Annotated in this window: 104 protein-coding genes (1 of these 104 running past the window's edge); 44 read left to right on the top strand and 60 right to left on the bottom strand. The window is 59.9% G+C overall.

What is annotated here, in order from left to right; translation table 11 throughout:
- From ACM6IN_RS24230 to cysB, 3 genes are all read left to right on the top strand, one after another.
- A protein-coding gene (locus ACM6IN_RS24230) for a 5'-nucleotidase (RefSeq protein WP_007908587.1) crosses the window boundary here: on the top strand, positions 1-466 show its 3' portion. Its footprint begins 440 nt before the window's first position; 466 of the gene's 906 nt are visible here — the last part of the coding sequence; its start codon lies beyond the left edge, outside the window; its stop codon occupies positions 464-466.
- 98 nt (positions 467-564) lie between these two features.
- Positions 565-1,068 carry a universal stress protein gene (locus ACM6IN_RS24225; protein WP_007908589.1) on the top strand — a complete coding sequence of 168 codons (504 nt, stop codon included), beginning with the start codon at positions 565-567 and terminating at the stop codon, positions 1,066-1,068.
- A gap of 113 nt (positions 1,069-1,181) precedes the next feature.
- The gene (cysB, locus tag ACM6IN_RS24220) at positions 1,182-2,156 is read left to right on the top strand and encodes an HTH-type transcriptional regulator CysB (protein ID WP_007908591.1); all 975 of its coding nucleotides are present in this window, start codon (positions 1,182-1,184) and stop codon (positions 2,154-2,156) included.
- Positions 2,157-2,165: 9 nt separating this feature from the next.
- Here cysB and ACM6IN_RS24215 read toward each other — a convergent pair whose 3' ends face one another.
- A complete protein-coding gene (locus ACM6IN_RS24215; protein ID WP_414916825.1) occupies positions 2,166-2,648 on the bottom strand; it encodes a GreA/GreB family elongation factor in 483 nt (160 codons plus the stop codon).
- 2 nt (positions 2,649-2,650) lie between these two features.
- On the bottom strand, positions 2,651-3,058 hold the full coding sequence (locus ACM6IN_RS24210; RefSeq protein WP_123375524.1) for a hypothetical protein: 408 nt from the start codon (positions 3,056-3,058) through the stop codon (positions 2,651-2,653).
- A 124-nt stretch (positions 3,059-3,182) separates the two neighbouring features.
- Between ACM6IN_RS24210 and earP the strand changes: the two genes are divergently transcribed.
- Together earP and ACM6IN_RS24200 are read left to right on the top strand one after the other, a co-directional pair.
- Positions 3,183-4,325, top strand: coding sequence for an elongation factor P maturation arginine rhamnosyltransferase EarP (gene earP / locus ACM6IN_RS24205; protein WP_414916824.1), 1,143 nt, complete (start codon positions 3,183-3,185; stop codon positions 4,323-4,325).
- A 48-nt stretch (positions 4,326-4,373) separates the two neighbouring features.
- The gene (locus ACM6IN_RS24200) at positions 4,374-4,943 is read left to right on the top strand and encodes an elongation factor P (RefSeq protein WP_007908599.1); all 570 of its coding nucleotides are present in this window, start codon (positions 4,374-4,376) and stop codon (positions 4,941-4,943) included.
- Between the two features lie 195 nt (positions 4,944-5,138).
- On the opposite strand, the gene ACM6IN_RS24195 is transcribed toward ACM6IN_RS24200, so the two are convergent.
- The 3 genes from ACM6IN_RS24195 to ACM6IN_RS24185 all read right to left on the bottom strand — a co-directional run bounded on the left by ACM6IN_RS24195 (position 5,139) and on the right by ACM6IN_RS24185 (position 7,369).
- Entirely contained in the window at positions 5,139-5,558 is a 420-nt protein-coding gene (locus ACM6IN_RS24195; protein WP_007908600.1) for an organic hydroperoxide resistance protein, read from the bottom strand.
- Positions 5,559-5,884: 326 nt separating this feature from the next.
- The gene (locus ACM6IN_RS24190; protein WP_414916881.1) at positions 5,885-6,340 is read right to left on the bottom strand and encodes a MarR family winged helix-turn-helix transcriptional regulator; all 456 of its coding nucleotides are present in this window, start codon (positions 6,338-6,340) and stop codon (positions 5,885-5,887) included.
- Positions 6,341-6,412: 72 nt separating this feature from the next.
- Positions 6,413-7,369 (bottom strand): LysR family transcriptional regulator, encoded by a 957-nt coding sequence (locus tag ACM6IN_RS24185; RefSeq protein ID WP_042705017.1) that lies wholly within the window; start codon positions 7,367-7,369, stop codon positions 6,413-6,415.
- A 112-nt stretch (positions 7,370-7,481) separates the two neighbouring features.
- Between ACM6IN_RS24185 and ACM6IN_RS24180 the strand changes: the two genes are divergently transcribed.
- The gene (locus ACM6IN_RS24180) at positions 7,482-8,228 is read left to right on the top strand and encodes a sulfite exporter TauE/SafE family protein (RefSeq protein ID WP_038364277.1); all 747 of its coding nucleotides are present in this window, start codon (positions 7,482-7,484) and stop codon (positions 8,226-8,228) included.
- On the opposite strand, the gene ACM6IN_RS24175 is transcribed toward ACM6IN_RS24180, so the two are convergent.
- The gene (locus ACM6IN_RS24175; protein WP_007908606.1) at positions 8,218-9,072 is read right to left on the bottom strand and encodes a LysR substrate-binding domain-containing protein; all 855 of its coding nucleotides are present in this window, start codon (positions 9,070-9,072) and stop codon (positions 8,218-8,220) included. The genes ACM6IN_RS24180 and ACM6IN_RS24175 overlap by 11 nt on opposite strands.
- A gap of 96 nt (positions 9,073-9,168) precedes the next feature.
- Here ACM6IN_RS24175 and ACM6IN_RS24170 point away from each other — a divergent pair, with 96 nt between their 5' ends.
- Together ACM6IN_RS24170 and ACM6IN_RS24165 are read left to right on the top strand one after the other, a co-directional pair.
- Positions 9,169-9,390: a DUF1127 domain-containing protein gene (locus ACM6IN_RS24170; RefSeq protein ID WP_007908607.1), complete on the top strand. Its 222-nt coding sequence runs from the start codon at positions 9,169-9,171 to the stop codon at positions 9,388-9,390.
- 80 nt (positions 9,391-9,470) lie between these two features.
- The gene (locus ACM6IN_RS24165; RefSeq protein WP_414916823.1) at positions 9,471-10,697 is read left to right on the top strand and encodes a winged helix-turn-helix domain-containing protein; all 1,227 of its coding nucleotides are present in this window, start codon (positions 9,471-9,473) and stop codon (positions 10,695-10,697) included.
- Positions 10,698-10,829: 132 nt separating this feature from the next.
- Here ACM6IN_RS24165 and ACM6IN_RS24160 read toward each other — a convergent pair whose 3' ends face one another.
- Entirely contained in the window at positions 10,830-12,176 is a 1,347-nt protein-coding gene (locus tag ACM6IN_RS24160) for a class II 3-deoxy-7-phosphoheptulonate synthase (protein ID WP_003226774.1), read from the bottom strand.
- Between the two features lie 153 nt (positions 12,177-12,329).
- Between ACM6IN_RS24160 and ACM6IN_RS24155 the strand changes: the two genes are divergently transcribed.
- The gene (locus ACM6IN_RS24155) at positions 12,330-13,085 is read left to right on the top strand and encodes a spermidine synthase (RefSeq protein WP_007908609.1); all 756 of its coding nucleotides are present in this window, start codon (positions 12,330-12,332) and stop codon (positions 13,083-13,085) included.
- Between the two features lie 132 nt (positions 13,086-13,217).
- Here ACM6IN_RS24155 and ACM6IN_RS24150 read toward each other — a convergent pair whose 3' ends face one another.
- On the bottom strand, positions 13,218-14,009 hold the full coding sequence (locus ACM6IN_RS24150) for a crotonase/enoyl-CoA hydratase family protein (protein ID WP_414916822.1): 792 nt from the start codon (positions 14,007-14,009) through the stop codon (positions 13,218-13,220).
- 423 nt (positions 14,010-14,432) lie between these two features.
- Here ACM6IN_RS24150 and ACM6IN_RS24145 point away from each other — a divergent pair, with 423 nt between their 5' ends.
- Positions 14,433-16,106, top strand: a complete 1,674-nt coding sequence (locus tag ACM6IN_RS24145) for a DEAD/DEAH box helicase (RefSeq protein WP_007908612.1) — start codon at positions 14,433-14,435, stop codon at positions 16,104-16,106.
- A 158-nt stretch (positions 16,107-16,264) separates the two neighbouring features.
- On the opposite strand, the gene ACM6IN_RS24140 is transcribed toward ACM6IN_RS24145, so the two are convergent.
- On the bottom strand, positions 16,265-17,032 hold the full coding sequence (locus tag ACM6IN_RS24140; protein WP_414916821.1) for a DODA-type extradiol aromatic ring-opening family dioxygenase: 768 nt from the start codon (positions 17,030-17,032) through the stop codon (positions 16,265-16,267).
- A gap of 103 nt (positions 17,033-17,135) precedes the next feature.
- Between ACM6IN_RS24140 and ACM6IN_RS24135 the strand changes: the two genes are divergently transcribed.
- Positions 17,136-17,783, top strand: a complete 648-nt coding sequence (locus tag ACM6IN_RS24135) for a thiopurine S-methyltransferase (RefSeq protein WP_095113033.1) — start codon at positions 17,136-17,138, stop codon at positions 17,781-17,783.
- Positions 17,784-17,981: 198 nt separating this feature from the next.
- On the opposite strand, the gene htpX is transcribed toward ACM6IN_RS24135, so the two are convergent.
- Both htpX and ACM6IN_RS24125 read right to left on the bottom strand, forming a co-directional pair.
- Positions 17,982-18,869, bottom strand: a complete 888-nt coding sequence (gene htpX, locus ACM6IN_RS24130) for a protease HtpX (protein ID WP_007908619.1) — start codon at positions 18,867-18,869, stop codon at positions 17,982-17,984.
- A 303-nt stretch (positions 18,870-19,172) separates the two neighbouring features.
- Positions 19,173-20,384 carry a pyridoxal phosphate-dependent aminotransferase gene (locus tag ACM6IN_RS24125; RefSeq protein ID WP_007908620.1) on the bottom strand — a complete coding sequence of 404 codons (1,212 nt, stop codon included), beginning with the start codon at positions 20,382-20,384 and terminating at the stop codon, positions 19,173-19,175.
- Positions 20,385-20,608: 224 nt separating this feature from the next.
- On the opposite strand from ACM6IN_RS24125, the gene msrB reads away from it, so the two are divergent.
- The 3 genes from msrB (at position 20,609) to ACM6IN_RS24110 (ending at position 22,057) form a co-directional block, all read left to right on the top strand.
- Complete coding sequence (gene msrB / locus ACM6IN_RS24120; RefSeq protein ID WP_007908622.1) at positions 20,609-21,004, top strand: peptide-methionine (R)-S-oxide reductase MsrB; 396 nt, start codon at positions 20,609-20,611, stop codon at positions 21,002-21,004.
- A 109-nt stretch (positions 21,005-21,113) separates the two neighbouring features.
- Positions 21,114-21,599, top strand: coding sequence for a glutathione peroxidase (locus tag ACM6IN_RS24115; protein ID WP_414916820.1), 486 nt, complete (start codon positions 21,114-21,116; stop codon positions 21,597-21,599).
- Positions 21,596-22,057, top strand: coding sequence for a MarR family winged helix-turn-helix transcriptional regulator (locus tag ACM6IN_RS24110; RefSeq protein ID WP_007908626.1), 462 nt, complete (start codon positions 21,596-21,598; stop codon positions 22,055-22,057). The genes ACM6IN_RS24115 and ACM6IN_RS24110 overlap by 4 nt, the downstream gene beginning before the upstream one ends.
- On the opposite strand, the gene ACM6IN_RS24105 is transcribed toward ACM6IN_RS24110, so the two are convergent.
- The gene (locus ACM6IN_RS24105) at positions 22,041-24,362 is read right to left on the bottom strand and encodes a response regulator (RefSeq protein ID WP_007908628.1); all 2,322 of its coding nucleotides are present in this window, start codon (positions 24,360-24,362) and stop codon (positions 22,041-22,043) included. The two genes, ACM6IN_RS24110 and ACM6IN_RS24105, sit on opposite strands and share 17 nt — an antisense overlap.
- Before the next feature lie 166 nt (positions 24,363-24,528).
- Here ACM6IN_RS24105 and ACM6IN_RS24100 point away from each other — a divergent pair, with 166 nt between their 5' ends.
- Positions 24,529-25,419, top strand: coding sequence for an ATP-binding protein (locus ACM6IN_RS24100; RefSeq protein WP_007908631.1), 891 nt, complete (start codon positions 24,529-24,531; stop codon positions 25,417-25,419).
- Positions 25,416-25,898, top strand: a complete 483-nt coding sequence (locus ACM6IN_RS24095; RefSeq protein ID WP_007908634.1) for a GAF domain-containing protein — start codon at positions 25,416-25,418, stop codon at positions 25,896-25,898. Before ACM6IN_RS24100 ends, ACM6IN_RS24095 begins: the two co-directional genes overlap by 4 nt.
- Here the strand turns inward: ACM6IN_RS24095 and ACM6IN_RS24090 are convergent, their stop codons facing one another.
- From ACM6IN_RS24090 to ACM6IN_RS24055, 8 genes are all read right to left on the bottom strand, one after another.
- The gene (locus ACM6IN_RS24090) at positions 25,899-28,844 is read right to left on the bottom strand and encodes an HD domain-containing phosphohydrolase (RefSeq protein WP_414916819.1); all 2,946 of its coding nucleotides are present in this window, start codon (positions 28,842-28,844) and stop codon (positions 25,899-25,901) included.
- A gap of 47 nt (positions 28,845-28,891) precedes the next feature.
- Positions 28,892-32,536 carry a transporter substrate-binding domain-containing protein gene (locus tag ACM6IN_RS24085; RefSeq protein ID WP_414916818.1) on the bottom strand — a complete coding sequence of 1,215 codons (3,645 nt, stop codon included), beginning with the start codon at positions 32,534-32,536 and terminating at the stop codon, positions 28,892-28,894.
- A gap of 8 nt (positions 32,537-32,544) precedes the next feature.
- On the bottom strand, positions 32,545-33,171 hold the full coding sequence (locus tag ACM6IN_RS24080) for a response regulator transcription factor (protein ID WP_007908640.1): 627 nt from the start codon (positions 33,169-33,171) through the stop codon (positions 32,545-32,547).
- A gap of 363 nt (positions 33,172-33,534) precedes the next feature.
- Positions 33,535-34,863, bottom strand: a complete 1,329-nt coding sequence (locus ACM6IN_RS24075) for a deoxyguanosinetriphosphate triphosphohydrolase (RefSeq protein ID WP_007908641.1) — start codon at positions 34,861-34,863, stop codon at positions 33,535-33,537.
- 76 nt (positions 34,864-34,939) lie between these two features.
- On the bottom strand, positions 34,940-36,103 hold the full coding sequence (locus ACM6IN_RS24070) for an EAL domain-containing protein (protein ID WP_414916817.1): 1,164 nt from the start codon (positions 36,101-36,103) through the stop codon (positions 34,940-34,942).
- A gap of 124 nt (positions 36,104-36,227) precedes the next feature.
- Positions 36,228-36,566, bottom strand: a complete 339-nt coding sequence (locus ACM6IN_RS24065) for a hypothetical protein (protein WP_007908651.1) — start codon at positions 36,564-36,566, stop codon at positions 36,228-36,230.
- The gene (locus tag ACM6IN_RS24060; RefSeq protein WP_007908652.1) at positions 36,563-36,949 is read right to left on the bottom strand and encodes a phage holin family protein; all 387 of its coding nucleotides are present in this window, start codon (positions 36,947-36,949) and stop codon (positions 36,563-36,565) included. Before ACM6IN_RS24060 ends, ACM6IN_RS24065 begins: the two co-directional genes overlap by 4 nt.
- Positions 36,950-36,951: 2 nt before the next feature.
- A complete protein-coding gene (locus tag ACM6IN_RS24055) occupies positions 36,952-37,266 on the bottom strand; it encodes a DUF883 family protein (RefSeq protein ID WP_007908653.1) in 315 nt (104 codons plus the stop codon).
- A 304-nt stretch (positions 37,267-37,570) separates the two neighbouring features.
- Between ACM6IN_RS24055 and ACM6IN_RS24050 the strand changes: the two genes are divergently transcribed.
- A complete protein-coding gene (locus ACM6IN_RS24050; RefSeq protein ID WP_007908654.1) occupies positions 37,571-38,779 on the top strand; it encodes an ammonium transporter in 1,209 nt (402 codons plus the stop codon).
- Here ACM6IN_RS24050 and ACM6IN_RS24045 read toward each other — a convergent pair.
- The gene (locus ACM6IN_RS24045) at positions 38,776-40,488 is read right to left on the bottom strand and encodes a cation:proton antiporter (protein ID WP_414916816.1); all 1,713 of its coding nucleotides are present in this window, start codon (positions 40,486-40,488) and stop codon (positions 38,776-38,778) included. The genes ACM6IN_RS24050 and ACM6IN_RS24045 overlap by 4 nt on opposite strands.
- A 208-nt stretch (positions 40,489-40,696) precedes the next feature.
- Here ACM6IN_RS24045 and ACM6IN_RS24040 point away from each other — a divergent pair, with 208 nt between their 5' ends.
- The 3 genes from ACM6IN_RS24040 (at position 40,697) to ACM6IN_RS24030 (ending at position 42,324) form a co-directional block, all read left to right on the top strand.
- Complete coding sequence (locus ACM6IN_RS24040; protein ID WP_007908657.1) at positions 40,697-40,933, top strand: glutaredoxin family protein; 237 nt, start codon at positions 40,697-40,699, stop codon at positions 40,931-40,933.
- 112 nt (positions 40,934-41,045) lie between these two features.
- Positions 41,046-41,363 carry a transcriptional regulator gene (locus ACM6IN_RS24035; protein WP_007908658.1) on the top strand — a complete coding sequence of 106 codons (318 nt, stop codon included), beginning with the start codon at positions 41,046-41,048 and terminating at the stop codon, positions 41,361-41,363.
- A 70-nt stretch (positions 41,364-41,433) separates the two neighbouring features.
- Positions 41,434-42,324 carry a pseudouridine synthase gene (locus ACM6IN_RS24030; RefSeq protein WP_414916815.1) on the top strand — a complete coding sequence of 297 codons (891 nt, stop codon included), beginning with the start codon at positions 41,434-41,436 and terminating at the stop codon, positions 42,322-42,324.
- A 78-nt stretch (positions 42,325-42,402) separates the two neighbouring features.
- Here ACM6IN_RS24030 and ACM6IN_RS24025 read toward each other — a convergent pair whose 3' ends face one another.
- Together ACM6IN_RS24025 and mobA are read right to left on the bottom strand one after the other, a co-directional pair.
- Positions 42,403-42,624, bottom strand: coding sequence for a YgdI/YgdR family lipoprotein (locus ACM6IN_RS24025; protein ID WP_007908660.1), 222 nt, complete (start codon positions 42,622-42,624; stop codon positions 42,403-42,405).
- A gap of 78 nt (positions 42,625-42,702) precedes the next feature.
- Entirely contained in the window at positions 42,703-43,305 is a 603-nt protein-coding gene (gene mobA, locus ACM6IN_RS24020; RefSeq protein ID WP_414916814.1) for a molybdenum cofactor guanylyltransferase MobA, read from the bottom strand.
- Between the two features lie 81 nt (positions 43,306-43,386).
- Here mobA and moaB point away from each other — a divergent pair, with 81 nt between their 5' ends.
- Entirely contained in the window at positions 43,387-43,926 is a 540-nt protein-coding gene (gene moaB, locus ACM6IN_RS24015; protein WP_007908664.1) for a molybdenum cofactor biosynthesis protein B, read from the top strand.
- On the top strand, positions 43,910-45,136 hold the full coding sequence (glp, locus tag ACM6IN_RS24010) for a gephyrin-like molybdotransferase Glp (RefSeq protein ID WP_414916813.1): 1,227 nt from the start codon (positions 43,910-43,912) through the stop codon (positions 45,134-45,136). The genes moaB and glp overlap by 17 nt, the downstream gene beginning before the upstream one ends.
- A 58-nt stretch (positions 45,137-45,194) precedes the next feature.
- Here the strand turns inward: glp and ACM6IN_RS24005 are convergent, their stop codons facing one another.
- Complete coding sequence (locus tag ACM6IN_RS24005) at positions 45,195-45,503, bottom strand: hypothetical protein (RefSeq protein WP_176472330.1); 309 nt, start codon at positions 45,501-45,503, stop codon at positions 45,195-45,197.
- 313 nt (positions 45,504-45,816) lie between these two features.
- Here ACM6IN_RS24005 and yegS point away from each other — a divergent pair, with 313 nt between their 5' ends.
- A complete protein-coding gene (gene yegS / locus ACM6IN_RS24000; RefSeq protein ID WP_007908672.1) occupies positions 45,817-46,734 on the top strand; it encodes a lipid kinase YegS in 918 nt (305 codons plus the stop codon).
- Here the strand turns inward: yegS and ACM6IN_RS23995 are convergent.
- The 3 genes from ACM6IN_RS23995 to ACM6IN_RS23985 form a co-directional block, all read right to left on the bottom strand.
- Positions 46,718-47,377: a response regulator transcription factor gene (locus ACM6IN_RS23995; protein ID WP_007949957.1), complete on the bottom strand. Its 660-nt coding sequence runs from the start codon at positions 47,375-47,377 to the stop codon at positions 46,718-46,720. The genes yegS and ACM6IN_RS23995 overlap by 17 nt on opposite strands.
- Positions 47,374-48,267 carry a sensor histidine kinase gene (locus ACM6IN_RS23990; protein ID WP_007908674.1) on the bottom strand — a complete coding sequence of 298 codons (894 nt, stop codon included), beginning with the start codon at positions 48,265-48,267 and terminating at the stop codon, positions 47,374-47,376. Before ACM6IN_RS23990 ends, ACM6IN_RS23995 begins: the two co-directional genes overlap by 4 nt.
- 485 nt (positions 48,268-48,752) lie before the next feature.
- Positions 48,753-49,220, bottom strand: a complete 468-nt coding sequence (locus ACM6IN_RS23985; protein ID WP_007908675.1) for a hypothetical protein — start codon at positions 49,218-49,220, stop codon at positions 48,753-48,755.
- A gap of 453 nt (positions 49,221-49,673) precedes the next feature.
- Between ACM6IN_RS23985 and ACM6IN_RS23980 the strand changes: the two genes are divergently transcribed.
- Both ACM6IN_RS23980 and ACM6IN_RS23975 read left to right on the top strand, forming a co-directional pair.
- A complete protein-coding gene (locus ACM6IN_RS23980) occupies positions 49,674-50,609 on the top strand; it encodes a chemotaxis protein CheV (RefSeq protein WP_064391361.1) in 936 nt (311 codons plus the stop codon).
- A gap of 167 nt (positions 50,610-50,776) precedes the next feature.
- The gene (locus ACM6IN_RS23975) at positions 50,777-51,583 is read left to right on the top strand and encodes an MOSC domain-containing protein (protein WP_414916812.1); all 807 of its coding nucleotides are present in this window, start codon (positions 50,777-50,779) and stop codon (positions 51,581-51,583) included.
- Between the two features lie 72 nt (positions 51,584-51,655).
- On the opposite strand, the gene ACM6IN_RS23970 is transcribed toward ACM6IN_RS23975, so the two are convergent.
- The 8 genes from ACM6IN_RS23970 to ACM6IN_RS23935 form a co-directional block, all read right to left on the bottom strand.
- Positions 51,656-51,940 (bottom strand): pyrimidine/purine nucleoside phosphorylase, encoded by a 285-nt coding sequence (locus tag ACM6IN_RS23970; RefSeq protein ID WP_003226701.1) that lies wholly within the window; start codon positions 51,938-51,940, stop codon positions 51,656-51,658.
- 105 nt (positions 51,941-52,045) lie between these two features.
- On the bottom strand, positions 52,046-52,588 hold the full coding sequence (locus ACM6IN_RS23965) for an exonuclease domain-containing protein (RefSeq protein ID WP_007908678.1): 543 nt from the start codon (positions 52,586-52,588) through the stop codon (positions 52,046-52,048).
- Between the two features lie 70 nt (positions 52,589-52,658).
- Positions 52,659-54,620 (bottom strand): acetyl/propionyl/methylcrotonyl-CoA carboxylase subunit alpha, encoded by a 1,962-nt coding sequence (locus tag ACM6IN_RS23960; protein WP_414916811.1) that lies wholly within the window; start codon positions 54,618-54,620, stop codon positions 52,659-52,661.
- Between the two features lie 118 nt (positions 54,621-54,738).
- Positions 54,739-55,536, bottom strand: coding sequence for an enoyl-CoA hydratase/isomerase family protein (locus ACM6IN_RS23955; RefSeq protein ID WP_007908682.1), 798 nt, complete (start codon positions 55,534-55,536; stop codon positions 54,739-54,741).
- Positions 55,533-56,690: a citronellyl-CoA dehydrogenase gene (gene atuD, locus ACM6IN_RS23950; protein WP_414916810.1), complete on the bottom strand. Its 1,158-nt coding sequence runs from the start codon at positions 56,688-56,690 to the stop codon at positions 55,533-55,535. Before atuD ends, ACM6IN_RS23955 begins: the two co-directional genes overlap by 4 nt.
- A 30-nt stretch (positions 56,691-56,720) precedes the next feature.
- Positions 56,721-58,337, bottom strand: a complete 1,617-nt coding sequence (locus ACM6IN_RS23945) for an acyl-CoA carboxylase subunit beta (RefSeq protein ID WP_414916809.1) — start codon at positions 58,335-58,337, stop codon at positions 56,721-56,723.
- A gap of 3 nt (positions 58,338-58,340) precedes the next feature.
- Positions 58,341-59,210 (bottom strand): SDR family oxidoreductase, encoded by an 870-nt coding sequence (locus tag ACM6IN_RS23940; protein ID WP_007908689.1) that lies wholly within the window; start codon positions 59,208-59,210, stop codon positions 58,341-58,343.
- Between the two features lie 12 nt (positions 59,211-59,222).
- Positions 59,223-61,007: an acyclic terpene utilization AtuA family protein gene (locus ACM6IN_RS23935; RefSeq protein ID WP_414916808.1), complete on the bottom strand. Its 1,785-nt coding sequence runs from the start codon at positions 61,005-61,007 to the stop codon at positions 59,223-59,225.
- A gap of 184 nt (positions 61,008-61,191) precedes the next feature.
- On the opposite strand from ACM6IN_RS23935, the gene ACM6IN_RS23930 reads away from it, so the two are divergent.
- The 4 genes from ACM6IN_RS23930 (at position 61,192) to ACM6IN_RS23915 (ending at position 64,830) form a co-directional block, all read left to right on the top strand.
- Positions 61,192-61,815 (top strand): TetR/AcrR family transcriptional regulator, encoded by a 624-nt coding sequence (locus ACM6IN_RS23930; protein WP_007908692.1) that lies wholly within the window; start codon positions 61,192-61,194, stop codon positions 61,813-61,815.
- Between the two features lie 92 nt (positions 61,816-61,907).
- The gene (locus tag ACM6IN_RS23925) at positions 61,908-62,702 is read left to right on the top strand and encodes a substrate-binding periplasmic protein (protein ID WP_007908693.1); all 795 of its coding nucleotides are present in this window, start codon (positions 61,908-61,910) and stop codon (positions 62,700-62,702) included.
- Between the two features lie 137 nt (positions 62,703-62,839).
- Positions 62,840-63,676 carry a hypothetical protein gene (locus tag ACM6IN_RS23920; RefSeq protein WP_007908694.1) on the top strand — a complete coding sequence of 279 codons (837 nt, stop codon included), beginning with the start codon at positions 62,840-62,842 and terminating at the stop codon, positions 63,674-63,676.
- A 140-nt stretch (positions 63,677-63,816) separates the two neighbouring features.
- Positions 63,817-64,830 (top strand): GNAT family N-acetyltransferase, encoded by a 1,014-nt coding sequence (locus tag ACM6IN_RS23915; RefSeq protein ID WP_414916807.1) that lies wholly within the window; start codon positions 63,817-63,819, stop codon positions 64,828-64,830.
- A gap of 108 nt (positions 64,831-64,938) precedes the next feature.
- Here the strand turns inward: ACM6IN_RS23915 and ACM6IN_RS23910 are convergent, their stop codons facing one another.
- Positions 64,939-65,493 carry an RNA polymerase factor sigma-70 gene (locus ACM6IN_RS23910; protein WP_007908696.1) on the bottom strand — a complete coding sequence of 185 codons (555 nt, stop codon included), beginning with the start codon at positions 65,491-65,493 and terminating at the stop codon, positions 64,939-64,941.
- Positions 65,494-65,862: 369 nt separating this feature from the next.
- On the opposite strand from ACM6IN_RS23910, the gene ACM6IN_RS23905 reads away from it, so the two are divergent.
- Both ACM6IN_RS23905 and ACM6IN_RS23900 read left to right on the top strand, forming a co-directional pair.
- Positions 65,863-78,861, top strand: coding sequence for a non-ribosomal peptide synthetase (locus ACM6IN_RS23905; RefSeq protein ID WP_414916806.1), 12,999 nt, complete (start codon positions 65,863-65,865; stop codon positions 78,859-78,861).
- Positions 78,862-79,090: 229 nt separating this feature from the next.
- Entirely contained in the window at positions 79,091-79,903 is an 813-nt protein-coding gene (locus ACM6IN_RS23900; RefSeq protein WP_414916805.1) for an alpha/beta fold hydrolase, read from the top strand.
- 81 nt (positions 79,904-79,984) lie between these two features.
- Here ACM6IN_RS23900 and dsbG read toward each other — a convergent pair whose 3' ends face one another.
- The 4 genes from dsbG to ACM6IN_RS23880 form a co-directional block, all read right to left on the bottom strand.
- Positions 79,985-80,755 carry a thiol:disulfide interchange protein DsbG gene (dsbG, locus tag ACM6IN_RS23895; protein WP_414916804.1) on the bottom strand — a complete coding sequence of 257 codons (771 nt, stop codon included), beginning with the start codon at positions 80,753-80,755 and terminating at the stop codon, positions 79,985-79,987.
- Positions 80,731-81,612, bottom strand: coding sequence for a TlpA disulfide reductase family protein (locus tag ACM6IN_RS23890; protein ID WP_007908704.1), 882 nt, complete (start codon positions 81,610-81,612; stop codon positions 80,731-80,733). The genes dsbG and ACM6IN_RS23890 overlap by 25 nt, the downstream gene beginning before the upstream one ends.
- Positions 81,612-83,345, bottom strand: coding sequence for a protein-disulfide reductase DsbD (gene dsbD, locus ACM6IN_RS23885; RefSeq protein WP_414916803.1), 1,734 nt, complete (start codon positions 83,343-83,345; stop codon positions 81,612-81,614). The genes ACM6IN_RS23890 and dsbD overlap by 1 nt, the downstream gene beginning before the upstream one ends.
- A 98-nt stretch (positions 83,346-83,443) precedes the next feature.
- Complete coding sequence (locus tag ACM6IN_RS23880; protein ID WP_007908708.1) at positions 83,444-84,136, bottom strand: hypothetical protein; 693 nt, start codon at positions 84,134-84,136, stop codon at positions 83,444-83,446.
- A gap of 238 nt (positions 84,137-84,374) precedes the next feature.
- Between ACM6IN_RS23880 and ACM6IN_RS23875 the strand changes: the two genes are divergently transcribed.
- The 5 genes from ACM6IN_RS23875 to ACM6IN_RS23855 all read left to right on the top strand — a co-directional run bounded on the left by ACM6IN_RS23875 (position 84,375) and on the right by ACM6IN_RS23855 (position 88,854).
- The gene (locus tag ACM6IN_RS23875; RefSeq protein ID WP_007908710.1) at positions 84,375-85,055 is read left to right on the top strand and encodes a response regulator; all 681 of its coding nucleotides are present in this window, start codon (positions 84,375-84,377) and stop codon (positions 85,053-85,055) included.
- Positions 85,055-86,377, top strand: coding sequence for an ATP-binding protein (locus tag ACM6IN_RS23870; protein ID WP_414916802.1), 1,323 nt, complete (start codon positions 85,055-85,057; stop codon positions 86,375-86,377). Before ACM6IN_RS23875 ends, ACM6IN_RS23870 begins: the two co-directional genes overlap by 1 nt.
- A 128-nt stretch (positions 86,378-86,505) precedes the next feature.
- Complete coding sequence (locus tag ACM6IN_RS23865) at positions 86,506-86,991, top strand: GNAT family N-acetyltransferase (RefSeq protein WP_095113056.1); 486 nt, start codon at positions 86,506-86,508, stop codon at positions 86,989-86,991.
- A gap of 142 nt (positions 86,992-87,133) precedes the next feature.
- Positions 87,134-88,546 carry an aspartate aminotransferase family protein gene (locus ACM6IN_RS23860; RefSeq protein WP_414916801.1) on the top strand — a complete coding sequence of 471 codons (1,413 nt, stop codon included), beginning with the start codon at positions 87,134-87,136 and terminating at the stop codon, positions 88,544-88,546.
- 83 nt (positions 88,547-88,629) lie between these two features.
- Positions 88,630-88,854, top strand: a complete 225-nt coding sequence (locus tag ACM6IN_RS23855; protein WP_007917715.1) for an MbtH family protein — start codon at positions 88,630-88,632, stop codon at positions 88,852-88,854.
- A 200-nt stretch (positions 88,855-89,054) separates the two neighbouring features.
- Here the strand turns inward: ACM6IN_RS23855 and ACM6IN_RS23850 are convergent, their stop codons facing one another.
- From ACM6IN_RS23850 to ACM6IN_RS23815, 8 genes are all read right to left on the bottom strand, one after another.
- Entirely contained in the window at positions 89,055-89,960 is a 906-nt protein-coding gene (locus ACM6IN_RS23850) for a metal ABC transporter substrate-binding protein (RefSeq protein WP_414916800.1), read from the bottom strand.
- Entirely contained in the window at positions 89,961-90,860 is a 900-nt protein-coding gene (locus tag ACM6IN_RS23845) for a metal ABC transporter permease (protein WP_007917717.1), read from the bottom strand.
- Positions 90,860-91,570 (bottom strand): metal ABC transporter ATP-binding protein, encoded by a 711-nt coding sequence (locus tag ACM6IN_RS23840; RefSeq protein WP_414916880.1) that lies wholly within the window; start codon positions 91,568-91,570, stop codon positions 90,860-90,862. Before ACM6IN_RS23840 ends, ACM6IN_RS23845 begins: the two co-directional genes overlap by 1 nt.
- Positions 91,571-91,704: 134 nt before the next feature.
- The gene (locus ACM6IN_RS23835; RefSeq protein WP_007917720.1) at positions 91,705-92,634 is read right to left on the bottom strand and encodes a metal ABC transporter substrate-binding protein; all 930 of its coding nucleotides are present in this window, start codon (positions 92,632-92,634) and stop codon (positions 91,705-91,707) included.
- 35 nt (positions 92,635-92,669) lie between these two features.
- Complete coding sequence (locus ACM6IN_RS23830) at positions 92,670-93,245, bottom strand: DUF6162 family protein (RefSeq protein WP_095113061.1); 576 nt, start codon at positions 93,243-93,245, stop codon at positions 92,670-92,672.
- Complete coding sequence (locus ACM6IN_RS23825; protein ID WP_414916799.1) at positions 93,242-93,583, bottom strand: hypothetical protein; 342 nt, start codon at positions 93,581-93,583, stop codon at positions 93,242-93,244. Before ACM6IN_RS23825 ends, ACM6IN_RS23830 begins: the two co-directional genes overlap by 4 nt.
- On the bottom strand, positions 93,580-94,122 hold the full coding sequence (locus ACM6IN_RS23820; protein WP_414916798.1) for a thiamine pyrophosphate-binding protein: 543 nt from the start codon (positions 94,120-94,122) through the stop codon (positions 93,580-93,582). The genes ACM6IN_RS23825 and ACM6IN_RS23820 overlap by 4 nt, the downstream gene beginning before the upstream one ends.
- A complete protein-coding gene (locus ACM6IN_RS23815; protein WP_007917724.1) occupies positions 94,119-95,318 on the bottom strand; it encodes a PepSY-associated TM helix domain-containing protein in 1,200 nt (399 codons plus the stop codon). The genes ACM6IN_RS23820 and ACM6IN_RS23815 overlap by 4 nt, the downstream gene beginning before the upstream one ends.
- Positions 95,319-95,724: 406 nt before the next feature.
- On the opposite strand from ACM6IN_RS23815, the gene leuC reads away from it, so the two are divergent.
- Together leuC and leuD are read left to right on the top strand one after the other, a co-directional pair.
- On the top strand, positions 95,725-97,143 hold the full coding sequence (gene leuC / locus ACM6IN_RS23810) for a 3-isopropylmalate dehydratase large subunit (protein WP_123375548.1): 1,419 nt from the start codon (positions 95,725-95,727) through the stop codon (positions 97,141-97,143).
- Positions 97,140-97,754 (top strand): 3-isopropylmalate dehydratase small subunit, encoded by a 615-nt coding sequence (leuD, locus tag ACM6IN_RS23805; RefSeq protein ID WP_007917726.1) that lies wholly within the window; start codon positions 97,140-97,142, stop codon positions 97,752-97,754. The genes leuC and leuD overlap by 4 nt, the downstream gene beginning before the upstream one ends.
- A 135-nt stretch (positions 97,755-97,889) precedes the next feature.
- Here leuD and ACM6IN_RS23800 read toward each other — a convergent pair whose 3' ends face one another.
- From ACM6IN_RS23800 to soxR, 4 genes are all read right to left on the bottom strand, one after another.
- Positions 97,890-98,840 carry a LysR substrate-binding domain-containing protein gene (locus ACM6IN_RS23800; protein ID WP_414916797.1) on the bottom strand — a complete coding sequence of 317 codons (951 nt, stop codon included), beginning with the start codon at positions 98,838-98,840 and terminating at the stop codon, positions 97,890-97,892.
- A gap of 24 nt (positions 98,841-98,864) precedes the next feature.
- Complete coding sequence (locus ACM6IN_RS23795; RefSeq protein WP_414916796.1) at positions 98,865-99,740, bottom strand: alpha/beta fold hydrolase; 876 nt, start codon at positions 99,738-99,740, stop codon at positions 98,865-98,867.
- 213 nt (positions 99,741-99,953) lie between these two features.
- Entirely contained in the window at positions 99,954-100,412 is a 459-nt protein-coding gene (locus tag ACM6IN_RS23790; protein WP_007917729.1) for a VOC family protein, read from the bottom strand.
- Positions 100,413-100,517: 105 nt separating this feature from the next.
- Positions 100,518-100,970: a redox-sensitive transcriptional activator SoxR gene (soxR, locus tag ACM6IN_RS23785; protein ID WP_007917730.1), complete on the bottom strand. Its 453-nt coding sequence runs from the start codon at positions 100,968-100,970 to the stop codon at positions 100,518-100,520.
- 93 nt (positions 100,971-101,063) lie between these two features.
- On the opposite strand from soxR, the gene ACM6IN_RS23780 reads away from it, so the two are divergent.
- Positions 101,064-101,417, top strand: a complete 354-nt coding sequence (locus ACM6IN_RS23780; protein ID WP_007917731.1) for an antibiotic biosynthesis monooxygenase — start codon at positions 101,064-101,066, stop codon at positions 101,415-101,417.
- Here the strand turns inward: ACM6IN_RS23780 and ACM6IN_RS23775 are convergent.
- The 4 genes from ACM6IN_RS23775 to msuE all read right to left on the bottom strand — a co-directional run bounded on the left by ACM6IN_RS23775 (position 101,414) and on the right by msuE (position 105,528).
- Positions 101,414-102,517 carry a sigma-54 interaction domain-containing protein gene (locus ACM6IN_RS23775; protein ID WP_123375551.1) on the bottom strand — a complete coding sequence of 368 codons (1,104 nt, stop codon included), beginning with the start codon at positions 102,515-102,517 and terminating at the stop codon, positions 101,414-101,416. The two genes, ACM6IN_RS23780 and ACM6IN_RS23775, sit on opposite strands and share 4 nt — an antisense overlap.
- A gap of 36 nt (positions 102,518-102,553) precedes the next feature.
- Positions 102,554-103,741, bottom strand: coding sequence for an acyl-CoA dehydrogenase family protein (locus ACM6IN_RS23770; protein ID WP_123375552.1), 1,188 nt, complete (start codon positions 103,739-103,741; stop codon positions 102,554-102,556).
- 67 nt (positions 103,742-103,808) lie between these two features.
- A complete protein-coding gene (gene ssuD / locus ACM6IN_RS23765) occupies positions 103,809-104,954 on the bottom strand; it encodes an FMNH2-dependent alkanesulfonate monooxygenase (RefSeq protein WP_007949711.1) in 1,146 nt (381 codons plus the stop codon).
- Positions 104,955-104,964: 10 nt separating this feature from the next.
- On the bottom strand, positions 104,965-105,528 hold the full coding sequence (msuE, locus tag ACM6IN_RS23760; RefSeq protein ID WP_414916795.1) for an FMN reductase: 564 nt from the start codon (positions 105,526-105,528) through the stop codon (positions 104,965-104,967).
- 389 nt (positions 105,529-105,917) lie between these two features.
- On the opposite strand from msuE, the gene ACM6IN_RS23755 reads away from it, so the two are divergent.
- The 4 genes from ACM6IN_RS23755 (at position 105,918) to ACM6IN_RS23740 (ending at position 110,128) form a co-directional block, all read left to right on the top strand.
- Entirely contained in the window at positions 105,918-106,175 is a 258-nt protein-coding gene (locus ACM6IN_RS23755) for a hypothetical protein (RefSeq protein WP_007917547.1), read from the top strand.
- Positions 106,176-106,276: 101 nt separating this feature from the next.
- Positions 106,277-106,891, top strand: coding sequence for a LysE family translocator (locus tag ACM6IN_RS23750; protein WP_007917549.1), 615 nt, complete (start codon positions 106,277-106,279; stop codon positions 106,889-106,891).
- A 205-nt stretch (positions 106,892-107,096) separates the two neighbouring features.
- The gene (locus ACM6IN_RS23745; protein WP_414916794.1) at positions 107,097-108,263 is read left to right on the top strand and encodes an aminotransferase class V-fold PLP-dependent enzyme; all 1,167 of its coding nucleotides are present in this window, start codon (positions 107,097-107,099) and stop codon (positions 108,261-108,263) included.
- Positions 108,264-108,319: 56 nt separating this feature from the next.
- Positions 108,320-110,128, top strand: coding sequence for an aminopeptidase P family protein (locus ACM6IN_RS23740; protein WP_414916793.1), 1,809 nt, complete (start codon positions 108,320-108,322; stop codon positions 110,126-110,128).
- Positions 110,129-110,171: 43 nt separating this feature from the next.
- Here the strand turns inward: ACM6IN_RS23740 and ACM6IN_RS23735 are convergent, their stop codons facing one another.
- Positions 110,172-110,768 (bottom strand): 2-hydroxychromene-2-carboxylate isomerase, encoded by a 597-nt coding sequence (locus ACM6IN_RS23735; protein WP_095113073.1) that lies wholly within the window; start codon positions 110,766-110,768, stop codon positions 110,172-110,174.
- 36 nt (positions 110,769-110,804) lie between these two features.
- The gene (locus tag ACM6IN_RS23730; protein WP_123375559.1) at positions 110,805-111,533 is read right to left on the bottom strand and encodes an SDR family oxidoreductase; all 729 of its coding nucleotides are present in this window, start codon (positions 111,531-111,533) and stop codon (positions 110,805-110,807) included.
- 91 nt (positions 111,534-111,624) lie between these two features.
- Between ACM6IN_RS23730 and ACM6IN_RS23725 the strand changes: the two genes are divergently transcribed.
- Positions 111,625-112,188: a TetR/AcrR family transcriptional regulator gene (locus tag ACM6IN_RS23725; protein WP_007917559.1), complete on the top strand. Its 564-nt coding sequence runs from the start codon at positions 111,625-111,627 to the stop codon at positions 112,186-112,188.
- Between the two features lies 1 nt (position 112,189).
- Here ACM6IN_RS23725 and ACM6IN_RS23720 read toward each other — a convergent pair whose 3' ends face one another.
- Both ACM6IN_RS23720 and rhtA read right to left on the bottom strand, forming a co-directional pair.
- Positions 112,190-112,471: a hypothetical protein gene (locus ACM6IN_RS23720; protein ID WP_007917561.1), complete on the bottom strand. Its 282-nt coding sequence runs from the start codon at positions 112,469-112,471 to the stop codon at positions 112,190-112,192.
- 167 nt (positions 112,472-112,638) lie between these two features.
- On the bottom strand, positions 112,639-113,526 hold the full coding sequence (gene rhtA / locus ACM6IN_RS23715) for a threonine/homoserine exporter RhtA (RefSeq protein ID WP_042704914.1): 888 nt from the start codon (positions 113,524-113,526) through the stop codon (positions 112,639-112,641).
- Positions 113,527-113,633: the final 107 nt, after the last annotated feature.

Here is a 113,633-nt window from a genome sequence, read left to right as displayed (position 1 = left end):
CGCCAGCCGCGCGGCCAGCGACGAATTGCGCATCGCCTTCGACGGCGACGCGGTGATCTTTTCCGATGAGTCGGAGCGCGTCTATCAATCCGGCGGATTGGAAGCGTTTCAGGCCAAGGAGCGTGAAGCCGCCCGCGAGCCTTTGCGCGGCGGGCCGTTCAAAGGCTTTCTGGCAGCGCTCAATCTGTTGCAGCGCGAGTTTCCCGATGACGATTGCCCGATCCGCACGGCGCTGGTCACCGCGCGTTCGGCGCCGGCCCATGAGCGGGTGATCCGCACCTTGCGCGAGTGGGACATCCGCCTCGACGAATCCCTGTTCCTCGGCGGCCTGACCAAATCGGCGTTCCTTGAAGCGTTTGCTGCCGACGTGTTTTTCGACGATCAGGCCGGCCACTGCGAACTCGCCCGCGAAGTCGTTGCCACCGGCCACGTACCGCACGGCATCAGTAACGAACCGTCGGTCTAAAGCCTACGTGCTTCAAGACGTTGCGTCGCACGTCGTACTCGCCAAGGCACTGCTAAGCTGAATCAAATCTCCGCCATGTTGGCACGCGAGGAGGTCATATGATTCGTTCGATGCTGTATGCCACTGACCTCGGTCTGTACGCACCGTTAGTGATGCAGCATGCCTTGGCGCTGGCGCGAACATTCAATGCCGATTTGTACGTGGTGCACGCGGTGGAGCCGATGGGGCTGTTTGCCGAATCGGTGTTGCAGAGCTATCTCGACGAGCAGGCATTGAACGAATTTCACAGCCAGGGTCTGAAAACTGTCATCGCCAATATCGAGCAGCGGGTGCTGGAAAGTTTTCGCGAAGAACTGGGAGATGAAGGCGAGCAGGATCTGCAGCGCATTCGCGCGGTGCGCGTGCTGCAGGGTGATCCGTCGCAAGTGATTCTCGACCAGGTGCAGAAACTCTCTGTCGATCTGCTGATCGTCGGCAGTCACAGCCACGGGGTGGGCGCGGAAACGCCGTTGGGGCGCACGGCGGCGCGGGTCCTGCAATTGGCCAAGGTGCCGGTTTATCTGGTGCCGTTGGTGGAGCGTCGGCGGCGGGAGGATCGCTGAGGCAGGAATAATGGCGCTTTGATAAAAAAGTTCTAGATTTATTATTCAAACCATTAATATAGTTATATACCGTCGCTGATGCCCGTGGCGTCTACCTGCTTTGAGGGATTCATATGAAGCTTCAACAATTGCGCTACATCTGGGAAGTGGCGCACCACGACCTCAACGTTTCCGCTACAGCCCAAAGCCTTTACACCTCGCAACCGGGCATCAGTAAACAAATCCGCCTGCTGGAAGACGAACTTGGCGTCGAAGTGTTTGCCCGCAGCGGCAAGCACCTGACCCGCGTGACCCCGGCCGGCGAGCGCATCATCACCACCGCCGGTGAGATTCTGCGCAAGGTCGAAAGCATCAAGCAGATCGCCCAGGAATTCTCCAACGAGAAAAAAGGCACCCTGTCGATCGCCACCACCCACACCCAGGCACGTTACGCACTGCCGCCGGTGATCAGTAATTTCATCAAGCAATACCCCGACGTGGCGCTGCACATGCACCAGGGGTCGCCGATGCAGATCGCCGAAATGGCCGCTGACGGCACTGTGGATTTTGCCATCGCCACCGAAGCGCTGGAGCTCTTCGGCGACCTGGTGATGATGCCTTGCTACCGCTGGAACCGCTGCGTGGTCGTGCCGCAGGGCCACCCGCTGACCAAGCTGCCGAAGCTGACCCTCGAAGCCTTGGCCGAATACCCGATCGTGACTTACGTGTTCGGTTTCACCGGCCGGTCGAAACTCGACGAAGCTTTCAGCCATCGTGGCCTGACGCCGAAAGTGGTGTTCACGGCTGCCGACGCCGACGTGATCAAAACTTACGTGCGCCTGGGCCTGGGCGTGGGCATCGTGGCGAAAATGGCCGTCGACACCAAGCTCGATAATGATTTGGTGGTGCTGGATGCCAGCGAACTGTTCGAATCGAGCATCACCAAGATCGGTTTCCGTCGCGGCACCTTCCTGCGTGGTTTCATGTGCGACTTCATCGAGAAGTTTGCCCCGCACCTGACCCGCGAAGTGATGGCCAAAGCCATTCAGTGCCACAACAAGCAGGAACTGGAAGAACTGTTCGACGGCGTCGAACTGCCGGTTCACTGATCCGTTGAATCAGAGCACCTCGGTGACAGCAAACTGTTGCCGGGTGCCCGCCACCAGTATCTCCACCTCATCACCTTCTAGCTTGCCCAGCAGACTTTTGCCCAGCGGCGAGCGCGGGGTGATGACGGTAATCGGCTGACCGACCACGTCGACTTTCAGACCTGCCGCATCCGGTGCCAGAAACAGCCATTGCTCGCGACCCTTTTCGTCTTCCAGACCGAGCAGGGCGCCGACCTCGATGCCACGATTTTCATCGTAGGCACGCAGAGTCAGGTTCTGGCACAGCGCGAATGAATGGCGAATTTCTTCGACACGTTTCGCCTGTCCGGCCGCCAGATACGACGCCTCAAGACCCAGCGTGTCGTACTTGTTTTCGGCGATGTTTTCTTCGTGGGTTGCGGTTTCGTAAGCGGTTTGTGCGGCGCGTTCGGCGATGTCGAGGTCAACGCGCAGCTTGTCGAGAATCAGTTGGTGGACGCTGTGTTTGTTCATGATCAATCGCAGAATTGCAAAACGTTGGCGCGGCTTTTCTCGCTTGGAGCCGTCTGATCCTGCTGCAGCCAGAACTGGCATTTCGGGTTCGACTGATTTCGCGAGCTGCTGCGCGCTTGATCGAGTCGAGCCTGCTGTTCATTCTTGCGCAGGTTTTCTTCGTACTGGTCGAACAGCGGGCTCTGCGGCGGAATGTCCGGCTGCACCTGCACGGCGGGCGGATTGGCCAGTTGCTGCACCGCTTGAGCCACCGGTACCAATTGCTCTTTGAAGACAAAATGCGACAGCAGCCAACAGGTCAGCGCAATGGCGAGAAAGCCCAGCCAGATGCCCAAGGCAATGCTGCCGGTCAAATGCAGCGCACTTAGCTGAACAGGCAACGGGCGACGCGGATTGGGGCGATAGGGCATGGCAGCCTCCTGGCGGATGATGACGGGCAAGTGGCGATTGTCGCACGAAGATTAATCGCCGTCGGCTCTTCTGCGCGAGGTCATTTATGCGGACAATCGCTGCTTTTGCCAACGGGAGTCTTGAATGCCGGAATTAAAACCCCGCTGGGATATTTTCTGCACCGTGGTCGACAACTTTGGCGACATCGGCGTGACCTGGCGTCTGGCCAGGCAATTGGTGGCTGAGCATGGTTTGCCGGTGCGTTTATGGGTCGATGATCTGCGTGCGTTTGAACGTATCTGCCCCGAGATCGATATCGACCAGGCACAGCAATGGCAGCATGGCGTCGAAGTGCGACACTGGCCGGCCGAGTGGTCGCACGCTGACGCCGCCGATGTCGTTATCGCCGCATTTGCCTGTCAGTTGCCCACTGACTACATGGACGCGATGGCTGCGCGCGAGCAGCCGCCACTGTGGATGAACCTCGATTATCTCAGCGCCGAAGACTGGGTGATCGGTTGCCATGGATTGCCGTCGGTCAAATACAAAACGGTGCAGAAATTCTTCTTCTTTCCGGGATTCCAGCCGGGCACTGGCGGATTGTTGCGAGAGCGAGGGTTGCTCGATCAGCGTCGGCAATTTCAGCAGGATGCCGAGGCTCAGCGCCAATTCCTGCAAAGTCTTGGCATCGATCCTGCACCTGGCGTTCAGCTGATTTCGCTGTTTGCCTACGAGAATGCCGGGTTGGCCAGTTGGCTGGACGTTTTGGCGGCGGACGCTGCACCGACTCATCTGCTGGTGCCGGAAGGGCGGATTCTTGGCGATGTGGCGCACTGGCTCAAGGTGGAAAACCTTGCGGTTGGTGCGATTCATGTGCGTCAGTCGCTCACCGTGCAGGTGCTGCCGTTCGTCCGACAGGATCAATATGATCACTTGCTCTGGTGCTGCGGTTTCAACGCGGTGCGTGGTGAGGACTCGTTCGTGCGGGCGCAATGGGCGGCGCGGCCGATGCTCTGGCACATCTATCAGCAGGACGAAGACATCCATCTGGACAAGCTCGATGCCTTCCTTGCGCTCTACACAAAAGGCTTGTCGCCGGGCGCCGCTGAGGCGATGAACGGTCTGTGGCGGGCGTGGAGTGCCAGTCAACCGATCGGTGAACACTGGCTTGCGACCCGCAAACACTGGCCGGAACTGCAGGAAAATGCTGAAAAATGGTGTCTGGAACAAGGCTTGCAGGTTGATCTTGCCGCAGCGCTGGTACAGTTTTACCTAAATTGGATATGATACGCGGCCTAGATTTTTGTAAATCCCATCCAAATTCGGATATTCGCAATGAAAACTGGTAAAGAACTGAAACCCGGTACCGTGATCCGTCTCGAGAACGATCCTTGGCTGGTTCAGAAAGCTGAATTCACCAAATCGGGCCGTAACAGCGCGATCATGAAAACCAAGCTGAAAAACCTGCTGACCGGTTACAAGACCGAGATCGTTTACAGCGCTGACGACAAACTGGACGACGTAATCCTCGACCGCAAAGAAGCGACCCTGTCCTTCATCAGCGGCGACACCTACACGTTCATGGACACCACTGACTACACCATGTACGAGCTGAACGCTGAAGACATCGAAGCTGTTCTGCCTTTCGTTGAAGAAGGCATGACCGATGTTTGCGAAGCGATCTTCTTCGAAGAGCGTCTGGTTTCCGTAGAGCTGCCGACCACTATCGTGCGCGTAGTTGACTACACCGAAGGTTCGGCTCGTGGCGACACTTCCGGCAAAGTCATGAAGCCAGCCAAGCTGGCCAACGGTACTGAGCTGCAAGTTGCTGACTTCATCGAAATCGGTGACAAGATCGAAATCGACACCCGCGAAGGCGGTTCCTACAAAGGCCGTGCTAAATAAACATCGGTTTTTGCGGAAAGAAAAAGCCCGACCATTGAGTCGGGCTTTTTTGTGCCTGCGATATGTGTCACGCCGCAGGATCCCCTGTAGGAGTGAGCCTGCTCGCGATAGCGTCATTCCAGTCGACATCTACATTGATTGACTCAACCGCTATCGCGAGCAGGCTCACTCCTACATTGGAATTTGCGTATGGCTTCAAACGGTGACGTGCAGACGCACATCGACGTTGCCACGGGTGGCGTTGGAGTACGGGCAGACCTGGTGAGCAGCGTCGACCAGCGCTTGTGCGTCGGCTTGTTCCAGGCCCGGCAGGCTGATGTGCAGGTCGATGTCCAGACCGAAGCCGCCAGGAATCTGGCCGATACCGACGTGGGCGGTGATCGAGGCGTCGTCAGGGATTTTGCGTTTGGTCTGACTGGCAACGAATTTCAGCGCACCGATAAAGCAGGCCGAATAGCCGGCTGCGAACAGTTGCTCTGGGTTGGTCGCTGCGCCACCGGCACCGCCGAGTTCTTTCGGGGTAGCGAGTTTGACGTCGAGAATGTTGTCGCTGGAGATCGCACGACCATCACGGCCGCCAGTGGAGGTTGCGATTGCGGTGTAGAGAGTTTGCATGGTGTGAGCCTCGTTGAGTGCGATGTGTTGCGCTAATTATTTGCGCGCTAAGTAACTGCGAGATAAATGTATCGCGCGAATATTTAGTGCGCAAGATATATTTTTGAGAAATCCGCGCTTCGACTAAGGGGTGGGGATGAGAGAGGGTCTGTAAGCCTTGATTTAGAGCGGTTTGTGCTGCAGATCAGTTGTTGAAAATATTTTGCTGGCGACGAAATCAATGTGGGAGCGAGCCTGCTCGCGAATGGGATGTCTCACTCAACAAATCAGTTGGCTGACAGATCGCATTCGCGAGCAGGCTCGCTCCCGCAGGGGACAGTGTTGGGTCAGATCAGGCTTTCTTGTAGATGGCTGCGCAGTGCCTGCAACTCCGCTTGCAGGTTTTGCAGGCGTTCCAGGGTGAAGCCGCTGGCGCCGAGAATGCATTGTGGAACGGTCTGGGCTTTTTCTTTCAACGCTCGGCCTTGCTCGGTCAGCTCTACAATCACCACGCGCTCATCTTCACGACTGCGCGTGCGGCTGAGCAAACCTTCGCCTTCCAGGCGCTTGAGCAGTGGCGTCAGCGAGCCCGGATCGGTCAGCAACCGAGTGCTGATTTCTCCGACGGTCAAACCATCCTTCTCCCACAACACCATCATCGCCAGGTACTGCGGATAGGTCAGGCCAAGCGCTTGCAGCAGCGGCTTGTAGACCTTGGTCATCATCAACGAGGTGGAATGCAGGGCGAAGCAGGCCTGGTTATCCAGCAGCAGGTCATCACAGGTGTCGCGTTCGGAAGTCATGTCAAAGCCTTGATCGGTGATGGACATGAATCTAGCGCTCGAATCTTTAATGCGCCAGATAATTCTCCAGTGCTAGTGTCGACCCAGATCCCGCTGTAGGGCCAGATCCCACGGAGGCACTGGACTGAAACGGGTCTTGAGATACTCCAGAAGCAGGCGGCTGCGCGAGTTGGTTTGTTGTTCCATGCGCAACGCGTAGATGCCGGTGGACTCCGGCATCGGCAGACCGTTTTCGCAGAACAACGGCAGCAGTTCGCCGCGCAACAGGTATTCGCTGGCCAGCCACGTCGGCAGATGGGCGATGCCCAAGCCAGCCAAAGCGCCGCAGACCAGGGCTTCGGCATTGTTGGCGCTCATGCGGATACGGCCCGGGCGATGCAATTGCATTTGCCCGTCGTGTTCGAAGCGCCAGGCGAAGGGCGGAGCGAGCCCCTCCCAGTCGAGACCATCGTGTTCATGCAACTGCGCAGGAACGCTTGGCACCCCGCGACGCTGGAGATACTCGGCGCTGGCGCAGGCAATGCGCACCATGCTCGCCAGTGGCGTGGCCACCAGTCGCGTATCGGCCATTTGCCCGGCACGCAGCACCAGATCGACTTTGCCCAGGTTCGAGCCGCCCATGTCGACGAAACTGTCGATCAGGTGCAACTGCACATCCAGTCCGGGGTAGAGCACGAGAAAGTCAGCGATCACTGGCGCCAGATGCCGGCGTCCAAACGCGGCGGGGGCGTCAATGCGGATCAGACCTTCCGGCGCGCTGCTCAGGGACACGGCTTCGGCCCGGGCCAATTGCAACTCGGCGACAATTCGCCGGGCGCGTTCGGCAAACGCCAGGCCGGCGGGTGTTGCTCGTACGGCGTGGGTGCTTCGAATAAACAACTGGCTGCCGACGGCGCTTTCCAGGCTGTCGATCCGTCGCGCGACGGCCGACGGTGTCAGCGGATGACGACGTGAAGCGGCGGAAAAACTGCCACTTTCCAGCACGTCGAGAAACAGCCCGAGTTGATCGGTCAATTGATTAGGGTTCATATCGGCTAAATGCTTGTGCGAAATCGGCATAGCCATTGTGCGTTGCTATGCGTTTCCCCGCCAGCCGCGACTGCGTAGGATGAGTCACCTGACGTAAGAGGAATTGGCTGTGATGGAGTTTGTGTTGTACCTGTTGTTCGGCGCCGCCCTTGGCACTCTCGGTGGCATATTCGGCATCGGCGGCGGCTTGATCGCTATCCCGTTGCTCGGCGTCTGGTTTGGTCTCGATCAGCAGATCGCCCAAGGCACGGCGCTGGTCATGGTAGTGCCGAACGTGATGCTGGCGCTGTGGCGTTATCACCAGCGCAATCGCATCGAACTGCGACATGCGCTGCCCTTGGCGGTGATGGGCTTTTGCTTTGCCTGGATCGGTTCGATCTGGGCAGTGGGCATTGATGCGCAAACCATGCGCATCGGCTTTGTCGCGTTCCTGGTGGTGCTCTCGATCTACAACTTGTTGAAGATGTTCGGCAAGCAACCTGCTGCGACGTCCGAAATGCGCTATTCCTGGCCGTGGCTTGGCGTGCTTGGCGCGGCGTCCGGGACCATGGGCGGTTTATTCGGTGTCGGCGGTGCGGTGGTGGCAACGCCGGTGCTGACCAGCTTGTTCGGCACCACGCAAGTGGTTGCTCAAGGCTTGTCGCTGGCGCTGGCCTTGCCAAGCACCGGCGTGACCCTGGTGACTTACGCGGTACACCACGAAGTGGACTGGATGATCGGCCTGCCGCTGGCCATCGGTGGTCTGGCCAGCATCAGTTGGGGCGTGAAAGTCGCCCACGCCATGCCGGAAAAACTCCTGCGCGGGCTGTTCTGCGGTTTCCTGGTGCTGTGTGCGGTGATGCTCGCGTTTAAAGTTTGAAGCCTTCGACGATGTGCTCGGCCAGGCACTCGGTGATCGGCGACGGATTGTTCAGGTTGCGGATCAGCATGATGCTGGCCTCGGGCAGCAGTGGCAGATCCTCGGCGGCGCCGAGGATACGCATGTCCGGGGTGATCAGGCTTTCCAGTTGCGCGGTGATCGCCAGACCCGCGCTGACCACGGCCATCAGCGCCGACAGACTGGTGCTGTTGTAAGCGATGCGGTATTCGCGGCCCATCGCATCCAGGGCATTACACGCCCACAAACGGCAGAAACAATCGCTGTTGAACATCGCCAAGGGCAGCGGCGTCTGTTCGTGGGCGCTGAAATTCTGCGCCTCGGCCCAGACGAAACGCTCCTTGCGCAGCAACTGGCCGATCTCGTTGCCCGGTTCGCGGGTGACGATCGACAGGTCCAGATCAGTGCGTTGCAGCAGCTGCTTGGTCGATTCGCAGTGCACTTCGATCTGGATCAGCGGATAGAACTGCGCGAACCGCGACAGGATCCCCGGCAGAAACCGCATCACATAATCGTCCGGCGTACCGATGCGCACCGTGCCGACCATATGTGGCTCACGCAATGTGTTGAACACCTCACTGTGCAACTTGAGGATGCGCCGCGCGTAACCGAGCAGCACCTGGCCCTCGGCGGTCAGGCGCACCTGGCGTCCGTCGCGCTCGAACAACTGACGTTGCAACACGTCTTCTTCCAGACGCTTCATCTGCATGCTCACCGCCGACTGTGTGCGGTTGACCATTTCGCCGGCGCGGGTGAAACCGCCCTGATCAGCGATGGCGACAAAGGTGCGCAGGACATCGGTATCGATACTGGGGTAGGCCGACAATTGATGAATCTCCGTGATGCATGCCATCAGAAACATTCGTTGGATTGATCTTAGCGCCGGCGCGAGACTTGAGCCATCCACAAAGGAGGCAACACGATGAAAGGTCAAAGAGAGTATGTAGACGAATCAAAATTTTCCGGCCACGGCCATATCGTTTCCGACCTGCTGCACAAGTTTAGCCGCTGGTACGAACTGCACCGTGAACGCGAGTTGCTCGCCAGTCTGAGTGACGAAGCGTTGAAGGACATCGGGGTGAGTCGTGCCGACGTTGAACACGAAGCCGTGCGGCCGTTCTGGGATGATCCGATGCATAAATGACCCGCTGCATAAATGATGAGCAGAGCGCTACACAAACCAGCTTCAAGTGGGGTAGGTTGCGAGCAGACAAGGAGATGCTCATGCCCGCAACAGTATCCTTTTCCCTCAAACAGGCGCGACGACTGGCGCTGGCTGCCCAAGGATTCAACGGGCGCCAGCCGCCGACTGTCAAAGCCGCTCACGTTCACCGGCTGATCGAACGGCTGGGCGTGCTGCAAATCGACTCCGTCAATGCCGTGGTGCGCTCGCACTACCTGCCGCTGTTCTCCCGTCTCGGTCCCTATTCTTCCGATTTGCTCGACCAGGCTGCCTGGAGTTCCGGGCGTCGTCGTTCGTTGTTCGAATACTGGGGGCACGAAGCCTCATTGTTGCCGCTGTCGATGTATCCGTTGCTGGGCTGGCGCATGCAGCGGGCCAGGCGTGGCGAGGATATCTATCAGCAACTGGCCAGATTCGGTCGCGAGCAGCAGGACGTTGTTCGTCGGGTGTTGAGTTCCGTTGAAGAGCAGGGCGCCTTAGGCGCCGGCAGCCTTTCAACCCGGGAAGACAAGGCCGGGCCGTGGTGGGACTGGAGCGCAGAAAAACATGCGCTGGAATGGTTGTTTGCTGCCGGTGAAGTGACAGTGGCGGGCCGCCGCGGTTTTGAGCGTTTGTATGATTTACCGGAGCGCGTCATTCCTTCTTCGATCCTTCAGCAAGCCTTACCTGACGAGGCGGAGGCGCAACGAGGGTTGCTGCTGCACGCGGCACAGACTTTGGGCGTCGGCACTGAAAAAGACCTGCGTGATTACTTTCGGCTGAACCCGGCGGATGCCCGTCCACGTCTGGCGGAACTGGTCGAGGCCGGGCAATTGCAGATGTGCGAAGTTGCCGGTTGGCGGCAGGTCGCCTATTGCCTGCCGGAGCCGAAAGTCCCGCGCAAGGTTGTGACCAGCGCGCTGTTGTCGCCCTTCGATTCGTTGATCTGGGAGCGCAGCCGCACTGAGCGCTTGTTCGATTTCCGTTATCGACTGGAGATTTATACGCCGCAGGACAAGCGGGTTTACGGCTATTACGTGTTGCCGTTTTTGCACAACGAGAGGATTGCTGCGCGGGTGGATTTACGCGCCGAGCGGGCGGCGGGGCAGTTGGCGGTGCATGCGGTGCACGAGGAAGAGCCGGGGCTGGATGAGGAGGGGATGCTGGCGCTGGCTGCTAATTTGCGGCAGATGGCGGATTGGCTGGGGCTTGCGCGGGTGCAGCTCAATTGTCTGCGTGAGAGTGCGGCGCGGTTACGGGTGGCATTGGCACAGATTGGGTGCGACTGACCTTACGCCATCGCTGGCAAGCCAGACTCCCACAGTGTCCGCGTCGTACATATATTTTGTGATCGACGCGATCACTGTGGGAGCCTGGCTTGCCAGCGATGAGGCCAGTTAAAGCGATAAAGATGTCGAATCTTAGCGGCGAACCTGCTTCAGCGTCTCGGCAATCAAAAACGCCAATTCCAGCGACTGATCCGCATTCATCCGCGGATCACAGTGCGTGTGATAGCGGTCCGACAAGCCATCTTCGGTAATCGGCCGCGCGCCCCCAATGCACTCGGTGACATTCTGCCCGGTCATCTCGATGTGAATGCCGCCGGCATAGCTGCCTTCCGCTTCGTGCACCTGGAAGAACTGTTTGACTTCACCGAGGATCTGCGCAAAGTCGCGGGTCTTGTAGCCGCTGCTGGCCTTGATGGTGTTGCCGTGCATCGGATCGGAACTCCACAGCACCTGCTTGCCTTCACGCTGCACCGCGCGGATCAGCGCCGGCAGGTGATCGCCAACCTTGTTCGCACCCATCCGCGCGATCAGGTTCAGGCGCCCCGGATCGTTGTCCGGGTTGAGCACATCAATCAGGCGGATCAGATCATCCGGATTCATGCTCGGGCCGACCTTCACGCCGATCGGGTTGTTCACGCCACGGAGGAATTCGACGTGAGCGCCGTCGAGTTGGCGGGTGCGGTCGCCGATCCACAGCATGTGCGCCGAGCAATCGTAGTAATCGTTGGTCAGGCTGTCGCGACGCACGAAGGCTTCTTCGTAGTTCAGCAGCAGCGCTTCGTGGGCAGTGAAGAAACTGGTTTCGCGCAGTTGCGGCGAGCTGTCCATGCCGCAGGCGCGCATGAATGCCAGGGTTTCATCGATGCGGTCGGCCAAATGGCTGTATTTCTCGGCCAGCGCCGAGTTGGCGATGAAGTCGAGGTTCCACTTGTGCACCTGATGCAGGTCGGCAAAACCGCCCTGCGCGAACGCGCGCAGCAGGTTCAGCGTCGCGGTGGACTGGTGATAAGACTGCAGCAGACGTTCCGGATCCGGTACGCGGCTTTTCTCGTCGAAACCGATGCCGTTGACGATGTCGCCGCGATAAGCCGGCAGGGTCACACCGTCGATGGTCTCGTCGTTGGCCGAGCGCGGCTTGGCGAACTGACCGGCCATGCGCCCGACCTTGACCACCGGGCAACCGGCGGCGAAAGTCATGACGATGGCCATTTGCAGCAACACTTTAAAGGTGTCGCGAATCTTCGCCGCGGAGAACTCGGCAAAGCTTTCCGCACAATCGCCGCCCTGCAACAGGAAGGCCCGGCCCTGGGTGACTTCGGCAAACTGCCGGCGCAGTTCGCGCGCTTCACCGGCAAACACCAGCGGCGGATAACTGGCCAGGGTTTGCTCGACCTGGCGCAAGTGCGCGGCGTCGGGGTATTGCGGTTGTTGCTGGATCGGCAGGGCGCGCCAGCTGTCAGGGCTCCACGGTTGGCTCATCACGGTCTCTAATTGGTTCTACGCACGGGAAGCCCATGGTAGCAGCAATTAGTGCGTGACCTGCTCCCGCCCCATCGCCGACAATCGCCGCTTTGCCACGGCCCCACAGCGGTGCCATCGCGTCACCGCGCCCGGTGACCATCAGGAGACGAAATGACTGAGGAGCGCGTCGAGCATCTGCTCGCCGAAGTACAGGATGAGTTCGGCGTGATTCGCGTGCTGGAAGTGGCCGATTACCGCTTTCTCGAGTTCGGCGATGCGATCGAGCAGAGCTGCGTGTTCACCGCAGACCCGAGCTGGCTGGAATACGATTACACCCGCGCGATGCTGATCGGCGCGTTGTGCCATGAGCAGCCGGAGAGTGCGCTGTTTCTCGGGCTCGGTGCCGGGACGCTGACTCAGGCGTGCCTCAAGTTTCTGCCGCTGGAAGATGTCGAAGCCATCGAGTTGCGCCCGGATGTGCCGCGTCTGGCGATCGAATACCTTGGGCTGGATGATGATCCACGTTTGTATATCCGCGTTGGCGATGCGCTGGAATTGCTGCCGACCGCCGAGCCTGCGGATCTGGTTTTCGTCGACCTGTACACCGATGTCGGGCCGGGCGTCGGGCATCTGGCCTGGAGTTTTCTTGGCGACTGTCAGAAGCGTTTGAATCCGGGCGGCTGGCTGGTGATCAATCAGTGGGCCACCGATGACGGCAAGCCGCTGGGCGCGGCGTTGTTGCGTGGGCTCTATCACCGGCATTACTGGGAGCTGCCGGTGAAGGAGGGCAATGTGATTCTGATTGTGCCGGCGGATCTCGATCAGGTGCTGGACCTGCAGGCGCTGACTGCGCGGGCTGCAGCCCTGGCGCCGAAGTTGGGGTATTCGTTGCAGTCGTTGATCAACAGTATTCGCCCGGCCACCTGAGGCGTCAGTGCTGGCCCCATCGCTGGCAAGCCAGCTCCCACAGGGTTCGCGCCGCACGCAAAATGTGTGAACGACTCGGTCACTGTGGGAGCTGGCTTGCCAGCGATGGCGCCCTGACAGGCGACATAATTCTCAAATCCCCTTGAATATGCCAGGTCGCCGCTCCACCAATGAGCGCACCCCCTCCCTGGCATCTTCACTGGCCAGCAACTTCTTCACCAGCGCCGGCAACCCTTGCGCTGCCGCCGTCTCACCCTCATACCGCGCCTGGCGCGCCGACAGCAACGTCGCCTGCACCCCCAACGGCGCCTGTCGGGCAATCCGCTCAGCCAACTCAATCGCCCGCGGCAACAGGTCTTCACTGGCCATCACTTCCTGCACCAACCCCAAATGCAACGCATCGTGCGCATCGAACTCATCCCCGGTCAGCAACCAGCGCATCGCATTCCCCCAGCCGGCCATCTGGGGAAAACGTAAAGTCGCGCCACCAAAAGGAAAAATCCCACGCTGCACTTCCATTTGCGCGAAACGGGTATTGCTTGCGCACAGGTTAATGTCGGCGGCCAGCATCAACTCGATTCCAATGGTCAGGCAATAGCCTTGCGCGGCGACAATCACCGGTTTGCTCACCCGAGGCCCGACGAAAACACCCCACGGATCGCAACCGCCGGTCGGAACCTGCCAACCTTCGGCCAACGCCGAGCTGGCATTCACCAGATCCAGACCAGCGGTAAAGTGTTCGCCATGTCCAAACACCACCGCTACCCGCGCCTCGTTGTCGGCCTCGAACTCGCCATAGGCCAGGCTCAGGTCATTGAGCAGGTCGAGGTCGAAAGCATTGCGCTTGGCCGCTCGATCAAGGCCGATCAGGTGGACGTGACCACGGCGTTCACGGCTGACGCGGCCGGGGCTGGGCTGATTCATGGCGAAATCCTCGGGCGGGAAGGGCGGGTGCAGCGACGGTATGCCGCACATCGATGAATCGTTTAAGCGTCATCGCCAGCAGGGCCGGGCCTTTGAAAAATAGACCTTGGCGCGATTATCCGCAAAACCCCGTTACACAGCGGTGACACAGGTATTTTGACGATAAAAAAAGCTCCCTTTTTGGGCAAAATCCGGTATAGTGCGCGCCGGCCTTTAACCGGGCCGCGTTTAGGTAGCGCAATTTCCCGAAGTCAGCTTCGGCTGCACGTCCGCATTGCGGGCTCTTCCCGGACGATTCTTTTTTTCATTCATTCGTTTTCGCAAATCCCCGCCGACAAAGCTGCCAGGGCGACTCTTGAGTCTCAACACGGCATGCGCAGCTTTGGAGCATGGGTCTTTGCGGATGCACTTAGAGGCAGACCCATGACCCAGGAAACCGGCGGATTCGCCGCTTTTAATCTTAACCCGAATATTCTTGCAGCCGTCGCAGCGACTGGCTACGAAGAGCCTTCGGCGATTCAGCAGCAATCGATCCCGATCATCATGGCCGGCCAGGACATGATTGGCCAGGCGCAAACCGGTACCGGTAAAACCGCCGCGTTCGCACTGCCTATCCTGCACCGCATCGATCCTGCCAAGCGCGAACCGCAAGCCCTGATCCTGGCGCCAACTCGTGAGTTGGCGCTGCAAGTAGCAACCGCTTTCGAAACTTACGCCAAGCAAATGCCGGGCGTTACTGTTGTGGCCGTTTACGGCGGCGCGCCGATGGGCCCGCAACTGAAAGCAATCCGTAATGGCGCACAGATCGTTGTCGCCACTCCGGGCCGTCTGTGCGACCACCTGCGTCGCGACGAAAAAGTGCTGTCGACCGTGAACCACCTGGTTCTCGACGAAGCTGACGAAATGTTGAAACTGGGCTTCATGGATGACCTGGAAGTCATCTTCAAGGCTCTGCCACCTACCCGTCAGACCGTATTGTTCTCGGCTACCCTGCCGCAGTCGATCCGCGCCATTGCCGAACGCCATCTGCGCGATCCGCAACACGTGAAAATCCAGACCAAGACCCAGACCGTTACCGCGATCGAACAGGCTCACCTGTTGGTTCACGCTGACCAGAAGACTTCGGCCGTTCTCAGCTTGCTGGAAGTGGAAGACTTCGACGCACTGATCATGTTCGTGCGCACCAAGCAAGCGACCCTGGATCTGGCCAGCGCCCTCGACGCCAAAGGCTACAAAGCCGCGGCGCTGAACGGTGACATCGCCCAGAACCAGCGTGAGCGCGTGATCGACTCGCTGAAAGATGGCCGTCTGGACATCGTTGTTGCGACCGACGTTGCTGCTCGTGGTCTGGACGTTCCGCGCATCACTCACGTGTTCAACGTTGACATGCCGTACGACCCAGAGTCCTACGTTCACCGTATCGGCCGTACCGGCCGTGCCGGTCGCGAAGGTCGTGCACTGCTGCTGGTGACTCCACGTGAGCGCCGCATGCTGCAAGTGATCGAGCGTGTAACCGGTCAGAAAGTTGCCGAAGTTCGCCTGCCGGACGCTCAAGCTGTTCTCGATGCACGCATCAAGAAACTGACCAACAGCCTGTCGCCGCTGGTCGCTGATGCCGAATCGACTCACGGTGATCTGCTCGATCGTCTGACTGCAGACATCGGCTGCACTCCGCGTGCTCTGGCTGCTGCGCTGCTGCGCAAAGCCACCAACGGTCAAGCGCTGAACCTGGCTGCGATCGAGAAGGAACGTCCACTGGTGCCGAACAACGCACCGCGTGGCGACCGTCCTGAGCGCACCGGTGATCGTCCTGATCGTGGTGACCGCGAGCGTCGCGCGCCAATGCCTTTGGGCGAAGGCCGTGCTCGTTGCCGTACCGCGCTGGGTGCGCGTGATGGTATCGCTGCGAAAAACCTGCTGGGCGCCATCCTCAACGAAGGCGGTCTGGCCCGTGAAGCGATCGGTCGCATCCAGGTGCGTGACAGCTTCAGCCTCGTCGAGCTGCCGGAAGATGGTCTGGACAAACTCCTGACCAAACTGAAGGACACTCGCGTTGCCGGTAAGCAGCTGAAACTGCGTCGCTACCGCGAAGATTGATCCGCCCTTGGGCTGATTGATCGAACATAAAAAATCCCCGACTGGTTCGGGGATTTTTTTGTCTGCCTGAAAGATCAAAAGATCGCAGCCTTCGGCAGCTCTTACAGAGGGAACGCATTCCAAATGTAGGAGCTGCCGAAGGCAGCGATCTTTTGCTTTTAACCAAAGCGATAGATGTCCATCCCTAACGCGCCCATCGTGAAGCCTTTATGCGCCACGCTGAACTCTCCTCCCGCGCCCCGGGCAAAATACAGCGGCAACAAATGCTCATCACTCGGATGGCTGCGCACTGCATTCGGCGCCTGCTGGCGGTAATCATGCAGCGCCGCCTCATCGTCCGCCGCCAACTTCTCGATCACCCAGTCACGGAAATCCCGCGCCCACGGCTCGACACTTTCCGGGCCGGCGTGCCAGTCCAGTTCGCGCAGGTTGTGGGTGATGCTGCCGGAGCCGATCAGCAGAATGCCCTGATCACGCAGACTCGCCAGCGCTCGGCCGACCCGGGTTTGCAGCGCCGGGCCCGCGCGACTCGGCAGCGAAACCTGCACCACTGGAATATCCGCCTGCGGGTACATCAGCGACAACGGCACCCAAACACCATGATCGAATGGACGTTGTGGGTCGAGGCGGGCAGTCAGGTTGTTGGCTGCCAGCAAATCAGCCACTTCGGCAGCCAGTTGCGGATTGCCCGGCGCCGGGTACTGCACTTCAAACAATGCACGCGGAAAGCCGCCGAAGTCGTGCCAGGTTTCCGGTTGCGCGTTACTGCTGACCAGCAACTCGTGGCTTTCCCAATGCGCAGAAACAATCACGATGGCTTTGGGTTTCGGTAATTCGGCTGCGAGACGCGCCAGCGCCGGGCCACTGGCGCCGGGTTCCAGCGCGAGCATGGGTGAACCGTGGGAAATAAACAGGCTTGGAAACATGATGGGTTCCTGAGCGTTAAGATGGCCTCATCTTCAGTCAGATCATTGATCTAAATCTAATATAAGTTTTGATGCTTTTTGATCGAATTATTGGGAGTGATGCATGCAGCCTGAGTTTTGGCACAAGAAGTGGGCTTCCGGCCAGATCGGTTTCCATCTGCCCGAGGTGAACCCTTATCTGCAGCGGCACTGGGCGGCACCTGAAACGGCGCGAGTGCTCGTGCCTTTGTGTGGGAAAAGTCTGGATCTGGCGTGGCTGGCAGGGCGCGGTCATCAGGTGCTCGGGATCGAATTGTCGGAAAAGGCTATCGAGGACTTTTTCAGTGAACATCAGGTGCAGCCGCAGATCAGCGAGAAGGGCGCGTTCAAGGTCTATCGGGGTGACGCCATCGAGTTGTGGTGTGGGGATTTCTTTGCGCTGACAGCGAGTGATGTGGCCGATTGCGCGGCGATATACGACCGTGCCGCGCTGATTGCCTTGCCCGCGCCGATGCGTGAGCGTTATGCGGCGCATCTTCAGCGGATTCTCCCGCAAGGTGTACAAGGGTTGCTGATCACGCTGGATTACGATCAGGCGCAGATGCCGGGGCCGCCGTTTGCGGTGGGGGATGATGAGGTGCAGCGGTTGCTGGGGGATGCCTGGCAGGTGCAAGTGCTCGAGGAGCAGGATGTGCTGGGCGAGAGCTGGAAGTTCCTGCAGGCGGGCGTGACGCGACTTGAGGAGCGGGTGTACCGCGTTTCTGGCCTATAGCTCTTTAGGGGGAGTACTGGCCTCATCGCTGGCAAGCCAGCTCCCACAGGGTTCAATCGTGTTCTCTCTATCTTCAAAACGCCACAGCCCACTGTGGGAGCTGGCTTGCCAGCGATAGGGCCATCAGCAACCGCGAACTAATCATGGCAACAAAAAAGGCCCGCATCACTGCGGGCCTTTTCATTGTTACCGGTCAGATCAACCGCGACGACGCAGCGCGTCAATACGCTCTTCCAGCGGCGGGTGGCTCATGAACATGCGGGCAAAGCCCTGTTTGATGCCACCGTTGATGCCAAAGGCGTTCAGGGTGTCCGGCATGTGCACCGGCAGGCCCTGTTCGGCGCGCAGGCGTTGCAGTGCACCGATCATCGCGCTGGTGCCAGCCAGACGTGCGCCGGCCTCGTCGGCACGGAATTCGCGCTTGCGCGAGAACCACATGACGATCGCACTGGCGAGAATGCCCAGTACCAGTTCGGCGAAGATGGTCGCCACGTAGTAGGCGATGCCCTGGCCTTCTTCGTTCTTGAAGATCACCTTGTCGACGAAATTGCCGATGATCCGCGCAAAGAACATCACGAAGGTGTTCACCACGCCCTGGATCAGCGCCAGCGTGACCATGTCGCCGTTTGCCACGTGACCGATTTCGTGGGCCAGTACGGCTTTCACTTCATCGGGTGAGAAGCGCTCGAGCAAGCCCTGGCTGACCGCGACCAGCGCGTCGTTCTTGTTCCAGCCAGTGGCGAAGGCGTTTGCTTCGTAGGCCGGGAAAATACCGACTTCGGGCATCTTGATCCCGGCTTCGCGGGACAGTTGCTCAACGGTTTGCAGCAGCCATTGCTCATGCCGGGTACGTGGCTGGCTGATGATCTGGGTACCGGTGCTCATCTTCGCCATCCACTTGGAGATGAACAGCGAGAACAGCGAGCCGGCGAAACCAAAGACTGCACAGAAAACCAGCAGCTGACTAAGGTCGAGATCAACCCCGTTGGCCGCCATGAACCCGTTGAAGCCGAACAGGCTCAGGGTGATGCTGGCTATCAGCACGACCGCCAGGTTAGTGGCCAAAAACAGCAGGATGCGCATCATGGTTGTAGAAATCTCCTCAAGCTAAAGATGTAGCGTACTGCGGGGTATATAAGGTGCTGCACCGGGCTATTCAACTGAGTGACTATTTCAAACTGTGTCCTACAGCAGATTCTTCGGTGCTCGGCACATTTCCCACGACAGAAACTGATAGGGATGACGGCCAGCCGCGACCCGTCGCCATTACGCCGGACGCAGGTAACCGGTATGAATCGCAAGTGTAGAAGGCGTGCGCGGAGGTGGAACGCAGAAGTGTTGCTGAATCAGACAGTGCGCAACGTTTGGCCGTTGCGCACTGCTGGCCAGTTACTGGCGGTAAGACTTGAGGAAGTTGCCGATGCGGCCGATGGCCATTTCCAGATCATCGACGCGAGGCAGCGTGACGACGCGGAAGTGATCCGGCCACGGCCAGTTGAACGCCGTGCCCTGTACCACCAGAAGCTTCTCGGAGAGCAGCAGGTCGAGGACGAATTTTTCGTCGTTGTGGATCGGGCAGACCTTCGGATCGATTTTCGGGAACGCGTACAGCGCACCCATCGGCTTGACGCAGCTCACGCCGGGAATGTCGTTGAGCAATTCCCAGGTGCGGTTGCGCTGCTCCAGCAGACGACCCTGCGGCAGCACCAGATCATTGATGCTCTGATAGCCGCCCAGTGCGGTCTGGATCGCGTGCTGGCTCGGCACATTGGCGCACAGGCGCATGTTGGCCAGCATATCGATGCCTTCGATGTAGCTCTGCGCGTTGTGCTTCGGCCCTGAGATCGCGATCCAGCCGGAACGGAAACCCGCCACACGGTACGACTTCGACAGACCGTTGAAGGTCAGGCAGAGCAGGTCCGGGGCCAGCGACGCGGTGCAGATGTGCACGGCATCGTCGTACAGAATCTTGTCGTAGATCTCGTCGGAGAACACCACCAGGTTGTGCGCACGGGCGATTTCCAGCATGCCCAGCAACACTTCCTTCGAATACACCGCGCCGGTCGGGTTGTTCGGGTTGATGATCACCATGGCTTTGGTGTTCGGGGTGATCTTGGCCTTGATGTCGGCCAGATCCGGGAACCAGTCGGCGCCCTCGTCACACAGATAATGCACGGCATTGCCACCGGCGAGGCTGACGGCGGCGGTCCACAGCGGATAGTCCGGGGCCGGCACCAGCACTTCGTCGCCATTGTTGAGCAGCGCCTGCAGCGACATGACGATCAGCTCGGACACGCCGTTGCCCAGGTAGATGTCTTCGATGCCGACACCTTCGACATTCTTTTGCTGGTAGTACTGCATCACCGCTTTGCGCGCGCTGAACAGACCTTTGGAGTCGCTGTAGCCTTGCGCGGTCGGCAGGTTGCGGATCACATCCTGGAGGATTTCATCCGGCGCTTCGAAACCAAACGGCGCCGGGTTGCCGATGTTCAGCTTGAGGATGCGCTGGCCTTCCTCTTCCAGTCGTTTGGCGTGCTTGAGCACCGGGCCGCGAATGTCGTAGCAGACGTTGGCGAGCTTGTTCGATTTGCTGAACTGCATGGCGATGTGATCCCGAAAATGAACGATCCAGGCGGTGGATGGACAACCGTGCTGGGATTCCTGTGTTTTCACACAGGCGGACGTCTTGAGCCGTGGCTCCCATAATCCGTTTGAATGCGCCCGGTCTGGCTGCCAGACTGGTGCGTGACGAGGCGCAATCATACGTGCCGCCCGATCCGTGGAAAAGGTACAGATCGGGCTTTTTCAGCCGCTGAGGTGTGATGATGGAAAAGTTGGAAAAAACCCTGGAAGAATGGAAAGCCATGCTCGACCCGCAGCAGTACGAGGTTTGCCGCCTCAGTGCCACTGAGCGACCGTTCTCCGGCAAATACAACGCGACCAAAACCGACGGCGTTTATCACTGCGTTTGCTGCAACGAGCCGTTGTTCGACTCCAAGACCAAATTCGATTCCGGCTGCGGCTGGCCGAGCTTCTACGCGCCGATTGGCGAAAGCGCGATGACCGAAATCCGTGATACCACGCACGGCATGATCCGCACGGAAGTGAAGTGCGCGCGCTGCGATGCGCATCTGGGTCATGTGTTTCCCGACGGCCCGCCGCCGACCGGCCTGCGGTATTGCATCAACTCGGTGTGTCTGAACCTCGAACCGCGCGCTTAAACGATTGAAGGCGACCTTCGGGTCGCCTTGTTATTCGATAATTAAATTGCACACAATTTAATTGCTCGCTATGTTTGGCCTTTCCTGACTGTCTGCGGAGCCCAGTGCCATGAGCGACAACCTGCTGAACATCCCGTGCACCACCATCAAGGGTGAGCAAAAGACCCTGGCCGATTTCGCCGGCAAAGCGGTTTTAGTGGTCAACACTGCGAGCAAATGCGGTTTCACCCCACAGTACAAAGGCCTCGAAGAGCTGTGGCAGACCTACAAGGATCAGGGGCTGGTGGTTTTGGGCTTCCCGTGCAATCAGTTTGGCAAGCAGGAGCCAGGCAACGAAGGGGCGATCAGTGAATTCTGTGAGCTGAATTTCGGTGTCAGCTTCCCTCTGTTCAAGAAAATCGACGTTAACGGTGCCGACGCGCATCCGCTATTCGTGCAACTGAAAAAACGCGCGCCGGGTCTGCTTGGCTCCCAGGCCATCAAGTGGAACTTCACCAAGTTCCTGATTGGCAAGGACGGAAAACTGGTCAAGCGTTTTGCCCCGACCACCAAGCCGCAGGAGCTGAGCGGCGAGATCGAAGCCCTGCTCAAATGAACAGCCTGCCGGTCGATTCGCTGAAGCTCGACAGCCAGTTGTGCTTCAAGTTGTACGCCGCCTCCCGAGCGGTAATTCGTGCCTACAAGCCGATGCTCGATCAGCTCGGTCTGACCTACCCGCAATATCTGGCGATGCTGGTGTTGTGGGAATGGCAGGACGCCGCGCCGGAGCAACCGACCGTCAAGGCCTTGGGCGAGCGCCTGGCACTGGACTCGGGCACGCTGACGCCGTTGCTCAAGCGTCTGGAGCAGTTGCAGTGGGTGCAGCGCCAGCGTTCCACGCGTGATGAACGGGAAGTCCACCTGAGCCTGACACCGGCCGGCCAAGCGTTGCGCGAACAGGTCGGGCCGCTCAAGGCCCGGTTGCTGTGCGACAGCGGGGTCGATCTGGACCGCCTCAACGACCTGCGTGACGGCCTCGATCACTTGTTGGGGCAGATCAAAGCGCTGTCGTAGTCGGGATCCACTGATCGAGCAGGGCCGCGAGTTCTTCACGGCGGAACGGCTTGGCCAGATAGTCGCTCATACCGGCCGCACGGCAGCGCTCGCGTTCCTCGGACATGGCGTTGGCAGTCAGGGCGACGATAGGCAGGTGCGGCCAGCGCCCGCTTTGACGGATCTGCCGGCTGGCTTCGTAGCCGTCCATCACCGGCATGTTGCAGTCCATCAGCACCAGATCGAATTCGTGATACTCCAACTGATCGAGCGCTTCGGCACCATGGGCAGCGACGATGACCTCGCAGCCCAGTTTGCCGAGCATGCCTTTGGCCACCAACTGATTGACCGGGTTGTCTTCGACCAGCAACACCCGCCCGCGCCGCACCGAGGGAGCGGTTTCGAGCTGCGCATCGTTAATGGCAACGACGTCCGGTTGCAGGGTGCGGCGCAGGTTCTGGTAAAGCGCGTTGCGCGCCAACGGTCGTGCCTGTTGTTGCAGAGGCGCGAGCGCAGCCGCTTCTTCGCTCGGCAGAAAGCTGCCGTAGGCGGTCACCAGCAAAATCGGCGCAACGAGCGTCGGGCGCAAGCCGAAAAGGCACTCAGGGCAATCGGTAATCACCACGTCCGGGGTCAGGCCCAACAGTGAGTCATCGATGGTGCGCTGCTCATACGCAAGCCCCCAGACCGGCAGCAGGCTCTGCAACAGTTCCGCCAGACCGCTGCTGGCCGCAGTGATGGCGAGCACTTTTCCATGCAGAGGTGCCGGGACCAACGCTCGGGTATGACACGGCAGAGGCAACTCGGCACAGAACTGACTGCCAAAACCGGTCTCGGAGCTGATGGTCAGGCGCCCCTGCATCGCTTCGCAGAGGTTGTAGGTCAGCGCCAGTCCCAGCCCGGTGCCGCCGTACTGTCGAGTGATGCCGGCGCCCGCTTGAGTGAATGGCTGGAAGATTTTCAGTTGCGCGTCCTGGGCGATACCGATGCCGGTGTCGCAGACCTCGATGCGCACGCCATCCTGGTAGGTCGACAAGCGCACGTCTACCCTGCCGAAACGGGTGAATTTCAGGGCGTTGGACAGCAGGTTGCTGACGATCTGCCGCACGCGAGTCGGATCGCCCAGCACCAGTGCAGGGAAGTGCGGATCGATCAGGCAGGTCAGCTCGACGCTTGGCGCCGCGTTCTGCGATAGCAGGTTGGCGGTGTCTTCGATCAACGAGCCAAGATCGAACGGGATGTGCTCAAGCTCCAGTTGCCCGGCATCGAATTTCGACAGGTCGAGAATATCGTTGAGCAATTCGACCAGCACCTTGCCCGAATCGTGAGCGATCGACAGCTGTTGCTGCTGTTCGGCATTCAACGGGCCGTCGAGTGACAGTGCAATCATCCCCAGCAGGCCGTTGAGTGGCGTGCGGATCTCGTGGCTCATGTTGGCGAGGAATGCCGAGCGGGCTTCGGCCATTTCCAGGGCGGTGCTGCGGGCGACTTCGAGTTCCTGATTGGACTGGCTGAGCCGCGCGTTGATCGCCTTGAGTTCGGCGGTGCGCGCCGAGACGATGTTTTCCAGTTGCCCGAGGTAGTCGGTCAGGCGGTTTTCGGCGTTGCGCCGCTGTTGAATCTCGGTGGCAATGTTCTCGAATTGCTGATTGGCGACTTTGACCAGCACGCCGATTTCATCGTTGCCGTGGCCGGACGGACATTCCAGCGTAGTCGGCTCGGCGCTGCGCGGGTCGCGCCCACTGAGTTCGCGGATCACCCGCACCAGCGGTTTGGTCAGCATCACGTAGAACAGCGCCAAGAGGATGCCGGTGAGAATCAGGCTGCGCGCGAACCCATTGAGCAGGGTCACCTCGGCCCGGCGCAGAAAACGGCTGCCGAAGGCATAGGTGTCGACCTCGAGGCTCAAGACCCCCAGCGATTCGTTGGGCAGGTGATCCAGATACAGACGATCCTCGAACTGGCGCTTGGCGCCAAACAGGAAGTCGCTGATCACCCGATAACCGCTTTGCAGTTCCGGGCGTTTGACGCTGGCCAGCACCGTATTGTTGTTGTCGATCAGTTGCGCAGAAATGATCGCCGGTGAGCGCAACAGGCCCAGGGTCAGTTCCTGCGCCAGTTCGGCGTCGATGTTGTAGGCAATCCGTGAGGCCGGGTTATGGCTGATTTCCAGCAAAGACAGGATTTCACGGTTGATGGAGGCGTCTTCACTGGCATAATCGATGCCGATTTGCAGCAGGCTGAGCAGCGTGCCCAGAATGAACCCGACCAGCACAGTAAGCCTGGCTTGCTTGTATGACAGCCGGTGGGTGAATTTGATATCCATGGGGTGTTGAACCACTTCCGTTTCCCTTCGCTGCTCAAGCATAGTCGATCATGTATGGATACCGAGGTTCCCGAATCGCCTTGTAACAAGGCTTGGTAGGGTGATTTTTATCTGTGTGTCGTCGCTGGATCGTCATCATCACTGTGAATGTGCCCGAGGAGAAGACGTGGATTCCCGATTGAATGCTTTTCTTGAACGCGCCGAGTCGGTTCTGGCGCGGATCGAACCGTTGTTGCCGGCACCACGGCCGGTGATCGACTGGGGCACTTGTCTGGCGGCGCGCTGGCAGCGCGACGGGCGCAGCGGCTACTTGTTGCCGCTGGAAGTCAGCCTCGACATGCGCCTGTCCGACCTGATCGGTGTTGACCGTCAGCTCGAACAACTGGGGCGCAACACCCAGCAATTTCTCGATGGCATGCCGGCCAACCATGCGCTGCTGTGGGGCTCGCGCGGTACCGGCAAGTCGTCGCTGGTGCGGGCCTTGCTGGCGGAACACGCCGCCGCGGGTCTGCGCCTGATCGAGATCGAGCGCGATCATCTGGCAGATCTGCCGCGGGTGGTCGAGCAGATCGGCAAACTGCCGCAACGTTTCGTGTTGTTTTGCGATGACTTGTCGTTCGAATCCGGTGAAGGCGATTATCGCGTGCTCAAAAGCGTGCTTGATGGTTCGCTTGAGCAGGCCCCGGACAACGTCTTGCTGTACGCCACTTCCAACCGTCGCCATCTGGTGCCGGAGAAGGAAAGCGACAACGAAAACTGGAAACGCGTCGACGGCGAACTGCATCCCAGCGAAGCCGTGGAAGACAAGATCGCGCTGTCGGACCGTTTCGGTCTGTGGCTGTCGTTCTACCCGTTTACTCAAGAACACTTCCTCAACGTCGTCGAGCACTGGATCGGCCAGTTGGCGGCCAAGGCCGGCCTGAGCTGGCAGCGCGACGAAGAACTGGACATCCTTGCCGTGCGTTGGGCCACCGGCCGCGGTAATCGCAACGGACGTTGCGCGTACCAATTCGCCCGTTACTGGGTGGGACTGAAATTGTTGGAGCACAAGGCATGATTGATTTGCAACAAAGCGGCCAAGGCCTCGAAGGCTATGGCATGTTGGCCGCACAACTGGAATCGCTGCTGGCGGACGAGCGCGATTTCATCGCCAACGCCGCGCAGTTTTCGGCGTTCCTGTTCAACCAGCTCGATGATCTGAACTGGGCGGGTTTTTACCTCAACCGTAACGAAGAGCTGGTGCTCGGCCCGTTTCAGGGGCAGATCGCTTGCGTACGCATTCCGTTCGGTCGTGGCGTGTGTGGTGCGGCGGCAGCGACTCGGCAAACCCAGCGCGTTGAAGATGTGCACGCGTTCCCGGGGCATATCGCCTGCGACAGCGCGTCGAACAGTGAACTGGTCGTGCCGCTGGTCAAGGACGGTCGCCTGATCGGTGTACTTGACCTCGACAGCCCGAAACTGGCGCGTTTCGGTGCGCAGGATCAGGCCGGTATCGAGCAACTGGCGGCGATTTTCCTGCGTCTGACCGACTGCTGATCACGCGGTGAGGCCAGCCTTGTGCAGCAGGCTGGCCGGATCCACGTTGTCGATCTGCGCGGGATCGAGAAAACGCACGGCGTACTGCATGTACACGCCGTCGTTGATGAACAAACCAAACAGCTGGGCATCGATGTGTGCTTCGCGGCACATGGTGGCCATGATCGCCAACGCCTCACTCAAGGTTTTCGCTTTCTTGTACGGGCGATCGGCTGCGGTCAGCGCCTCGAAGATATCGGCAATCGCCATCATCCGCGCCGGCAGGCTCATGTCCTCACGCTTCAGGCGTTTCGGGTAACCGGTGCCGTCCATTTTTTCATGATGACCGCCGGCGATCTCGGCAATGCTGTCGAGGTGGCCGGGGAAGGGCAGGTGGCTGAGCATCATGATCGTCTGCACCATGTGGTGATTGATCACGTAACGCTCTTCGCGGGTCAAGGTGCCGCGGCTGATGCTCAGGTTATACAGCTCGCCGCGATTGTATTTGTAGCGCGGCACATCCAGCTTGAAGCCCCATGGATTGTCTTCGGGAATCAACTCGTTCGGGTCGCGTTCGAGCAGGTGCTCGGGCTTGTCCGCCAAAAGCTTTTCACTGACCGGCAAGCTCGGTGCCGGCGTGCGCGACTGACGCCGATTCTCCTCCCAGGACACACCCAACCGGTCATCAAGGGTACGCATCCAGGTGCGTCGGCCTAGATGATCAAGGCGCTGCAGATCTGCTTCGGCCATCGCTTCACTGCCTAGATTGCAGCGCGCGACAAAGGCAAAATCGTCGTCGAGCGCCGTCAGCGTGGCGTCGCGCAGTTCGGCCAATGCGGTCTCATCGCCGCCCAGGGCGCGCGCCTGCCAATAGCTGATCCAGGCATCACGCTTGAGCACTTCGAAACGTGTGCGGATCTCGTGGATGCGGTCGTTGATGGTTTCCAGTTTGGTGGCCTTGTCGACCACGTATTCCGGCGTCGTGACCTTGCCGCAGTCGTGCAGCCACGCGGCAATGTGCAAGGCTTCCCATTCATCTTCGCTGGGTTGGTAGGCGCTGAAGGCCGGCGCCTGACTGGCTGCTGCGGCCTGGGCAAGCATCAGTGTCAGCTCCGGCACGCGCTGACAATGCCCGCCGGTATACGGACTCTTGGCGTCGATGGCACCGGCGAGTAATTGAATAAAGGCGTCGAGAAGTTGTTTCTGACGGGCTTGCAGACGCTGGCTCTCGATGCTCACCGCCGCCGCGCCGGACACAGCCTGCAAAAAAGCGATGCGATCAGGGCGCAGTTTTTCCAGATCGGCTGCGGTGCCGCTGTCGCTCACCAGCAGAATCAGCAGGCCGATGGTTTCGTCGTGGCGGTTGTGCAGGCGGATGCCGATCAGATGGATGCGCGGCGATTGCATTGCCAGCAGGACCTTCTGCAAGTCGCCGGCCTGATCAAAGCCGAAGTTGCTCACCACGTTGTTGGCGCTGACCAATTGTCTGAACCACGCCGGGCCGTTGCTCTGCTGCAGGTCGTGGCCCTGGATGTCGAACGCCTCCAGGGTCTGTGGCGTGCCATCTATCACCAGGCCGTAAGGCTCCATGCGGCTGCTGTCGCTTTCACGCAGATAGATCAGCCCTGCCTGCGCCTGAGCAATCTGCACCGTTTCAAACAGCACCCGCTGCAGCAGGGGGGCAAAGCGGGTTTCGGCGCCCAGGGTGTCGGTGATCTGGAAGAAACTCGCCAGCGTGTCTTTCATTCGTGCCATCGACACACTCAACTGGTCGACTTCAAGCACCGGCGAGCGGCGTGCCAACGGAAAATTGAAATCGAAACTGCGGATGGCGTCTGCTTCCTTGACCAGCGCGTGCAACGGCTTGACCAGAATCCGCGAAATCACCCAGCCCAGCGGCAGGCATAGCAGCAGGGTCGCCAGGGTGACCAGCGCGCCTTGCCAGCGCAAACGGTAGGCATCGACCAGTAACTCGTCTTCCGGCACCAGCAACGCCAATTGCAAACCTTTCGGGCCACCCTCTTGAATGCTGCTGCGGGCGACGATCCAGTGGCGCCCCTCCGCTTCCACGCGATTGCCCTTGGCTGCGCCGGACAACAGGGTATGCAAGCCCGGACTCAGGTCCGCCGCTTTGGCCAGAGAGGCCGTGCTGCCGTCGACAATCAGGCGCTCGCTGTCGGGGTAGGCCACGGCGTTGCCCTCGGCGTCGAACAGGGCAATCTCGGTGGAGGGGGTGACGACATGTTTACTCAGCGCGGCGGACAGGGCGACCAGCGTCAGGTCCGCGCCAATCACGGCGTTCTCGCCGCTGCGCCGGGCCAAGGTCGTGCCGACATTGTGAGTGGAGAAAAACACGTAGGGCTCGGTGGTGATCTGTTCCTCTTGTTGACGGGCATCGTTGAACCAGGCACGGCTGCGCGGATCGTAGCGGTCGCCTGGGTTGTCCTGACGGCTTGTCGGGGTCAGTGCCTGATCGAAAAACAGCGATTGCGAGTGCATCGCGCCCTGCGGGTCATGCTCGATGCTCCAGACCTGATACGCCGCCGCTTCAGGGGCCTTGAGCAGCGTTTTCAGTGCTGCGCTGCGCAGTGGACGGACCATGAAGAAGTCGCCATTGGCATAACCCAGGTACAGCGACGCCAGGTTGGGATTGTCGCTGAGCGACTGGCTGAAGGGGCGGAGCAGGGGCATGCGTTGTTCAAGGCGCGCAGCCTGAGTGGCGGGGTTGTCCGCCAGCAAACTCAGCAAATGGCGGATCGGCTGATAGGTGGCCGCCATGTCCAGGCGCACGTCCTGTTCGATCCGTTCGAACAGTTTTTCGCTGCTCGAGAGGATGATCTGCGTGGTCTGGTGGTAATTGAACAGGCCCAGCACGATTCCTGTAAGCAGCAACAGGAAGGTGAACATGACGCTGATGTGCACATGCAGCGGAAACCGGCGTTGCTCCGGGCGCAGTGGGCTGGGCATTTCGGGCTCTCCATGATGGTTAACTCACTGCTCAGCGCCAAGCATAGTTAAGGCAGGCTCATTGTGCTTTGATCCGACACCGTCAATTGCTGCTGCAAGGCGTGCTCGAGATCGAGCATCGCCCGGTTGCTCGCTTCGCAACGGCGAGCGATCTCGTCTGTCGACAAGGCCTCGGCGCAGGCTTGCTCAAGGGCGTCGCAGCACTCGATCACGCGTGATGCCTGAGCGATACGTGCGGCCCCCTTGATCTTGTGAGCGACCACCGCCAGCGCCGCGCGATCATGTTCAGGCGACAGCGCGAGCAGTTCCTGACGATCGAGACGGCTGCTTTTGAGCAACTCGGCCAGCAAACGGCGGGCTTGAGCAGGGTTGCCACCGGTCAGCATGTTCATGTTTTGCAGGTTGAAGGCCGGTGGTGCACACGTCGGCGTGATGCCATCGACCCACTGGCTGAGCAGGCTCAGGCTCAAGGGCTTGAACAGGCAATCGTTCATGCCGGCCTGTTTGCAACGCTGGATTTCCTCCGGCTGTGCATTGGCCGTAAAGCCCAGCACAGTGCAGGGCGGGCAGCGTGCCTGGAGTTCATGCTGGCGAATGGCGCGAGTCAATTCGTAGCCATTCATCAACGGCATGTTGCAGTCGACGATCACCAGGTCGAAATGGCCCGCCCGCCACAGTGCCAGGCCACTGCAGCCGTTCTCGGCAATGCTGAAGTGATGTCCGAGAAACTCCAGTTGCTGACACATCAACAATCGATTCGCCGGATGGTCATCTACCACGAGCACACGCAGAGGCGTTTGCGATGTCTTGATCGCCGCTTCACTTTTCACTGTGCTCAGCTGTATCGGCAAGGTTTCCAGCGCCAGGGAGATACATACCTGAGTGCCGATGCCCGGCTGACTGTTCAATTGCAGTTGCCCGCCCATCATTTCGCAGAGGTTGCGACTGATCACCAGTCCCAGGCCTGCCCCGCTTCTACCTTGTTGACTGCTGTTTTCCGCCTGGGCAAATGGTTCGAACAAGCGCTGCTGGTCCTCGGCACTGATACCGACGCCAGTGTCCTGTACGGTCAGTTGCATCAAGGCACGGGCCGGCACCTCGGTGTTCATGAGGTCCAGGGTAATCCGCACATGCCCCTGCTCGGTGAATTTGATGGCATTGCTCACCAGATTCGACAGCACCTGTTTGAAACGCAGGGGGTCCAGATGCACATCGATTGCCAGGTCCGGTGGATTGAAGATGACTTGCAGGGTGAGGTTTTTCTGCCGGGCGAGGCCTTCGAAGATTCTTGCCACAGACGCCACGGTATCGACCAGATTGACCCGTTCCGGGCAAAGACTCAGACGCCCGGATTCGATCCGTGCGATGTCGAGAATATCGCCGATCAAACCCAGCAGATCGTTGGCCGAATGATAAGCCGTGTCGATTGATGAGCGATCCGGATGCTGTTGATCCATACGTTTGAGTGTCAGTTCAAGCATGCCGATCACGGCATTCATTGGCGTGCGGATTTCGTGACTCATGGTCGCCAGAAACGTGCTTTTTGCCCGGTTGGCCTCATCTGCCTGTTCTTTGGCCGTACGCAACTCTTCGAACAACTGACGGCGTTCGCTGATGTCGATCCAACCGCCGATGATGCCTTTCACGTCGCCGCTGGAGTCACGGTACGGCAGTATCCAGTGATAGATCGTCAGGCGTCGGTTGCCGATGTGCAAAGGCCGGTCGACCACCATCGGTGTGCCTTCGGCGACGACGCGTTGGTAATCGGCCTGAAAAGCCTGAGCTTCGAAGGCGTTGCTCAAGGTGCCCTCAATGACGCTTTTGCCGATGACGTCTTCGCGTTTGGCATTGAACGCTTCGAGGTAGCTTTCATTGCAGCTTTGCAGCAGGCCTTGGCGGTCGCGGACATAAATCGGATGCGGTGTGCCATCGACCAGTGAACGCATGAATTCAAACTGGTCGTTCAGCGCGCGCTCGGCAGCCTGACGTTGTTTGATCTGGTGACGCATATAGGCGTTCCAGGCCAGAAGCAGCAGCAGTAACAGGCAAGCGCCGACGATCACTTGGTAGAACAGGCGCTGGTAGTTATGCCAGATGTTCTGCGATGCCGTGGAGTAACCGCGCCAGCGGCCATTGATCACGCCCAGCTCATCGGGGGCGATGCTCAACAACGCTTTGTTGATGATCGACGCCAGTTCCGTGTTGTCCCGGGCGGTTGCCAGCGAAAACGCAGCCTGGCCGGTGCCGATGGTGGTGGTGATTTGTAATGCCTGATTAAAGATCCGCGAAGAAATGAAGTAGTTGGCAATCACCAGTGAGTTCACCGCGCCGTCGACATGTCCTTCAGCGAGCAGCGATACCGCGCTGAAGGTATCCGCGGTTTCGATCAACTGGATGCGCGGATACTCTCGGCGCAGGTATTCGACCATCGGATTGCCTTGGGCAATCGCCAGTTGTTTGCCTTTGAGCTGGCCCAGGTTGGTCGGGCCGTCGGCACTCTTGCGGGTCAGCAGAACGTAGGAATTTTCCAGATAGGGACGACTGAAGTTGAGGGTTTTTTCGCGCTCCGCTGTCGGCAACAATGCTGCAATCAGATCGGCTTGATGGTGGTCTATCTGCTGGATCATTTCCGCGTCGTTGCGGCTGCGCCGGATCTCGAAACGCAGGCCGGTGCGCAGGCGGATCAGTTCGAGCAGGTCGGCACTGATGCCGCGAAAATTGCCGTCGTTGTCAAAGAATGTCAGGGGCGCGAACGCTTCATTGACGACCACGCTGACCACCGGATGCTGTTTGAGCCACACTTCTTCGCGCTGGGTCAGTTGCATTTTCCGGTCGGTGAGCAACAGATCGCTGCCGGCGCTCCAGCGCTTGGCAATATTGTCGCGTTCGCTGGCAGGCACTGCCTTGAGCACGGTGTCGACGATGTCGAGCAATTGTGGGTTGTTGCGGCGCACGGCGAAGCTGAAACCCTGGGCTTCCTGCTTGCCGAAATTGGCCATGCGCACATTGTTCAGGTAACCCTTGTTGATCATGTAATGCGTCGACAGGGTATCGCCGAGAAACACATCGGCCTGGTCAAACGCGACGGCGTTGATCGCGTTCTGGTAGGAGGGGTAGCAGGTAATGAGCGCCTTGGGATACAACGCCTTGACTTCGGGTAACGGCAAATAGTGATAGACCATGCTCAGGCGCAGCCCGGCCAGGCCTTCGGTGAGTGAGCGGGTTTCGTCTTCGCGGGTGACCAGCACCGGCAGGTCAATGGCATAGGGGGTCGACAGCGCCAGGTTGGCATTGCTCGCTTCGAACCCGTTCGCGGTACCCAGCAGGTCGACCTGGCCATCGACCAGTGCCCGAATCGCCGCATCCCGGGATGGAAAGCGCTGCACCCGGACAGGCAGACCGGTGGCCTGGCCAAGGAGTCCGGCGTAGTCAGCTGTCAGCCCTTCGTAATCCTTGCCACTGACCGTCATGTCAAACGGCGGGTAGTCAGGCGCTGAAGTGCCCAGAACCAGTTCGCTACGCGCAAGCATCCATTGCCGTTGGGACTTATCGAACGTGATCGATACCGGCTCGTTTGCCGACCTGCTTAGCAAGGCATAGTCCGGTGAACCGCCGGGCATGGCGAACACGTTGGCGCTCAGGTAAAGACCTGCACTCAACGCAATTAAATAGTCCTTCAAACGGCTGGGCATGCGGGCTCTCACACGAGTGCGTTTCGTTTGGCCATCTCGATAAGTTCTACAAGGGATTTGGCCTTGAGTTTCTGCATCAGGCGTTTTTTGTAAGTGCTGACGGTTTTATTACTTAGAAACATGCCCTTGGCGATCTCCTTGTTAGTGCGGCCTTGGGCGAACAATTGCAAAACCATCAACTCGCGATCATTGACGGATTTGAACAGTTCCAGTTCGGCAAAACGGATATCGTCACTACGAACCGGATTCAATGCCTGGCTGGGGAAATAGTTGTAACCGGAAAGTACTGCTTTGATTGCACTGACCAGTTCGCTCAGGTCTTCCTGTTTGCAGACATAACCCGATGCGCCGGATTGCATGCAGCGAATGCCGAACAGTGTCGGACACTGCGCCGTCAGAATCAGGATTTTCAACGGCGAGCCCATGGCATTGAAGCGGGCCAGCACCTCCAGGCCGTCCAGCTTGGGAATGCTCACATCGAGAATGACCAGATCGGGCATGCACTCGCGCACCATTTGCATGGCATCGACTCCGTTATCGGTTTCACCGACGACCTTGTAACCTTCATGCTCCAGCAGCATTCGAACGGCGAGACGGATGACCGGGTGATCGTCGACAATAAAAACGGAGTTCATAATCAAATCCCATGCAAGCACGAATAAAGCGCGCACCTTAGCTCAGTTGAATGAGCACTCGCATGAAGTGACATGGCTCCAGTCACGTTATCGGATTAATCCTACAACTAATAAGGAAACGGACTACGTTCAAACTAGGTTTGACGTAAGGAGGAGCAGAATTTGAAGAGGCTTATAGTTTGACTTGAATGATTTGCAAGTACTGGCTGTAAATGGCTTTTTATAGATGTTTAAACTTGCTGAATCGCCGCGTGGTCATTGTGGATCTTCAGCCCTGTCAGTGACGCGTTAAAAGTTCTCGGGTTGACATTGGGAGGGCTGCATGCGGGTAGCCAAAACCATGGGCGCCCGCATGCGATGGAGTCAGTGGCTGGAGCGGCCGGTCATTTCCAGCGCCATGTCGCTGGCGTAGCTGTCGGTCATGCCGGCAATGAAATCGATCATGCGCAGAAACGACGTGTGTAACGAACCCTGAGGATCCGGTGCGTTACTGCCCAGCAGATCAAGAATGCGCCGGCTTTTGAATGACGGCGTACGACCGTTGTGTTGTTCCAGCGCGGCGCCGCAGAACGAATTGAGCAGGATCTCCAGCGTCGTATACGCGCCGATTTCATGCAGGGTTTTGCGCTTGTCCTGAAAGATTTTCTTGCGGGCGATGTCCTTGGCGTTCAGGACGCAACGCTTGGCCGGGCCGTGCATGTGCTCGACCAGATCGCCGTGCAGCGTGCCGGCGAGGAGTGCGTCCTGTTGCTCGACAAAGGCCCGCGCCGCAGCGTTGGTCAAATGCTCGATGGCCTTGCCGCGCAGGATCGCCAGTTTGCGTCGTCGCGAATCCTGCGGGCCGAGCTGACGATAGGTTTCCGGCAGATCGTCGCCCACCAGCCCGAGCAGCAGGGATTCGACTTCGGCGTATTCCAGCAGCTCCATTTCGAGGCCGTCTTCGAGATCGATCAGCGCGTAGCAGATGTCGTCGGCGGCCTCCATCAGATACACCAACGGGTGACGCGCCCAACGCTGGTCTTCGATTTGCGGCAGGCCCAGTTTGTGGGCGATCTGCTCAAGCAGCGGCAGCTCACTTTGATAGCAGCCGAATTTGTGTTTCTTGTAGCCCAGGGAGTCGGCGTGGCGCGCGGTCCACGGGTATTTCAGGTAAGTGCCGAGGGTGGCGTAGGTCAGCCGTGTACCGCCGTCGAACTGGTGGTACTCCAGCTGAGTCAGTACGCGAAAGCCTTGGGCGTTACCTTCGAAGTTGAGAAAGTCAGCGCGTTCGGCTTCGCTCATGCCGTCGAGCCAGCCACGTCCGGCGGCCTGCTGGAACCAGTGACGAATAGCATCTTCACCGGAATGGCCGAACGGCGGATTGCCGATGTCGTGGGCCAGACACGCCGACTGCACGACCATGCCGAGGTCGGCCGGGTCGCACCATTCGGGCAAGGCACTGCGCAGGGTTTCGCCCACTCGCATGCCCAGTGAACGGCCGACGCAACTGACTTCCAGCGAATGGGTCAGGCGCGTGTGAATGTGATCGTTGCTGGTGACCGGGTGCACCTGGGTCTTGCGTCCGAGGCGGCGGAAGGCACCGGAGAAAATGATGCGGTCATGGTCTTTGTGGAAAGGGCTGCGGCCAAGTTCTTGCGGGCTGTGCAGCGGCTTGCCTAGGCGTTCGCGGTTGAGCAGGGTTTGCCAATCCAAGGCTGATTCTCTCCGTCAGGTGACTGGGGGCGTTGGCCCCTAGCTTCCCGGTTCGCGCACGCCCCTGCAAGCGTAACTACAACCCAGCCGCGTCGATGTCGATCAACAGCAAACGCTCACCGTTGTCAAAAAACTGCCCGGCCGTCAGGCAATACTGATTGCTGGTGGCATCGCGGTAGGTATTGGAGAGCGTCAAACGCCGCTCCTCCCAGCCTTCGGCGAGCAAATGATAAAAATACGGGCGCCACGACCAGTTGTGCCCCAGATAACGATTGTCGGCGAACCAGCCATGCTGCCGCCATTCGAGGTTGGGCGTCAGCTGCGTGCCGTGGCGATCGCATTGATAAAACCGCAGCAGCCAAGGGAAGGCGTCCAGTTGTGGCAGCGCGCTCAAGGGGGCATGCGCCTGAGCCCAGGCTTGCAGGATCGACATCAGTTCAGCGAGTTGCTGGCGCATTTGCATCAGCCGCCCGCGCTCCGCGAGTTTCTGCCGGACATAGCGCTGGCGCAGTTCGGCGAAGTGCTGCACAAACGCGTCGGCGGGAAAGAACGCCTCCTGCGCCCGCGCGAACAGGAATCCCTGTACATAGCGCGATCCGCATTCCAGGGCGAAATTCAACTGCGCTTCGGTCTCGACGCCTTCGGCGATGATCCAGCAGCCGGTCTTCTCGGCCATCTGCGCGAGAGCCTTGACCACATCACTGCTCGGACCACCCAGTGCAGCGGCCTGGAACAGACGCATATCGAGTTTGAGAATGTCCGGTTGCAGCGCCAGCACCCGATCAAGTTGCGAGTAGCCGGCGCCGAAGTCGTCGATGGCGATTCTCGCGCCCGCCTCGCGATAACGCGTGACGACTTCGGCCAGGCGTTGACCGTTGCCGCCCAGTTCGGTGATCTCGAAGACGATGCGTTGCGGATCGATACCGTAGCGCGCCAATTGTTTGAGGCTGGGCAGAGCCTGATCGGCGCGCAGACGACTGATCCAGCGCGGCGACATGTTCAGGCTGAGAAACCAGTCTGCCGGCGCTTCATGCAAGCGGCTCAAGGCGTTGTCGCGGATTTGCCGGTCGAGGCGGCGCAGGGCAATCGCGGGTGTGCGCGGGTCCGCAAACAGTGGCCCGACCGAAGACAGTTGACCGTCGGCCTGGCGCAGGCGGCCCAATGCTTCGACGCCTGCAATGCGTCCCGTGGCGGTATCGATGAAAGGTTGAAAGCAGGCGAGCGGTTGCCCGTCGATCACGGGGCCTCCTTAGTCGTTCTTGTTCTGGTTGAACCCCGTCGACCGGATAGGCGCACGGGATTGAACCTCCGGATAAAGAGGTTCATCCCGCCGGTATTGCAAGAATGTAGCCAGATGTATCTGTTCAGCGTTTGGCCGAACTCTGCATGACCAGTTTGATCAGCGGCCCGAGGCTGGTGCCGAGCCGGATCAGCCGGCTCAAGCCACCGGCGCCGCCGCTTTTCGCGCCTTTGCCAGTGATAAAGCCCAATAGCGTAACGGCAGCCACGCCCCACAATGGCGCGTGTTTTATGCCGAAACCACCTTGCAGGTTTTGCGTCATGCCGCGCATGCGATGCAGCGGTTGCAGGACTTGCCCGGCTTCATGACGAATTTCCTGGCGATGCATTTCCATGCGCAGGCGGATCAACGCCTTGCGCATTTCCCGACGCGAGCTGTTGTGTGGCAGTTCAGGCAGGCTCATGGCAGCAGGCGCTCCCGGTCGTTGGCCAGCTCTTCGAGCGTGCCGTGGAAAGGCGAGGATTCATCGAAAATCGCCGCCTTGAGACGCAGTGCGCAGAAGATCGACGCCAGGGTATAGAAAACGCACAGGCCAATGATCGCGGCCAGACGATAAGTGTCCCAGAACACGATCATCACCAGTGTCGATAAGCCCACCAGCAACAACAGGGCAAAGACCAAAGCCAGACCTGCGAACAGCAACAGGCTGACGGTTCGTGATTTCTGCTCCTGCAATTCGATGCCGAATAATTCGACATGGCTGTGCAGCAGACCCAGAACGGCGGCGCCCAGGCGTCGCGTGGAAGAGGCGGTGCCCGCAGTCGGGCCGGATTCACCGATCGACATAATCAGCGCCGGGTAGCCAGCAGGCCGATCAGAAAGCCGACACCGGCAGCGATGCCAACGGACTGCCAAGGGTTGGCCGACACGTAATCTTCAGTGGCGGTCACTGCAGCCTGACCGCGATCGCGCAGGGTTTCTTCGGTCAGTTTCAGGGTTTCGCGGGCGCGCAGCAGGCTGTCGTGAATCTGCTCGCGCAGCTCATCGGCCTGATCGCCGGCCAGGGTGGCGGTGTGCTCGAGCAAGCGTTCGGTGTCGGCGACCAAAGTCTGGAAGTCGTTCATGAGGATTTCTTGAGCAGTCTTTGCCTTGATGCTGGCCATGGTGGATCTCCGTAAGTGACGTCTGAAGCGTTCGAGTATGAGCCTTGCGCGAAGGTTCAGTACAAATGACTGGTACAACTTTTGCTGTGTCGTGGTGCGTTGCCCGGCGGTCGTGCGCGGTTGCCGGGCATGCGCCATGAGAAACCTTATCCCAAACAAGCCCGGTTCGTGTCAGGACATCGACCTCGTGCGCCAAAGCAGTTCGCCGGACCGTAGGCTCCGTGCCTGCGCGGTCGCAACTTGGTGCATGAAATGTGCGCATGAACCGCTTTGGTGCCTTTTTCGCCTTTAGGTCTGCCTGCTTATGGAAAATCTGCAAAGCGCTGTGGACACCCTGGTTCACAGCTCCAATACCTTGTTCATTCTGATCGGTGCGGTAATGGTGCTGGCGATGCATGCCGGTTTCGCCTTTCTCGAAGTCGGTACGGTGCGCCAGAAAAACCAGGTGAATGCGCTGTCGAAGATTCTCAGTGATTTCGCTGTCTCGACCCTGGCCTATTTCTTTATAGGCTATTGGATCTCCTACGGCGTGACGTTTATGCAACCGGCGGCGGTGCTGAGTGCCGATCACGGTTACGGACTGGTGAAGTTTTTCTTCCTGCTGACTTTTGCTGCCGCGATCCCGGCGATTATTTCCGGTGGCATCGCAGAACGCGCGCGTTTCGTGCCGCAGTTGTGCGCCACGGCGCTGATCGTCGCGTTCATCTATCCGTTTTTCGAAGGCATGATCTGGAACGGCAACTACGGTCTGCAAGCTTGGCTGACGGCGCAGTTCGGTGCCGCTTTTCATGACTTCGCCGGTTCCGTCGTGGTGCACGCCATGGGCGGTTGGCTGGCGCTGGCGGCGGTGCTGTTGCTGGGGCCGCGTAATGGCCGTTACCGCGACGGGCGTCTGGTGGCGTTCGCACCGTCGAGCATTCCTTTCCTGGCCCTGGGTTCGTGGATTCTGATTGTCGGCTGGTTCGGCTTCAACGTGATGAGTGCGCAAACACTGCAAGGCGTCAGCGGTCTGGTGGCGGTCAATTCGTTGATGGCGATGGTCGGCGGCACGATGGCGGCGCTGCTCGTCGGGCGCAATGACCCGGGCTTCCTGCACAACGGCCCATTGGCCGGGCTGGTGGCGATCTGTGCCGGGTCCGACTTGATGCATCCGGTCGGTGCGCTGGTGACCGGCGCGATTGCCGGTGCGCTGTTTGTCTGGTGCTTTACCGCTGCGCAGGTTAAATGGCGCATCGATGACGTATTGGGTGTTTGGCCACTGCACGGCCTGTGCGGTGTTTGGGGCGGGATCGCCTGCGGGATTTTCGGCCAGGCCGCGCTCGGTGGTATCGGCGGCGTCAGTCTGATCAGCCAGTTGATCGGCACCGCACTCGGTGTCGCGGTGGCGTTGATCGGTGGCTTTGTCGTATACGGCGTGATCAAGGCGCTGCACGGGCTGCGCCTGAGTCAGGAACAAGAGTATTACGGCGCCGACCTGTCGCTGCACAAGATCGGCGCGGTGAGTCAGGACTAAGTTTCAGCATCATCGCTACCGGGATAAAAACCGTGAAGCAGGCGATAGCGGTCGATGCGCACCTGATCGACTTTTTCCTGCACCTGATGCGCCGGCAGACCGAGCATGATCAAGGCGTGAGAGGCGAGCATCAGGCTGGACTCCAACAGCTCCGGCACCACTTCGGTGGCGCCGGCGGCTTTCAATTCGGCCCATTGGCTGTCGTCGCGGGTGCGTACCAGGATCGGCACGTGGGCGTTGAGTCGGCGCGCTTCCTTGAGGATGCGCAGGGCAATATCACTCTGATCCACGGCGACCACCAGCAGTTTTGCGCGCAGCAGGCCAACGGCGGTCAGCAGATCGCCGCGTGATGAGTCGCCATAATGCACGTCACTTTCTCCGCTGGCGGCTTCCTGTACGCGAACCGGATCACTGTCCAGTGCGATGTAAGGCTGCTTGGCATTGCGCAGGAAACGCCCGATGGATTGACCGACGCGGCCGTAGCCACAAATCACCACGTGCTGATTGAGGTCGGCGTTGAGTGCGCTGATTTCCTCGATCTGTGCTTCCTGATTGGGCTTGCGGTGGAGCGCTGTAGCGATGCGGGGCGCCGCGCGCAATAGCAGTGGCGTCAGCAGCATCGAACAGAACGTCGCGGCGAGCAGAAGATTGCCCAGCGCCTCGGGCATCATGCTGTGTTGCTGCATTTGCGCCATCAGTGCAAAGCAGAACTCGCCCCCCTGCGCCAATGCCAGGCCGCTACGCCACGCCGTTTCGCTGTCGCTGCCGCGCCACTTCACCAACAAGGCGACGACGATGCCCTTGATCACCATCAAGCCGACGGTGAGCCCGAGGATCAGCAGGCTGTGACTGACGAACAGTTGCAGGTCGATGAGCATGCCGATGCTGACGAAAAACACCCCGAGCAGGATGTCGCGAAACGGTCGGATGTCGGCCTCGATCTGATGCCGATAGTGGCTTTCACCGAGCAACATGCCGGCCAGAAATGCACCGAGGGCAGGGGACAGGCCCAGCAGGTGAGTCAGCCACGCGGTCAGCAGCACAATCACCAGCGCCAACAGCACGAACAACTCAGCCGAGCGTGACGCGGCCACTTCATGAAACAGCCTCGGCAGTAACCAGCGACTGGCCAGCAGCAGACCGACAAACAGCACCACGGTTTTCGCCAGTGTCAGCGGCAGCGCCCAGTACCAGGCTTGGGCGCTGCTCCCGGCAAACACTGGCACCAACGTCAGCAGCAATACTGCGACAACGTCCTGAAACAGCAAAACGCCAACGGCATTCTGCCCGTGACTGCTGAACACCTCGCCGAGGCTGCCTAGTTCTTTGGTCACAATTGCCGTCGATGACAGCGAAAGCCCGGCGCCGAGCAGCAGCGCCGGCGTCGTCGGCATGCCCAGTAGCATCAGCAACAAACCGAGCAGTGAGGTGCTGATCAGTACCTGCTGACTGCCGAGGCGGAATACCACCTGACGCAAGGCGATCATCTTCGACAGGGAAAATTCCAGGCCGAGTGAAAACAGCAGAAACACCACCCCCAGTTCGGCTACGTCAGGCAGGTGTTCGCTTTCGTTGACCCAGTCGAAGGCACTCGGTCCGACCAGCAATCCCACGCACAGATAACCCAGAACCGGCGGCAACCGCAGGCGCCGAAACAGCGCAATCACCACGAGGGACGAGGCGAGGATGATCAACAAATTGGCAAACACTGGACACTCCGATGTCAGATTCAGGCTTTTCAAGCGTAGAGGCAAAAAGACCGGGAGGATCGCGCAAATGGTTTTTCTGTGGACTGATTTGCGTCAGGGTTTTGCCTGTGAACCTTTGTCGGAGGACTGGAGCCTTTGGGCGGCGGTGGCTCGACGGGTTTTCAGCTGCGGCCTAGAATAGGCCCACTCATTTCCTGGTTGAGCGCTCATGCTTCCTGAATGTCAGCTGTTCGGCACCCTTGGATGCCATTTGTGTGAAGTTGCCGAGGCCGAGTTGATGCCTTTCGTTGAGCACGGCCTGCTGGTTGAACTGGTCGATATCGCTGAAGACGAATCTTGGTTTGAGGCTTATAGCCTGCGGATTCCGGTGTTGCGTCGTGTCGACACCGGGGCAGAACTGGGCTGGCCCTTCAGCGCTGATCAAGTTGTGGCGTTTCTGCGTTAATTCGTATTTTCTCATTCATCCCGCCGGTCGCCGCTGCCATCCATTCCTTGGCATTTTACGGATTGTTCGGTTACTGTATGTTCATACAGTAAATGCTTCAGAGGGATGAACCGTGGTCAATGTCGAACAGTTGAAAAACAGCGTGAACCGGATGTCGGTTGACGTGGTGCGCGAGGCCGTTCTCGAATTGCGCCTGGACGGGCTGGTCACGGAAGGCAAGACGCCCTTCAACAAGCTGCATTTCAACACTTGCTTTGCCGAAATCGAGGCCTTGTTTCAGCGTGCCGGTTATCACAAACAACTGGATGTGGTCGGTTATCAAGGGTTGCTTTACGCCTTGTATGACCCGGGCCGCTGGGAGGCTGTCGATGTCCTGCGCTGGCTCAAGGAGTTCACAGACGCCGCAGCGCTCAAGTCGATCCCGGCCTGAGCAATCTGCGCTAGGCTCGTTTCCCTCCGTGCTGGATAATGCCGCCCTGTATTGAGGGTTTGATTTCCGTATGTCCACATCTACATTCTCTGCTGCGCAGAATCAGGCGAGCACGCTCTATCTGCCGCCGGGTCCCTGGCTGACCGTACTCGATTGTCTGTGTGAGCATTTTCGTGCGATTGATCGCGAGCAATGGCTGGACCGCATCGCTCGGGGGCGAGTTCTGGATGGTGATGGTCAGCCGATCTCGGTGGATTTGCCTTACAAGGAAGGCTTGCGAATTCATTATTTTCGCGAAGTGCCGGACGAAAAGCCGATCCCGGTGGTCGAGTCGATCCTGTATGCCGACGAACATCTGGTGGTGGCTGACAAACCGCATTTCCTGCCAGTCACACCCGCCGGCGAGTACGTTGAGCAGACCTTGTTGCGCAGGCTGATTCGTCGCTTGGACAATCCCCATCTGGTGCCTTTGCACCGCATCGACCGGCATACGGCGGGACTGGTTATTTTCTCGGCCAACCCGCAAACCCGTTCGGCTTATCAGTCGCTCTTCCCGACGCGGCAGATCGACAAACGCTATGAAGCCATCGCCCCGGCGCTGCCAGATCTGAGGTTCCCTTTGGTGCACAAGAGCCGTCTGGTCGATGGCGAGCCGTTTTTCCGCATGCAGGAAGGCGCAGGGGCCAGCAACACCGAAACGGCGGTGGAGGTTCGGGAAAAGCATGGCGATCTGTGGCGCTATGGATTGTTTCCGGTGACCGGCAAGAAACATCAACTGCGTGTGCACATGACTGCGCTGGGGGCGAGCATCTGCAACGATCCGTTTTACCCGCAGGTGTTGAAAGACGTCGAGGATGACTACGCCAATCCGCTGAAGCTGCTGGCGCAGGGTCTGCGGTTTATCGACCCGGTGACCGGTGAAGAGCGCGAATTCGAGAGCCGGATTACGCTGCAATGGTGAGGCCCAAGCCACCTTTCGAACGCCCATGAAAAAGCCCGCATTAATGCGGGCTTTTCTGTATCCGGTGTCGACCAGAGCTTACAGCTCTTTAACGGTGCGAACCTGATCCTTGTTGATGCGGGTTTCTTTGCCGTCCAGCTGTTTGAACTCGTAGAAGCCCGAATCGTCATCGTATTTCGGGGTGTCGACGGCCTGGATTTCGCGACCGTCATTCAAGGTGATCACTGTAGGCGACGAGCAACCGGCGAGGGTGGCAAGGCCCAGTGCGAGCATGAAAGTGGCGAGGGTCCGTTGAGTCATGGGTGTGTCTCCGAATGGGAATTCTTTTGGTTACTGAGCTTGAGACGTATACAAGGCGTGAGAGTTCCTTGAATGGTGTCAGTCTGACACAGTGTTGTGGGAATTTAACAGTTCGGGGGTGTTCAGGTTGGCCAGTCGCGGGTCGTTGTCCGGGCATTGCAGGGCAGTAGCGCCGAGCATGCGCATAACCCGGCCGGGGCTGCGCTCACCGGCGTTCCAGGCCTCTTCGAAGGCGGGTCGAAGGGCTGCCGGAATCACACACAGCAAGGGTTCCCAGTGCTCGTCATGGCGCAACATTAAAGGTTTTTCAGGATTCTGATTGGCCGTCTCGCGCATGCTTTGCAGTAACGCTGCGTCAATGCGCGGGACGTCACAGGGCAAGACCAGCAGGTGCGAATGGCGCGCAGCTTTCAGACCCGCACGAATGCCGGCCAATGGCCCCGGAAAATCGCCTTCGTCATCGACCACCAATTGATCAGCGAATGGCGCGTAACGCTCGCGATTACGGTTGCAGGAGATGATCAGGTCATCAGTCAGCCCACGGACCTTGCGCTGCAAATGTGCAATCAACGGCTCGCCCTGCCATTCGACCAAACCTTTGTCCTGGCCGCCCATGCGTTGGCCGCGTCCACCTGCCAGGAGCAGAATGGAGCAGGGGGGCAGTTGCGTGTCGAGGATCATGGCAGCTCTCCAGAGGGGCGGCGAAAAAATGAGGCGCTGTGATATAACACCGGGCTGTTTCTCCTACAACTGGACGAGCCTATGAAAGCCAAGGCTGATGTACCTTTCGTGCCGCTCAATATTGCGGTGCTGACTGTCAGTGACACTCGAACACTGGAAACCGACACCTCAGGTCAGGTCTTCGTCGACCGTTTGACGGCGGCAGGCCATTTTCTGGCGCAGCGGGTGTTGCTCAAAGATGACCTCTACAAAATTCGTGCGCAAGTCGCCACCTGGATTGCCGACGATGTCGTACAGGTCGTGCTGATCACCGGCGGGACCGGATTCACTGGCCGCGACAGTACTCCTGAAGCAGTTGCCTGCCTGCTCGACAAACAGGTCGACGGGTTTGGTGAGTTGTTCCGGCAGATTTCGGTAGCCGATATCGGTACCTCCACGGTGCAGTCCCGTGCGCTGGCCGGTCTGGCCAATGGCACGCTGGTTTGCTGCTTGCCGGGTTCGACCAACGCCGTACGCACCGGTTGGGATGGCATCCTGGGCGAGCAGTTGGACGCGCGTCACCGTCCGTGCAATTTCGTGACTCACTTGAAGCAGGCGGCGCCTTGTGAATCCCGTGGGTAAGCCGGGCAAGACCGGGGCATTGATGCCGGTTGAGTTGGCGCTGGCGCGTTTGCTCGAGATGGCCGAAGCCTCGCCAATTGCAGAGCATGAAGACTTGCCGTTGGCTCAGGTTCAGGGACGTGTGCTGAGCGAAGATCTGATTTCGACGCTGGATCTGCCGCCTTGGCCTAACAGTGCCATGGACGGATATGCGTTGAACCTGGCGGACTGGACTGGCGAACCCATGCCGGTCAGTCAGAAAGTGTTCGCCGGGCAATCCCCGGAGCCTTTGAAACCGGGCACCTGTGCACGGATTTTCACCGGCGCTCCAGTGCCCGCGGGCGCTGACTGCGTGGAAATGCAGGAAAACGCTGAGGTTCAAGCTGATGAAACGGTGCGCTTCCTCGAGCCGATGAAGACCGGGCAGAACATCCGTCCACAAGGCCAGGAAACCACCGTCGGTGAGCTGATCCTGCCTGCCGGAACCCGCTTGGGTCCGATAGAGCAGGGACTGGCTGCGTCGTTGGGGTGTGCCGGGTTGAAGGTCGTGCGCAAGGTTCGCGTTGCGGTGATCTCCACGGGTGATGAATTGGTCGAGCCGGGCCAGGCATTGGGGCCGGGTCAGATTTACAACAGCAATCGGGTGTTGCTATGCAGTTGGCTGCAACGTCTGGGCTGTGAGGTGATCGATGCCGGTATTCTTCCGGATAATCTGGCCACTACCCGTGCCCGTCTGGGGGAGTTGCAGGATGTTGATCTGATCCTTTCCACGGGGGGCGTGTCGGTAGGTGAGGCGGATTTTCTGGGTGTCGCCTTGCGAGAAGAGGGCGAGCTTGCCCTTTGGAAGCTGGCGATCAAACCTGGAAAACCGCTGACATTTGGCCATTTCCGCAATGTACCGGTCATTGGTTTGCCAGGAAATCCGGCATCGACGCTGGTGACCTTTGCGCTACTCACTCGGCCATATCTGTTGCGCCGTCAGGGCGTGCAGGACGTCGAGCCGCTGAAGTTCAGCGTGCCAGCGGGTTTTGACTGGCCGGTGGCAGGCAATCGGCGTGAGTACCTTAGAGGCCGTCTGGAGCAAGGGCGGGCCACTGTTTATCGCAACCAGAGCTCAGGCGTACTGCGTAGCGCCGCATGGGCAGATGGATTGGTCGAAGTGCTGGAGGGCCGCACACTGAGCGCCGGCGATGAAGTGGTCTTCATTCCGCTGAGTGATCTGCTGGACTGACCGCTGTCTCGCAAATGCAGGCGTCGGCTGTCGTCGGCGCCTGCAATGACTCATTCATTTAATTGCTGATCAGTGTCACAAGCTGGTCGAATCGGCTATTGGCCACCCAACCCAGCAGACCCAGCACTACCGCTGTCGCACCCGCCGAGTAGGCAAGCCGATGTTTGATTGTTCTGACATCACTGCGGACTTCGTCCATGTCCCGCCGAAGGTACTTGAGATGGGTTTCCAGCTCGGTTACACGAGGTTCCATATCAATTTCTCCAGTGGTTCTGGCGCTGTTTTTGAATTCTGACTTTTGATTCGAGCGACTTTCGACGAGAGGGCCAACCGGGCTCAATGGCACTCTGGCTTCATGACTGGGCATGGAAGCATCCACCGATCGTTTCAACTGTTCGCTTGCAAACTTTTTCAGCTATCGAGCTGGCAAGAGCCTTGGGGGGGTATCCACTCATTACATGCACATCCTTGTGTGTTGGATTGAAGATTGCTACCGCCGGCACACGGTGACCCAATGTCGAAGCCGGGTCAATTAAGCCGATTCCGCATGTTTTGTAAGAAAAAATACCGCTGTGTAGGACGTTGAGGCCAGAAGGCCGAATTAATTACAGGTCTGACGGCTTTTTTGCGGGCGGCAGTGGTCAAGATGTCTCGAACCGATTCGATTAGGGAGTGATGTGATGAGTGAACGCCGGGCACTGTTGATTTTGCATGGCAAGCAGGCACTCAACGAGGCGGTACGCACCGCCGTCGAGGACAAGCGCAAGCAAGGCTGGGAGCTGGCCGTGCGCCTGACGTGGGAGGCAGGGGATGCTCAGCGGTGGGTGGAGCAAGCCTTGGCGGACGGCTACACAAAGATTATCGCCGGTGGTGGAGATGGCACGTTGCGCGACATCGCCGAAGCGCTCGCGGCGCACCCGGGCAAAGCCAGCCTCGTTCTTTTACCCTTGGGCACCGCTAACGACTTTTCCCGCGCCGCCGGTGTGCCATTGGAGCCTGCCGAAGCGCTTGAGCTGCTTGATGTGCCGCCGCGCGACATCGATCTGGGCGAGGTGGGCGGGCAGATTTTCCTCAATATGGCCACGGGTGGTTTCGGCAGTCAGGTCACGGCCAATACTTCCGAGGACCTGAAAAAAGTACTCGGTGGTGCAGCCTATCTGTTCACCGGTTTGTCACGATTCAGCGAGCTGCATGCTGCTTATGGTGAGCTTCAGGGGCCGGACTTTCACTGGAGTGGCGAAATGCTCGCGCTGGGTATCGGCAATGGCCGTCAGGCCGGTGGCGGGCACGTATTGTGCCCGGAAGCGCTGGCCGATGACGGTTTGCTGGATATCAGCATCCTGCCGGCGCCACAGGAGTTGGTGGGCACGTTGAAGACGCTGCTCAGCGATGGTTTCGGCATCGATAACATGTTTGTCCGAGCCCGTTTGCCATGGGTCGAAATCAAAGTGGCCGAGGGGCTCTGCATCAATCTGGATGGCGAACCACTGGAAGGTGAGAGCTTGCGATTTGAGGCGCGTCCGGCAGCGTTGCGCGTGCACTTGCCGGAGCATTCTCCATTGTTGGGCGGCGCCCGCTCGGTCAGTCGTCCAGGCTGATGATCTGTTCGCGCACGGCGAACAGTACCAGGCCCGCTACGTCGTAGATTTGCAGACGCTTCATGATCTGTGAGCGGTGGGTCTCGACTGTCTTGATGCTCAGCCCCAGGCCATTGGCGATTTCCCGAGTGGATTTCCCCCGCACGATCAAACGCAGGATTTCCAGCTGGCGCGCGGTCAGATTGTGCGAGTCGGCGGCCTCCGGCTGCTGCTTCTGATTACGGGTCAGGGCCTGATTGATCACGGTGTGTGCGATGGCGGGGCTCAGGTAGCGCTCGTTGTTGCGCAAGGCTTCCAGTGCATGTTCGAGCTCGGTAGCGGTCGTGTCCTTGAGCAGATAGCCGTGGGCGCCGGACTCGAGCGCCTGCATGATCAGCGCCGGATCGGTGTGCATCGACAAGATCAGCACCTTGCTCTGCGGACGCACCCGCTTGAGCCGTTGCAGGGCTTCCAGGCCACCGGTTTCTTTCATGGAGATATCCAGCAACACGATATCCGGACTCAGTTGCTCGACCATTTCGAGCAACTGCGAACCGTCATTGGCCTCGCCAATCACCGCGTAACCGGGAATATCCAGCACCAGAGCGCGCACGCCGGCCCTGATCAGCGAGTGGTCATCCACCAGAAGTAAGTTGCAAGTCAACGCATAACCTTATTCGTACTGGCCCGCTCGAGTGCGCGAGGCGCCCAGGGGAAGAGTGCTTCGATTTGAGTGCCTTTACCCGGTTCGCTGATGACGTTCAGGGTGCCACCCAGTTGCTCGATTCGTTCGGCCATCCCGGCCATGCCTCGTTGTCCTTCTCGACCAGGATTGGCCGACGGGGCGAATCCCATACCGTCATCGCTGATCAGCAGCGTCAGCCCTTTAGGCAGACGTTGCACGCGTATCACCAGGTTTTTTGCCTGGGCGTGACGCAGGATATTGGTAACAGCCTCCTGGGTGATGCGAAAGGCGGCGACCGCCATTTCTTCCGGAATACCGTTGAGGCGCTGCTGGCAATCGAGGCTCCAGTGCACGCTGGTGTTGGTCAATGTCTTGAGCAGATGTGCACGCAGACTGGCTTCAAGCCCCAGGCTGGTCAACTGCCGTGGATTGAGAATGGCCGAAACGTCGCGCACTTTGTCGAGGGTTTCTTCCAGGGTGGCGCACAGCACCGTGCATTGCTCCTGCAAGTCATCCGGCAGGCGTCGCTTGAGCCACTCGCTCTGCAGTTTGGCGGCCGTCAGCAATTGGCCGATATCGTCGTGCAATTCGCGGCTGAGGCGATGGCGCTCGTTTTCCTGGACTTCCAGCAAGCGGTCGGCGAGCTCCTGAGGCTGAAATTTGATCGATTTGCGTGACAGTCGATATTGCACCCAGACACATGCGGTAGCGGCGATGTCGAGCAGTAGCAGCCCGAGGCTAAGGGGTGTCGAAAGACCATAGGTCAGCAGGCTGCCGAGGGTGGCCGCGACACACAGTATGAGCGTGAACCGGCGTGCATTTTCCCGGGAAGGTGGCCATGTAGTGATTGACTTGAGACTGGCGTACATAACGGATGGAGCCAATGGATGTTCGCTGCGGGCAGACCGGCCTGAGGCTGGCGGGTCTCTGTCTGAAAATGCTGTCAATTATGTTATTGGTTTCAACGCGGTCCAGTGAATGTATTGACCGCCAACTTCAGTGGACAGCGGTCGCTGAAATCACTGTGCCATTAATTTGAAAGCAACTAATGGGCGGCATAATACCACTTAAGATACCGTTGGTCGCGCTCGCTATATATGTCCATTGAGTCAGGAAATACGTGTTTTGGACGCAAGTTCCATAATGGAAAAAGTCGATTTATTGAGTTCGATAGATGTAGGTGTTACCTGAAGTTGTGCTTCTTAACACACAGGTAAACCCTGAGGTCGGCAGAAAACATGGGTGTCTGTCGTCGGTGATTATTTAATTCGATTTTGTCGCTGGCAGGTATGAAGTATTCAATTACGACATTCAACGTTTCGCTGCAAGCGCCTGCGTGGATACAGCGTGTTGATCAGGCTTGTCCCGAGTAGGGCAATTGAGGCAAACGTTTGCCCGTCAGTGGCGGCTTGAGCTGGCTTTGACCAACCTGGAATGCGAAAGCTTCGATCAGCGAAGTCTGTTCACTTTCATCCAGACTCAGTTGCCCGGTCTGTTGATCGACCAGTTCAAGCTGCCAGGCCATCAACGTGAAGCAATCCTGCAACGCGACCAGGGCCTCTTCGTGAAGGTCGACGCGATCCTGGGTCAGGTTGAGCAGGCTGTAAATATGCAGAGAGAACTCGGAAATTGCCTCCAGCGCCAGGGCTTCAGCCCTGCGTGCGAGTTTCAGGAGGGTATTGAGCATGCACTCGATAGCGTCCTTGTCATTGCTGATCAGTTGCAGATGGCTGAGGCATTCTTCGGACTTGGCCAAGAGTTGTTCGGCCTCGACAAGGAATTCGGGGAAGCGTTGTACCCACTCTTTGCGGTCCATTGGCATGCTTATCTCCACCACGTCATGTCTCATGAGGGAATGCCGTGTGTGGCGACGATCATGAATCGTCGGGAGATCGCGCCCAGACGTGCAGGTGCACTGGCTGAGGGGTTCCAGAGGGGTTGTTTCCACTGAACTGCGATCGCACACAATAGCCTGACTCCGTTCATGCAATGAGAATGGCGTCACATTAATGGCTATTGGATATTGCGAATATCAGGTTGGGCCTGATTGTTACTAGGGGAATCCCTTAGACACGGGAACCTACCGTGCAAACCGAGGTCGCGCCGCAGAGAATGTAGCAGATGAAAATCACCGGGCCAGTAAAGCATGATGTTAATGTGACATCAATGCCTGTTCATGGCATTTTTGACGGGTCGGGTTTGGCAATCAAGAACTGCCATTTGCCGCCGATAACCTCACATAGTGAATTCATCAGAACAAGCCCAGGAGTCATTGATGGCCGGCATTCTCGACACGGTAGACCAACGCACGCAACTGGTGGGTGAGAATCGCCTGGAAATTCTCATGTTTCGACTGGCCGGGCGCCAGTTGTTCGCGATTAACGTGTTCAAGGTCCAGGAAGTGCTGCAACTGCCGAAACTGACTTTGATGCCGCAGCGTCATCCGTTTGTGTGCGGGGTGGTCAATCTGCGCGGTCAGACCTTGCCAGTGATTGATCTGTCGCAGGCAATCGGCATGCGTCCATTGGTGCCAGGCCCAAACAGCACCATCATCGTCACCGAGTACAACCGTTCGGTGCAGGCATTCCTTGTGGGCGGTGTGGACCGCATCGTCAACATGAACTGGGAAGCCATTCTGCCGCCGCCGACCAGCGCCGGGCGTCAGCACTATCTGACTGCGATCAGCAAGGTCGACGATCAACTGGTGGAAATCATCGACGTCGAGAAAGTCCTCGCCGAAATCGTCCCTTACAACGCCAAGGTCTCGCGTGAAAAACTCGATGATCCGGTGCTCGAGCGCGCCCGTGGCCGTGAAGTACTGCTGGTGGACGACTCCAACGTGGCCCTCTCGCAATTGCGCGACACCCTCGGCCAGCTCGGCGTGAAGATGCACATTGCCAGCGATGGTCTGAAAGCCCTGAACATGCTCAAGGCCTGGGCCGATACTGGCGTGAACATGACCGACAAACTGCTGATGATCTTCACCGATGCGGAAATGCCGGAAATGGACGGTTATCGCTTGACCACCGAAATTCGCAATGACCCGCGTCTGCGTGGCTTGTACGTGGTGTTGCACACCTCGCTGTCCGGCAGTTTCAACGACTCGATGGTGAAGAAGGTCGGTTGCGACAACTTCCTCTCCAAGTTCCAGCCGGACAAGCTGGTCGACGTGGTGCGCCAGCGTCTGATGCTCGACGAAGTCCCGGCCTGATCACACACCCATTGTAGGAGTGAGCCTGCTCGCGGAAGCGGTGTGTCAGCCCCGAATCATTACCTGACACATCGCTATCGCGAGCAGGCTCACTCCTGCAGTCATTGCTCTTTGATTCCTGATCAAGCTCGTATAGGGTGGCGTTTTTATCCTCCAGGGAGCTGGCCATGCTGCGTCTGAGCGCGCTTTATCGTTACCCGTTGAAATCCGGCAAAGTCGATGTGCTAAAAAGTGTCGACCTCGACAAGCTGGGGCTTGATGGTGACCGACGCTGGATGCTCGTGGACGAAGCCAGCGGCCGCTTCCTGACCCAACGCGCCGAAGCGAAGATGAGTCAGTTGTCGGCGCTGTGGAATGCGCAGGGCGGTCTGACCCTGAGCGCACCTGAACAGTCCTCCATCGAAATCGCCTTGCCGGGCAATGACGCCGAACTGCGCGGTGTGACGATCTGGCGCGACACCTTGCGCGTGCCGGATGCCGGTGATGAGGCCGCGCGCTGGGTCAGCGATTTCATCGGCAAGCCGACCCGGCTGGTGCAGGTGCCGCTGGATCGCGCTCGCACCACCCAGGCGGGCTATGGCAACGATGAGGATCAGGTCGCGTTCGCCGATGGATTTCCTCTGCTGTTGATTGGTGAGGCATCCCTGCAGGATCTATCGCAAAAGGTCGGACGACCGCTGGAAATGCTGCGTTTTCGGCCTAACCTGGTGATCGAAGGCAGCGAGGCGTATGCCGAAGATGGCTGGAAGCGCATACGCATTGGCGAAGTCGAGTTCCGTGTGGTCAAGCCGTGTTCGCGCTGCATTCTCACCACCATCGACCCGCAAACCGGTGAGCGCAGTGCCGATCGCGAGCCGCTGGCAACCTTGCAGAAATATCGCGCTCAAGCCGATGGTGCGATGTTCGGGCAGAATCTGGTGAATGACAGCAATGGTCGACTCGAAGTCGGCATGCCGGTGGAGATTCTCGAGTAGTCCGTCACTGCAACGAAAAATGCCCGTGTCCTTGGACACGGGCATTTTTGTTGGTGCGGTGAAACCGTTGCTTTAGCCGCGGTATTCGCACAGGTAAGCGGTGTCGACCGCGACCTTGAGCTGAAACTTGCTGTTGGCCGGAACGTTGAACTGGCTGCCGGCGGCGAAGGTTTCCCAGTCGCTGCTGTCGGGCAGTTTGACGGTCAATGCGCCGGACACCACATGCATGATTTCACGCTGAGCGGTGCCGAACTCGTATTCGCCCGGGGCCATGACGCCGATGGTCGCCGGACCTTCAGCGGTGCCAAAGGCGATCGACTTGACGGTGCCGTCGAAGTACTCGTTGACTTTAAACATGGGCGATTCCTCGAAAAGGGTTAAAAAATGGAGGCGGCCAGTATGCACAAGGCTTTTCGCGCCGTCACCTGCCCGGCTTCTGTCTGGTGAGTTCTCGAATTGACCCTAGAGTGGCAAGACCAGTGGCAACAACCGTGCGGTGTTGCGCGCATCCTCCAGCGCCCGATGCTGCTGACCACTGAACTGCATGCCAGCCAGTTGCAGCGCACCGTTGAGGCCCAACGGCCGCTCCAGGCGTCGGGCCTTGGCGAAGCGTTGTTTGAGGTTCATGTGCGGCACCTTGCTCAATCCACTGTCGATTTGCAGACGCTGCCATTCCTGCAACAACTGCTTGCGGTCGTAATCGCCCCAGCTGGCCCAGCCTTCGAGGCGCGTCTGATGCTGCGCGAGCCAGCGTTCGAACGCCGGCCAGACTTCAGTCAACGGCTGCGCCGTGTCGATATTGGCCTGGGTGATGTGCGTCAGTTCACGACAAAAAGGCGTGAGCAACGGCCGCCGCGTCGGTTTGACGAAGCGCTGGAAGTGATCCTGCTCGCGCCCGGCACGATCGACCAGTGTGGCGCCGATCTCGATAATTTCCATTTCGGTGACCGGCCAGCCACCCTCATCGGTGGTGGCTTCCAGATCTATGACCAGCCAGTGAGGCATCGCAGGGTTCCTGATTTCCGCGTTCTGATAACTCAGAGCGTAGTCAAAACCCGCATGCGTGTGTGGGCGACTACTCGACCTGCAACAGAACCTGACGATTTTTTACCTGATCGCCGACCTTGACCTGCACCCGCTTGAGCACGCCGTCGATGCCGGCCTTGAGCGGGTGCTCCATTTTCATTGCCTCCAGTACCACCAGCAGCTGACCTTTGCTGACCGGGCTGCCTTCGCTGACCAAAACGTCGACGATGGCGCCGTCCATCGGTGCTTTCAAGGTGCCGGAGCTGACGCTGGTCTGACTGTCGATCACGGCATGAGTTCGATCCTCCAGGCGCAGACTGCCGGGATGGCTGAACAGCCAGAGGTGCCCGCTATCCAGTCGATACGCGTGACGCTGGCGCAAACCGTCGATTTCCAGTGTCAGCGACTGCGTGTCCTGGTCGATGAGTTTTAACTCAAGCGCGCGCTCGGCAACCTGCATGGTGAAGGCGCCTTGCGCTTGAGCGAGCAGTTGCACTGTCCAGTTCTGATCATCAAGCCCGAGTCGATAATGCAGCGGCACACTGGCGTTGTTGCGCCAGCCGGTGAGTGGCGCGCGGTGGGCGAGGGCGCTTGCTTGATAGAACAGCATCGCCGCAATCGCCAGTTCCTCGGCATCCGCAATGTAACGGTGCAAACAAGGGTGTTCGCTGAAGTGCCGGGCAATGAACGCGGTACTGAATTCGCCACTGATGAACTGCGGATGTTGCAACAGGCTGACGAGCAGGCGCTGATTGCTTTGCACCCCGAGCAGCACCGTGTCTTGCACCGCGCGCAACAGTTTGCGCCGGGCCTCTTCGCGGGTGGCGCCGTGGGCGATCAGTTTGCCGAGCATCGGGTCGTAGAACGGGCTGACCGCTTGCCCTTCAAGCAAGCCATGATCGATTCGCGCGCCGTGTTGCAGCGCCGGCTCCCAGGCCTCTACTCGACCGGTTTGCGGGAGGAAGTCTTGCGCGGGATCTTCGGCGTAAAGCCGCACTTCCATGGCATGTCCGTTGAGCAGGATCTGGTCCTGGGTCAGCGGCAACGGCTGACCTTCGGCAACCAATATTTGCCACGCCACCAGATCCAGTCCGGTGATCAATTCAGTCACCGGGTGTTCCACTTGCAAACGCGTGTTCATCTCCAGAAAGTAAAACTGCCCACGCGCATCGAGCAAGAATTCCACCGTGCCAGCACCGACGTAATTCACCGAGCGGCCAGCCTTGAGCGCCGCTTCACCCATGGCTTGACGCAGCTCAGGGGTCATCACCGGGCAAGGTGCTTCTTCGATGACTTTCTGGTGGCGACGCTGAATCGAACAGTCGCGCTCGCCAAGGTAGATCAGGTTGCCGTGTTGGTCGCCGAACAGTTGCACTTCGACGTGCCGTGGTTCGATCAACGCCTGTTCGAGGATCAATTCGTCGCTACCGAAACCGTTCAATGCTTCGGAGCGCGCGGTACGCAGTTGCGCTGGCAAATCAGCGGCGTCGTGCACCAGACGCATGCCGCGTCCGCCACCGCCGGCGCTGGCCTTTATCATCAGTGGAAAACCGATGCGTTCGGCCTCGCGCAGCAACGTTGCGTCATCCTGTTCAGCGCCCTGATAACCGCCGATGCACGGTACGCCGGCTTCGAGCATGGCGATTTTTGAGCGGCGTTTGCTGCCCATCAGTTCGATGGCTTCGGCGCTGGGACCAATGAAGATCAGCCCGGCCTGTTTGCAGGCGCGGGCAAATTCGGCGTTCTCCGAGAGGAAGCCGTAGCCGGGGTGGATGGCGTCGGCGCCGCTGCGGCGGGCGGCGTCGAGGATGGCCTGGGTGTTCAGGTAGGAGTGCTGCACGGGGGCGGGGCCGATGTGTACGGCTTGATCGGCCATTTTCACGTGCAGGGCATCGGCGTCGGCATCGCTGAAGACGGCGACGGTGCGATAGCCGAGGGCTTGCGCGGTGCGCTGGATGCGGCAGGCGATTTCACCGCGGTTGGCGATCAGGATTTTGTGGAATGCAGGCATGGGCTATTTCCTTGGAAAGTTGCATTGCATGTGCTGGCCTCATCGCTGGCAAGCCAGCTCCCACAGGTTTTGTGAGCGACGCAAATCCCCTGTGGGAGCTGGCTTGCCAGCGATGCTTTTAGGTCGCCCACCGCGGTTTCCGCTTTTGCACAAAAGCCATGGTGCCCTCGATCCCTTCGTCGCCAGTCACTGCTTCGCTAAACCACTGCGCCGCCTCATCAAGCAATTCCCTGGACGGCTGCCCAGCACTCGCCAACAACAATTTCTTGGTCATCGCATTCGCCTCGGGCGCGCAACACAGCACATGCTGCAACACTTCATCGAGTCGCTCGGCCAGCGCTTGGGCATCCTGCTCGACAAAGTGCGCCAGCCCCAGACGCCGTGCCTGATGCCCATCGAAACGCGCCGCCGTCAGCGCCAATCTTCGGGTTTCGGTCAGGCCGATACGTTGCACAACAAACGGCGCAATCTGCGCCGGCAGCAAGCCGAGGCTGGTTTCCGGCAGGCCGAATTGCGCCTGATGGTCGGCAATCGCGATATCACTGACACACGCCAGCCCGAAACCGCCGCCAAGCACCGCGCCTTGCAGCACCGTGATCAGCACTTGCGGCGCGTGCTGTGCTTCCTCCAGCAAGGCACCGAACGCGCGATTCAAATCGCGGTAAGCCTCGACGCCCTGAGCGCGTGCATTGGCCATGTCCTTGATATCGCCGCCGGCACAGAAATGCCCATCGGCCCCGCTGAGCACCAGTGCCCGAACAGCGCGGTCATCGCACACAGCCGCCAGCACCGCGCGCAGTTCGCTGACCATCTGCAGGCTCATCGCATTGCGACTGTCCGGCCGATTGAGGGTGATGTGCAGCACGCCGCCATGCAGTTCCAGCAACAGCGTCTGACATTGCGGCAGGTTGCTCATTTCTTTTTCCCCGGCAGGATGCCCATCAGTTTGCAGATGATCCCCAGCATGATTTCGTCGGCGCCGCCGCCAATCGATACCAGCCGCACATCGCGGTAGGCGCGGGCCACCGGGTTGTCCCACATGAAGCCCATGCCGCCCCAATATTGCAGACAGCTGTCGCTGACTTCGCGGCCGAGGCGCCCGGCCTTGAGCTTGGCCATCGACGCCAGCCGTGTCACATCCTGACCTTTCACGTATTGCTCGGTCGCCTGATAGACCAGCGCGCGCAGGCATTCGATTTCGGTCTGCAATTCGGCGAGGCGGAAGTGGATGACCTGGTTGTCGATCAGCGCATTGCCGAAGGTCTTGCGCTCCTTGCAGTACTCGATGGTGCTGTCGACGCAATATTCCAGGCCCTTGATCATGTTCGCCGCACCGAACAGACGTTCTTCCTGAAACTGCAGCATCTGCATCATGAACCCGGCGCCTTCATGGCCGATGCGATTGCGCTGGGGCACGCGTACGTTGTCGAAAAACACCTGTGCGGTTTCCGAACTGCGCATGCCGAGTTTGTCGAGGTGCGAACTGAGGCTGATCCCCGGCGTGTTCATCGGCACCATGATCAGCGACTTGTTGATGTGCGGTTTGTCGTCCGAAGTGTTGGCCAGCAGGCAGATGAAATCGGCGCTCGGCGAGTTGGTGATCCACATTTTGCTGCCGTTGATCACATAGTCGTCGCCGTCCTTGCGCGCGGTGGTTTTCAGCCCGGCGACGTCGGAGCCGGCGCCGACTTCAGAGACACCGATGCAGCCGACCTGCTCACCAGTGATCGCCGGACGCAGGAACTCTTCGCGCAGTTCATCAGAGCCGAAGCGGGCGAGGGCGGGGGTGCACATGTCGGTCTGCACGCCGATCGACATCGGAATGCCGCCGCAGTGAATGGTGCCGAACTCTTCGGCAGCGACAATCGAATAGCTGTAGTCGAGGCCCATGCCGCCGAATTTTTCCGGCTTGGAAATACCGAGCAACCCGAGGTCGCCGGCCTTGCGGAAAATTTCGTGAATGGGAAAGCGTCCGGCCTTTTCCCATTTATCGACGTGCGGATTGATCTCGTGCTCGACGAACTGGCGGACGGTACGGCGCAGGGCTTCGTGTTCCGGGGTGAAGATCATTGTTATTGTTCTCCGTAAGATCCGTGGCGGTCAGAACCGGCTGACGCCGAAGCTGTTGGGTTGCAACGTGCGAATGTCGGCTTCGTGACAGATATCGAGCAAATAACCGAGCAGGGTGCGCGTGTCGCGCGGATCGATCAGCCCGTCGTCCCACAGGTTGGCGCTGCCATAAAGTGCGGTGGACTGGCTGTCGAGTTTCTGCGCGGTGACCTGTTCGAGCATGTCGAGCATCTTCGGGTCCGGCGTCAAGCCGTCCTTGAGCTGTTTGGCTTCGGTAACGATGCGCAACACCTTGCCGGCCTGCGCACCGCCCATCACCGCCGTGCGGCTGTTCGGCCAGGCGAAGATGAAGCGCGGGTCGAGGCCGCGGCCGCACATCGCATAGTTGCCGGCACCGTAGGAACCGCCGACGACGATGGTCAGTTTAGGCACCCTTGCATTGGCCACCGCTTGAATCAGTTTCGAGCCGTGTTTGATCACGCCTTGTTGCTCGGATTCGGTGCCGACCATGAAGCCGGTGGTGTTGTGGAAAAACAGCAGCGGGGTCTGGCTCTGGTCGCACAACTGGATGAACTGCGCCGCTTTGCTTGCACCGTTCGGGGTGATCGGGCCGTTGTTGCCAATGAACCCGCAGGCGCGGCCCTGAATCTTCAATTGGCCGCAGATGGTTTGCTGATCGAACTCGCCCTTGAATTCGACGAAGCAGGATTCATCGGCGATGCGCGCGATGATTTCGCGCACGTCGTAAGGCTTTTTCGGATCATCGGGGATCAGCCCGAGCAATTCATCGATCGGGTAAAGCGGCTCTTTGTATTGCGGCTCCGGCAGCCACGGCAGTTGCTCGTTCCATGGCAGCATACGGAGGATTTCACGCACCTGACGCACGCCATCGGCATCGTTTTCCGCGAGGTATTCAGCCGTGCCAGCGACTTGCGCGTGCATCTCGGCACCACCCAGTTCTTCATCGGTGGCGACTTCGCCGGTGGCGGCTCTGAGCAACGGCGGGCCGGCCAAAAACAGCTTGGCCTTGCCGCGCACCACCACCACGTAATCCGACAGCCCCGGCTGATAGGCGCCGCCCGCCGTCGCCGAGCCGTGCACCACAGTGATCTGCGGCAAGCCCATTGCCGACATCCGCGCCTGATTGGCAAAACTGCGCGCGCCTTCGACGAAAATCTCGGCGGCGTAATTGAGGTTGGCGCCACCGCTCTCGGCGAGGGTGATCACCGGCAGTTTGTTTTCCTGAGCGATCTGTTGCAGGCGCAGGGATTTTTTCAGGCCGCTGGGCGAGATCGTGCCGCCCTTGATCGCGCTGTTGTTCGCCACGATCATCGCGCGGATGCCGCAGACGTAACCAATACCGGCGATCAGCCCGCCACCGGCCGAACTGCCATCCTTGTCGTCATGCAATTTGTAGCCGGCGAGGCTGGCCAGTTCGAGGAATGGCGCACCGGGATCAAGCAACAGATTCAGGCGCTCGCGCGGCAGCAGTTGCCCGCGCTTGTCGAATTTCGCTTTGGCTTCGGCGGCTTTGTTCAGCAGGTTCTGTTCGAGTTGCTGCACTTGTTCGATGGTCGTAAGCATGGCCGCACGGTTGCGGGCGAAAGCCTCGCTGTGCGGATCGAGTCGGGACTGAATCTGCGGCATGGCTTACTCCTTGTCCTTGAGGACATCGGGAAGGTACGCCCGGTGGAACCCGTTGAACGACTCGCTGTGAGTGGCCTTGTGCAACGGCCATGCACGACTGCCGAGGCTGGCTGCGCCATCGATTTTCAAGGTGCTGCCACTGATGAACGCCGCCGCCGGGCTGAGCAGAAATACAATCGCCGCGCTGACTTCCGATTCGGTGCCGATGCGCTTGAGCGGTACATGTTCACGCAGGGTTGGAATCACCGCTTTGAACGCGCCTTCGTAAGTGTCCATGCCGCTGGAGGCGATCCAGCCCGGCGCCACCGCGTTGACCCGCACGCCGGCATGACCCCATTCGAACGCGGCGGTTTTGGTGAAGTTGTCCATGCCCGAACGCGCCGCGCCGGAGTGGCCCATGCCGGGCATGCCACCCCACATGTCGGCGAGCATGTTGACGATATTGCCGCCGTGTTTGCTCATCGACTGGTTGAACACTTCGCGAGCCATCAGGAAACCGCCGACCAGATTGGTGCGCAACACGGTTTCGAAACCTTTCTGATTGATCGAGGCCAAGGGCGACGGGTACTGGCCGCCGGCATTGTTGACCAGACCATGGATCGGCCCGTGTTCGGCAATCAGTTCTTTCACCAATTGCTTCACCGCTTCTTCATCGCGTATATCGCAGGCCTTCCAGGATGCGCGGCCACCGTCCTCGGCGATTTCGGTGGCGACTTTTTCGAGCTTCTCCGGCTTGCGCCCGACCAGCAGCACATTGGCCCCGAGCGCTGCCAGTTCATGCGCGGTGCAGCGACCGATGCCGCTGCCGCCGCCGGTAACGATGATGGTCTGGCCGCTGAACAGATCGGCGTTGAAAATCGACGCGTAAGCCATGCAAACCCTCCTCTAGTCGAGCTGTTCGGCGATGCTCTGTGGCACCGGGATCTGGATTTCCAACAGTTGCTGGGCGAAGGCTTTGCCTTGCGGGTCGATGCGCAGACTGGCCACGCCACCACCGCCAAGCGCGTTTTCCAAAAGAAAATTCAAACTGTGGGTGCCGGGCAGATACCAGCGCTCGACCCGGCCGTGGATCGGGTCGAGCACGTGGCTCATCCAGTCGACGATAACGGCCGGGGTCAGTGCTTCGGCGATCCACGCTAGGTACTCGGGTTTGCGCGGCATGACGCCGATGTTGCTGTGATTGCCTTTGTCACCGGAGCGCGCCACGGCCAGTTTCACCAAGGCCACACTGGCATCGGCGCGGCCCTGTGGTTTGGGCGGCTGATGGGGCAGAGGTAAATTCTCGCTGTCGAGCGCGCTCAGTGAGGGCAGGGTGCATGGATAGTGTTCACCGGCCATGTCGATGTGCAGCGAGCAAGCGCTTTTCTCGATCAGAAAGGAGAACAGACGGATCAACGGATACACCGTTGGCCGTCCGCCGACGATGCCGGTCAGCCCCGGTGCCATGCCGGTGGCGGCCTGGGCGATTTCCCGGGAGAACAGCACCAGTGCCTGTTTCAGCGGGTGGCGCACGGCGAGTTTGATCACCACTTCACGGCTGTCGCGGCGCTGGCCATGAGGGCCGTAGGTGGCTTCGCTGCCGAGCAGTTCGATGTTGATTTCGCTGTAGGGCGCCCAGCCGCGCTGGCTGAACATTTCCGAAGTCTTATCGATGATCGCCCGACTGACGCGTCGTGCCTTATCCACCGCATCGATGCCGGCGATCAGGCAACTGGCGGTACAGCGAAAGCCATCCGGATAGGTGGCGCTGACCTTGTATTTATCCGGCGGCGGCAGGCCTTTGGCGCCGTGGACATGAACGAGGTTTTTGCCTTGTTGCTGAAGTTTGACCTGAGTGAAATCGCAGACCACGTCAGGCAACAGATACGCCTGCGGATCGCCGATTTCATACAGCATCTGCTCGCCAACGGTCAGTGGTGTGACCAGGCCGCCAGTGCCTTCAGGCTTGCTGACGATGAATTGGCCGTCGGCGCTGACTTCGACGATAGGGAAACCGATGTGCTCGTAATCCGGCACCTCGCGCCAATCGGTGAAATTGCCGCCGGTGCATTGCGCGCCGCATTCGATGATGTGCCCGGCCAGCGCGGCCTGGGCGAGTTTGTCGTAGTCGTGCCACGACCAGCCGAATTCATGAACCAGCGCCGCACTGACCACGGCGCTGTCAACCACGCGCCCGGTGATGACGATGTCGGCGCCCAGGCGCAAGGCTTCGACAATGCCCGGCGCGCCGAGGTAGGCGTTGGTCGATAAGCATATCGGCGGCAGCGGGGCGCCGCTGAACATCTCGGTGATGCCGCTGAGTTGTTTGAATTGTGGTTGCAGGTCATCGCCGAGTAACACGGCGATTTTCAGCAGGACGCCGGCCTTGTCGCAGGCCGCTTGCAGGGCGGCGGCGCAGGCTTGTGGATTGACCCCGCCGGCATTGCTGATGACGCGGATGTTCTGCTCGGCCAACTGCGGCAACAGAGGCGTGAGCACTTCGATGAAGTCGCCGGCGAACCCCGCCTGCGGATCCTTCATGCGTGCGCCGGCCATGATCGACATGGTGATCTCGGCGAGGTAGTCGAACACCAGATAGTCCAGCTTGCCGCCCTCCACCAACTGCGCGGCGGCGGTGGACGTATCTCCCCAGAATGCACTGGCGCATCCGATGCGAACGGTGGTGGGCATTTTTATCTCCGACTCAGCAACCTGCGACAGAAGTGTCTGGAGGCTACCAAGCAAGCGCTTGGTTTGTAAACAGTTGAAACTATCTTCTGCCCAAGCGCTTGCTTGGTTGCCGCTGGCGGCTTAAATTGCGCGCAACCCTGCGGTTTCAGGGGGCAACAGACTGATCGACTGTAGGAGAGAACGGGTGGACGAGCAAAAAGCCCTGAGGGTCATGCGTGATTTGGTCGACGAGGGCCAATTGACCGACCCCGACAGCGCCCGTGGCAAATTGCTGCAAGTGGCCGCTCACCTGTTCCGTAACAAAGGCTATGAACGCACCACAGTGCGCGATCTGGCCGGCGCAGTCGGTATTCAGTCGGGAAGCATTTTTCATCACTTCAAAAGCAAGGATGAAATCCTCCGCGCGGTGATGGAAGAAACCATCCGCTACAACACTGCGTTGATGCGTGCTGCACTCGCCGATGCGGCTGATGTGCGCGAGCGCGTGCTGGCGCTGATCCGCTGCGAATTGCAGTCGATCATGGGCGGCAGCGGTGAAGCCATGGCGGTGCTGGTCTACGAATGGCGCTCGCTGTCCGAAGAGGGCCAGGCCAAAGTGCTGGCGTTGCGCGATGTTTACGAAGACATCTGGCTGCAAGTGCTGGGTGAAGCCAAAGACGCCGGATTTATTCGTGGCGATGTATTTATTACCCGACGTTTCCTCACCGGCGCACTGTCGTGGACTACCACATGGTTCCGTGCCGGCGGCAGTTTGAGCCTCGATCAGTTGGCCGACGAGGCGTTGATTCTGGTCCTTGAAGCGCGCTGAAGCACTTTCTATCCAGCCGGGAAACTGGCTAACTTGGCGAAACCGCCTAGCTTGAATGCATTGATCGGTATTTTTTCGGGGAGTGGGGTGTTTTGAAGTCTTCGCCAATTCGGACGGCCGCGGGTTTGATGCTCGCAGCGCTGGCTGCATTTTGGGTTTTGCCCGCTCAGGCAGCGCAACTGGTTCGGGTCGGCGCGGCGCATTTTCCGCCTTACACCATTCGCCCGGAGAACGGTGCCGACACAGGCCTCCTGCCGCAACTGGTCGAGGCCCTCAATCGTTTGCAAAGCGACTATCAGTTCGTCCTCGTGCCGACCTCGATTCCCCGGCGTTTCGGTGATTTCAAGCAGGGCCGGATCGACATGGCGATTTTCGAGAATCCTGATTGGGGCTGGAAAGACATTCCGCACACGGATGTCGACATGGGCCTCGAGGATGCGGAGATTTTCGTCGCGCAACGCGAAGACGGTCGTCAGCAGAACTATTTTGCCGACCTCACCGGCAAGCGCCTCGCGCTGTTCAGCGGTTATCACTACGAATTCGCCAACTTCAACGCCGACCCCAAATTTCTTGCACAGAATTACAAGGCCACGCTGACCTATTCCCACGACAGCAATCTGCTGATGGTCCTTCGTAGTCGCGCCGATATCGCCTTGGTGACCCGTTCCTATCTGTTCGATTATCTGCTGCGTAACGAAAAGGTGCGCGACGAGTTGCTGGTGTCACAACGTATCGATCAGGTCTATCACCACTACGCGATTCTTCGCCCGACGGCGCCGATTACCGGTGCGGCGTTTGGCAAGCTGCTTAAGGGGCTGCGCGACAACGGTGAAATGCTGAAAATTTTCGAGCCGTACAAGATTGCGGTGGTACCGGTGCCGAAGTAACGGCGTGTCATGCCCATCCGTTGGTCGGATACCTGGCTGACCCTGTCAGATCTGACAGTAGACGCCGTATTGGCTTCAGGTTTTGATTCCTTTCCACACCCGCTCTTTGTGAGCGGCTTGAGAAAAAGGAATTTGCCATGTCCAATCCATCCCCGATTTCACTGCGTTGTGTGCCTGCTCCATTCGTAGAGCAAGCCAGCGAGAATGTCCTCACCTTGAACAAACCCGATGGTTCGACCGGCATTACAGTCGAAGTGTCGAGGTGGCCCTTTATGGCGCTCGGGCAACCGACGACGCTGCATGCCTGTGGTCAGACAAGCGATGGTTCGCCAATCATGTTGCGCATCGCCGATGCTGAACCATTGACGCAGCAGGAATTTGAGGAGGGCTGGCGCAGAACGATTGCGTGGGATGACCTGCAGGATCTGAAACACAACAGTCAACTGATGCTTATTTTTCAGCTGGCCCTGAATAACGCGGGTTGTGATTGCCCACTGCTGTTTCCTCCTATCAGCCTCAAAGTGCGAGTTCCCTTCGAGGATCTGACGACCTTCTCCGACGCTGAAGAAGCGCCCTGGAACGGCTGGACAAAAGGCCCGGCTGCAATCGACCCCGGAGATCTGGTTGTCGCCAAGGACGAGGACATCTACGTTCTCAACAACCGCACGTACACCAACGCATCGGCTGGCATCATTCTGGAAAAAAACTTCGCGAACCTTGAAGCCGGTACGCGTTATGAGTTCGGTCTACAGGTTCGTCGAACCAACACCAGCTCCAGTGTGCCGAGTCTGTCGCTTGCAGCGGGCACCCAGACCGTCACTGAAGCCAAGGATTTTCCAGCCATGACTTGGGAATCACTGGAGGGCACGTTTACTGCGGATTCTTCGCAGTGCACGTTGGCAATCATCAGTCATACGGCGAGTGGCAGCGGAAACGATTACGCAATCAAAAGGATCTGTGTCAGGTCTGTTTAGTTTGAGAACATGGGGTTTGTCAGCTTCAGAGAGCCCCGCCAGCAAACAGCATCGTTAGATTGTTGGTGGGGATCTCTAAATTTTCCGGGCGCGATCACGTTCCAGCATTTAACTGTCGACGATTATCGTGAGCCCGACCCATGTCCAATCTGAATGACCTGACTGCCCTGGCCTTGCCTTCGGGCAGCCAACTGATCGCTGATGCCACCGAAAGCCGTCTGAGCCTGAGCCTGGACGGGCAACCGCTGATCCGCTTGCGCCTCGATCGAGAGGCAAAGGGACCGATCCAGATCGATGAGCGCTTTGCGTTGCCGCCCGGGCAGGCGTTGTGGGCAGCCTGTTACTGGCTGTTCGCGCGGGATCCGGCGTGCCAGCAATTGACTTGGCAACTGGATCAGCCGCCGACCGAAGCCTTGCTCAGTGGCTTGTTGGTGAATACCGAAGTGACTGGCGAATATCGCTGTGAACGCGCGCTGTTCTGGCAATTGCCGCAACCGTGGCTCGGTACTTCGTTGACTGGCAGCTACCCGCAGCAAATGGTCATCAGCCAAGGCAAACGTCATCCACTGCGCCCGGTGAAGCCACGGGGTGAGGTGTATCGGCGTTTCGATGCGCGTCTTGGTGCGTGGATTTCCCTGCGCACGGTCGAGATCGAAGAGGATTTGCCGCGTTTCAACCGCTGGCAGAACAGTCCGCGCGTTGCCAGTTTCTGGCAGGAAGAGGGCAGCCTCGAGAAGCACCGCGAATACCTGAGCAAGCTCGATGCCGATCCGCACACGCTGACCTTGATCGGCTGTTTCGATGATCAGCCGTTTGCCTATTTCGAAGCCTACTGGGCCAAGGAAGACCGCATTGCGCCGTTCTACGATGCCGACAATTACGATCGCGGCATTCACATGCTGGTGGGCGAGGAGGATCACCGTGGCCCGCACAAAGTGGCGAGCTGGCTATCGGCGCTGGTGCATTACCTGTTTCTCGATGATCCGCGCACTCAGCGTGTGGTCGCTGAGCCTCGGGCCGACAACGCGAAGATGATCGGCCACATGCAGAATCAGTGTTTCCACTGTGAGAAGGAGTTCGACTTTCCGCACAAGCGCGCGGCGCTGATGATGCTGGGGCGTGAGCGGTTTTTTGATCGGTGCAAATTGGCCTGAGGTGATTTAAAAGCAAAAGATCGCAGCCTTCGGCAGCTCCTACAGAGGAATGCATTTCCATGTGAGAGCTGCCGAAGGCTGCGATCTTTTTTATCTGGCGACGCGGTCTTAACGACGACCGGCAATCACCGCATCCTGACGGCTGCCCGAGACCTTGCGGCAGTGCACCAGCGCATCACGAATCATGAAGTTGACCAGGGTTGGCGAAACGCCTAGCTCCTTGGCGATGTCCTTTTGCGGCACGCCATGCAGGCGGTACATCTCGAATGCATAGCGCGTGCGGCTGGGCAGTTCGGTCAGCGCGTCGGCGATGTTTTCCAGGGTCGAGAAGTTGATGTGCGAGGTTTCCGGCGAAGCACCTTGAATAACCACGTTCAGCCCTTCCTCTTCAGGGCCGGAGTACTTCTGCTCAAGCGCCTGTTTGCGGTAGTGATCGATGGCCAGGTTGCGCACGATCTGGAACAGATAGCTCAGTTGCGCCTTGATCGACGACGTGATTGGTGGCGCCGATTGCAGTCGGAAAAACGCATCCTGCACCACATCTTCGGCGCGCGACCGGCAGCCGGTAATACGGGCTGCAATCTTGACCAGAATCAGTCGATTGTCGACGAATGCCTGAAGTAGCGGTGAATCGCACTTGCTTGTGGATACTTGTTCCGTCATGGAAATCACCTTGCTGCCAAATAGGTTAGTGGGACGCCTGGGGACGAGGCCGTCCTACACATCGAGCGACAAATTATGTTGAATGATAATGATTGTCAATTGAGAAAGAGAAGTAATGCGCCACAAAGGTGCGATGTGAGAACTGCGACACGCCGCCACACCCCGGCCCCATTGGCGATCCAGCCTGCCGACTAATTATTTCAAGACGTCATCCGTTCTCATTGGTGAATGGTTCCGGGTGCACGACCCCGGCCAGACAGCATTCCAGCGCCTTGCGCGGTCGGCACAGACCGCGCCCAGCAGGCCCTTCGCGGGGCGTGACGCAGCAACCCGATTCCATTAGCAAGCCGAATTCAGGCAGGAAACCTCATGACCGACGCGTTCGAACTCCCCAGCACCCTGGTCCAAGCCCTTCAGCGCCGCGCGGCCCTGACGCCGGATCGACTGGCCTTGCGTTTTCTTGCCGAAAGCGAAGAGCAGGCTGTGGTACTCAGTTATCGCGAACTGGATGAGCGCGCGCGCACTATTGCGGCCGCATTGCAGGTCGAAGCCGAATTCGGCGACCGCGCGGTGCTGTTGTTTCCCAGCGGCCCGGATTATGTCGCGGCCTTCTTTGGATGCTTGTACGCCGGCGTGATCGCGGTGCCGGCTTATCCGCCGGAATCTGCGCGGCGCCATCACCAGGAGCGGTTGCTGTCGATCATTGCCGACGCCGAACCGCGTCTGCTGCTGACCAGCGCCGACTTGCGCGACGCCTTGCAGCAGATCGAAGGCGCGCCGCCGTTGCTGTGTGTCGACACTCTCGACCGCACGCAGGCCGAAAGCTGGGTTGAACCGAGCTTGCCGCAAGACCATATCGCTTTCCTGCAATACACCTCCGGCTCCACCGCGCTGCCCAAAGGCGTGCAGGTCAGCCACGGCAATCTGGTCGCCAATGAGCTGTTGATCCGTCACGGTTTCGGCATCGATGTAAATCCGGACGACGTGATCGTCAGCTGGCTGCCGCTGTATCACGACATGGGTTTGATCGGCGGTCTGTTGCAGCCGATTTTCAGCGGCGTACCGTGCATCCTGATGTCGCCAGCGTACTTCCTCGGCCGGCCATTGCGCTGGCTGGAAGCGATCAGCCAATACGGCGGCACCATCAGCGGCGGGCCTGACTTCGCCTATCGCTTGTGCAGCGAGCGGGTCAGTGAGTCGGCACTCGAACGCCTCGACCTGAGCCGCTGGCGCGTGGCCTATTCCGGCTCCGAGCCGATCCGGCTCGACACCCTCGAGCGCTTCGCCGAGAAGTTCACTGCGTGCGGCTTCAGCGCAGACAGTTTCATGGCCTCGTACGGTCTGGCCGAAGCGACGCTATTCGTCGCCGGCACCCCGCGCGGCACCGGCATCCCGGCACTGCGCGTGGACGATCAGGCGCTGGCGCAAAACCGTGCGGAGCCGGGTGAGGGCAGCCCGATCATGAGCTGCGGCATCAGCCAGCCGGAACACGCCGTGCTGATCGTCGAACCCAATACCCTCGAAGCGCTGGCCGACAATGCTGTCGGCGAAGTCTGGGCTACGGGTCCGAGCATCGCCCTCGGCTATTGGCGCAACCCGGAAGCCAGCGCCAAGACGTTTGTCCAGCATGCCGGCCGCACCTGGCTGCGCACCGGTGACCTGGGCTTCGTCCGCAACGGCGAACTGTTCATCACCGGGCGCCTGAAAGACATGCTCATCGTGCGCGGCCACAACCTCTATCCGCAGGACATCGAGAAGACCGTCGAGAACGAAGTGGAAGTGGTGCGCAAGGGCCGCGTCGCTGCATTCGCGATCAATCAGAATGGCGAAGAAGGCATCGGCATCGCCGCGGAAATCAGCCGCAGCGTGCAAAAAATCCTGCCGCCGGAAGCCTTGATCAAAGCGATCCGCCAAGCGGTAGCCGAGGCGTATCAGGAGGCACCAAGCGTCGTTGTACTGCTCAATCCAGGCGCCTTGCCGAAAACCTCCAGCGGCAAATTACAGCGTTCGGCGTGCCGCAATCGTCTGGCCGATGGCAGCCTAGACAGCTACGCGGTGTTCCCGTCGACCACAGCCGAAACCGCAGAGTCGGCCACCAGCGCCTCCGAACTCGAAGCGTTGATCGGCAACATCTGGGCCGAACAACTCAACGTCAAACAGGTCAACGCCGACGATCACTTCTTCCTGCTCGGCGGCAACTCGATCGCCGCCACGCAAGTGATCGCCCGGGTTCGCGAAGAACTCAGCCTTGAGCTGAGCCTGCGTCTGCTCTTCGAAGCCCCGACACTGTCGGCATTCGCTGCTGCCGTGGCGCAACAGCAACAGGACGGCGGCAGCGCCCAAGGCGCAATCATTGCGTTGTCGCGCTCCGAGCCAATGCCACAATCGCTGGCGCAAAACCGTCTGTGGATCACCTGGCAACTCGACCCGCAGAGCAGCGCCTACAACATTCCCGGTGCCCTGCGTTTACGCGGCGAACTGGACGAAGACGCCTTGCGCACCAGTTTCCAGCAACTGATCGAACGCCATGAATCGCTGCGCACGCGTTTCTTTGAGCGCGACGGCGTCGCTCTGCAACAAGTCGATGGCGCCGCCGAATTCAATCTGCAACTGATCGACATCAGCGACCTGCCGGCCGCTGAACGTGAAGCCCGCGCGCAACAAATCCGCGAAGATGAAGCGCGCACCCGGTTCGACCTGGAGAAAGGCCCGCTGCTGTGGGTGACGCTGGTGCGTCTCGACGACGAAGATCACCAACTGCTGGTGACGCTGCACCACATCATCGCCGACGGCTGGTCGCTGAACGTATTGATCGACGAATTTTCGCGCCTGTACGCCGCCGCTTCGCAGGGCGCGACCGCGACCCTTGCGCCGCTGCCAACCCAGTACGCCGACTACGGCAGTTGGCAGCGCCAATGGCTGGCGCAGGGCGAGGGCGAGCGGCAACTGGCGTACTGGAAAACGCAGTTGGGTGACGAACATCCGACCCTGGAACTGGCCACTGATCATCCGCGCTCGACCCAACAAAACCACAGTGCCGCGCGCCACACCGTGCGTTTGGGCGCGCACCTCAGCGAGGCGATCCGCAACACCGCGCAAGCGCAACAAGCGACGCCGTTCATGCTGCTGCTCTCGGCATTCCAGAGCCTGCTGCATCGCTACAGCGGTCAGCGCGACATTCGCATCGGCGTACCCAACGCCAACCGTCCGCGCCTGGAAACCCAAGGCTTGATCGGTTTCTTCATCAACATCCAAGTGCTGCGTGCGCAAATCGATTCGCGCCTGTCGTTTGTCGAGCTGCTGGCCCAGACCCGTCAAGTCGCACTCGGTGCGCAAGCGAATCAGGATCTGCCCTTCGAACAACTGCTCGAAGCCTTCCCGCAAGCCCGTGAACAAGGCTTGTTCCAGGTCATGTTCAACCATCAGCAACGCGACCTGAGCGCACTCAAGCGTCTGCCGGGTCTGCTCGCCGAAGAACTGCCGTGGCACAGCCGCGAAGCCAAGTTCGACCTGCAACTGCACAGCGAAGAAGACCGTAACGGTCGCCTGACGCTGTCGTTCGACTACGCCAGTGAACTGTTCGATTCGGCCACCATCGAGCGTCTGGCCGAACACTTCAGCAACCTGTTGCGCGAAGTCTGCGAACGTCCGGAGCAAGCCATCGGCGACCTGCAATTGCTCTCCGGCGGCGAACACGATAAGCAAAAAAACTGGGGCGTCGCACCGTGCACCCCGGCGCAACAATGGCTGCCGGAACTGCTCAACGAACAGGCGCGTCAGACCCCGGAACGCACCGCGCTGGTGTGGGACGGTGGCAGCCTCGACTTCGCCGAAGTGCACACGCAGGCCAACCGCCTCGCCCATTACCTGCGCGACAAAGGCGTCGGCCCGGACGTTTGCGTGGCCATCGCCGCCGAGCGTTCGCCGCAACTGTTGATCGGCCTGCTGGCGATCATCAAGGCCGGTGGCGCCTATGTGCCGCTGGACCCGGATTATCCGGCTGATCGTCTCGCCTACATGCTCAGCGACAGCGGCGTCGAATTGCTGCTGACCCAAACCGAATTGCTCGAGCGTTTGCCGGCCAGCGACGGCGTCAGCGTGATCGCCATGGATGCGTTGCACCTGGAAAACTGGCCGAGCCAGGCGCCAGGTCTGCACCTGCACGGCGACAACCTCGCCTACGTGATCTACACCTCGGGTTCCACCGGCCAACCGAAAGGCGTCGGCAATACCCACGCAGCACTGGCCGAGCGCCTGCAATGGATGCAGAACGCTTACGCGCTCGATGAAACGGATGTGCTGATGCAAAAAGCGCCGATCAGTTTCGACGTGTCGGTGTGGGAATGCTTCTGGCCGCTGATCACTGGCGCGCGTCTGCTGATCGCCGGCGCCGGTGAACACCGCGATCCGCATCGCATTGCGCAGCTTGTTCAGGCCTATGGCGTGACCACGCTGCACTTTGTGCCGCCACTGCTCTCGCTGTTCATCGACGAACCGCTGAGCGCCGAATGCACCAGCCTGCGCCGGGTATTCTCCGGTGGTGAAGCGCTGCCCGCCGAACTGCGCAACCGCGTGTTGGCGCAACTGCCGGCGGTGCAATTGCACAACCGTTACGGCCCGACCGAAACCGCAATCAACGTCACCCACTGGCATTGCACCCCTGCCGATGGCGAACGTTCGCCGATCGGTCGTCCGTTGGGCAACGTGATTTGCCGCGTGCTCGACGCCGATCTCAATCCGGTGCCGGCCGGCGTGCCGGGTGAGCTGTGCATCAGCGGTATCGGTCTGGCTCGCGGTTACCTTGGCCGTCCATCGTTGACCGCGGAACGTTTTGTGGTCGATCCGCTGGGCGAGCAGGGCGCACGTTTGTACCGCACCGGCGACCGCGCGCGCTGGACGTCCGACGGCGTGATCGAATACCTCGGCCGTCTCGACCAGCAAGTCAAACTGCGTGGTTTCCGCGTCGAACCGGAAGAAATCGAAGCGCGTCTGCTTGCCCAGAATGGCGTCGCACAAGCCGTCGTGCTGGTGCGCGAAACCGCTGCCGGTGCGCAACTGATCGGTTACTTCACCGCGACCGATGCCAGTGAACATCCTGACGAGCAAAGCGCTCGCCTGAAAACCGCGCTGGCCGCCGAGCTGCCGGAATACATGGTCCCGGCGCAACTGATGCGTTTGGACGCAATGCCTCTGAGCCCGAGCGGCAAACTCGACCGCCGTGCCTTGCCCGAGCCGCAATGGCAAGTACGTGAACACGTCGAGCCGGTGACTGCACTGCAACAGCAGATCGCCGCGATCTGGCGCGAAGTCCTCGGTCTGGCGCAAGTTGGCCTGCGCGACGACTTCTTCACCCTCGGCGGTCATTCGCTGCTGGCCACGCAAATCATCTCGCGTACTCGTCAGGCCTGCGACGTCGAACTGCCGTTGCGTGCCTTGTTCGAACACAGCGAACTGGCTGATTTCGCCGAGCAGATCCGCCTGATCCAGGCCAGCGGCCGCACCAACAAACAGCCGCCGATCGACAAGGTCGATCGCAGCCAACCGGTGCCCTTGTCGTACTCGCAACAGCGCATGTGGTTCCTCTGGCAGATGGAGCCGGACAGCCCGGCGTACAACGTCGGCGGCATGGCGCGTCTGCGTGGCGTGTTGCATGTCGAGCGTTTCGAAGCCGCGTTGCAAGCGTTGATCCTGCGTCACGAAACCCTGCGCACCACCTTCCCGAGCGTCGACGGCGTCGCCCGCCAACAGGTGCATGCCGAAACCGGCGTACGCATGGGCTGGAAGGATTTCTCAAAACTTTCCGCCGACGTGCGCGAGCAAAAGGTTCAGCAATTCGCCGACGAAGAAGCGCATCTGCCGTTCGATCTGGAAAGCGGCCCGCTGCTGCGCGCCTGTCTGGTGAAAACCGCCGAGCAGGAGCATTACTTTGTCCTGACTCTGCACCACATCGTCACCGAAGGCTGGGCGATGGATATTTTCGCCCGCGAACTCAGTGCGCTGTACGAAGCGTTTGTCGATGACCGTGATTCGCCGCTTGAGCCGCTGCCCGTGCAGTACCTCGATTACAGCGTCTGGCAGCGCAACTGGCTGGAATCCGGCGAGCGTCAGCGCCAACTCGACTACTGGACCGCGCAACTCGGTCGTGAACATCCGCTGCTGGAACTGCCGGGTGACCGTCCGCGTCCGCCGGTACAAAGCCATCAGGGCGAACTGTTCCGCTTCGACCTCAGCGACGATCTTGCCGCGCGGGTTCGTGCCTTCAATGCGCAAAACGGCCTGACCCTGTTCATGACCATGACCGCCGCGCTCGCGACATTGCTTTACCGCTACAGCGGCCAGACCGATCTGCGCATCGGCGCGCCAGTGGCTAACCGTATTCGCCCAGAAAGCGAAGGGCTGATCGGTGCGTTCCTCAACACCCAGGTGCTGCGTTGTCAGCTCGACGGCATGATGTCGGTCGGCGAGTTGTTCGAGCAGGTGCGTCACACCGTGATCGAAGGCCAGTCGCATCAGGATCTGCCGTTCGATCATCTGGTCGAAGCCTTGCAGCCGCCGCGCAGTGCCGCCTACAACCCGTTGTTCCAAGTAATGTGCAACGTGCAGCGCTGGGAATTCCAGCAGAGCCGCATGCTCGCTGGCATGACCGTCGAGTATTTGGCCAACGATGCGCGGGCGACCAAGTTCGACCTCAATCTGGAAGTCACCGACCTCGACCATCGCCTTGGTTGCTGCCTGACTTACAGCACCGATCTGTTCGACGAGCCGACCATCGCGCGCATGGCCAAACATTGGCGCAACCTGCTGGAAGCGCTGATCGCCGATCCGCAACAGCGTCTAAGCGAATTGCCGCTGCTGGACGCTCTGGAGCAACAGCAACTGCTCGACAGCCTCGGCGTCGAACCGGGTGAGCGTCGTCTCGACCAGTGCATCCATCACCTGTTCGCCGAACAAGCGCTGGCGCGCAAAGACGCACCGGCCCTGACTTTCGCCGGGCAGACCCTGAGCTACGCCGAACTCGACACCCGCGCCAATCGTCTGGCCTGGGCGCTGCGTGAGCGCGGCGTCGGCCCGCAAGTACGGGTGGGTCTGGCACTGGAGCGTTCGCTGGAAATGGTTATCGGCCTGCTGGCGATTCTCAAGGCCGGCGGCGCGTACGTGCCGCTGGACCCGGAATACCCGCTCGACCGTCTGCATTACATGATCGAAGACAGCCGCATCGGCCTGCTGCTCAGTGATCGCGCAATGTTCAAAGCCCTTGGCGAACTGCCGTCGAGCGTGGCGCGCTGGTGCCTGGAAGATGACAGCGCAGCACTCGCTGCTTATCCGGCCAGCGAGCTGCCGTTTATCAGCCTGCCGCAACATCAGGCCTACCTGATTTACACCTCGGGCTCGACCGGCAAACCGAAAGGCGTGGTGGTCTCCCACGGTGAAATCGCCATGCACTGCCAAGCCGTGATCGAGCGGTTTGGCATGCGCCCGGATGACTGCGAACTGCACTTCTATTCGATCAACTTCGATGCGGCGACCGAGCGTCTGTTGGTGCCGCTGCTCAGTGGCGCGCAGGTTGTATTGCGTGCACAAGGTCAGTGGGACGCGGAAGAAATCTGCGGTTTGATCCGCACGCATAAAATCAACGTGCTCGGTTTTACCCCGAGCTACGGCAGCCAGTTGGCGCAGTTTCTCTCGACGCAAAACGAAATCCTTCCGGTGCGGATGATCATCACCGGTGGCGAAGCGCTGACCGGTGAACACCTGCAACGCATTCGTGCAGCGTTCAAACCAGCGATGTTCTTCAACGCTTATGGCCCGACGGAAACCGTGGTCATGCCACTGGCCAGTCTGGCGCCAGAGGTGCTGGAAGAGGGCGCCGGCAGTGTGCCGATCGGCAGCGTGATCGGTGCGCGCGTGGCGTACATTCTCGACGCCGATCTGGCGCTGGTGCCGCAAGGCGCGACGGGTGAATTGTTCGTCGGCGGCGCCGGTCTGGCGCAGGCTTATCACGATCGCCCGGGCATCACCGCCGAGCGCTTTGTCGCTGACCCGTTTGCTACCGCTGGCGGGCGCATGTATCGCACCGGCGATCTGGTGCGCCAGCGGGCCGATGGTTTGGTGGAATACCTGGGTCGGATCGACCATCAGGTGAAGATCCGTGGTTTCCGTATCGAACTGGGCGAAATCGAAACCCGTCTGCTCGATCATGACTCGATTCGCGAAGCCGTGGTACTGGCCCTGGATGCGCCGAGCGGCAAACAACTGGTCGGCTATCTGGTCACCGAGATTGCCGAGCAAAACGAAACCAGACAGACTGAACTGCGCGACGCGCTCAAGGCGCACCTCAAGGCGCAACTGCCGGATTACATGGTGCCGACGCACCTGATTCTGCTGGCGAGCATGCCGCTGACCGCCAACGGCAAACTCGACCGTCGCGCCTTGCCGGCGCCGGATCCCGAGTTGAATCGTCAGGACTACGTTGCGCCAAGCAACGAACTGGAACAGACCCTGGCGCAGATCTGGTGCGAAGTGCTCAACGTCGAACAGGTCGGCCTCAACGACAACTTCTTCGAATTGGGTGGCGACTCGATTCTGTCGATTCAAGTGGTCAGCCGTGCACGGCAGCAGGGCATTCATTTCAGCCCGCGTGATCTGTTCCAGCATCAAACTGTGCAGACTTTGGCCGCTGTGACCAGCCGCACTGAACAGGTCACGGCTGAGCAAGGTCTGGTGTCGGGTGAATCGCGCCTGACGCCGATTCAGCACTGGTTCTTCGACACTGCAATCCCCGAGCGTCAGCACTGGAATCAGGCGTTGTTGCTGGAGCCGACCGTGACCCTCGAACCGCATCGTCTGGAGCAAGCGTTGCTGGCGGTGATCGAGCAGCATGATGCCTTGCGCCTGCGCTTCACCGAGGCCAACGGTCAATGGCAAGCGACGCACCAAGCCGTCTCCGAAGCGGCCGTGGTGTGGCAAGTGCGGGTTACCTCGATGGACAAGTGCGAAGCGCTGTTTGCCGATGCGCAACGCAGCCTTGATCTGCAAAATGGTCCGCTGGTTCGCGCCTTGCTGGTCGACGGCCCTGAAGGTCAGCAACGCCTGTTTATCGCCATCCATCACTTGGTGGTCGACGGCGTGTCGTGGCGCGTATTGCTCGACGATGTGCAAACCGTTTACCGCCAACTCGATGCCGACCAAGCGGTGAAACTGCCAGCGAAAACCAGTGCCTTCAAAGACTGGGCCGCGCGTTTGCAAGCCTACGCCGGCAGCGAATCCCTGCGCGAAGAACTCAACTGGTGGCAGACCCAACTGGCCGGTCCGAGCGCCGATTTGCCGTGCGAAAACCCGCAGGGCGGCCAGCAGAATCGTCACGCGCAAACCGTCAGCGTGCGCCTCGATGCCGAGCACACCAAACAGTTACTGCAACAGGCGCCAGCCGCCTATCGCACGCAAGTCAACGACTTGTTGCTGACCGCGCTGGCCCGTGTGCTCTGCCGCTGGAGCGGTCAACCGTCGGCACTGATTCAACTGGAAGGCCACGGTCGCGAAACCCTGTTCGACGAGATCGATCTGACCCGCACTGTCGGCTGGTTCACCAGCGCTTACCCACTGCGTCTGACCCCGCACAACATCGAAGAGGCTGCGGGGCAGGGCGCTTCGATCAAGGCGATCAAGGAGCAACTGCGAGCGGTGCCGCACAAGGGCCTGGGCTACGGCGTACTGCGTTATCTCGCCGATGATCTCAGCCAGCGCAGCATGGCCGCGTTGCCGAACGCGCCGGTCACCTTCAACTACCTCGGCCAGTTCGACCAGAGCTTCGGCAGCGGTGCGCTGTTCCGTCCGCTGGATGAAGCGGTCGGTGCCGCCCACGATCCGCACGCGCCATTGCCGAACGAACTGAGTATCGACAGTCAGGTCTACGGCGGTGAATTGCTGCTGCGCTGGACCTTCAGCGCCGAGCGTTACGACGCGCAAACCATCAACGATCTGGCCGACGCTTACCTCGGTGAGCTGCAAAGCCTGATCGCCCATTGCCTGCAAGACGAGTCCGGCGGCCTGACGCCGTCGGATTTCCCGTTGGCCAAGCTGACTCAGGCGCAACTGGATGCCTTGCCGGTACCGGCCGCGCACATCGAAGACGTTTATCCGCTGACGCCGATGCAGGAAGGCATGTTGCTGCATACCTTGCTCGAACCGGGCACCGGTCTGTACTACATGCAGGATCGCTACCGCATCAACAGCGAACTCGACCCGGAGCGTTTCGCCCAGGCGTGGCAAGCGGTGATCGCCCGTCACGAAGCGCTGCGTGCGTCGTTCTGCTGGAATGTCGGCGAAGACATGCTGCAAGTGATTCACACACCGGGTCGCACGCCGATCGAGTATCTGGACTGGAGTGCCATCGCTGAAACCGAGCAGGAACCGAAGCTGCAAGCGCTGCTGAAAAGCGAGCGCGAGGCCGGTTTCGATCTGCTCAATCAGGCGCCGTTCCACCTGCGTCTGATCAAGGTCGGCGCAGCGCGTTACTGGTTCATGATGAGCAACCACCACATTCTCATCGATGCATGGTGCCGCTCGTTGCTGATGAACGACTTCTTCGAGATTTACACCGCGTTGGGTGAGGGTCGTGAAGCGCAACTTGCCGTGCCGCCGCGTTATCGCGATTACATCGGCTGGCTGCAACGTCAGAGCCTGGCCGAAGCGCGGCAGTGGTGGCAACACAATCTGCAAGGGTTCGAACGCACCACACCGATCCCGAGCGATCGTCCGTTCCTGCGCGAACACGCCGGTGAAAGCGGCGGCATGGTCGTCGGCGACCGCTACACCCGCCTCAATGTCGAGGACGGTGCGCGTCTGCGTGAACTGGCGCAGGCGCATCAATTGACCATCAACACTTTCGCTCAAGCCGCGTGGGCCTTGGTGCTACGCCGCATGAGCGGTGATCGTGATGTGCTCTTCGGCGTCACCGTGGCCGGGCGTCCGGTGGAAATGCCAGAGATGCAGCGTACCGTCGGCCTGTTCATCAACAGTATCGCGCTGCGGGTGAAAATGCCTGAGGACGATCAGCGCAGCAGCGTGCGTCAGTGGCTCAGCGCTTTGCTCGACAGCAACATGCAACTGCGTGAGTACGAATACCTGCCGTTGGTGAACATCCAGGAACAAAGCGAATTGCCGAAAGGCCAGCCGCTGTTTGACAGCCTGTTTGTCTTCGAAAACGCCCCGGTGGAAGTGTCGGTACTTGATCGCGCGCAGAGCCTGAATGCGACCTCGGACTCCGGCCGTACGCACACTAACTTCCCGCTGACGGCGGTGTGCTACCCGGGTGATGACCTCGGTCTGCACCTGTCGTATGACCAGCGTTACTTTGACGAATCGACCATCGAGCGCATGCTCGGCGAGTTCAAGCGTTTGCTGCTGGCGCTGGTCGATGGCTTCCATGGCGATATGGCCGACCTGCCGCTGCTAGGCAGTGAGGAAGAGGAGTTTCTGCTGCACGGTTGCAACCAGAGTGCCCACGACTATCCGCTGGAGCAGAGCTACGTGGCGCTGTTCGAAGCGCAGGTTGCCGCGCATCCGCAGCGCATTGCAGCCACGTGCCTTGATCAGCAGCAGAGTTATGAGGAACTGAATTACAACGCCAACCGTCTCGGCCATGCACTGGTCGCGGCCGGGGTGCAGATGGATCAACCGGTGGCCTTGCTCGCCGAACGTAATCTCGATCTGCTCGGCATGATCATCGGCAGCTTCAAGGCTGGCGCGGGTTATCTGCCGCTGGATCCGGGCCTGCCGAGCCAGCGTCTGCAACGCATCATCGAGCTGAGCCGCACGCCGGTGCTGGTCTGCTCTAAAGCATGCTTTGAACAGGCGCAGACTTTGCTGGATGAATTCAGCTGCGCCAATCGACCGCGCTTGCTGGTGTGGGAAGAGCTTCAGGCAGCGGCAACATCGGCGCACAACCCGGAGATTTACAGCGGCCCGGACAACCTCGCTTACGTGATCTACACCTCGGGTTCGACCGGCCTGCCGAAAGGCGTGATGGTCGAGCAGCGCGGTATGCTCAACAACCAGTTGAGCAAGGTGCCGTACTTGAATCTGAGCGACGTCGATGTGATTGCACAGACCGCGTCGCAAAGCTTCGATATTTCGGTCTGGCAGTTCCTCGCCGCGCCGTTGTTCGGCGCACGGGTGGACATCGTGCCGAACACCATCGCCCACGATCCGCAAGGTTTGCTGGTGCACGTGCAAGCGCAGGGCATCACCGTACTGGAGAGCGTGCCGTCGCTGATTCAGGGGATGCTCGCCTCGGATCGCCTGAGTCTGGATGGCTTGCGCTGGATGCTGCCGACCGGTGAAGCAATGCCGCCGGAGCTGGCGCACCAATGGCTGCTGCGTTACCCGGACATCGGTCTGGTCAACGCTTACGGCCCGGCGGAATGCTCGGATGACGTGGCGTTTTTCCGTGTCGACATGGCCTCGACGCGCGGCAGTTACCTGCCGATCGGTACGCCGACCGACAACAACTTGCTCTATCTGGTCGACGGCGCGCTGGAGCTGGTGCCGCTGGGCGCGGTGGGTGAGTTGTGCGTGGCGGGGACGGGCGTTGGTCGCGGTTATGTAAGCGATCCGTTGCGTACCGCGCCGGTGTTTGTGCCGAACCCGTTCGGCGCGCCGGGCGAACGTCTGTATCGCACCGGTGACCTGGCGCGGCGTCGCAGTGACGGTGTGCTGGAGTACGTTGGCCGCGTTGACCATCAGGTGAAGATTCGCGGTTATCGCATCGAGCTGGGCGAAATCGAGGCGCGTCTGCATGAGCAACCGGAAGTGCGCGATGGTGCGGTCGGTGTGCAGGAAGGCGTCAACGGCAAGCACTTGGTCGGCTATCTGGTGGCGGCCGATTCGGCACTCAATCCGAGTGAACGCCTGGAGCGGATCAAGCAGCGCCTGCGCGCCGAGTTGCCTGAATACATGGTGCCGCTGCACTGGTTGTGGCTCGATCAGCTGCCGCTCAATGCCAACGGCAAACTCGACCGCAAAGCCTTGCCGGCGCTGGAGATCGGCCAGTCGCAGAGTCAGGATTATCTGGCCCCGCGCAATGAACTGGAGCAGACCCTGGCGGATGTTTGGGCCGAGGTGCTGAAGGTCGAGAAGGTCGGCGTACGCGACAACTTCTTCGAACTGGGCGGGCATTCGTTGCTGGCCACGCAGATCGCCTCGCGGGTGCAGAAAACCCTGCAGCGCGATGTGCCGTTGCGGGCGATGTTCGAGTGCAGCACGGTGGAGGAGCTGGCCGAATACATTGACGGGCTGGCGGCGAGCGATATCACCGAGGAGAAGGTTGATCGGTTGAATGATCTGATGGCGGAGCTGGAGGGCCTTTGATTTTCTAGTGCCTGTAGTGGCCTTATCGCTGGCAAGCCAGCTCCCACAGTAATCGAGTGTAGCCACAGATTTTGTGTTCACTCTGGAACCTGTGGGAGCTGGCTTGCCAGCGATGGCGTCAGCGCGTTCAACACAATTAAACCAGTACAAACGCGTACATTTTCAGGGTTGACGACCAGCAACCGGCAGCTCAGTCTGCCGGTTCTCTTTTTTGTCGCGGGGGTGGTCGATGCCTTTTTTCACGGTTGACGGACAAGCGCTGCATTATATTGATCAAGGCACAGGCCCGGCGGTATTGCTGGCCGGCAGCTACCTGTGGGATCAGGCCATGTGGGCACCGCAGATCGCTGCGTTATCGCCGCACTATCGGGTGATCGCACTGGACTTGTGGGGCCACGGTGAGTCGGGACGGTTGCCTGAAGGCACCACATCACTGGACGACATTGCTCGTCAGGCGCGGTCCCTGATCGATCATCTTGATATCGATCAGGTCACTCTTGTCGGGCTGTCGGTCGGTGGCATGTGGGGCGTACGTCTGGCGTTGTTGGCCCCGCAACGGATCAACGGTCTGGTGCTGATGGACACCTACGTCGGCGTCGAGCCGGAACCGACTCGTCAGTACTACTTCTCGCTGTTCAAGCAGATTGAAGAAAGCGGCGAAATTTCCGAGCAGTTACTGGATATCGTCGTGCCGATCTTCTTCCGTCCGGGCATCGATCCGCAGTCGGCGCTGTATCAGGATTTCCGCGCGAAACTGGCGGCGTACTCCTCGGATCGACTGCGCGAAAGTATCGTGCCGATGGGGCGTATCACCTTTGGCCGGGATGATTTGTTGCCACGACTGGGCGAATTGAATGCGGCCTCCACGCTGGTCATGTGCGGCGATCAGGACAAACCGCGACCACCGTCGGAAACAAAGGAAATGGCCGAGTTGATCGGTTGCCCGTGGGTGCTGGTGCCGGAGGCGGGGCATATCTCCAACCTGGAGAACCCGCAGTTTGTCACCGAGGTGTTGTTGGCTTTCCTGGCTGACCACCGTTGAAAAGATCGCAGCCTGCGGCAGCTCCTACAGAAAACGCTTTCCATGTAGGAGCTGCCGCAGGCTGCGATCTTTTGATTTTGCTTATTTAGGCCCGAGAATCTTCACCAACTTGTCCGGCGAAGGCGCACCTTGCTGCTGTTGCAGCTCACCCTTGTCATCCATATAGAAGATTGCCGGCGTCGCCTGCAAATCGAGGTCTTCCATCAACTGCATGTTCGCCGCCAATTTGCTCTGCACGGCCGCTGGAATATCTTTCAGCGCTTTTAGCGAACTGCCCTTGCCAGCCTTTTCGTGATCTTCCAGCGCCTTGACCGGATCCTTCGCGGCCAGCAGCGCCGCCGATTTACCCGGGCTGTCCTCGCGAATGATGCCAACCATGATGTGCCGCAACTGCACCTTGCCAGCCTTGACCCACGGCCGCGCCTGTTCCCAGAACATGTTGCAGTAAGGACAGTTCGGATCGCTGAACAGGTACACCGTGCGCGGTGCATCCTTGTTGCCGTCCTGAATCCAGTTGCTCGCCTCGAACTTCGCCCAGACTTCCTTGGCCATTGGCGCGTAGACCAGTTTTTGCAGCGGCTCGCTGCTCAGGTCCTTACCGTCGGCGTCGTACAGATTACCGAGCAAAACGTGTTTGCCATCCGGAGTCAGGTACAGGGCCATGCCACGGTTCTGATATTGCGCCGCATAACCGCGCAGACCGTCGGGCGCATCGAACTGGCCGACGATTTTCGCGCCTTTGGCTTCGATCTGTTTGATCGCCGCAGGCAATTCTTCAGCGGCCTGCACCGACGGCAAGTGCAGCAGGGCGGTGCCCAGAGTCAGCGTCAGCAGGTGGCGGAGGCGGGGCATGGCAGTTTCCTTGCAGAGGTGGCCGGTGCAGTGGCCGGGTTCGAATTCGGGGTCGGGGTGTCGAAGTTTTCCAGGGCGCGCGCCAGGCTGGCGTTGGATAACTCGCCCAGGTGACTGCTCAGCAGCCGACCGTCAGGGCTATAGAACAGCGTAGTCGGCAAAGCCATGGAACCCACGGCCTGACCCAGGCGGCCGCTGCGGTCGAACAGCACGTTGTTGAGGCTCAGGCCCTGGGTCTCAAGAAACGTCGCCACGCTTTGCATGCTTTCGGCCTGATTGACGAACAGGAAGGTCAGGTCCGGGCGTTGTTGCTGGGCATTCTCCAGGACTGGCATTTCGCGCCGACACGGCGGACACCAGGTCGCCCACAGATTGATCACCAGCGGGCCGCCCTGATAATCGCTGAGCTGGATGGTTTCCCCGGCCGCGTTGCGCAGAGAGATGTCCGGCAGTCGGGTGCCTTGTTCATAGATGTTTAACGACAACGTCGCCAACAGCCAGAACGCCACACCGCTGGCCACGCCAAAGCCCAGTGGACGACGCAGCCCTGGACGCCGCCAGCCGCGATACAGCGCCGCCAGCAGCAACACAATCACACCCGGCCAGGCAAGGAAGCCACCGTCACGCAAATCGATGATCTGCCACGGGTCATTGCGATAGTGCGACCAGTACAGCAGCACAAAGGCAATCCGCGCCGCGAGCATGCCCAGCAGAAACAGGCTGAACAACGCCGACTCGGGGTTATCACCGCCACGCTTGGCCACCCGCCAGCCGACAAAGGTCGCCAGTGCCAGAGCACTGATCAGCAGCAGGTGATTAAGCGCGATGGCAAAAGTGCCGAGGGTGAAAGTCAGCATTAATTGGCGTCCCGGGTGGTGGCCCAGCGTTGCAGGAACGTCTCGGCATCGACTTCGCCGGTGATGCGCTGGCTGCGGCGTTCTTCGCCATCGGTACCGATCCAGACGAAGCTCGGTGGCCCCGGCACTTTGTAGCGGCTGAGCAATTCACGGCTGGCGGCATTGTCGGCGGTGACATCGAGCCTGAGCAGGCGCACGTCATTCAACGCCTGCATGACCTTGTCCTTGCCGAATACCTGTTTCTCCATGACTTTGCACGACACGCACCAGTCGGCGTAGTAATCGAGCAGCACCCACTGACCCTGAGCCTTGGCGGCATCGAGTTCGCGTTGCAGCGCAGCCGGCTCCTTGATCGTGGTGAACGCGTCATGAGCCGATGGCTGCGCTGCGCTGGCGCGGCCGGCGCTGTAGACCTGCAACGGCTGATACGGATCATCGCTGCCGCCTGCCGCGCCAATCACCAGCAGACTGCCCCACAGCCCGAGCAACAGCGAGCTGGCGCCGAACAACTGGGCTACTCGGCCAAAACCTTCGGACTGTTTCCAGGCACAGAACGCAGCGATCAACAGCAGTGCACCGCACAGGCCCAGCCACAACGAAGCCTCCAGCACCGGACGCAACATCAACAGCGCCGTGGCGAGGAAGAGGAAACCGAACACGCCTTTGAGCAGGTTCATCCACGCGCCGGGTTTGGGCAGGAAGCGATTGCCCACGGTCACCAGCAACAACAACGGCACACCAATGCCGATACCCAGCGAGAACAGAATCAAGCCGCCGTGCAGTGCGTTGCCGCTCTGCGCGATGTACAGCAACGCACCGGCCAGCGGCGCGGTCATGCACGGGCCGACCAGCAGACCGGACAATGCACCGAGGACCCCGGCGCCAATCAGGCTGCCACCGCTGCGACTGCGCGAGGCGTGTTCCAGGCGATCACGCAGGGCCACCGGCAATTGCAGTTCAAAGAAGCCGAACATCGGCAGGGCCAGCACCACGAAGATCGCGGCGAACGTGCCGAGCAGCCACGGATTCTGCAACCATGCCTGCAGGTTTGCGCCGAGCAGCGCAGCGATCACGCCCATCGCCGCATAGACCAGCGCCATGCAGATCACATAACTGCCGGCCAGCGCGAAACCGCGACGCGGGGTGGCGCCACTGCCAACGACCATGCCGGCCAGAATCGGCAGCATCGGTAACGTGCAAGGCGTGAACGCCAGCAACAGACCGAGGCCGAAAAACACCAGCAAGCTCCAGCCCAGCGCGCGTTGTTGCAGGCTGCTGGCCAAGGCCTGATCCGGCGCTTCAGCGCTGGCGGCCACCGCCGCTTTACCGCCCAGATCAATGACCCGGGTCTGCGGTGGATAGCACAGGCCGGCATCGGCACAGCCCTGATAGCTGACCTTGATCTGGCCTGTGGCTGTCGCCGGGATTTTCACTTCCAGCCCTTGGCGATAGACCGGTTGTTCCCCGAAAAACTCGTCGCTGTGGGACTCGCCTTCAGGCAGCGCGGGCTGTTGCTCTGCGCTCAATCCGTCGAATTTCAGGCGTTTCTGATACAGGTAATAGCCGTCGGTGATTTGCCAGAACAGTTGGGTTTCACCGGATTCCAGGCGTTCGGAGGTGAGCACGAATGCCTGGTCGACCGGCAGAAATTCCGGTTTAGTCTCAAATGGATTGTTTCCAGCCTGGGCCAGGCTGGACATCAGCAGAGCAAACAATAGAAAAAAATGACGCATGGAGGAGCCTTGTCCCTGTGCAAGTGAGGCGCAGAATGGGCGGCGGCGATTAACCGATAATTAACCGTATCCTACAAGGCCCTCCGAGCTTCGGCCAATCAGCCGCGCAGCAGTCCCGGCCAGTTCGCGTCATTAATGGTTTTCGGTCCGGAGACCAGACGGTCGGACTGAATGTTGTAAGTCAGGTATTGGTTGTCGGTCAGGAAGATGTACCAGTAGCTGTCGGCCAAAGTCCGGTCATTTTGCGCTGCCGTGATGATGCGGTCCTTGTACGGTTTCAGCGCGCCCAGCCGATAATCCCCGAAGGATTTGTAGGTCAGGGTCTTTGCCTTGTAGTTAAACGATAGATAGTGTCCGTCGTTGAGGATGAACCTGAATAGAAACGGGTGACCGGTCAGTTGGAACCAGGTGCCGGCGATGATCTTGTCGAAGTAGGGCAATATCGGCTTCCAGATCGAATCGGCAACTTTATAAAAGGCATCGACCTTGTCTTTGTCTTGATTATATTTACACACCACGGGTGTGTTGCCCTGATAGAAAAACAACCAGGCAATATCTTCATCTGACGAGGTGTTCCAGCCGAATGAAGTGGTTGTCAGGCCGAAACGCAAGTCTTTGGCATGGGGGCCAAAGGTGTCCCAGCTATCGCCGACCGATGCGGGATAGTTGGCGGATACCTTATTGTCACCGAGATCGAATCGGGAATAGGTGTCGCTGTCCTTGAAGAAGAAATAAATACGGTCGGGGCCGGAGCGCCAATCGAGCGCGACGAAGTTTTTTAGTTGAGGCATGTTTATTAAGTCCCTTTAAAGTTGTTGGTGGTTGCCAGTCGAAAACTAAATGATCGAAGGGTTATTACATAGGGAGAAACTGTTTCTTTATTAGTGGGAAAGTTTCAGCGCCGGGTGAGGCCCTGCAACAGGTGGCGCCCCGATGTTTTTGCCCGGCTTTCCGTAAGCGCCGGTGACGGCCATAATTGCCGCTTAATCCTCGCCTGCTTCACTCGCCTTTTTTATCCACGGAGCACCCATGCACGTACTGGTTTGCGAAGACGATGAGCTGATTGCCAGCGGGATCGTTGCCGGCCTCACGGCTCAGGGTTTGACCGTTGAGCACGTCAACACCGCGTCGAAGGCGCGGGCGATGCTCAAGGTCGCTGAATTCGACGTGATGGTGCTCGATCTCGGCCTGCCCGACGAAGATGGCCTCAAGTTGCTGCAACAACTGCGGCAGAGTGGCCTGGAAATTCCGGTGCTGATCCTGACCGCGCGCGACTCGGTCACCGACCGCGTCGATGGTTTGCAGGCCGGGGCTGACGATTACCTGCTCAAACCGTTCGATCTGCGTGAACTGTTCGCCCGTCTGCAAACTTTGCTGCGCCGGGTCGCCGGGCGCAGTGTCAACCTGATTGAGCACGGCGCGCTGACCTACGACCCGAGCAGCCGCGAAACCACCCTGGCCGGGCAACCGGTGGACTTGTCGCGCCGCGAGCAATCGCTGCTGCAGGCGCTGCTGCACAATCGTGGTCGGGTGCTGTCCACTGAACAGTTGAAAGACAGTGTCTACGGCTTCAACGATGAACTGGAAAGCAACGCGCTGAACGTGCACATTCATCACCTGCGCAGCAAACTGGGCAAAGGCATCGTCGAAACCGTGCGCGGTCTGGGCTATCGCCTTGGCCCGGCCGATGGTGGAGATCAAGGCAAGTGATGAGTCTGCGACTGCGCCTGAGTCTGACCCTCGGCGCCGCGTTTGCACTGATCTGGGCGCTGGCGGCGGCGTGGATGCTCAGTGACCTGCGCAATCAGATGATGTTTTCCCTCGACCAGCGTCTGGTGGCGTCGGCGCGCATGGTCGCCGGGCTGCTGGAACAGTTGCCGACTTTGCCGAGCAAAGGCGAGGGCACGCATTTCAGTGCCGAACAACTGAATATCCCCGGTGGCATGGCCTGTCAGGTCAGCTCCTTGCGCGGGGAAATCCTCGCGCGCAGCCACAACAACCCCGAACAAGCGCTGGAAGCCGAGAAGATGGGCTTCCATGACCAGATGATCGACGGTGCGCCGTGGCGCAGTTTCACCCTTGCCCGAGGCGATGTGCGGATTACCACCGCTGACCGGCAGATCGAGCGCGAGGCGCTGAACATGTCGATCCTGCTGGCGGCGTCGGTGCCGGTGGGTGTGGCGTTGCTCGGCTGTCTGTGTCTGTTGTGGCTGGGCATTGGCCAGGGTCTGGCGCCGCTCAACCGTCTGCGTGAAGCACTGATGCGGCGCAATGCCGACTCGCTTGAGCCGTTGCAGATCCAGACTTTCCCCAGTGAATTGAAGCCGCTGCTTGAAACGCAAAACCAGTTGTTCCAGCGCATTGGCAAAACCATCGAGCGTGAGCGCCGTCTGACCGGTGACGCGGCGCATGAACTGCGCAGCCCGCTGACGGCGATCAAGACCCACCTGCAAGTCGCACGCATGACCGATGGCAACGCCCGCGATCAGTCGCTGGCACGGGCCGAGGAGGGCGCTGATCGCTTGCATCGCACGCTCGAGCAACTGCTGTTGCTGGCGCGGGTCGAGGGCAGTCTGTCGTTCGATGACGGCTCGCAATGCAGTGCCGAGCAAGTGGCACGCCTGGCGATTCAGGACGCCACGGGGGGCGAACGCCTGCGCATCAAATTGCACCTGCCGGCTGAGCTTTCTGCTGCACCGCTGCAGATGCCGGCGGTGCTGTCGATTGCAGCGCTGCGCAATCTGCTCGACAACGCCTTGCGCCATACGCCCGAAGACTGCGCGGTTGAGCTGAGCCTGGAAACCATTGGCAACCGCGTGCGTTTTGTCGTGCGCGACCATGGCCCGGGGATTGCGCCGGATGATCTGCAACACCTGACCCAACGCTTCTGGCGCAACGGCCAAAGCACCGGTTGCGGCCTCGGTCTGGCAATTGTTCAGGCGATCGTTCAGCGTTGCGACTGTGCCCTGCATTTCGACAGTCGCCCGGATGGCCTGCGGGTCGAGCTGACCATGCCGTTGCAGCCTGTCTGATTCCAGCACAGCCTGTGGTAGGAAATCGCGCCAGACACATCAAATGTAACTTCTCGGCGTTCGCTATCCGGACCGGGTGGGGATAAGGTCAGCGCAGCTTTGACTCAATGGATTGAGGGAACTGCGCCATGGAAGCACCCATCTGCATTCGTCCGGCCACTCTGGCCGACGCCGGTATCATCAGTCGCATCATCGAACGTTCGATCCGCATCGGTTGTGCGCTCGATCACCGTAACGATCCGTCACTCGTCAGCCAATGGATCGGCCTGCAATCCGCCGACTTCATCAGTGCCCGGCTCGCCGACCCGCACTTCTATCTGTGTATCGCGTTGCTGGCGGACAAACCGGTCGGTGTCGGCATGGCTCGGGCCAGCGGCGACATTTTGCTGTGTTACGTCCAGCCAGAGTCATTTCGCCGGGGCGTCGGACGGGCGCTGATGGAGGATCTGGAAGGCTGGTTACGGGTTCGCGGTGTTTCTCACGCTGATCTCAACAGCACGTACACCGGCCAGGCATTTTATCGGCGTCTGGGCTATCACAAGTCAGCGCCGCCCCTCGAATACCAAGGCTTGCAGAGTCTGCCCATGCACAAGTCGCTGGCAGCGCCGGGCTGACAACTCGATCTCGGGCTAAATCCTCAGGCCCCTTATGCGTTTCCAGAACAGGAAAACCTGCAAGTGCGCCCCGCGATCGGAATGCGCACCTGTCCGGTGTGCTGTTTTGGTCACTATCCATAGCCAATTGAGGGGTCGAGAGATGTCAGTCGCCACCAGCCTTATCGAAGAGTCGTCGGCCCGGGTTACTTCGGCGCCGGCCGAAACGTTGTACCAGTTCAATGAATCGCCATTGCTGGCCCGGCAGGCCCGGCAGGAATCCAACGCCCGCAGTTATCCGCGGCGCATTCCGCTGGCGCTGAAGCGCGCCAAAGGCCTCTATGTCGAAGACGTCGAAGGGCGCACGTTCATCGACTGCCTGGCCGGTGCCGGCACGCTGGCGCTGGGGCATAACCATCCGGTGGTGATCGAAGCGATCCAGCAGGTGCTGGCCGATGAATTGCCACTGCATACCCTCGACCTGACCACTCCGGTCAAGGATCAGTTCGTCCAGGATCTGTTTGGCCTGCTGCCTTCCGCGCTCGCGGCTGAAGCGAAAATCCAGTTCTGCGGCCCGACCGGCACCGATGCCGTGGAAGCCGCGTTGAAGCTGGTGCGCACCGCGACCGGGCGCAGCACCGTGCTGTCTTTCTCCGGCGGTTATCACGGCATGAGCCAGGGCGCGCTGAGCCTGATGGGCAGCCTGGGGCCGAAAAAGCCGTTGGGTGCGCTGCTCAGCAATGGCGTGCAGTTCATGCCGTTCCCGTATGACTACCGTTGCCCGTTCGGCCTCGGTGGCGCGGCGGGCGTAAAGGCCAACCTGAGTTACCTGGAAAACCTGCTCAACGACCCGGAAGCCGGCGTGCAACTGCCCGCCGCGGTGATTGTCGAGGCGGTGCAGGGCGAGGGCGGTGTGATTCCGGCGGACATCGAGTGGCTGCGCGGCTTGCGTCGGATCACTGAGAAGGCTGGTGTGGCGCTGATCGTCGACGAGATCCAGAGCGGTTTTGCCCGCACCGGCAAAATGTTTGCCTTCGAACACGCCGACATCACCCCGGATGTGGTGGTGTTGTCCAAAGCCATCGGCGGCAGCCTGCCGTTGGCCGTGGTGGTCTATCGCGACTGGCTCGACACCTGGCAACCGGGCGCGCACGCCGGCACCTTCCGTGGCAATCAGATGGCCATGGCGGCAGGCTCTGCGGTGATGCGTTATCTGGTCGAACACAAGGTCTGCGAGCACGCCGCGGCCATGGGCGAGCGCCTCAGCGAGCACTTGCGCATCCTGCAACGCGACTTCCCGCAACTCGGCGATATTCGTGGTCGTGGCCTGATGCTCGGGGTCGAGCTGGTCGAGCCGAACGGCACTCCCGATGCGCTCGGTCATCCGCCGGCGTTTGCGCGACTGGCGCCGCTGGTTCAGCGCGAATGCCTCAATCGCGGGCTGATTCTGGAGCTGGGTGGTCGGCATGGCGCGGTGGTGCGTTTCCTGCCACCACTGGTGATCACTGCCGCCGAAATCGACCGTGTCGCGGAAATCTTTGGCCGTGCTTTGGCCGCTGCCACCGCTGCGCTGTAAATTTTTCGCCGCGCCAAACGTTCTTTCTACATACCCGGCTGCACCCCGCGTGCAGCCCACCCTTACAACGATGGAGAACCAGCATGACGTCAGTATTCGACCGCGAGGACATCCTTTTTCAGGTTGTGGTCAACCACGAAGAGCAATACTCGATCTGGCCGGATTACAAAGCCGTGCCGGAAGGCTGGCGCACCGTGGGCAAGAGCGGCCTGAAAAAGGAGTGCCTGGCCTACATCGAAGAAGTCTGGACTGACATGCGTCCGCTGAGCCTGCGCCAGAAGATGGAAGCCCAGGCCGCCGCGCAATAAGCGGCCGGGCAAAAAGAAACCCGCTGGACTGGAAACAGTCAGCGGGTTTTTTCTTGCCTTGGATTTGTGTTGCCTTTCAGGGCCCCATCGCTGGCAAGCCAGCTCCCACAGGTATTTTGGTGATTACAAAATCTGCGTTCACCGAGAACCCTGTGGGAGCTGGCTTGCCAGCGATGAACGATAGCGCGGTGCAACTGGAATCACGCCCCGCTCAAGCCCTTGAGCAGCAAATCCACATTGCCTTCCAGCTCCGCCACCGGGTCCGCCGCATCGGTGCTCAGCACCACCAGATGGCTGCCGGACTCGGCAATCGCCGCTTTTACCGCGTCCGATGGCTGCCGATGATGCAACACCACCGCCACCTCATTGTCCTTGAGCGTCGCCGTGAGTTTTTTCAGATCTTCAGGCGTCCACTCGGCATCCGGCCGTGGATCCTCGCCGATGAGTTCCAGATTGAGGCTGCCGATCAAATAGCCGAAGTGATCACTCAAGCTCATCACACTGAGATTGTCGGCGCTGGCCAGTCGCGCCTCGCTGTTGGCGCTGAGCTTCAGCAAACGCTGCTTCAATGCCGCCAGATTCGCCTCGATCTTTGGCTTCGCGCTGGGTGCCAGGCGCACCAGATCCGCCGCCATCACATCCGCCATGCGCCCCATGTTGTTGCTCGCCAGCCATGGCTGACTGTTCAAGCCATCGACCTTCAGATCCGGTTGCACGGCGATGCCGGGCAGGGCGCCATCCACCGGTCGCGCGGCGTCGACTTCAACGATGCGGATATTGCTGCGACGGGCGATCGGGTACAGCGGATCATCGGCCCACAGCGAGCGCACGCCGATTACAGCATCGGCGCCGGTTGCCAGTTTGCTCAGTGCCGGCGCGCCGCGACCGGTGAAATACGCGGTCTGACGGCTGCCCGGCAGATTCGCTGGCGCCGCACGTTCAAGGTTGACATCAGTGCCTTTGAGCAGCACTTCGCCCAAACCATAAGTAATCGGCAACGACGCCAGCACTCGCAGCGGTTTAGCATTTTCGGCAGCCATCAACGGCGCGCAGACCACGCCGCACAAGGCCATGGCCAAGGTCAGTTTGCGAATTGAAAAAGTCATTTATCCAAGATTCCCTTTCAGACTCGGGACAACCCCGCGCGCAATGGCGGCAAGGGCAAAGGCAATACCGGCGACCAGAATGATGGCCGCGCCGGACGGAATCGGCAGATCGAACACGATCGGCGCAAGAATCCCGCACAACGTGCTGACCGTGGCGATCAACACCGAGCACCAGAAGAACCCTTTGAGCGACTGGCTGAGCAAGCGCGCCGCCGCGGCCGGGATCACCAGCAGAGCACCGACCAGAATCGCGCCGATGACTTTCACCGCTGCCACTGTGATCAGCGTCACCAGAATCACGAACAGATAATCCAGGGTCTTCACCGCCACTCCGCGCACGGCTGCCAGTTGCGGATTGAAGCTGGCGAGCATGATGCGGTTATACAGCGGTAGCGCCAATGCCATGACCAGCGAACCGACGATGGCCAGCACCGCCAGATCGTTGCCGTTGACCGTCAGCACTGAACCGAACAGCACGTTCTCGAGAATGTGCACGTTGATCTTGCCCGCCAGAATCAACAGCAGACTCGCGCCCAACGCCAGCGACACCGACAGAAACACGCCAATCAAAGTATCCGGTGCGAGGCCGGTACGGTTGCGCAGGTAATTGAGCAGGATGCCGAACAGCAGGCAATAACCGAACAGGCTGCCATAGGGGCCGGTGTAGGGTTCGCCGAGCAGGATGCCGATGGCCACGCCGGTCAGCGCCGCGTGGCCCACCGCTTCGGAGAAAAACGCGAAGCGCTTGACCACCACCAGCGTGCCGAGGCCGCCGAGCACCGGGCCGATCAGCAGGCCGGCAAGCAGCGCATTGACCACGAAACCGTAGGCCAGCGCTTCCGGCAGATAACCGGACGAGGCCCAGCCTTGCACCATCAAACGAAAGGCTTCGTAACTCATCAGGCAGCGCTCCGTGGATGGGTCGAGAACAGCGTCAGCAGGCGTTCCGGGGTCAGCGCCTGTTGTGGCGTGGCGTCGAACAGCACACGACGGTTCAGGCCGGTGACCCGATCGGCCAGGCGCCCGACCGCTTCCAGATCGTGCTCGATCCACAGCACGGTGATACCTGCCGCGCGCCAGTCATTGAGCAGGCGCTCGAACACCTGAATCCCGGCTTCATCGAGGGCCGACATCGGCTCATCCAGCACCAGCAATTGCGGCGTCGGAATCAAACCTTGTGCGAGCAGCACCCGCTGGCGCTCACCGCCGGACAGCGCACCCATGCGCCGCTTGCGTTTGTCCTGCATGCCGACGCGTTCCAGCGCATCGCCAATGGCGCCGGCGTAACGCTTGCTCAAGCCGAGAAACGCCGGGCGTCGCTGACACATGGCAGCCATGAAATCGTCCACGGTCATCGGCAGACCGCGATCGAATTCCAGCGCCTGCGGTACATAACCGATGGTGCCGGGTTCGCCGGGCCATTGCAGGCTGAGCTGGCCCTGATGCGGCATTTGCCCGAGCAGGGTCTTGATCAGCGAACTCTTGCCGCCACCGTTGGGGCCGACCAGCGCGTGTACGCTGCCGGGCTGCACCTGGAAGGTGACCTTGTCGAGAATGGTTGTGCGACCCAGCGTCAGACAAACCTGCGCAAAATCCAGCGTCGGCCCCATAACCTGTAGGCCTTCGCCTGCTCGCGATAGCGGTGTGTCATTCAACAAAGATGTCGGCTGATCCGGCGCCTTCGCGAGCAAACTCGCTCCCACAGGGGACTCGGTGTTTTCGGGGGAAAGGTTTTCTCTGGAAGTCATGCGCCAGACTCCTGAATCGCCCGCACCACGGTATTGAGGTTGCCGGTCATTTCCTTTTCGTATTTGTCGGCGGTGTATTCGCCGTAGGAAATGTGCGACAGCGGATACAGCTTGACCCCGGACTCACGCTGGATGGTGTCGACGTAAGTGGACGGGAAATCCATCTCCGAGAAGATCACTTTCACATCCAGTTCACGCAACTGGTCGATGGTCTTCTTCAACTGGCTTGGACTCGGTTCGATACCGTGGGCCGGTTCGACCACGGCGGTCACTTCCAGGCCGAACTCACGCAACAGATAGTCGTAAGCCGCGTGTACCGTGGCCACGCGCAGTTCGGCATTCGGCGCTTGAGTCAGTTTTGCCAGCGCGTCGGCGCGCATCTGCCGCAGGCGCTTGCCGTAGGCGCGGGCGTTCTGGGTGTAGGTCTTGGCGTTGTCCGGATCGAGTTTGCCCAGTTCGCGGGCGATGTTGTTGACCTGAGCGATGGAGGCGCTGATTGACAGGAAAGTGTGCGGATTCACCACTTTGCCGGCGCCGCGTGCGGCAACGCCGGTGGCGGCCAGCAGCGGAACGTTTTCGTTGGCTTCGATGGTTTTGATGTTCGGCGTTTCGCTGGCGGCGATCATGCGGTCGGCGAAGTCGTCATGACCGACACCGTTGAGCACGATCACATCCAGCCCGCTGATGCGTTTGATGTCCTCGGCCCGAGGCTCGTAGGCGTGCGGATTGAAACCGGCCGGGATCAGCGGCACCACTTCGGCCTTGTCGCCGACGATGTTCGCCACGTAGCTGTAATACGGGTGCAGGGTGATGCCGATGCGCAGGCGCTTGGCCTGATCGGCGCTGGCCAGCGGGCTCAGCAGGCAGGCACACAGGCCCACTAAAAACAGGCGTAACAACGGACGGCGAGGCGATGAAATAGACATGGGCAAGCGGTCTTCTCTCGGAGTAGGGCGAGGAATCAATGGCGATGTTCGCGGGTAACCCCGGCATCGTATTGCGCGACGATCTGTTTCCAGCCAGCAGCGGACAGTGCCGCCGCATTCAGTTGCGCCGGGGCTTGAGCGGCGGCATCACGGTTGAGCCAGATGTCCGGCGCAGCCTTGTCATCGGTACTCAGCAGCATGACGAACGAGCCAGCGACAGTCGGATTCTGGCTTTGACCGACATACGCGGTGTTCGCCAGCAACTGCCAGGCATGACCCCCACGGCTGACCGAGCTCGCATCCTGGGCAAACGGGGCAAAGCCTTCGTCGGCCAGATTCTGCGGCGTCGGCAGGGCTTGCTGTTCTTCGCGCAGCAGGCGGATTTCGTCGAGGGTCACCCGCAGGTCGGCGTAGATGCCTTGCTCGGCAGCACTGAGGTCGCGACGGGCGTCGAGTTGATTGGACGCAACCGGCTCCGGCTCATGGGAAACCCCGCGCCACGCGACCACGGAACCGGCGACTGCCAGAATCAACAGGCACAACAGCAGCACATTGAGGGTTTCATGACCGGCGCCGGCCGGACGCACGATTTGTGTGGTTGGCGTACTCATGGGGCTTCGATATCCGCCTGGTCGATTTCCACAACGTGGCCTGGACCTGCGTCGAACAGCACGTAGAACTCGGCGCCAGGCTTCTTGAAGGTCAGCGTCGAGTCACTGCCGAGCTTGCCCGGCACCAGGATCGTTTCGTCGTAGCCGATCACATCGAGGGTCACCCCCGGCGCGCCGCTGCCGTCGGAGAACCCACCGGTGCATTTGATCTGCTCGGCGTCGATGGCTTTGCATTCGCACATCGGGTTATGCGCCAGAGCGCTGCCACTGAAGCCGGCGCCGAGCACCAGCAGCGCGGCCTTCAGGCGCAGGCGAGAAGGGCGTTGAGAGCAAGTCATGGTTTGACTCCTTGTTTGTTCAGCCAGGCGAAGGTGGCGGGGGAGGCCTCACTCAGGGGAATCGAAGCCTGGTGCATGCTGCCGTCCCAGCCTTCCATGGTGATCCACAGTTCGGCGTCGGCTCTGGTCTTCTCCGGGATCGGCATTTGCGTGCCCATGCGATAAGGCGTGCCGAAGAAAATGCTGCCGGCGGCGCGCAGGCTGCGTGGCTTGCCGATGCGCAGGTAGGTCGCCTTGACCTGATCGACACAGGCATCGCACAGCGCGGCGCTGAAGTCTTTCATGTAGCCGGCCGGACCGGTCAGCACCGGTGCTTCGTTGCGTAACTCGGCCAGGCGCAGGCTCCATGGCCCGACCTGGACAGTGCCGATCTCGTGCTGGCCCAAGCCGCTGTCACCGCGAAACAGCGAGGCGTCGGCGAAGTACTTGGGCATGAAACCCAGCGGGATCAACAGCAGCAGAACATTGATGTGGAAGCGCCATCTGTGCCAGAAACGCGCCAGTCGAGAAGGTTGGGCCTTGGTGATGGACTTGCTCACAGGCTGGCCTCCGAGGTTTCACGGCTCATGGCCGGTTGTGCCTTGATGCGGTTTTTCTTGTCTTCGCGCTTCAACGCATTGGCGGTGGCCAGGGCGGTGCGTTTGGTCCAGATCAACAAGCCGCTGAGGATCATCATGCTCAGGATCAAACCGAAGAAGAACCAGATCAGCTTGATCCAGATGCCGCCGAAATCCCCGGTGTGCAGTGGTCGCATGGACTCGGTGACGAACTCCAGCGACGAGCGATCGGACAGCAGCCGTGAAGCGGCGATGTCGCCGTTGTACGGATTGAGCGTGGCGGTCTGGAACATCAGCGGATACCAGCCGCGCCCGCCAACGCTCATGTGGCTGTAGGCGTTGCCCGGCAGGCTGACGAAACTGGCTTCCAGCCCCGGAATCTTCTCTTGCGCGAGCTCGACGGCACGGTCCAGGCTGATCCGTGGCGGCGGGGTGCCGGCGGCAGAGATCGGCACGCTTTCGCGGGACATCGCCGGAATGATCGGCTCGCTGGAGATGGCGATCTGGTTATCGAACAGAATCGCCCGAATCAGAAACCAGATGCCGGTGATGGAAATCACTGCAATGAACCAGATCGACCAGATACCGCACAGCCGATGGAAGTCACCCCAGAAAATCCGTGCGCCGTGGCGCACGCGCAGGGTCGGGCGCAGAAAACCCTTCCAGAAGCGCTTGTAGACCACCAGACCGGTGATCAACGAGACCAGCATCGGCACGCCGAGGAACGACACCAGATACCAGCCCCAACTGAAGCCATTGGTGAACGGCACCAGCCACCAGCCATGCAGGGCCCGGGTGAAGGCTTTGAAATCGAAGGTCGGCGCAGGGCCCTGGATCACCCCGGTGTAAGGATTGACGTAGACCGTCTGCGAACGACCGTCCGGATAACTGACCGCAACGTCGAGCGCGAAGTGTGACTCATCGGGGCGACTGATGCTTTCAACGAGGGTCTGCGGTTCGGCTTTTTTGATCGCTGCCATGATCTGGTCATAGCTGAGCAGCGGCGCATCCTCCGCAGGCTGGCTGGCGCGCATCTGCGGGTTGGCCAGCCAGACGATTTCCTGACTGACCACCGCCAGTGTGCCGGTGACACAGACGATCAGGACAAAGAACCAGATCGGTAACGCCAGCCAGCTATGAACGAGGAACCACAGTTTGGAGCGGGATTTCTTCGACATGATTGCGCGTCTTGATAGCGGTGAAAGGGTGCCTGGCTACGGGCTTCGCAGCACGGGGACCCGGAAAGACCGGACGTGGCTTTTGCCTACGCGAACGGCCTGCATCTCTATAGGACGGATGAGCGAGGCAAATCCCGAAAGATGATATGAAAGCAAATGTTTCCCAATTCGCAGGGTTTGACAGATCCCACTGTAGGAGCTGCGGCACGCTGCGATCTTTTGATCCTGATCTTTAAAAACAAGATCAAAAGATCGCAGCCTCGTTGCACTCGACAGCTCCTACAGGGTTTCGCTGATCGGCAGATCAAACACGATTCATGATCCACGCCATCACTGTCTGCCAATTGATGGCCGACCCGCGCTCCCTATGATGGGAATCACCTGATTTCCCTGAGTGAGCGCCTTGATGACCGCCAGAACCCTCTATGACAAACACATCGATTCGCACACGGTGTGCCGCCTCGACGATCAGGGCCATGTCCTCTTGTATATCGATCGTCAGGTGATCAACGAATACACCAGCCCGCAGGCGTTCAGCGGTTTGCGTGCCGCCGGGCGCGGGGTCTGGCGTCCGGGCACGGCGCTGGCGGTGGTCGATCACGTCAACCCGACCACGCCTGTGCGCATCGCGGCAATGCCTGATGCCGGCGGCGCCCGGCAAGTCTCGTATCTGGCGGAGAATTGCCGGGACTTCGGCATCGAGTTGCTGGACATCCTCGACAAACGTCAGGGCATTGAACACGTGATCGCTCCCGAGCAGGGGTTCATTCTGCCCGGCATGGTCATCGCCGCCGGCGACAGCCATACCACCACCTATGGCGCACTCGGCGCTTTCGGTTTTGGCATCGGCACCTCCGAGATCGAACACCTGCTGGCCTCGCAGACGCTGGTCTACAAACGTCTGAAAAGCCTGCGCGTGACCGTCGACGGCGAGTTGACAGCGGGCCTGACGTCCAAAGACGTGATCATGGCCCTGATCGGTCGCATCGGCGCGTCCGGGGCCAGCGGTTACGCGATCGAGTTCTGCGGCTCGACTATCGATGCCTTGAGCGTTGAAGCGCGCATGACCATCTGCAACATGGCTGTCGAGGCCGGTGCGCGCGGCGCGTTCATGGCCCCGGATGAAAAGGTCTTCGCCTATCTCAAGGGCAAGCCGCGCGCGCCGCAAGGTGAGTTGTGGGAACGGGGCGTGAAGAAGTGGCGCGAACTGCGCAGTGATCCCGGTGCGCTGTTTGACCGCGAGATTCACCTGGATGCCAGCATTCTTGAACCGATGGTCACCTGGGGCACCAGCCCCGATCAGGCCGCCGCGATCGGTGCGCGGGTGCCGGATCCGCAAGCAATCAGCGATCCGATCCTGCGCCAGGACATGCGCCGCGCCCTCAACTACATGGGCCTCGAAGCGGGCATGGCGCTCAGCGACATTGTTATCAGCCACGCCTTTATCGGTTCGTGCACCAACGCGCGGATCGAAGACTTGCGCGATGCCGCCAGCGTCGTGCGCGGTCAGCACGTGGCCGGGCATGTACGCGCGATGATCGTCCCCGGCTCCAGCGAAGTTCGCGCGCAGGCCGAGGCGGAAGGGCTGGCGCAGATCTTTATCGACGCCGGTTTCGAATGGCGTCAGTCCGGCTGCTCGATGTGCCTGGCGATGAACGACGACGTACTCGCCCCCGGCGACCGCTGCGCGTCCAGTACCAACCGCAACTTTGAAGGCCGTCAGGGCGCCGGCGCGCGCACTCATTTGATGAGTCCGGCGATGGTCGCCGCCGCTGCGATCAGCGGTCGACTCACCGATATCCGCCACTTTGGAGTACGCCCATGAGCCTGCAACCTTTCACTCTAGTCATTGGCCAGGCTGCGCCGTTACTGGCAGCGAACGTTGATACCGACGTGATCATGCCCAAGCAGTTTCTCAAGGGCATCGATAGAAACGGGCTGGATCGCGGATTGTTTTTCGATCTGCGGTTTCAGCGTGATGGCACGCCCAACCCTGAGTTCGTGCTGAACCAGCCCGCCTGGAAAGGTGCGAACTTTCTTGTGGTCGGGCCCAATTTCGGCTGCGGTTCCAGCCGTGAACACGCGGTATGGGGCCTGCAGCAGATGGGCATCCGCGCGTTGATCGGCAGCAGCTTTGCCGGGATTTTCTATGACAATTGCCAGCGTAACGGCGTGTTGTTGATCACCCTGGAAGAGGTACAGGTGCAGCGCATTGGACAGCTTGTCGGTGAGCCTGAAACGGCGCGGGTCAGTATTGATCTGGAGGCGCAGCGGATTAGTCTGGCGGATGGCAGCGTGATCGATTTCCAGATTGATAACCTGCGCAAAACCGCGTTGCTGCTCGGCCTGGATGCCATCGGCAGCACCCTGCAACGGCGCGAACAGATCAAAGATTTCGAACGCGAGCATCTGGCCAACAACCCTTGGTTAGGCTGAACGCATAACCTGTGGGAGCTGGCTTGCCAGCGATGAGGCCGGCACTTCCAGCATTTGTGTTGGCTGAGCTGACGCCATCGCTGCGATGCGGCGTTCCGACAAGCCAGCTCCCACAGGTTTTTGTGGTGTTTTGAGCTACAGCGACAATCCTTTGAAATGCGCCTGCAAAAACTCCACACACGCGCGCAACTTCCCCGAATGCGCCAGCCGTGTCGGGTACACCGCCCAGACATTGGCGCTCTGGCTGTAATCGTCCAGCACCTGCACCAAGCGTCCTTGCTCCAGCAGCGGTTTCACATCCCACAGCGAGCGCAACAACACCCCACGCCCGTCCAGTGCCCACTGCAAAACAATCTCGCCGTTGTTGGACGACAACGGCCCGCTGACCCGCACGCTCTCTTGCCCGCCGTCGCGATCCAGATGCCAGACCCCGAAAGCGTTGTCGCGTTCCTTGATCACCAGGCAATCGTGTTGTTGCAGTTCGTCCAGGGTCTGCGGCGTGCCGCGAGTTTGCAGATAACCGGGGGCGGCGCACAGGACTCGGCGGTTACTGACCAGATGCCGGCCGATGTGCTGGCCCGGAATGTCATCGCCAACGCGGATCTCCAGATCGAAGCCTTCATTGATGATGTCCACCACCCGGTCAAACAGGTCGAGGCGAATCTCCAGTTGCGGATAACGTTCGGCCAGCAACGACACCGCCGGCGCGACGTGATTGCGACCGAAACCGAAACTGCTGCAGAGGTGCAAGCGCCCACGCGGGCTGTCGTGGGCGTCGGACAGTTCGTCGTGCAGTTGCTGGAAGTCATCGAGAATGCGCAACGCCCAGCGCTGCACCCGTTCGCCGTCCTCGGTCAGCGAGACGCGACGACTGGTGCGGTGCAGCAGGCGAGTGCCAAGGGTGGTTTCAAGAATCTGGATGCGTTTGCTGACATAGGCCGGCGACAGGCCGAGTTCATCCGCTGCGGCGGCAAAGCCGTTCTTGCGGATCACGGTGAGTAGCACGCGCAGGTCTTCGGGCAGGGGCACGCTGTCTTTCTTCTGTGGCATGTCAAAACGAACACTGGCGGCAGAAGCCGCCAGCATAGCACCGAGATCCGGCGGCTCGGCTCAGCGCAAAAAGGCCAGTGCTTCGCCAAGCAACAGTTCAGGGACTTCTTCGGCAAGGTAATGGCCGGCGGGCAATGCCTGACCGCTGACGTCAGTCGCCACGTGTTGCCATTCCTTGAGCGGATCGAAGCAACGGCCGACGGTGCCTTCGGCGCCCCACAACACGCGCAGCGGTAGATTCAGGTGATGCCCGGCCGAGATGTCGGCGCGGTCGTGCTCAAGATCGATTCCGGCGCTGGCGCGATAGTCTTCGCAGATGCCACGGGCGCTGCCCGGTTGGCGCAGGCAGCGCAGGTATTCGCCGAAGGCTGCATCGGTAAACGGCTTGAGCCCGGCGCTGCGGCTGCCCATGACGCTGCGCAGATAACCTTCGGGATTGGCTTCGAGCAAGGTTTCCGGCAATGGCGCCGGGCGGATCAGGAAGAACCAGTGCCAATACGCGCGGGCAAAGGCTTCGTTGGTTTGCGCGTACATCGACAGGGTCGGCGCGATGTCGAGCAGCATCATCCGTCGCACGGCATCCGGGTGATCGAGGGCGAGGCGATGGGCGACCCGCGCGCCACGGTCGTGAGCGAGAATCGAAAACTGCTCGAAGCCCAGCGCCTGCATCAACTCGACATTGTCGCGGGCCATTTCGCGTTTCGAGTAATTAACGTGCAGCTCATCGGCGGCCGGGCGACTGCTGTCGCCGTAACCGCGCAGGTCGGCGGCGACCACGCTGAAGTGTTCGGCCAGTTGTTCGGCAATCTTGTGCCAGATCACATGGGTCTGCGGGTGCCCGTGCAACAGCAACAGGCCCGGGCCGCTGCCGCCGAGGCGGTAGGCAATGTCGACGCCGTTGACGTGGCGCTGGTCTTTGCGGAATCCGGCAAACATCGGGCTGATCCTTTTTCAGGGTTCTGGTTGGCTGCATCCTGAAATCGTCCGGCGTTTGCGGCAAGGGGCAAAGCGTGGTGGGCCGGTTCATGAAGTGTGATGGGTGTTGATAGTTATGGCCTCATCGCGAGCAGGCGAAGGCCTACAGTTGAAATGCGTTCCCCTGTAGGCCTTCGCCTGCTCGCGATAGCGCTATTGCAGACACTGCAACTCTCAACCCTGACTAAACATCTCCATCGCCCGCTGCTTGATCTGCTCTTCAGTCAGATCTTCCTTGCGCGAGGCGAGAAACCACAGATGCCCATACGGATCCTTCAACGTCCCGCTGCGATCACCGTAAAACTGGTCCTTGACCTCCGACACCGCCTTCGCTCCGGCATCCAGCGCTCGCTGAAAGGACTTGTCGACATCGGTCACATACAGATGCAAACCAACTGACACGGCTTGATCAGGATTACTCAACGGCCCCTGATCACAGGGCGAACCGAGCATGATCGCGCTGTCGCCGATGCGCAGTTCGGCGTGGCCGATGCCGCCGTCAGGCATGGCCAGACGCATGACCTCGGTGGCGCCGAAGGCTGTTTTATAGAAATCGATGGCCTCGGCGGCTTTGTGGATGCCGAGATACGGGGTAATGCTGTGATACCCCTCGGGAATGGGTTTGACGCTCATGACGTTCTCCCTGAATTGTTGTTCTATGGGACAGGACTCCACCGAATTTGTGGAAGATTCACTATAGAACCGTCCTCGCCGAGCAGACTTTTGCCCGACGAGCAGTCAATCCTTTGGAAAGTGCGGGCCAGGCCCTTGTTCGCCGAGTACATCGCCCTGATTGCGCAGCGGACAGGCCTCCATCGACAAACAGCCACAACCGATGCAGCCATTGAGCCGATCGCGCAGCAGCGTCAGTTGCTCGATCCGCGCGTCCAGTTCCTGTCGCCATTGCTGTGAGAGGATTTTCCAGTCTGCCGCGCTGGGCGCACGATCCTCCGGGAGGATTTTCAATGCCTCGCCAATTTCCGCCAGCGGAATCCCCAGCCGCTGCGCGACTTTGATCAACGCTACGCGGCGCAGTACTTCGCGCGGATAGCGCCGCTGATTGCCGGCATTGCGCTGGCTCTTGATCAGGCCTTTGGATTCATAAAAGTGCAGGGCGGTGACGGCCACGCCACTGCGCGCTGCGACTTCACCAACCGTTAACTGTTTGTGCACATTTTCTTTGCTGATCATTTGAAGACAGCTCTTGACCTTGACTTAACTAGAGGTTTTACCCTGCAGGTCTTCGAGTCGCAAGGCTCGTCTTACGCTGAGTGGGGGCATTCCATGAACAACCGCAGTTTTACCCAATTGATCGAATTCGAAATCGAACCACGCCAACAACCCGCCTTGGTCACTGCACTATCAATGCAAACCGAGCGCCTGGCGCAACGTTATGCCGGTTTTGTCAGCGCCAGTGTGCAGGCCAGCGATGACGGCCGGCGCGTGCTGAGTTTCCTCCAATGGCAGTCCCGCGAGGCGGGTGAAGCGGCATTTCGCAGCTTCGAAAGCGGCGAGCAGGACTTCTGGCAACTGATTCACACCCATCAGGCGAAAACCGTCACCTTCAACTCGTTTCAGGTGCTGAGCAGCATCGCCCGCAGTCACGACGATGCGCTGCATTGCCACCTGGTCGGCTAGATCGACAACTGGATCAGGCGTTCGCCCTGCAGATTCTCCGTGAGCCGCCGCTTGTTTACCGCCAGTTCGCCGATCTTGATCAGTCGCGTGCGGGTGACGTTGCGGCTCAGACCGAGCAACGCGGCGGTGTGCACCTGGTTGTAATGGCAGAAGCGATACGCCGCGCGCAGCAAAGCGTCTTCGACTTTTTCGTGCAACGCGCCGGCCTGTTGCGCGAAGAGTTTTTGAAAGGCCTGTTCCAGTAAGGCCTCCGGTGAATCATCGGCACTGCTGTGATGATCGTCCGGGCGTTCGATGCGCAGGTTCGACAGACGCAAATCATCGCGTTCGATCACGCCGTTGCGGCAGATCAGCAAGGTGTGATGGATGACGTTCTCCAGCTCGCGAATATTGCCCGGCCAACTGTAAGCGCGCAGTTTGTGTTCGGCGCCGGGGCTGATGCTGACCCGCCCGTAACCGAGGCGCTGGCTGTAGGCCTCGATGAAATGGCGGGTCAGCGGCAGTATGTCGCCAGGACGGTCGCGCAGTGGGTTCAGTTCCAGATTGACCACGTTGAGGCGGTAATACAGATCCTCGCGGAAATGACCGGCATTGATGGCTTTTTCCAGCTGCACATTGGTCGCCGCCAGTACCCGTACATCGATGGGAATGCTTTTGCGCGAGCCCAGTCGCACCACTTCGCGTTCCTGCAAAACCCGCAGCAACTTCACCTGAATCGCCATCGGCAGATCGCCGATCTCATCGAGAAACAAGGTGCCACCATCCGCTTCCTCGAACCATCCGGCCTTGGCGCTCAGCGCGCCGGTGAACGCGCCTTTTTCATGACCGAACAACTCCGCTTCCACCAGTGATTCGGAAAACGCCCCGCAATTGACCGCGATAAACGGCCGATGACGGCGATTGCTGAGGTTATGAATATGTCGCGCCACCAGTTCTTTACCAGTGCCGGTCTCGCCGATGATCAGCACACTCGCTTCACTCGGCGCGACCTGCTGTAAATGTGCGAGCAGGGCCTGGGACTTCGGGTCCTCGAACACCTGCGCAGTGGCGCGGATCGACGTGGCGAGCGCGGGGGAGGGCGGTAGGGTCAGCAGTTGCATGGGCTCGTCCTTCTTTTTAGTTCAAATGCAGGCAGGTCAGGAATAGAAGGTCGGCACCGGCAGCGACTGATTCAGCGCCCAGTCGCCCAACTCATGGAGTTTGTAGTCCAGCGGGTCGTGCAGGGTTTGCGTGCGCAGGTTGCGCCAGTGGCGATCGAGGCGCAGGGACGCGTGAGTGGAGCGCGCGCCGGTCACTTCGAACAAACGGCTGCAAATCTCCAGGCCCTGACGGCTGGCGGCGACTTTCGCGGTGGCAATCGCTGTCGCGACTTGGCCGCGCTCTTCGGCACTGAGATTCGCGCCTTTGGCCCAGGCCTCATCGAGCAACGCCGCCGCGCGTTCGACCAACAGGCGGATGCCTTCCAGCGCCACCCAGAACTCGCCGTAATGGGCGAGCACGTACGGATCTTCACGCACATCGCGCGCCGAGGACTTATGCCAGAGCCGGGTTTCGCTGAGGGTGTATTGCCGCGCCTCCTCGAAAGCGCCTTCGGCAATTCCGAGAAACATATGCGTGAAGGTCAGCTGCGCGATTAGCGGGCGCAAGCACGCAAACGGCGTGCTCAGCGGGCCGGGATCGAGCAGCAGTTCCGACTCTTCGACGCGGACCCGCTCAAACGTGGTGCTGCCGCTGTCAGTCTGACGCTGGCCGATGTTGTTCCAGTCGTTGTGCAGGGTGATGCCACTGCGGCCGCTGGGAATCGCCGCGATCAGCAATTTGCCGCCGGCACTTTCATCGACCGCCGAAGCGATCAGCATTTGTGAATCACTGGCGCCGGAGCAGAAGCTTTTCTTCCCGGAAAACTCGCGCCAGCCACCGAGGTCCTTGACCACGGTACGGGTGTCGAGCGGGTTCAGTGCGTTGCCCCAGAACCAGTTCTGCCGCGCGGTCTGTTCGAACCACGGCTGCCATTGTTCCGGCCGGGAAAACAGGCGCACGGTGGCGAGCATCAAATGATGGAAACCGAAGACGTGAGCAATCGAGCTGTCGACCTTGGCGAACTCGCGAACGACCTGCAGGGTTTCGCTCCAGCTCGCGCCGAGGCCGCCGTAGCGGGTGGGAATGCTCAGGGCCAGCAGGCCGCTGTCGCGCAGGGCATCGCGCTCGGCCTTCGGTGTGCCGCCACGTTCGTCGCGTTCGACGGCGGTCAGGGCAAATTCGGCGGCCAGTTGGCGGGCGGTTTGCAACGGGGATAACAAAGTACTTTGCGGTTTGGCGGTCACACCAATACTCCTGAATTTGTACTGCCCTTGTAGGAGCCTGCGGCAGCTCCTACACAAGAGATCCGGTTTACGCCGAGGCTTTTGTGGGCAGCACATCATTGGCAATCATTTCGCCAAACGGCCCGGTCAGATTGGTCACGCCACGCCCGGCCAGACTCGCATAAGGCTCGGGCAACAGCGGGAACACCAGCTCGGCAAAGCGGTAAGCCTCTTCCAGATGCGGGTAACCGGAGAAGATGAAACTCTCGATGCCCAGATCCGCGTATTCCTTGATCCGCGCCGCCACTTGCTGCGGATCGCCGACCAATGCCGTACCGGCACCGCCGCGCACCAGACCGACGCCGGCCCACAGGTTCGGGGCGATTTCGAGGTTGTCGCGACGGCCATCGTGCAATGCGGCCATGCGCCGCTGACCCTCGGAGTCGAAGCGCGAAAAGGATTTCTGCGCCGCTTCAATGGTTTCGTCGCTGATGTGTTCGATCAGTTTGTCCGCCGCTTTCCAGGCCTCTTCGGCGGTCTCGCGCACGATCACATGCAAGCGGATGCCGAACTTCACCTTGCGCCCATGCCGCGCCGCGCGTTCGCGTACATCGGCGAGTTTTTCCGCGACAGCGGCCGGTGGTTCGCCCCAGGTCAGATAGACATCGACCTGTTCGGCGGCCAGATCATGCGCGGCATCGGAAGAGCCGCCGAAGTACAGCGGCGGATAGGGTTTCTGCACAGGCGGATACAGCGCCTTCGCGTTCTGTACCTTCAAATGCTTACCGTCGAAATCTACCGCCTCGCCTTGCAACACGCGGCGCCAGATCTTCAGGAATTCATCGGTGACTTCATAGCGCTCGGCGTGGCTGAGGAAACTGCCGTCGCCACGGTTCTCGTCCGGATCGCCGCCGGTCACCACGTTGATCAGCAAGCGCCCGTTGGACAGCCGATCAAGCGTCGCAGCCATGCGCGCCGAGACTGTCGGCGAGATGATCCCCGGACGGATCGCCACCAGATAACGCAGGCGTTCAGTCAGCGGCACCAGCGCCGAGGCGATCACCCACGAGTCTTCGCAGGAGCGCCCGGTGGGAATCAGCACGCCGTGGTAGCCGAGACTGTCAGCGGCCTGCGCCACCTGTTTCAGATAATTGAGAGTGACCGGGCGCGCGCCTTGAGTGGTGCCCAGATAGTGGCCATCGCCGTGGGTCGGCAGGAACCAGAAAACATCCATGAACGGCTCCTCAGGCGATTTTCAGCAAGGGTTTGATTTGTGTGGCGAACAGCGGCGCCGCGCGTTCGGCGGCCAGGCGGATGCGCGCCTTCAACAGTTCGCTGGTGATCTGGTAATCGGCGAAGTCGGCTTCGGTGGCGTACACGCCGATCGGCAACGTCATGGCTTGGAAGAAGCTGAACAGCGGGCGCAACTGGTGATCGAGGACCAGCGCATGGCGTTCGCTGCCGCCGGTAGCAGCGAGCAGCACCGGGGTGTCGATCAGGGCGTTGAGGTCGATCAGGTCGAACAGATGCTTGAGCAGACCCGGGTAGGAACCGCGATAAACCGGCGCGGCAACAATCAGCAGATCGGTCTGCTCGATGGCCTGCAACTCGGCTTCAATTTCCGCACTGAGTTCCTGACGCGATAGCGCAGCGCCGAGCGGACGAGCGATATCACCGAGTTCGATCAAATGGCTTTCGATGGTCAGGTGCCCAGCCAGTTCGGCGAGCAAGGCCTGGGTCAGCACCAGAGTACGGGACGGACGCCAGGTGCCGCCGGAGAGGGCGACGACTTTCAGGGGACGCGACATGATCAGTTCCTTTTTTCAACAGTTGCTCAGCGAGCAGTGAATGAGTCACCGAGTCTGAGCAAGCGCTGTACCAATTCCCGCAAGCCCCGGTTTACAAGGCGTTGAGCGTAAGCGTGGCGGTCGCCCGTGTGAGTAACAGGGCGCTTTGTTGAATCGCTGTTGGCTGATCAACAGTTGCTGGAGCAACAGTGCTCAGCGCATGGATGGAGTTATAAAGGCTGTTTGTTATTCCGTAAAAGAACGTTAATCGATATTTATAGATCGTTAAGAGATATGCGGCAGTTTGTGTCGATTTCCTGATAGCCACTATTGAGAGCGTTGATTTCTGCGCGAGCGTGCCCGGGCGTAGCCTTTGTCCATCGACTCCCATTGCTCGCCAGGACGCCCCCATGAACCGTTTACTGACCGTTTCGCTGTTGCTCGCTGTCTCCGTACTCGCCGGTTGTGCCGGACACGTTTCGCCGGAGCTGCGTCCTTACACCGATGAAGAATCCCGCGAATTGGCGATGGAAGCGCTCAATCGCAGCGGCCTGTCCTTCGACGAATACCACGCGAAAAAAGCGCAATTACTCGGTCAGACCCAGTTCGACAAAAAAGCTGAAATGAGTGCCGAACGTGCCGTACAGCTGCACGGTCGTCCTAGCTGAAAACAAACTGTACTGGTAGAAGTTTTACCCAACTGTCCGTGGGCTTGCCGGGCGGTGTGGGATAGGGTCAACACCTGAATGACCCTGATGGATTGCTTGCCATGACCCTCTCGCTTGACCTGCTGTTGGGCTTTGCCCTGTTTGCCCTTGTCACCTCGATTACGCCGGGGCCGAACAACACCATGTTGCTGGCATCGGGGGTTAACTTCGGCTTCAACCGCACCATCCCGCATATGCTCGGAATTACCTGTGGCTTTTTCGTTCTGGTGGTGGCCGTGGGCTTTGGCCTCGGCGCGGTGTTTCAGAGCTATCCGATTCTTTATACGGTTCTGCGCTATGTCGGCGCGGCGTATCTGCTGTATCTGGCGTGGAAAATCGCTCACTCGGGACCGGTCGGTGACAGCGCCGCAGGCGAGGCGAAGCCGATCAGCTACCTTGGCGCCGCCGCGTTTCAGTGGGTCAATCCCAAGGCGTGGATCATGGCCATCGGCGCCATCAGCACCTACACGCCGATGCAGGGCTATTTCACCAATGTCGTGGTGATTGCTGCGGTATTCGCCATCATTAACCTGCCGAGCGTCGGCGTCTGGGCAGCTTGCGGTACGTTGTTGCGCAATGTGCTGAAGGATCCGCGCTGGTTGCGCGTGTTCAACTGGGGCATGGCGGCACTGCTGGTGATTTCGCTGTACCCGTTACTTCTCGAAAGCTTTAGCTGACGCATCACTTCAACCGCAGGCCGGATGCCTGTTAAGCTCGACTTCAGGAGCGTTCCTACGCACTTTTAAATGAAGTTGTTCTTCTTTAACGGCATCCGATCAGGTATTGATGACGCTCTCGAACCGACGCGCAACTCACAAGGCTGCGCCGTACCGTTTGCAGACACGAGCCTCCTGATCCCGGAACACGCTCTGCGAGTCTTTTATGAACACACGTCCGTTGTATTTCGATTACGCCGCCACCACCCCGGTTGACGAGCGGGTCATCCAGGTGATGATCGAGTGTCTGGGGTTTCACGGTAACTTTGGCAACCCGGCTTCCAGCTCCCACGCGTTCGGCCAGCAAGCCCGACACACGGTCGAGCAGGCCCGCCGACAGGTCGCCGAACTGGTCGGCGCCAATGCTGAGCAGATCGTCTGGACCTCCGGTGCCACCGAGTCCAACAACCTTGCCCTTAAAGGTGTGGCCCAGGCGCGCGGCGTGTCCGGCGGCCATATCATTACCAGCCAGATCGAACACAAAGCCATCCTCGATACCGCCCGCCAGTTGCAGGACGCCGGCATCGCCGTGACCTATCTGGTGCCGGACGCCGATGGCCTGATCACCCCGCAAGCGGTTAGCGAAGCCATGCGCGACGACACCTTTCTGGTGTCGCTGATGCTGGTCAACAACGAGTTGGGCACCGTCAATGATGTTCAAGCGATTGGCGAAGTGGTGCGCAGTCGCGAGGCGTTGTTCCATGTCGACGCGGCGCAAGGCGCCGGCAAAGTGGCCATCGATCTGGGGCAATGGCCGGTGGATCTGATGTCGTTTTCGGCGCACAAACTTTACGGTCCCAAAGGCATCGGCGCGTTGTACGTCGGCCCACGGGCGCAGCAGCGTTTACAGGCGCAGATTCACGGTGGCGGACACGAAGGGGGATTGCGCTCCGGAACCCTGGCGACGCACCAGATTGCCGGGATGGGCGCAGCATTTGCCTTGGCCGCCGAGGCGTTCGATGTCGAGAAAAAAACCATCGTCGCGCTGCGTGAACGCTTGCTCGAACAACTGCTGAGCCTGCCGGGCGTGCGCCTGAATGGTTGTGCCACTCAGCGCATTCCGCACACCTTGAGCCTGACCTTCAGCGAAGGCGAATTCAACAGCGCGGCGTTGAGCCATTCGATTGCTTTCTCCGCGACCTCGGCTTGCAACTCCGCCAGTAACACGCCATCCCACGTGCTGTTGGCGCTGGGGCATGACGCGCATCTGGCCGGACGCACCATTCGCTTGAGCCTCGGCCGTTTTACCACCGCCGAGGACATCGACAAGGCCGTCGAACTGATCAAGACCGCCTGCGCCAGTGCTCCGGCATTCTGGGCGACAGGGCTTTAAACGAGCCGATTTAACGGCGACGAACAATAACGATGAAGTGGTTAGCAGGAGACATGATGAGTACCCAGACCTCGACCGAAGGATCGGTGCCCCAGCGCCTGGCGCACACCCGCGAACTGATGCGCCGCGAAGGCATTCACGCACTGTTGGTGCCGTCCGCCGACCCGCATTTGTCGGAATATCTGCCGGGTTACTGGCAGGGTCGGCAGTGGTTGTCGGGCTTCCATGGTTCGGTCGGGACGTTGATTGTCACCGCTGATTTCGCCGGCGTCTGGGCCGACAGTCGTTACTGGGAGCAGGCGAGCAAAGAACTCAAGGGCAGCGGCATCGAACTGGTCAAGTTGCAACCGGGTCAACCGAGCCCGCTGGACTGGCTTGCCGAGCAGACACCGGAAGGTGGTGTGGTCGCAGTTGACGGTGCGGTGATGGCCGTGTCTTCGGCGCGTACCCTGAGCAGCAAACTGGAAGCACGCGGCGCACGTCTGCGCACCGACATTGATCTGCTGCAAGAAGTCTGGCGCGATCGCCCGAGCCTGCCGAACGCACCGATCTATCAGCATCTGCCACCGCAAGCGACGGTCAGCCGTGGCGAGAAACTGGCCAAGCTACGCGAAACCCTGCAAGAGCGCGGCGCTGACTGGCATTTCATCGCCACCCTCGACGACATTGCCTGGTTGTTCAACTTGCGCGGCGGCGATGTGTCGTTCAACCCGGTGTTTGTTTCGTTTGCGTTGATCGGTCAGCAGCAGGCCACGTTGTTCGTAGCGTTAAGCAAGGTCGACGCAGATTTGCGCTCGGTGCTTGAGACGGACGGCGTGACGTTGCGTGATTACAGCGAAGTCGCTGATGCCCTGCGTGCCGTGCCGAGTGGCGCGAGTTTGTTGGTTGATCCGGCGCGCGTTACCAGCGGTTTGCTGGATAACCTCGACAGCACGGTGAAGCTGGTCGAAGGCCTGAACCCGACCACGTTGGCCAAGTCGCAGAAAAGTGAAGCGGACGCTGAACATATCCGCAAAGCGATGGAGCAGGATGGCGCGGCGCTGTGCGAGTTTTTCGCCTGGCTGGAATCGGCCTGGGGGCGCGAGCGCATTACCGAACTGACCATCGACGAAAAACTCACCGCTGCCCGTGAGCGTCGTCCGGATTATGTCTCGCTGAGTTTCAACACCATTGCTGCGTTCAACGCCAATGGCGCCATGCCGCATTACCACGCCACCGAAGAAGAGCACGCGGTAATCGAAGGCGACGGCTTGCTGCTGATCGACTCGGGTGGTCAATACCTGGGCGGCACCACGGACATCACGCGAATGGTCCCGGTTGGTACGCCGAGCGAAGAGCAGAAGCGCGATTGCACGCGCGTGTTGAAGGGCGTGATTGCCCTGTCGCGCGCGCAGTTCCCGAAAGGCATTCTCTCGCCGCTGCTCGATGCTATTGCCCGTGCGCCGATCTGGGCCGAAAGCGTCGATTACGGTCACGGCACCGGTCATGGCGTTGGCTACTTCCTCAACGTCCATGAAGGTCCACAGGTGATCGCTTATCAGGCCGCGCCTGCACCGCAGACGGCCATGCAGCCGGGGATGATTACTTCGATCGAGCCAGGCACCTACCGTCCGGGTCGTTGGGGCGTGCGGATCGAGAACCTGGCGATGAACCGCGAGGCGGGCAGCAGCGAATTCGGAGAATTCCTCAAGTTTGAAACCTTGACGCTGTGCCCGATCGACACGCGTTGCCTGCTGCCGGCGTTGCTGACTGAAGAAGAGAAACAGTGGTTCAACGCCTACCACGCGCAAGTGCGTGAGCGCTTGAGTCCATTGCTTGAGGGTGCGGCGCTGGAATGGCTGAACACCCGTACTGCGGCGATCTGATCGGCTGGGATTCAGGCGCTGTGTTCAGCGCCTGAATGATCGTTTAGCCTTGGCGCAAGGCTTCCGCAACGAAGTCCAGCCGATCCTGGCCGAAGAACAGTTGATCGCCGATAAACATGCTGGGTGCTCCGAAAACACCACGTTTAACAGCGGTTTCGGTGTTCTCCTTAAGCGCTGCTTTGACCGATTCATCGTTGCTCAGCGCCAGTACTTCCTGCGGATCGAAACCGTGTTCGCTCAGCACAGCAGCGACAGTCGCCGGTTCGTCGAGGCTGCGTCCTTCAACCCATAGCGCCGTGAACAGACAATCGATAAACGCCTGAAAGCGTGCTGGCTGACGCAACTGGATGCCGGTTACCGCACGCATCAACATCAGTGTGTTGATCGGGAAGTGCGGATTGAATTTCAGCGGCACCCCGTAGCGTTTTGCGTAGCGATCCAGATCCTCAAACATGTACCGACCCTTCGCCGGAATCATCGCCGGTGAAGCGTTGCCGGTTGCCTTGAAGACGCCACCGAGCAGCATCGGGATGTAGATCAGCTCGCTGTTCGTCTGCGCGCAAATCTTCGGCAGTTGGGTGTAGGCCAGGTAGGTGGCAGGGCTGCCGAGGTCGAAATAGAAATCCACGGTTTTCGTCATTTTCGCGTCTCTGTCGTTATTGTTATGGTGGGGGGCTTACCAGCGTTCGTTCCAGGGGCGCAGATCCAGCTCGAACGTCCAGGCATCCCGTGGCTGACTGTGCAGATACCAGTAGTTCTCGGCGATGTGCTCGGGGTTGAGGATGCCGTCCTGATCTTTGGTGGCGTACTTCTCGGGGAAACTGTTGCGAATGAAATCGGTGTCGATCGCACCATCGACTACGACGTGGGCGACGTGGATGTTCATTGGCCCCAGTTCCCGCGCCATGCTTTGTGCCAGCGCACGGATACCGTGTTTGGCTCCGGCGAAGGCGGCAAACCCGGATGCGCCGCGAAGTCCGGCGGTGGCACCGGTGAACAGGATAGTGCCGCGTTGGCGTGTGACCATGCGTTTGGCCACTTCACGGGCATTGAGGAACCCTGAGAAGCAGGCCATTTCCCAAATCTTGAAATACTTGCGTGCGGTTTCTTCAAGAATGCTGCACGGCACATTGGCGCCGATATTGAACACAAAAGCTTCGATCGGACCGAGGCGAGTCTCGATGTCTTCAATCAGAGCAATGACGTCTTCTTCTTTGCGCGCATCGCAGGCAAAACCGTGAGCTTCACCGCCTTCAGCCTTGATCGCGTCCACTAGCGGCTGCAATTTGTCGGCGCTGCGTCGGGTGACGCAGGCGATGAATCCCTCTTTGGCAAAACGCTTTGCAATCGCTCCGCCCGTGGCATCGCCAGCGCCGACAACCAATACGACCTTCTTGTTATTCATGGGTGATTGCCTTTATTAAACGATCGTTAAGTGAACGAACGTTATGCTAGGATCCAGACAACGTCAAGGCAGTCGATTTGAGGGCAAATACATGCGTTACTCCGCCAGTCACAAGTTGGAAACACGGGAAAAGCTGCTGCAGAGCAGCGCGCTGTCAGCAAAGCGTTCCGGTTTTTCCACGGTGGGCGTTGATGGTTTGATGAAGGCTATCGGATTGAGCGGTGCGGCGTTCTACAGCCATTTCTCATCGAAAGATGCGTTGTTCACTGCCATCGTCGAACGCGAATTGGGTCAAAGCCTTGAACGATTGGGGGGGGAGGGCACGCGGGATCGTGAGCGACTGGAGCGCTGTCTCAAGCACTACCTGAGCATGGCTCACGTAGAGCAACCTGAGGCCGGTTGCGCGTTGCCGGCGTTGGGCGCAGAAATTGCCCGATCGGATGTTCTGGTGCGCGAGCAGGCCGAGCTGTGGATTTGCCGGCTTCAGGAGCGTTGGGCACAGATTCTTGAGAGCGAGACCCTGGCGTGGTCGGTGCTGTCGCAATGCGTCGGGGCGTTGGTGGTGGCGCGTATGTTGGCCACGCCGGACGTTCAGCAAGCGGTGCTGAAGTCCAGCCATGAAGAAATTGGCCGGCAGATTGCCGGGCAGCGCTGATCTATTTACAGATGACAATCATGCTGCGGCTGGTGTAGCCCGCAGGATTGAGACCGAACGGGTAATCGCCGGGCTCTTCCACGGCGTCACCGGATTTTGCGATGACCTTGTAGCCCTTCGGCAAGCAGGCATTGGCGGCACTGGCGTAGCACTTGTCCCAGGAGGACGATAGCCCTGAGCAGTTGATGTGCAGCCCTTTTTTTCCGCGTTTTACCTGAGTTTCCGAAGTCGCCGCACAACCTGCAACTGCCAGTATGGCGATCAGTATCAAAATTCGTTTCATTACCGTCCTTATAACGGCCACGAGTCTAATGCTCGGGTTTGCCTGTGTTCGCGTGCGCTTTAAGCTTTTGAAATCCCTGTCCGAAAAAATCCATGTCTGGCATTGGGTTACAGGTCTAAACATGGCCTAAATGCGCGTCAATTGCCAGACCTTCGTCGAATCCTCTTTCAATCAGCCGCGATGGCGGGTTTCGCAGCACTCCCCATGGTCATGGTTGCGCCGACGGATGCCAGAATAATGCACAGGATCGCCATCCATTGTGACAGTGTGAGGAATTCGTGCAGGAACAACAGGCCTGAGAGGGCTCCGAAGGCCGGTTCGATACTCATCAATGTGCCGAAAGTGCGTGCCGGGAGGCGGGTGAGGGCGACCATCTCCAGTGTATAGGGCAGGGCGGTGGACAGAATGGCGACGCCGATGGCAATCGGGATCAACGAAGGGGTCAATAGGGCTGAACCAGCATGCACGATGCCGATAGGGGCCACGAACAGCGCTGCGATCATTACCCCCAGAGCTGCCGTCGTTACACCGTTATCGGCGCCGGCCTTCTGACCGAACAGAATGTATAGCGCCCAGCAGACACCGGCTCCCAGTGCATACCCGGCGCCCACCAGATCGATTCCGGCGCTGGTTGTGCCTGTTGGAATCAGCAGCATCAAGCCGGCGGCAGCCAGGGCAATCCAGAGAAAGTCGATGGCACGGCGGGAAGCAAGGATGGCTACGGCCAGTGGCCCGGTAAATTCGAGGGCGACGGCAATTCCCAACGGCACCGTTTGCAATGACATATAGAAGAGGAAGTTCATGCCGCCCAATGCCATGCCGTAGACGAGGACTGTACGCAGTGATTTGGCGGTCAGCCTCGCGCGCCATGGACGCAGTATTAACAGCATGATCACGCTGGCGAAGATCAGCCGCAGCGTGGTGGTTCCCTGGGCGCCAACGATAGGGAACATGCTTTTGGCCAAAGAAGCTCCTGACTGGATCGACGCCATGGCTATTAATAGCAGGCCAACCGGAAACAGCATTGAGGCAAGAGAGCGTGGCTGGTCATTCATTACGTGGCATCGTCCAAGGTGAGAGCAAGGCATTATTATTGGTGTTGGGCAATATACTGCGCATTCGATCGAGTTACGTCTATATAGAAGAGTCCTTTTTCCCCGGA

The organism is Pseudomonas sp. IT-P395 (assembly GCF_949767675.1).
In the GTDB taxonomy this organism is placed as follows: Bacteria; Pseudomonadota; Gammaproteobacteria; order Pseudomonadales; family Pseudomonadaceae; genus Aquipseudomonas.
This window is presented reverse-complemented; position numbering and strand designations above follow the sequence as displayed.

Excerpts from the sequence above, each read along its gene's own strand:
- ACM6IN_RS24225 (WP_007908589.1), top strand. The coding sequence starts at position 565 with ATGATTCGTTCGATGCTGTATGCCACTGACCTCGGTCTGTACGCACCG.
- cysB (WP_007908591.1), top strand. The coding sequence starts at position 1,182 with ATGAAGCTTCAACAATTGCGCTACATCTGGGAAGTGGCGCACCACGAC.
- ACM6IN_RS24215 (WP_414916825.1), bottom strand. The coding sequence starts at position 2,648 with ATGAACAAACACAGCGTCCACCAACTGATTCTCGACAAGCTGCGCGTT.
- ACM6IN_RS24210 (WP_123375524.1), bottom strand. The coding sequence starts at position 3,058 with ATGCCCTATCGCCCCAATCCGCGTCGCCCGTTGCCTGTTCAGCTAAGT.
- earP (WP_414916824.1), top strand. The coding sequence starts at position 3,183 with ATGCCGGAATTAAAACCCCGCTGGGATATTTTCTGCACCGTGGTCGAC.
- ACM6IN_RS24200 (WP_007908599.1), top strand. The coding sequence starts at position 4,374 with ATGAAAACTGGTAAAGAACTGAAACCCGGTACCGTGATCCGTCTCGAG.
- ACM6IN_RS24195 (WP_007908600.1), bottom strand. The coding sequence starts at position 5,558 with ATGCAAACTCTCTACACCGCAATCGCAACCTCCACTGGCGGCCGTGAT.
- ACM6IN_RS24190 (WP_414916881.1), bottom strand. The coding sequence starts at position 6,340 with ATGACTTCCGAACGCGACACCTGTGATGACCTGCTGCTGGATAACCAG.
- ACM6IN_RS24185 (WP_042705017.1), bottom strand. The coding sequence starts at position 7,369 with ATGAACCCTAATCAATTGACCGATCAACTCGGGCTGTTTCTCGACGTG.
- ACM6IN_RS24180 (WP_038364277.1), top strand. The coding sequence starts at position 7,482 with ATGGAGTTTGTGTTGTACCTGTTGTTCGGCGCCGCCCTTGGCACTCTC.
- ACM6IN_RS24170 (WP_007908607.1), top strand. The coding sequence starts at position 9,169 with ATGAAAGGTCAAAGAGAGTATGTAGACGAATCAAAATTTTCCGGCCAC.
- ACM6IN_RS24165 (WP_414916823.1), top strand. The coding sequence starts at position 9,471 with ATGCCCGCAACAGTATCCTTTTCCCTCAAACAGGCGCGACGACTGGCG.
- ACM6IN_RS24160 (WP_003226774.1), bottom strand. The coding sequence starts at position 12,176 with ATGAGCCAACCGTGGAGCCCTGACAGCTGGCGCGCCCTGCCGATCCAG.
- ACM6IN_RS24155 (WP_007908609.1), top strand. The coding sequence starts at position 12,330 with ATGACTGAGGAGCGCGTCGAGCATCTGCTCGCCGAAGTACAGGATGAG.
- ACM6IN_RS24150 (WP_414916822.1), bottom strand. The coding sequence starts at position 14,009 with ATGAATCAGCCCAGCCCCGGCCGCGTCAGCCGTGAACGCCGTGGTCAC.
- ACM6IN_RS24145 (WP_007908612.1), top strand. The coding sequence starts at position 14,433 with ATGACCCAGGAAACCGGCGGATTCGCCGCTTTTAATCTTAACCCGAAT.
- ACM6IN_RS24140 (WP_414916821.1), bottom strand. The coding sequence starts at position 17,032 with ATGTTTCCAAGCCTGTTTATTTCCCACGGTTCACCCATGCTCGCGCTG.
- ACM6IN_RS24135 (WP_095113033.1), top strand. The coding sequence starts at position 17,136 with ATGCAGCCTGAGTTTTGGCACAAGAAGTGGGCTTCCGGCCAGATCGGT.
- htpX (WP_007908619.1), bottom strand. The coding sequence starts at position 18,869 with ATGATGCGCATCCTGCTGTTTTTGGCCACTAACCTGGCGGTCGTGCTG.
- ACM6IN_RS24125 (WP_007908620.1), bottom strand. The coding sequence starts at position 20,384 with ATGCAGTTCAGCAAATCGAACAAGCTCGCCAACGTCTGCTACGACATT.
- msrB (WP_007908622.1), top strand. The coding sequence starts at position 20,609 with ATGGAAAAGTTGGAAAAAACCCTGGAAGAATGGAAAGCCATGCTCGAC.
- ACM6IN_RS24115 (WP_414916820.1), top strand. The coding sequence starts at position 21,114 with ATGAGCGACAACCTGCTGAACATCCCGTGCACCACCATCAAGGGTGAG.
- ACM6IN_RS24110 (WP_007908626.1), top strand. The coding sequence starts at position 21,596 with ATGAACAGCCTGCCGGTCGATTCGCTGAAGCTCGACAGCCAGTTGTGC.
- ACM6IN_RS24105 (WP_007908628.1), bottom strand. The coding sequence starts at position 24,362 with ATGGATATCAAATTCACCCACCGGCTGTCATACAAGCAAGCCAGGCTT.
- ACM6IN_RS24095 (WP_007908634.1), top strand. The coding sequence starts at position 25,416 with ATGATTGATTTGCAACAAAGCGGCCAAGGCCTCGAAGGCTATGGCATG.
- ACM6IN_RS24090 (WP_414916819.1), bottom strand. The coding sequence starts at position 28,844 with ATGCCCAGCCCACTGCGCCCGGAGCAACGCCGGTTTCCGCTGCATGTG.
- ACM6IN_RS24085 (WP_414916818.1), bottom strand. The coding sequence starts at position 32,536 with ATGCCCAGCCGTTTGAAGGACTATTTAATTGCGTTGAGTGCAGGTCTT.
- ACM6IN_RS24080 (WP_007908640.1), bottom strand. The coding sequence starts at position 33,171 with ATGAACTCCGTTTTTATTGTCGACGATCACCCGGTCATCCGTCTCGCC.
- ACM6IN_RS24065 (WP_007908651.1), bottom strand. The coding sequence starts at position 36,566 with ATGAGCCTGCCTGAACTGCCACACAACAGCTCGCGTCGGGAAATGCGC.
- ACM6IN_RS24060 (WP_007908652.1), bottom strand. The coding sequence starts at position 36,949 with ATGTCGATCGGTGAATCCGGCCCGACTGCGGGCACCGCCTCTTCCACG.
- ACM6IN_RS24055 (WP_007908653.1), bottom strand. The coding sequence starts at position 37,266 with ATGGCCAGCATCAAGGCAAAGACTGCTCAAGAAATCCTCATGAACGAC.
- ACM6IN_RS24050 (WP_007908654.1), top strand. The coding sequence starts at position 37,571 with ATGGAAAATCTGCAAAGCGCTGTGGACACCCTGGTTCACAGCTCCAAT.
- ACM6IN_RS24040 (WP_007908657.1), top strand. The coding sequence starts at position 40,697 with ATGCTTCCTGAATGTCAGCTGTTCGGCACCCTTGGATGCCATTTGTGT.
- ACM6IN_RS24030 (WP_414916815.1), top strand. The coding sequence starts at position 41,434 with ATGTCCACATCTACATTCTCTGCTGCGCAGAATCAGGCGAGCACGCTC.
- ACM6IN_RS24025 (WP_007908660.1), bottom strand. The coding sequence starts at position 42,624 with ATGACTCAACGGACCCTCGCCACTTTCATGCTCGCACTGGGCCTTGCC.
- mobA (WP_414916814.1), bottom strand. The coding sequence starts at position 43,305 with ATGATCCTCGACACGCAACTGCCCCCCTGCTCCATTCTGCTCCTGGCA.
- moaB (WP_007908664.1), top strand. The coding sequence starts at position 43,387 with ATGAAAGCCAAGGCTGATGTACCTTTCGTGCCGCTCAATATTGCGGTG.
- ACM6IN_RS24005 (WP_176472330.1), bottom strand. The coding sequence starts at position 45,503 with ATGCCCAGTCATGAAGCCAGAGTGCCATTGAGCCCGGTTGGCCCTCTC.
- yegS (WP_007908672.1), top strand. The coding sequence starts at position 45,817 with ATGAGTGAACGCCGGGCACTGTTGATTTTGCATGGCAAGCAGGCACTC.
- ACM6IN_RS23990 (WP_007908674.1), bottom strand. The coding sequence starts at position 48,267 with ATGTACGCCAGTCTCAAGTCAATCACTACATGGCCACCTTCCCGGGAA.
- ACM6IN_RS23985 (WP_007908675.1), bottom strand. The coding sequence starts at position 49,220 with ATGCCAATGGACCGCAAAGAGTGGGTACAACGCTTCCCCGAATTCCTT.
- ACM6IN_RS23980 (WP_064391361.1), top strand. The coding sequence starts at position 49,674 with ATGGCCGGCATTCTCGACACGGTAGACCAACGCACGCAACTGGTGGGT.
- ACM6IN_RS23975 (WP_414916812.1), top strand. The coding sequence starts at position 50,777 with ATGCTGCGTCTGAGCGCGCTTTATCGTTACCCGTTGAAATCCGGCAAA.
- ACM6IN_RS23970 (WP_003226701.1), bottom strand. The coding sequence starts at position 51,940 with ATGTTTAAAGTCAACGAGTACTTCGACGGCACCGTCAAGTCGATCGCC.
- ACM6IN_RS23965 (WP_007908678.1), bottom strand. The coding sequence starts at position 52,588 with ATGCCTCACTGGCTGGTCATAGATCTGGAAGCCACCACCGATGAGGGT.
- ACM6IN_RS23960 (WP_414916811.1), bottom strand. The coding sequence starts at position 54,620 with ATGCCTGCATTCCACAAAATCCTGATCGCCAACCGCGGTGAAATCGCC.
- ACM6IN_RS23955 (WP_007908682.1), bottom strand. The coding sequence starts at position 55,536 with ATGAGCAACCTGCCGCAATGTCAGACGCTGTTGCTGGAACTGCATGGC.
- atuD (WP_414916810.1), bottom strand. The coding sequence starts at position 56,690 with ATGATCTTCACCCCGGAACACGAAGCCCTGCGCCGTACCGTCCGCCAG.
- ACM6IN_RS23945 (WP_414916809.1), bottom strand. The coding sequence starts at position 58,337 with ATGCCGCAGATTCAGTCCCGACTCGATCCGCACAGCGAGGCTTTCGCC.
- ACM6IN_RS23940 (WP_007908689.1), bottom strand. The coding sequence starts at position 59,210 with ATGGCTTACGCGTCGATTTTCAACGCCGATCTGTTCAGCGGCCAGACC.
- ACM6IN_RS23935 (WP_414916808.1), bottom strand. The coding sequence starts at position 61,007 with ATGCCCACCACCGTTCGCATCGGATGCGCCAGTGCATTCTGGGGAGAT.
- ACM6IN_RS23920 (WP_007908694.1), top strand. The coding sequence starts at position 62,840 with ATGTCCAATCCATCCCCGATTTCACTGCGTTGTGTGCCTGCTCCATTC.
- ACM6IN_RS23915 (WP_414916807.1), top strand. The coding sequence starts at position 63,817 with ATGTCCAATCTGAATGACCTGACTGCCCTGGCCTTGCCTTCGGGCAGC.
- ACM6IN_RS23910 (WP_007908696.1), bottom strand. The coding sequence starts at position 65,493 with ATGACGGAACAAGTATCCACAAGCAAGTGCGATTCACCGCTACTTCAG.
- ACM6IN_RS23905 (WP_414916806.1), top strand. The coding sequence starts at position 65,863 with ATGACCGACGCGTTCGAACTCCCCAGCACCCTGGTCCAAGCCCTTCAG.
- ACM6IN_RS23900 (WP_414916805.1), top strand. The coding sequence starts at position 79,091 with ATGCCTTTTTTCACGGTTGACGGACAAGCGCTGCATTATATTGATCAA.
- dsbG (WP_414916804.1), bottom strand. The coding sequence starts at position 80,755 with ATGCCCCGCCTCCGCCACCTGCTGACGCTGACTCTGGGCACCGCCCTG.
- ACM6IN_RS23890 (WP_007908704.1), bottom strand. The coding sequence starts at position 81,612 with ATGCTGACTTTCACCCTCGGCACTTTTGCCATCGCGCTTAATCACCTG.
- dsbD (WP_414916803.1), bottom strand. The coding sequence starts at position 83,345 with ATGCGTCATTTTTTTCTATTGTTTGCTCTGCTGATGTCCAGCCTGGCC.
- ACM6IN_RS23880 (WP_007908708.1), bottom strand. The coding sequence starts at position 84,136 with ATGCCTCAACTAAAAAACTTCGTCGCGCTCGATTGGCGCTCCGGCCCC.
- ACM6IN_RS23875 (WP_007908710.1), top strand. The coding sequence starts at position 84,375 with ATGCACGTACTGGTTTGCGAAGACGATGAGCTGATTGCCAGCGGGATC.
- ACM6IN_RS23870 (WP_414916802.1), top strand. The coding sequence starts at position 85,055 with ATGAGTCTGCGACTGCGCCTGAGTCTGACCCTCGGCGCCGCGTTTGCA.
- ACM6IN_RS23865 (WP_095113056.1), top strand. The coding sequence starts at position 86,506 with ATGGAAGCACCCATCTGCATTCGTCCGGCCACTCTGGCCGACGCCGGT.
- ACM6IN_RS23860 (WP_414916801.1), top strand. The coding sequence starts at position 87,134 with ATGTCAGTCGCCACCAGCCTTATCGAAGAGTCGTCGGCCCGGGTTACT.
- ACM6IN_RS23855 (WP_007917715.1), top strand. The coding sequence starts at position 88,630 with ATGACGTCAGTATTCGACCGCGAGGACATCCTTTTTCAGGTTGTGGTC.
- ACM6IN_RS23850 (WP_414916800.1), bottom strand. The coding sequence starts at position 89,960 with ATGACTTTTTCAATTCGCAAACTGACCTTGGCCATGGCCTTGTGCGGC.
- ACM6IN_RS23845 (WP_007917717.1), bottom strand. The coding sequence starts at position 90,860 with ATGAGTTACGAAGCCTTTCGTTTGATGGTGCAAGGCTGGGCCTCGTCC.
- ACM6IN_RS23840 (WP_414916880.1), bottom strand. The coding sequence starts at position 91,570 with ATGGGGCCGACGCTGGATTTTGCGCAGGTTTGTCTGACGCTGGGTCGC.
- ACM6IN_RS23835 (WP_007917720.1), bottom strand. The coding sequence starts at position 92,634 with ATGTCTATTTCATCGCCTCGCCGTCCGTTGTTACGCCTGTTTTTAGTG.
- ACM6IN_RS23830 (WP_095113061.1), bottom strand. The coding sequence starts at position 93,245 with ATGAGTACGCCAACCACACAAATCGTGCGTCCGGCCGGCGCCGGTCAT.
- ACM6IN_RS23825 (WP_414916799.1), bottom strand. The coding sequence starts at position 93,583 with ATGACTTGCTCTCAACGCCCTTCTCGCCTGCGCCTGAAGGCCGCGCTG.
- ACM6IN_RS23815 (WP_007917724.1), bottom strand. The coding sequence starts at position 95,318 with ATGTCGAAGAAATCCCGCTCCAAACTGTGGTTCCTCGTTCATAGCTGG.
- leuC (WP_123375548.1), top strand. The coding sequence starts at position 95,725 with ATGACCGCCAGAACCCTCTATGACAAACACATCGATTCGCACACGGTG.
- leuD (WP_007917726.1), top strand. The coding sequence starts at position 97,140 with ATGAGCCTGCAACCTTTCACTCTAGTCATTGGCCAGGCTGCGCCGTTA.
- ACM6IN_RS23800 (WP_414916797.1), bottom strand. The coding sequence starts at position 98,840 with ATGCTGGCGGCTTCTGCCGCCAGTGTTCGTTTTGACATGCCACAGAAG.
- ACM6IN_RS23795 (WP_414916796.1), bottom strand. The coding sequence starts at position 99,740 with ATGTTTGCCGGATTCCGCAAAGACCAGCGCCACGTCAACGGCGTCGAC.
- ACM6IN_RS23790 (WP_007917729.1), bottom strand. The coding sequence starts at position 100,412 with ATGAGCGTCAAACCCATTCCCGAGGGGTATCACAGCATTACCCCGTAT.
- soxR (WP_007917730.1), bottom strand. The coding sequence starts at position 100,970 with ATGATCAGCAAAGAAAATGTGCACAAACAGTTAACGGTTGGTGAAGTC.
- ACM6IN_RS23780 (WP_007917731.1), top strand. The coding sequence starts at position 101,064 with ATGAACAACCGCAGTTTTACCCAATTGATCGAATTCGAAATCGAACCA.
- ACM6IN_RS23775 (WP_123375551.1), bottom strand. The coding sequence starts at position 102,517 with ATGCAACTGCTGACCCTACCGCCCTCCCCCGCGCTCGCCACGTCGATC.
- ssuD (WP_007949711.1), bottom strand. The coding sequence starts at position 104,954 with ATGGATGTTTTCTGGTTCCTGCCGACCCACGGCGATGGCCACTATCTG.
- msuE (WP_414916795.1), bottom strand. The coding sequence starts at position 105,528 with ATGTCGCGTCCCCTGAAAGTCGTCGCCCTCTCCGGCGGCACCTGGCGT.
- ACM6IN_RS23755 (WP_007917547.1), top strand. The coding sequence starts at position 105,918 with ATGAACCGTTTACTGACCGTTTCGCTGTTGCTCGCTGTCTCCGTACTC.
- ACM6IN_RS23750 (WP_007917549.1), top strand. The coding sequence starts at position 106,277 with ATGACCCTCTCGCTTGACCTGCTGTTGGGCTTTGCCCTGTTTGCCCTT.
- ACM6IN_RS23745 (WP_414916794.1), top strand. The coding sequence starts at position 107,097 with ATGAACACACGTCCGTTGTATTTCGATTACGCCGCCACCACCCCGGTT.
- ACM6IN_RS23740 (WP_414916793.1), top strand. The coding sequence starts at position 108,320 with ATGAGTACCCAGACCTCGACCGAAGGATCGGTGCCCCAGCGCCTGGCG.
- ACM6IN_RS23735 (WP_095113073.1), bottom strand. The coding sequence starts at position 110,768 with ATGACGAAAACCGTGGATTTCTATTTCGACCTCGGCAGCCCTGCCACC.
- ACM6IN_RS23730 (WP_123375559.1), bottom strand. The coding sequence starts at position 111,533 with ATGAATAACAAGAAGGTCGTATTGGTTGTCGGCGCTGGCGATGCCACG.
- ACM6IN_RS23725 (WP_007917559.1), top strand. The coding sequence starts at position 111,625 with ATGCGTTACTCCGCCAGTCACAAGTTGGAAACACGGGAAAAGCTGCTG.
- ACM6IN_RS23720 (WP_007917561.1), bottom strand. The coding sequence starts at position 112,471 with ATGAAACGAATTTTGATACTGATCGCCATACTGGCAGTTGCAGGTTGT.
- rhtA (WP_042704914.1), bottom strand. The coding sequence starts at position 113,526 with ATGAATGACCAGCCACGCTCTCTTGCCTCAATGCTGTTTCCGGTTGGC.